Origin of the sequence: Pseudomonas sp. S12(2018), from assembly GCF_024355235.1 — a bacterium.
Lineage (GTDB): Bacteria > Pseudomonadota > Gammaproteobacteria > Pseudomonadales > Pseudomonadaceae > Aquipseudomonas > Aquipseudomonas palmensis.
The window spans coordinates 172,551-256,200 of sequence record NZ_QLAD01000007.1 but is presented as its reverse complement, the minus strand read 5'-3'; the positions used below and the strand labels follow the sequence as shown (position 1 = coordinate 256,200).

Sequence of the window (83,650 nt, the reverse complement as noted above, 5' to 3'; positions counted from 1 at the left end):
GCTCCCACAAAAAGCCCGAGCGACCGGGACAATCGGTTCACAGAGCGATCAGAAATCCTTGCACAGGCGCAAGGCGTCGTAGATCGCCGCATGGGTGTTGCGCTGCGCCACGCAATCGCCGATCCGGTACAGCAGGTACCCCTCCCCCGGCTGGCTCAATATCGGCTGCGGCTCAATCGCGAACAGCGCCTCCACATCGATCTGGCCCTTGTTGCGCGAGCCCTCCTTGAGTGCGTAGTACAGGGTCTCGTCGGGGCGCACACCGTTCTCGATCACCACCTGGTCGACCACCCGCTCCTCCAGTGCCCCGGTGTATTCGTTCTCCAGCACTGCCACCAGCTTGTCGCCCTCGCGGTAGACCTTCTCCAGCATCAGGTCGCCGGTCATGATCACTTCCTTGGGGTACATGCTGCGGTAGTAGGTGGGGAACGAGGTGCCGCCAATCGCCACTCCCGGCTTGATATCGTCGGTGACGATCTCCACCTGGCTACCCTTGTCGGCCAGAAAATCCGCCACCGACATGCCGGTGAATTCGCAGATGGTGTCGTACACCAGCGCGGTCTTGCCCGGCGCCACCGTGCCGTCGAGCACGTCCCAGCTGCTGACCACCAGGCCCTCGGCCGCGCCCCAGTGCTCGTTCTGCTCGATGAACGGGTGCCCGCCCACCGCCAGCACCACCACGTCGGGGCGCAGGTCCATGAGGGTGTCGACGTCCGCCGCCGTACCCAGGCGCAGGTCGACCTTCAACCGCGCCAGCTCCAGCTGGTACCAGCGCGTGATGCCGGCGATCTGGTCGCGTTGCGGAGCCTTGGCGGCGATGCTGATCTGCCCGCCGATCGCCTCCTTCTTCTCGAACAGGGTCACGTCATGCCCGCGCTCGGCCGCCACCCGCGCCGCCTCCATGCCGGCCGGGCCGGCACCGACCACCACCACCTTGCGTCTGGGGCCGGTGGATTTCTCGATGATGTGCGGCACGCCCATGTATTCCCGCGAAGTGGCGGCGTTCTGGATGCACAGCACGTCCAGGCCCTGGTACTGGCGGTCGATGCAGTAGTTGGCGCCCACGCACTGCTTGATCTGGTCGATCTGGCCCATCTTGATCTTGGCGATCAGGTGCGGGTCGGCGATGTGCGCGCGAGTCATGCCGACCATGTCCACGTAGCCGCCCTCCAGAATGCGCGTGGCCTGGTTGGGGTCCTTGATGTTCTGCGCGTGCATCACCGGCACGCTCACCACCTCCTTGATGCCCGCCGCCAGGTGCAGGAACGGCTCGGGCGGGAAGCTCATGTTGGGGATCACGTTGGCCAGGGTGTTGTGGGTGTCGCAGCCCGAGCCGATCACGCCGAAGAAGTCCAGCATGCCGGTGGCGTCGTAGTACCTGGCGATTTCCTTCATGTCCTCGTGGCTGAGGCCATCGGGGTGGAACTCGTCGCCGCAGATGCGCATGCCCACGCAGAAGTCGGGGCCGACTTCCTCGCGCACCGCCTTGAGCACTTCCAGGCCGAAGCGCATGCGGTTCTCGAAGCTGCCGCCCCATTCATCGGTGCGCTTGTTGACCCGCGGGCTCCAGAACTGGTCGATCATGTGCTGGTGCACTGCCGACAGTTCCACCCCGTCCAGCCCGCCTTCCTTGGCGCGGCGCGCGGCCTGCGCGTAGTTGCCGATCACGCGCCAGATCTCCTCCGGCTCGATGGTCTTGCAGGTGGCGCGGTGCACCGGTTCGCGGATGCCCGAGGGCGACATCAGGGTCGGCCAGTGATAGCCGTCCCAGCGCGAGCGCCGGCCCATGTGGGTAATCTGGATCATGATCTTGGCGCCGTGCTTGTGCATGGCGTCGGCCAGGTTCTGGAAGTGCGGGATGATGCGGTCGGTGGCCAGGTTGACCGAAGCCCACCACTGCTGCGGGCTGTCGATGGCCACTACCGACGAACCGCCGCAGATGGCCAGACCGATGCCGCCCTTGGCCTTCTCTTCGTAGTACTTCACGTAGCGCTCGGTGGTCATGCCGCCGTCGGTGGCGTACACCTCGGCGTGTGCGGTGCTCAGTACCCGGTTGCGGATGGTCAGCTTGCCGATCTGCAGCGGCTGGAACATTGCTTCGAAAGCCATGGCGGGTTCCTCGACTTACAGGGGCTTGACGATGAACAGGCCGTCGTCGTGGCCGTGTTCCGAACCGCCGTAGACCTGCTCGGCGACCGTGCGAAGGGAGCTGCCGCGGGCCGCCAGGATCTGGTCCATGGCGCCGGCGAACCAGCCGGTGAACATGTAGTCGACCTTGCGCCCGACCTTGCCGTACACATAGACGAAGGCTGAGTGTTCGAGCCTGACGCTGGCGGTACCCCTGTCGAGGTCGATGTCCTGGATCGTGAACAGCCCCCAGCCGCGTTGCGACAGGCGCTTCATGTAGTGCTCGAACACCGCCACGCCCTGCAGGCCGTGGCATTCGGCCTCCTTCTCGCACCAGTGCCAGGCCGACTTGTAGCCGGCCTTGTACAGAATCTCGGCGTAGGCGTCGGCGCCCAACACCTCTTCAATGCCCATGTGGTTGTTGACGAAGAAATGTCGCGGCACGTACAGCATCGGCAGCGCGTCGCTGGTCCACACACCGGTTTCGCTGTCGACTTCGATGGGCAATTGCGGGGCGATCTTGGCCATGGAAACTGAACTCCATAAAAGAAAAAGGATGCGGCTGGGTGAGGCGTGGGGTTACTCGCCCCAGACGTCTTTCAGGACATTGACCCAGTTCTCGCCCATGATCTTGCGCACCACCCGCTCGGGGTGGCCGCGCTTGAGCAGGGTTTCGGTGAGGTTGGGAAATTCGCCCACGGTGCGGATGCCCAGCGGGTTGATGATCTTGCCGAAGCTGGTGAGGCGGCGCGCATAGCCCTTGTCGTGGGTCAGGTACTCGAAGAAGTCCTGGCCGTGGCCCTGGGTGAAGTCGGTGCCGATGCCGATGGCGTCTTCACCCACCAGGTTCATCGTGTATTCGATGGCCTCGGCGTAGTCGTCGATGGTCGCGTCGATACCCTTGGCCAGAAACGGCGCGAACATGGTCACGCCGACAAAGCCGCCATGGTCGGCGATGAACTTCAACTCGGCATCGGACTTGTTGCGCGGGTGCTCCTTGAGCCCGGAGGGCAGGCAGTGGGAATAGCACACCGGTTTTTTCGATTCGAGGATGACTTCCTCGCTGGTTCGGGAGCCGACGTGGGACAGGTCGCACATGACCCCCACGCGGTTCATCTCGGCGACGATTTCGCGACCGAAGCCGGACAACCCGCCGTCGCGCTCATAGCAGCCGGTACCCACCAGGTTCTGGGTGTTGTAGCACATCTGCACGATGCCCACGCCCAGCTGCTTGAAGATCTCCACGTAGCCGAGCTGGTCCTCGAAGGCATGGGCGTTCTGGAAGCCGAAGAGGATGCCGGTCTTGCCCTGCTCCTTGGCCTTGCGGATGTCGGCGGTGGTGCGTACCGGCAGTACCAGGTCGCTGTTTTCGCGAATCAGCTTCTGGCTGGCGACGATGCTGTTGATGGTGGCCTGAAAGCCCTCCCACACCGAGACAGTGCAGTTGGCGGCGGTGAGGCCGCCCTTGCGCATGTCCTCGAACAGCTCGCGGTTCCACTTGGCGATGATCAGCCCGTCGATAACGATGCTGTCTGCGTGCAATTCGGCCGGGCTCATCAGGCTGTCCCCTTGTATGACGTTGCGGCGCCGAATCGTCTGCCGGCGCTTTGGGGCCAGCATATGCCTAGGCGCCAGGTCGCCAGGATGCAAAAACGACAGGGGAATTGCCGAAAACGTCAAGGTGCGACAAAGGGCCCGGGCGGCACCCGCCGGGAAGGTGCCGAACAGTGCCGACCATTGCCCGCTCGCCATGCTGTTCTTTGCTACGGTGCTTTGCGAGAATCGCGGATCCTTTACGCGCACCCTGGTGGGAGACTCTGTAGATGAAATCGCTGGTATGGCTTGTGCTTGCGGCTGTGGCGCTGGGCGCACAGGCCGAGGAAAGTGACGCTCCCACCCCGTGCGACAACGTCGAGACGGCCCAGCAGAACTACGCCTGCGCCGCCTACAGCCGTACGGTCGCCGAACGCGAGCTGAACGCCGCCTTCGGCGACCTGCTCGAACGCATCAAGGAACAGTATGCCGGCCAGGGTGCGAAGATCACCGAACTGAGCAACCGCCTGAACGCCGCCCAGAACCTGTGGAAGCAAGTACGCGACGCCGACTGCAAGGTCGAGACCTTCGACAGCACACCGGGCAAGGAGTACGACACCGCACTGAACACCTGCCTGGCGCAACGCAGCGACGACCGCTCCGAATACCTGCAGTCCCTTGGCCTGCAAAACTCCGATTGAGGCACCCCATGAAAATCTGCGGCATCGAAATCAAGGGCAGCGAAGCCCTGCTGGCCGTGGCCAGCCTGGACGCCGGCCAGCCCGTGCACGTTGGCGTGGCCACCAAGAAGATCGGCCTGGAGGATGACGAGGATGCCGCCCAGGTAAAGGCATTCGCCGCACAGGTCAGAGCCTTTGTCAGCGAGCATGGCATCGGGCAACTGGCGATCAAGAAGCGCAGCAAGAAAGGCGACTTTGCCGGCGGCCCGACCACCTTCAAGATCGAGGGCGTGCTGCAGTTGCTGGACAACTGCACGGTGGAGCTGGTGTCGCCGCAGACCGTCAGCGCCCAGGCCAAGAAGCACAATCTCGAGCTGCCGGGAACGCTGAACAAGTATCAGCATGAGGCCTACAAGAGCGCCTGTGCGGCGCTGCTCAAGCGCGGCTGAGGGCGCCTGCGCACGTCACTGATCTAGCCAAAAACGACCTGTTCATAGGTATGCCGGCCATGCCCCTTGTCGCCACCGCGCAGCGCTCCCAGAATCGGGGCACCCTTCGCCTCGAACAAGGACAACCGCCATGATGCACGCCGATTTGATCGATCAGGACGACCTGCTGGGCCAACTGCGCGCCCTGGGCTTCGAGATGCCTGCCGGCGCTAGCGCCGAGCAGGCCTGCGAATGTGCGGTACGCGGCTTGAGCGCAGAACGCGCCCGGGCCCTGCGCGGCCTGGTGGAGCAGTTGTACACCGGCAGCGCGACGATCCTGCCGGCGGTGCGCCAGGCGATCGACAAGCAGTTGCTGCCGGCGCTGGCGAACCACAAAAGCCTTCACGGTTGACCCCTCGCGGGCCAAGCCCGCTCCCACAGGCGCTTCACTGCCCTTCAGAGCAGCGATGTACCGGTGGGAGCGGGCTTGACCCGCGATGCTGTCGGCCTGGTCTACAGCCTCACACTGGCAAACGTCGACTCATTGCGCGCCTGACTCAGCGCCGACATCGGCCCGGCCAGCGGCGACAGCACCAGCGCCTGCGGCAGCGGCATCATCGCCACCTGCTGGGCCGTGTTCGAGCCTACCCGCTCATCACGCGGCGGTATCCCGAAGTATTCCCGGTAGCACTTGGAAAAGTGCGGCGTGGACACGAACCCGCACACCGATGCCACCTCGATGATCGACATCGGCGTCTGCTTGAGCAGCTGCCGCGCACGAATCAGCCGCAGCTTCAGGTAATAGCGCGAAGGCGAACAATGCAGGTACTTCTGGAACAACCGCTCCAGCTGGCGCCGCGACACCGCCACGTACACCGCCAGTTCGTCCAGGTCGATCGGTTCTTCGAGGTTGGCCTCCATCAGCGCCACGATTTCCTGCAGCTTGGGCTGGTTGGTACCGAGCATGTGCTTGAGCGGCACGCGCTGGTGGTCCTGCTCGTTGCGGATGCGCTCGTACACGAACATCTCCGAGATCGCCGCCGACAGCTCGCGGCCATGATCGCGGCTGATCAGGTGCAGCATCATGTCCAGCGGCGCGGTGCCGCCCGAGCTGGTGAAGCGGTTGCGGTCCAGGGTAAACAGGCGCGTGCTCATGCTCACCCGCGGGAAGGCCTCCTGCATCGCGGCCAGGCACTCCCAGTGCACGCTGCAATCGAAGCCATCGAGCAGCCCCGCACAGGCCAGCGCCCAGCTGCCGGTACACACCGCCCCCAGCCGACGCGACTGGCGGGCCTGGCTCTGCAGCCAGGTCACATGTTCACGGGTCACGGTGCGCTGGATGCCGATGCCGCCACACACGATCACGGTGTCCATCGCCGGCGCCGCATGCATCGCCGAATCAGGAGTGATCTGCAGGCCGTCGCTGGCCCACACCTGACCGCCATCCACGCTCAGTGTGCTCCAGCGATACAGCTCGCGACCCGACAACTGGTTGGCCATGCGCAGCGGCTCGACCGCGGAGGCCAGGGAGATCAGCGTGAAGTTGTCCAGCAGCAGGAAACCGATGGATTGGGGGGTGCGGTTCTGGTTTGGGGTTGCGGAGTTGTACGACGTCATCGCGATCTCTCCTCACACAATGCAGGGTGTGCCTCAGGCTCGGGCTTTTTGTCATGGCCCCGGTTCGATTGCAGGGGCTTTGCCAAACCCAACGCAAATGCCATGCCCAAACTTGAATACGCATTCAACAACACCTGAAAACGACATCGCGATGTGTCTAGTTCGCCCACGCCCGCAGGGTCGCTTTTAAACGCAAAAGGCCGGGCCAAAGCCTGTCTGTAGTCCCGTTGTGAAATTGGGTAGCACTTGTGGGAAGGATGCCCAGAAACGACAACGCGCGGTGTCACCGCGCGTGCTGGAAGGGGTGGCGTGGCCAGTGAATCGCCATCGGCCGGGGCGCGCCAAAACGCAGCGCACGCTCAAAGCGATGGGCCAAAACGGCGCAGCCACGCCTCAGCATTCGATGGCGTTCACCGCCAGCCCGCCGCGAGAGGTTTCCTTGTACTTGTCGTGCATGTCGGCGCCGGTGTCGCGCATGGTGCGGATCACCCGGTCGAGGGAGATGAAGTGCTCGCCGTCACCGCGCAAGGCCATTTGCGCGGCGTTGATCGCCTTGACCGCGGCAATCGCGTTGCGCTCGATGCACGGCACCTGCACCAGCCCGCCAACCGGATCGCAGGTCAGCCCCAGGTTGTGTTCCAGGCCGATCTCGGCGGCGTTCTCCAGTTGCGCCGGGGTGGCCCCGAGCACTTCGGCCAGGCCCGCCGCCGCCATTGCGCAGGCCGAGCCGACCTCGCCCTGGCAGCCGACTTCGGCGCCGGAGATCGACGCGTTCTTCTTGCACAGGATGCCCACCGCCGCCGCGCCCAGAAAGAAGTCCACCACGCTGGCTTCGCTGACCTCGTCGCTGAAGCGCATGTAGTAGTGCAGCACCGCCGGGATGATGCCTGCCGCGCCGTTGGTGGGGGCGGTGACCATGCGCCCGCCTGCGGCGTTTTCCTCGTTGACCGCCAGCGCATACAGGTTGACCCACTCCATGGCACTGAGGGTGGAGCCGATCACGTTGGGCTTGCCCAGTTCCTGCAGGCTGCGGTGCAGGCGTGCCGCGCGGCGGCGCACATTGAGCCCGCCCGGCAGGATGCCCTCGTGGCGCAGGCCGTTTTCGACACAGGCCTGCATGGCCCGCCACAGGGTCATGAGCCCGGCACGGATTTCAGCCTCGCTGCGCCACACCTTTTCGTTCTCCAGCATCAGTTGCGACACGCGCAGGTCGTGCTGCCGGCACAAATCCAGCAGTTCCACGGCACTGTTGAAGTCGTAGGGCAGCACAGTGGTGTCGGCGTCCAGCACACCGCTGGCCGCCTGCGCCGCGTCCACCACGAAGCCGCCGCCCACCGAGTAGTAGGTATCGCGGTGCAGCTCGCCCTGCTCGCCCTCGGCGATCAGGGTCAGGGCATTGGGGTGGTACGGCAGGTTCTCGTCCAGCAGGCGCATGTCGCGGGCCCAGACGAAGCCGACCGGCCAGCGTCCGTCCAGCAGCAGGCTGTCGGTTTCGCGCAGCGTGGCGATGCGCGGGGCGATCTGCGCCGGGTCGATGGCGTCCGGCCATTCGCCCATCAGGCCCATGATCACCGCGTTGTCACTGCCGTGACCGATGCCGGTGGCCGACAGCGAGCCGTACAGGCGCACCTCGATACGCCGCACCCGGGCCAGCAGGTTGCGCTCGCGCAGCCCCTGCACGAACAGCGCTGCGGCGCGCATCGGGCCGACGGTGTGCGAGCTTGAAGGGCCGACACCGATCTTGAACAGGTCGAACACACTGATGGCCATGCCGCGTACCTCTGGCTGCTACGCTGAAAAGGCGGCAATCCGCCGGTTTCGCGCATCATCAGGCTTTTGTCAGCGACCACGACGTCTGCAACCGACGCGCTCTTGTCCAGCAGCGCCGCCCGTTGCCAGGGCAGGACCTGCGCCGTTTTTTTGCGGTGCACATGCGCCAGAACCGCGTTTTTCGAGGCCGACGACACTGTAAGCGACCTCATTGGCACTGGATGCGACCCTGCCTGTACTGGATACGACGCACCCGGTAGGCGTTTGATTTTCGCTGTTAGATGATCGGTACCGACTCGATTGCACGGCCCCTGTCCCGTGGGACATCCGAAAAAAACCAGGAGTCCACCATGAAAGGTTCACCCCCGCTGTTGCTGGCCGCGCTGCTGAGCCTGCCGGCGCTGGCCCAGGCCGTGGAGCCCGAGCAGTGCCACACCGTCAACTTCTCCGACGTCGGCTGGACCGACATCACCGTGACCACTGCAGTCACCAGTGCGGTGCTCCAAGCGCTCGGCTACAAGACCCGCACCACCATGATCTCGGTACCGGTGACCTACAAGTCGCTGGCCGACGGCAAGAACATGGACGTGTTCCTCGGCAACTGGATGCCGACCATGGAAAACGACATCAAGCTGTACCGCGATGCCGGCACCGTCGAGACCGTGCGTGCCAACCTGGAGAATGCCAAGTACACCCTGGCCGTGCCCCAGGCGCTGTATGACAAGGGCCTGAAGAACTTCGCCGACATCGCGAAATTCAAGAAGGAGCTGGACGGCAAGATCTACGGCATCGAGCCGGGCAACGACGGCAATCGCACCATCCAGAGCATGATCGACAAGAATGCCTTCGGCTTGAAGGACGCCGGCTTCAAGGTAGTGGAGTCAAGCGAGGCCGGCATGCTCGCGCAAGTCGACCGTGCCCAGCGCCGTGGCACCGACGTGGTGTTCCTCGGCTGGGAACCGCACCCGATGAACACGCGCTTCAAGATGAAATACCTCGAAGGCGGCGACGACTTCTTCGGCCCCGACTACGGCAAGGCCACCGTGCTCACCAACACACGCAAGGGCTACAGCCAGGAGTGCAGCAACGTCGGCCAGTTGCTCAAGAACCTCTCCTTCACCCTGGACATGGAAAGCACCCTGATGGGCAAGGTGCTCGACGACAAGGTCAAGCCCGACGTCGCCGCCAAGACCTGGCTCAAGCAGAACCCGCAGGTGCTCGACACCTGGCTGGCCGGCGTGACCACCGTGGATGGCAAACCGGGCCTGGAGGCGGCCAAGGCCAAGCTGACGCAGTAAGCACGCCCCGCGCCGGGGGGCGATTGCCCGGCGCGGGTTGTTTCCAATCCCTTGCAGGTGGACGCTCGCTATCATGCTGATCGATCAAAAAATACCCCTGGGCCAGCACATCGCGGCCTTCGTCGAGTGGTTGACGCAACACGGCGCCAACTACTTCGACGCCTTCGCCGAGGCGCTGGAGTTCATGATTCACGGGGTGACCGGGGCGCTGACCTGGTTCAACCCATTCGTCCTGATTGCCCTGGTGGCCCTGATCGCTCACCTGATCCAGCGCAAATGGGCGCTCACCGTATTCTGCGCGCTGTCGTTCCTGCTGATTCTCAACCTCGGCTACTGGCAGGAAACCATGGAAACCCTGGCCCAGGTGCTGTTCGCCACCTTCGTGTGCGTGGCCATCGGCGTGCCGCTGGGCATCCTGGCGGCACACAAGCCGATGTTCTACACCGCCATGCGCCCGGTACTCGACCTGATGCAGACGGTGCCCACGTTCGTGTACCTGATCCCGACCCTGACCCTGTTCGGCCTGGGCGTGGTGCCGGGGCTGATCTCGACGGTGGTGTTCGCGATTGCCGCGCCCATCCGCCTGACCTACCTGGGCATCCGCGACGTGCCGCAGGAACTGCTGGATGCCGGCAAGGCGTTCGGCTGCTCGCGGCGCCAGCTGCTCTCGCGCATCGAGCTGCCGCATGCCATGCCCAGCATCGCGGCGGGGGTCACCCAGTGCATCATGCTGTCGCTGTCGATGGTGGTGATCGCCGCGCTGGTGGGCGCCGACGGTCTGGGCAAACCGGTGGTCAACGCACTCAACACCGCCGATATCGCGCTGGGCTTCGAGGCGGGGCTGGCGATCGTGCTGCTGGCGATCATGCTCGACCGTATCTGCAAGCAACCGGACGCACCGGCAAGGAGTGAAGCATGAGCATCATTCGCTTCGAAGAGGTCGACGTGATCTTCTCGCGCCACCCGCGTGAGGCGCTCAGCCTGCTGGACCAGGGCCTCACGCGTGAACAGATCCTGAAGAAGACCGGCCTGGTGGTCGGCGTCGAGAAAGCCAGCCTGGACATCAACAAGGGCGAGATCTGCGTGCTGATGGGCCTGTCGGGTTCAGGCAAGTCGAGCCTGCTGCGCTGCATCAACGGCCTGAACACGGTGAGCCGCGGCAAGCTGTTCGTCGAGCATGAAGGCGCACAGATCGACATTGCCCACTGCACCCCGGCCGAGCTGAAGATGATGCGCACCCAGCGTATCGCCATGGTGTTCCAGAAGTTCGCCCTGATGCCCTGGCTGACGGTACGCGAGAACATCAGTTTCGGCCTGGAGATGCAGGGCCGGCCCGAGAAGGAGCGGCGCAAGCTGGTGGACGAGAAGCTCGAGCTGGTGGGCCTGACCCAGTGGCGCAACAAGAAGCCCGACGAGCTGTCGGGCGGCATGCAGCAGCGCGTGGGCCTGGCCCGGGCGCTGGCGATGGACGCCGACATCCTGCTGATGGACGAACCGTTCTCGGCGCTCGACCCGCTGATCCGCCAGGGCCTGCAGGACGAGCTGCTTGAGCTGCAACGCAAGCTGGCCAAGACCATCGTGTTCGTCAGCCATGACCTGGACGAGGCCCTAAAGCTCGGCAGCCGCATCGCGATCATGAAGGACGGGCGCATCATCCAGTACAGCAAGCCCGAGGAGATCGTGCTCAACCCGGCGGACGAGTATGTGCGTACCTTCGTCGCGCATACCAACCCGCTCAACGTGCTGTGCGGGCGCAGCCTGATGCGCACACTGGACAAGTGCAAGCGCATCAACGGTTCGGTATGCCTGGACCCGGGTGGTGATTCTTGGCTGGACCTGGCCGAGGGCAACACCATCAGGGGCGCGCGCCAGGGCGTCAACGGCATGGCCTTGCAGAACTGGGCGCCGGGTGAGGCCGTGGAGGGGCTGGAGCGCAAGCCGACGCTGGTGAATGCCAATATCGGTATGCGCGAGGCGTTGCAGATTCGGTATCAGACGGGGAACAAGCTGGTGTTGCAGGAAGGGAATCAGGTGGTGGGGATATTGGGCGACAGCGAGTTGTATCACGCGTTGTTGGGCAAGAATCTGGGGTGACCTCACGGGCCTCTTCGCTGGCAAGCCAGCTTCCACAGGGGTTTTGCGGGCGCTGGCCTTGCCGGCGAACGGGCCCACATAGCCCCTACAAAAAAAGGCCCTGCCGTCACCGGCAGGGCCCTTCTTCATTCAGCTATCTGCCATCAGCTGTACACACGCCCCAGCAACTGGCGATGGCTCTCGAACTGATCCAGCACGTCGCGGGTGATCTGCTCGACGGTAAAGCCCATCAGGTCGTACTCCTGGCTGCCGTTGTGCAGGTACACCTCGGCCCGGTAGTAACGCTGGCGCACGTCGCCTTCACCCTGCGCCGGCGCTTCGCTCGGCGCCGCCAGGTAGCCGTCCAGGCTCACTTCGTAGACGAACGGGTTGCCCTCCTCCATCTCGATCCGCAAGCCCATCGCCTCGCGCGACTGGCCGACGCGGCTCTGCACCTGCAGGCCCATGCCCTGCAACTGCACCGCCGCCTCTTTCAGCGCCGGGCTCACCTGCTTGTCCATGAAGCGCTGCACCATCGCCTGGGTCGGCTGCAGGTCCAGCTGGGTGAGGCGCTCGCTGAAGCCGCGACGGCCACGCGCCGCCAGTTCGGCCTGCTCCTGCTCGACCTGGGTGTCCTGCTTCATGGCCTTGAACAGGCCGAACATGAACACCACCAGCACCACCGAGAACGGCAGCCCGGCCAGTACCACCATGGTCTGCATGGCCTGGAAGTTGCCCACCAGCAACAGCCCGATGGTCACCAGGGTGATGATCGCCGACCACAGGATACGCAGCCAGTGCGGCGCATCCTCGTCCACGTCGCCGCCCTTGCACGACAGGTTGGCCATCATCACCGCGCCCGAGTCAGCCGGGGTGAGGAACAGCACGAAGCCGACGAACACCGCCACACCAACCACGATCTTGGCCGCCGGGAAGTGCTCCAGCAGTTGGTAGATCGACATCGCCGGTTGTTCCACCGCCGTGCGCCCAAGCTCCACCGCACCGTGGTTGATCACCAGGTCCAGCGCGGTGTTGCCGAAGATCGACAGCCACGCCAGGGTAAAGCCCAGCGGAATCAGCAGCACGCCGGCCACCAGCTCGCGCACGGTGCGGCCACGGGAGATACGCGCGATGAACATGCCCACGAACGGGGCCCAGGAAATCCACCAGGCCCAGTAGAACAGGGTCCACAGGCCCAGCCAGCCTTCGGACCTGGCGTTGTTGCCTTCGTACACGTAGAGGTCGAAGGTCTTGAGGATCACGCCGTTGAGGTAGTCGCCGATGTTCTGCACGAAACCGTTGAGCAGGTGCAGGGTGTCACCGAACAGCAGCACGAACAGCAGCAGGCCGCTGAACAGCAGGATGTTCAGGTTGGACAGGCGGCGAATGCCGTTCTCCACGCCCGACACCGCCGCGATCGTGGCCACGGTGCTCATCACCAGGATCACCATCAGCAGGTTGGTGTTGCTGTGCTGCATGCCGAACAGGTACTCCAGGCCCGAGGACACCTGCATCGCACCGATGCCCAGGTTGGTCACCAGGCCCAGCAGGGTCACGAACATGCCGAAGATGTCCACGGTGTGCCCGGCAGCCCCCTTGACCCAGCGCTCACCCACCAGCGGGTACAGCGCCGAACGCAAGGCCAGTGGCTGGTTGTGGCGGTAGGCGAAGTAGGCCACGGCCAGGCCCACCAGCGCATAGATCGCCCAGCCGTGCAGGCCCCAGTGCAGGAAGGTCAGCTGCATGCCCTGGCGTGCGGCCTCCAGGCTGGCCGGCGCACCGGCAGGCGGGTTGAAGTAGTGGTCCAGCGGTTCGGACGCGCCAAAGTACAGCAGCGAGATACCGATACCGGAGGAGAACAGCATGCCGGCCCAGGCACCGTAGCTGAAGTCGGGCTTGTCGTCCTTGCCGCCAAGCTTGAGCTTGCCGTAGGAGGAAAACGCCAGCCCGATGACGAACAGCAGGTAGCCGCCGATCACCAGCATGTAGTACCAGCCGAAGCTGCGCGACAGCCAGGCTTGGGCCTGGCCGAGAATTTGACCGGCCGTGTCCGGGGCGGCGATCAGCAAGGCAGTCAACAACAGGATCAGCAGCGCCGTGGTGTAGAACACCACGCTGTTGACCCGGACCCTCTCGGCAGGGGTCTTTATCAGGGAGGCAGAACTCATTGCACAGATGCTCCAGGCAGTGCGAGAGAAAACACGAAACGACCCGTCACCCGCGCAATTGGTGCAATAGCCCCACTGCGTCAGGTGTTATAAAAGCACCTTGAAAAACCGTGATCCCAAACCGATTGCGTTGAAAAAAACAGAAAAAGGGTCCCGATCCGAGGGCCCGCCGAACGGTGCGACACCGCTGGGCAATTCTGATCAACGTTTCGTTTAAACCCGTGCACGCCTTGCATTACGGGGGTTACACGTCTTTTTAGGGTGCCAATCGGCGTCAGTGACGGGCCACAAAAACCTGTCAATGGCGCGAATTGTCGCAGAGCTTATTCTTTGTTGATTGAACGTTCAATCAAAACAAAATAGACTGGTCTTCGCCGAGTCAGCCGCCTGTCGTCTGCCCGAAGGCCTGAGGAGATTTGCCAGATGCCCAAGGTCGGTATGCAACCCATTCGCCGCCAGCAGTTGATCGAAGCCACGTTGATGGCGGTAGACCAGGTCGGCATGGGGGACGCCAGCATTGCGCTGATCGCCCGTTTGGCCGGTGTGTCGAACGGCATCATCAGTCACTACTTCCAGGACAAGAACGGCCTGATCGCAGCGACCATGCGGTACTTGATGAACGTGCTGATCGACAACGTCGCGGCACGTCGCCAGGCGCTCACGGAGGACACCCCGCGCGCCCACCTGAAGGTGATCGTCGAGGGCAACTTCGACGCCAGTCAGGTCAACGGCCCGGCAATGAAAACCTGGTTGGCCTTCTGGGCCGCCAGCATGCACCAGCCGTCTTTGCACCGGTTGCAGCGGATCAACGATCACCGCTTGTATTCCAACCTGTGCTGCCAGTTCCGCCGTGTGTTGCCGCTGCCCGAAGCCCGCAGCGCGGCCCGCGGGCTGGCTGCCCTGATCGACGGGCTGTGGCTGCGCGGCGCGCTGTCGGGAGATGCCTTCGATACCGACCAGGCGCAGCAGATCGCTTACGAATACATGGATTCACAACTGGCTAAACAGAGCAGCCCGGCTCTACAGGACCCGGCCTCTGAACCACTGCGCGTCGCGAGTGCCAAACAAGCAGGAGCACAGCGCGGATAGCCGACACACACTGCACTTGCGAGGACACTATGGCCCGTTTCGAAACGCAAAAACTCTACATTGACGGTGGTTATGTCGACGCTTCCAGCGGCGCCACCTTCGACGCCATCAACCCGGCCAACGGCGAAGTCCTCGCCCAGGTGCAACGTGCCAACCAGGCCGACGTGGAGCGCGCAGTGGAAAGCGCCGAGCGTGGCCAGAAAGTCTGGGCGGCCATGACCGCCATGCAGCGTTCGCGCATCCTGCGCCGCGCCGTCGACATCCTGCGCGAGCGCAACGACGAGCTGGCTGCACTGGAAACCCTGGACACCGGCAAGTCCTACTCCGAAACCCGCTACGTCGACATCGTCACCGGTGCCGACGTGCTCGAATACTACGCAGGCCTGGTGCCGGCCATCGAAGGCGAGCAGATCCCGCTGCGCGACAGCTCGTTCGTGTACACCCGTCGCGAGCCGCTGGGCGTGACCGTGGGTATCGGCGCCTGGAACTACCCGATCCAGATCGCCCTGTGGAAATCCGCCCCGGCCCTGGCCGCCGGCAACGCGATGATCTTCAAGCCCTCGGAAGTCACTTCGCTGACCACCCTGAAACTGGCCGAGATCTACACCGAGGCCGGCCTGCCGGACGGCGTGTTCAACGTACTGACCGGCAGCGGCCGCGACGTCGGCACCTACCTCACCGAACACCCGCGCATCGAGAAGGTCTCGTTCACCGGCGGCACCGCCACCGGCAAGAAGGTCATGGCCAGCGCCTCGAGCTCCTCGCTCAAGGAAGTCACCATGGAGCTGGGCGGCAAGTCGCCGCTGATCATCTGTGAAGACGCCGACCTGGACCGCGCCGCCGACATCGCGATGATGGCCAACTTCTACAGCTCGGGCCAGGTGTGCACCAACGGCACCCGCGTGTTCATCCCGGCCTCGCTCAAAGCCGCCTTCGAAGCCAAGATCGCCGAGCGCGTGGCGCGCATCCGCATCGGCAACCCGCAGGACGAGAACACCAACTTCGGCCCGCTGGTCAGCTTCGCCCACATGGAAAGCGTGCTGGGCTACATCGCCAAGGGCAAGCAAGAAGGTGCCCGCGTACTGTGTGGCGGCGAGCGCCTGACCGACGGCGAGTTCGCCAAGGGCGCCTTCGTGGCCCCGACCGTCTTCACCGACTGCCGTGACGACATGACCATCGTCAAGGAAGAGATCTTCGGCCCGGTGATGAGCATCCTCTCCTACGAGACCGAAGAAGAAGTCATCCGTCGCGCCAACGACACCGACTACGGCCTGGCCGCCGGTGTCTGCACCAACGACATCAGCCGCGCGCACCGCATCATCCATCAGCTGGAAGCGGGCATCTGCTGGATCAACGCCTGGGGCGAATCGCCGGCCGAGATGCCGGTCGGTGGCTACAAGCAATCCGGTGTCGGCCGTGAAAACGGTGTCAGCTCGCTGGCCCAGTACACGCGGATCAAGTCGGTACAGGTCGAGCTGGGCAACTACGCCTCGGTGTTCTAAGCACCCGTGTAGCCGCGCCCGGGCCGCCAGGTCCGGGCGCCTCCCCCGCTCCCCTGCTCACTGCCTATGAGGGTACGCAACATGTCCCACGTTTTTGACTACATCATCGTCGGGGCCGGCTCGGCCGGTAACACCCTGGCGACCCGCCTGACCGAAGACGAAGGCGTCACCGTATTGCTGCTGGAAGCCGGCGGCCCGGACTACCGCTTCGACTTCCGCACCCAGATGCCGGCCGCACTGGCCTTCCCGTTGCAGGGCCGACGCTACAACTGGGCCTACGAGACCGACCCGGAGCCGCACATGGACGGCCGCCGCATGGAATGTGGCCGCGGCAAGGGCCTGGGCGGCTCCTCGCTGATCAACGGCATGTGCTACATCCGCGGCAACGCCATGGACTACGACGGCTGGGCCAAGCTGCCAGGCCTGGAAGACTGGTCTTACCTGGACTGCCTGCCGTATTTCCGCAAGGCCGAAACCCGTGACATCGGCCCCAACGACTACCATGGCGGCGAAGGCCCGGTGAGCGTCACCACGCCAAAAGCCGGCAACAACCCACTGTTCCACGCCATGGTCGAAGCCGGCGTGCAGGCCGGTTACCCGCGCACCGAAGACCTGAACGGCTACCAGCAGGAAGGTTTCGGCCCGATGGACCGTACCGTGACGCCCAAGGGCCGTCGCGCCAGCACCGCCCGCGGCTACCTGGACACCGCCAAGAAACGCTCGACCCTGACCATCGTCACCCATGCCCTGAGCGACCGCGTGCTGTTCGAAGGCAAGCGCGCCGTGGGCGTGACCTACCTGGTGGGCGCCAGCGAAGAGCGCGTCGAAGCCCGTGCCCGCAAGGAAGTCATCGTGTGCAGCGGCGCCATCGCCTCGCCACAGTTGCTGCAGCGCTCCGGCGTGGGCCCGGCGGCCCTGCTCGAAAGCCTGAACATCCCTGTGGTGCACGACCTGCCGGGCGTGGGCGAGAACCTGCAGGATCACCTCGAACTGTACCTGCAGTACGCCTGCACCCAGCCGGTGTCGCTGTATCCGTCGCTGCTCTGGTACAACCAGCCGGCCATCGGTGCACAGTGGCTGTTCGCGGGCACCGGCATCGGCGCCAGCAACCAGTTCGAGGCCGGCGGCTTCATCCGCTCGCGCCCGGAATTCGAATGGCCGAACATCCAGTACCACTTCCTGCCGGTGGCGATCAATTACAACGGCAGCAACGGCGTGCAGGAACACGGCTTCCAGGCGCACATGGGCTCGATGCGTTCGCCTAGCCGCGGGCGTATCCAGCTCAAGTCCAAGGACCCGCGCCAGCACCCGAGCATCCTGTTCAACTACATGGCCACCGAGCAGGACTGGCAGGAGTTCCGTGACGGTATCCGCCTGACCCGCGAGATCATGGCGCAGCCGGCGCTGGACGCCTACCGTGGCCGCGAGATCAGCCCCGGTGCCGACGTGCAGACCGACGAGCAGCTGGACACATTCATCCGCGAGCACGCCGAGACCGCGTTCCACCCATCGTGCTCGTGCAAGATGGGCATCGACGAGATGGCGGTGGTCGACGGCCAGGGCCGCGTGCATGGCATGCAGGGCCTGCGCGTGGTGGATGCCTCGATCATGCCGATCATCACCACCGGCAACCTGAACGCGCCGACGATCATGATGGCCGAGAAGATCGCCGACAAGATCCGTGGCCGCCAGCCATTGCCGCGCAGCACGGCCAAGTACTATGTGGCCAATGGTGCACCGGTGAAGGGCAAGCCGATGCGTGAGGTGCCGCAGGCTTAAGACCCTGCTACCCCCATCGCGGGTCAAGCCCGCTCCCACAGAGACCAATGTGATCCTTGTGGGAGCGGGCTTGACCCGCGATGGGGGCGGTACATTCACAGCAGATCAAGCACCCCTGCGGTGCTTTTTTTGTGCCCGCGATAATCGCTTTACAGCCCGCCAACCTCACAGGTTAGAATCCTTGGCACGCGACCTGCTAGCTGAAGTCAGGCAAAAAGCAAGTCGCGCCTCTTTCTGCAATCCCCCCTGGAGTACTGCCTTTGGATGCGTCCACCATCAATAGCCTGTTCTTGATCGGCGCATTGCTGGTAGGTGCAAGTATCCTGGTCAGTTCACTCTCCTCGCGCCTGGGCATCCCGATCCTGGTGATCATCCTGGCAGTGGGCATGGTTGCCGGCGTCGACGGCGGCGGCATCATCTTCAACAACTACCCGACCGCCTACCTGGTGGGCAACCTGGCACTGGCCGTGATCCTGCTCGACGGCGGCCTGCGCACCCGCGTCTCGAGTTTCCGCGTGGCCCTGTGGCCGGCGCTGTCGCTGGCCACGGTGGGGGTGATGATCACCACCGGCCTCACCGGCCTGGCCGCCGCCTGGCTGTTCGACCTGAGCTTGATGCAGGGCCTGCTGATCGGCGCCATCGTCGGCTCCACCGACGCCGCCGCTGTGTTCTCGCTGCTGGGCGGCAAGGGCCTCAACGAGCGGGTGACGGCCACCCTGGAAATCGAGTCGGGCAGCAACGACCCGATGGCGGTGTTCCTCACCGTGACCCTGATCGAGATGATCGCCAGCGGCCAGAACGGCCTGCACTGGGGCCTGCTCGGCCACCTGGTGCGCGAATTCGGCATCGGCAGCCTGCTGGGCCTGGGCGGCGGCTGGCTGATGCTGCAGCTGGTCAACCGCATGAACCTGGCCGGCGGCCTGTACCCGATCCTGGTGATCAGCGGCGGCCTGGTGGTGTTCGCGCTCACCAACGCCCTGCACGGCAGCGGCTTCCTGGCCGTTTACCTGTGCGGCCTGGTGCTGGGCAACCGGCCGATCCGCAGCCGCCACGGCATCCTGCACATGCTCGACGGCATGGCCTGGCTGGCCCAGATCGGCATGTTCCTGGTGCTGGGCCTGCTGGTCACGCCCCACGACCTGCTACCCATCGCGCTGCCGGCCCTAGGCTTGGCGCTGTGGATGATCCTGTTCGCGCGGCCGCTGTCGGTGATGATCGGCCTGCTGCCATTCAAGGCCTTCCATGGCCGCGAAAAGGTGTTCATCTCGTGGGTCGGCCTGCGCGGCGCGGTGCCGATCATCCTTGCGGTGTTCCCGCTGATGGCCGGGCTGCCGCATGCCCAGCTGTACTTCAACCTGGCCTTCTTCATCGTACTGGTGTCGCTGCTGGTGCAGGGCACCAGCCTGCCGTGGGTGGCGCGCCTGCTCAAGGTGACCGTGCCGCCCGACCCGGCGCCGATCTCGCGCTCGGCCCTGGAAGTGCACATCACCAGCGAGTGGGAGCTGTTCGTGTATCGCCTGGGTGCGGAGAAGTGGTGCATCGGTGCCGCCCTGCGCGAGCTGAAAATGCCCGAAGGCACGCGTATCGCTGCCCTGTTTCGCGGCCAGCAACTGCTCCATCCGTCGGGAAGTACCACCCTCGAAGTCGGCGACCTGCTGTGCGTGATCGGCCACGAACACAACCTGCCGGCGCTGGGCAAGCTGTTCAGCCAGGCGCCGCAACGCGGCCTGGACCTGCGTTTCTTCGGCGACTTCGTGCTCGAAGGTGACGCAGAACTGGGGGCTGTAGCGGCGTTGTACGGTTTGCAGCTCGACGGCCAGGACCCGCACCAGCCGCTGGCGCACTTCATCGAGCAGAAGGTCGGCGGTGCACCGGTGGTGGGCGACCAGATCGAATGGAACAACACCCTGTGGACCGTTGCGCTGATGGAAGGGAACAAGATCCTCAAAGTGGGTATCAAATTCCCCGAAGGTTCTCGACCCGGCCCCGGGTTGTTCCTTTAAACTTCGATTCTCTGCCCGGTTCTACGACGTCTGCCTATGTCCCTGCGCACTGTTGTTAGCGCAGCCCTGCTCGGGCTGTGCCTGTCCCTCTCCTTCGCCCAGGCGGCGGAACCCCCCACCACGGCAAGCGTCCAGCACAGCCTGGACAAGATCGCCGAGCGCAAGCTGCCGGAGGCCGACCAGAAGGCCCTGCAGCAAGTGCTGGAGCAGACCCTTGGCCTGCTGGCCTCGCGCGACGACTACGACAAGCGCCTGGCCGCGCTCAAGCAGCAACTGGCCGACGCCCCGCGCCAGACCAGCGAAAACCAGCGCGAGCTGACCCGGCTCAAGGACACCAAGACCCTGCCCGTGGCGCAGCGCTACGCCAGCATGGGCGTGCCGCAGCTGGAGCAGTTGCTGTCCGAGCGCACCACCCAGCAGGGCGAGCTGCAGAAAGCGCTGTCCGAAGCCAACAGCCTGATCATCAACTCCCAGACCCGCCCCGAGCGCGCCCAGGCCGAGATCAGCAGCAACCAGACCCGCACCCAGCAGATCAACAGCATCCTCAAGCTGGGCAAGGACAACGGCAAGAGCCTCTCGGCCGACCAGCGCAACCAGCTCAATGCCGAACTCGCCTCGCTCAACGCGCTGACCCTGCTGCGCCGCCAGGAACTGGCCGGCAACAGCCTGCTGCAAGACCTGGGCAACAGCCAGCACGACCTGCTGATCGAGCGCGCCACACGCCTTGAGCAGGAGATCCAGGACCTGCAGACGCTGATCAACCAGAAGCGCCTGGCGCAGTCGCAGCAGACCGTCACCGAACAGTCCATCGAGGCACAGAAGGCCGGCGGCAGCAGCGTGCTGGCCACCGAAAGCGCCACCAACCTGAAGCTGTCCGACTACCTGCTGCGCAGCACCGACCGCCTCAACGAGCTGACCCAGCAGAACCTGCAGACCAAGCAGCAGCTCGACAGCCTGACCCAGGCCGACCAGGCACTGGACGAACAGATCAGCGTGCTCAAGGGCAGCCTGTTGCTGTCCAAGATCCTCTACAAGCAGAAGCAGGCCCTGCCGCACCTGAAGGTCGATCGCGACCTGGCCGACCAGATCGCCGACATTCGCCTGTACCAGTTCGAGGTCAACCAGCAGCGCGAGCAGATCAGCAGCCCCAGCAGCTACGTCGACAAGCTGCTGGCCACCCAGCCGCCCGACAGCGTCACCCCACAGTTGCGCAAGGCCCTGCTGGAGGTGGCGATCACCCGCAGCGATTTGCTGGAGCGGCTCAACCGCGAGCTGAGCGCCCTGCTCAACGAATCCATCACCCTGCAACTGAACCAGAAGCAGCTGCTGAGCACCGCACAGAACCTGCGCGGCACCCTCGACGAACAGATGTTCTGGATCCCCAGCAACAAGCCGCTGGACTTCGAATGGCTGCGCAGCGTGCCCGAACGCCTGCAAAAGCAGGTGGTGAGCCTGCCGTGGGGGTCGGGCATCAACGAACTGGCCGACGGCCTGACGCAGCGCCCGCTGCTGTTCCTGCCGCTGCTGTTGCTGATCGGCGCCCTGCTGTGGCGGCGCAAGTACCTGTATGCGCGGCTGAACAAGGTTCACCAGGATGTGGGCCACTTCAAGCGTGACAGCCAGTGGCACACGCCCCAGGCCATTCTGATCAATATCCTGCTGGCGATGCCGCTGAGCCTGGGCCTGGCGCTGTGCGGCTATGCGCTGCAGATCGACGCCCGCGGCCAGAACGCCAACCTGGGCGCCGCGCTGTGGCAGATCGCCCAGGCCTGGCTGGTGTTCTACACCGCCTACCGGATTCTGGCGCCCGGCGGCGTGGCCGAGCTGCACTTTCGCTGGGAGAAGGCCCAGGTCGAGTTCCTGCGCGGCTGGATCCGCCGCCTGGGCAGCGTGGTACTGGCGCTGGTCGGCGTGGTGGCGGTGGCCGAGCACCAGCCCTCGGCGCTGGCCGACGACGTGCTCGGCATCGGTGTGGTACTGACCTGTTACGCACTGATGGCCTGGCTGCTCAGCCGCCTGCTGCTGAGCAGCCCCGCGCACCGCAATACCTCGCTGTTTCGCAAGGCCGTGGGCGTGGCGTTCACGGCGCTTCCGGTGGCGCTGTTCATTGCCGTGTGCTTTGGCTACTACTACACCGCACTCAAGCTCACCGACCGCCTGATCGACACCCTGTACCTGCTGATGTTCTGGCTGGTGATCGAGGCCGCCTTCGTGCGCGGCCTGGCCGTGGCCGCCCGGCGCCTGGCCTACCAGCGCGCACTGAGCAAGCGCCAGGCCACCAAGGAAGGGCTCGATGGCGAGGTGATCGTCGAGGAGCCGACCCTGGACATCGAGCAGGTCAACCAGCAGTCGCTGCGCCTGATCCGCCTGGCCCTGCTGGGCGGCTTCATTGCCGCGCTGTACTGGGTGTGGGCCGACCTGATCAGCGTGTTCGCCTACCTCGACAACATCACCCTGTACGAGTACACCAGCGGCACCGGCGCGGCCATGAGCATGGTGCCGATCAGCCTGGGCGACCTGCTCGGGGCACTGGTGATCATCGGCATCACCTTCGCCCTGGCCGGCAACCTGCCGGGGCTGCTCGAGGTGCTGGTGCTGTCACGCCTGAACCTGGCCCAGGGCAGCGCGTATGCGACCACCACGTTGCTGTCGTACGTGATTGCCGGGGTGGGCTTCGTCACCACGCTGTCGACCCTCGGCGTCAGCTGGGACAAGCTGCAATGGCTGGTGGCGGCGCTGTCGGTGGGCCTGGGCTTCGGCATGCAGGAGATCTTCGCCAACTTCATCTCCGGCATCATGATCCTGTTCGAGCGCCCGGTGCGCATCGGCGACACCATCACCATCGGCAACCTGTCGGGCACGGTGAGCAAGATCCGCATCCGCGCCACCACCATCACCGACTTCGACCGCAAGGACATCATCGTCCCCAACAAGACTTTCATCACCGGCCAGTTGATCAACTGGTCGCTGACCGACACCATCACCCGCGTCACCCTCAAGCTGGGCGTGGACTACGGCTCGGACCTGGACCTGGTACGCACCCTGCTGCTGCAGGCAGCCAACGAGAACCCGCGGGTGCTCAAGGAGCCGGCACCGATCGTGTACTTCCTGAACTTCGGCGAGAGTACCCTGGACCACGAACTGCGCATGCACGTGCGTGACCTGGGCGACCGCAACCCGGTACTGGACGAGATCAACCGCTACATCAACAAGGAATTCAAGCGCCAGCACATCAACATCTCGTTCCGCCAGATGGAGGTGTACCTGAAGAACATGCAGGGCCAGGAGTACAAGATGGTACCGGTCGAAGCGCCGAACAAGACCGTGCTGCCCGAGCCCCCCACCGATGCGCCAGGAGATGGCCGTTGAAATCCCTCGACGAACTGACCTTCGACAACCGCTTCGCCCGCCTGGGCGATGCGTTCTCCACCCACGTGCTGCCCGAGCCGATTGCCGAGCCGCGCCTGGTCGTGGCCAGCGACGCGGCCATGGCACTGCTCGACCTGGACCCTACCGAGGCGCATTCCCCGGTGTTCGCCGAGCTGTTCAGCGGACACAAGCTGTGGGCCGAGGCCGAGCCGCGGGCGATGGTGTATTCGGGGCATCAGTTCGGTTCGTACAACCCGCGCCTGGGTGACGGTCGCGGGCTGTTGCTGGGCGAGGTGTACAACGATGCCGGCGAGCACTGGGACCTGCACCTCAAGGGTGCCGGGCAGACGCCGTATTCACGCATGGGCGATGGCCGTGCGGTGCTGCGCTCGTCTATCCGCGAGTTCCTCGCCTCCGAGGCCCTGCACGCGCTGGGCATCCCCAGCAGCCGCGCGCTGTGCGTGATCGGCTCGAGCACGCCGGTGTGGCGCGAAACCCAGGAGCGCGCGGCGATGGTACTGCGTCTGGCGCCCAGCCATGTGCGCTTTGGCCACTTCGAATACTTCTACTACACCCGCCAACCCGAGCAGCAGCGCGAGCTGGCCGAGCACGTGCTCAACCTGCACTTTGCCGAGTGCCGCGAGCAGCCCGAGCCGTACCTGGCGATGTTCCGTACCATCGTCGAACGCAATGCCGAGCTGATTGCGCGCTGGCAGGCCTATGGTTTCTGCCACGGGGTGATGAACACCGACAACATGTCGATCCTGGGCATCACCTTCGACTTCGGGCCGTTTGCCTTCCTCGACGACTTCGATGCCGGCTTCATCTGCAACCATTCCGACGACCAGGGGCGCTACAGCTTCAGCAACCAGGTGCCGATCGCACACTGGAACCTGAGCGCGCTGGCCCAGGCGCTGACGCCGTTCATCAGCGTCGAGGCGCTGAAGGAAACGCTGGGGCTGTTCCTGCCGTTGTACCAGGCCCATTACCTGGACCTGATGCGTCGACGCCTGGGGCTGACCGAGGCGCGCGATGACGATTCGGCGCTGGTCGAGCGCTTGCTGGGGCTGATGAACAAGGGCGCTGTGGACTACACGCTGTTCTTTCGCAAGCTGGGTGATCAGCCGGCGGCGCAGGCCGTGCGGGTGGTGCGCGACGATTTCGTCGACCTGGCCGGGTTCGATGCCTGGGCGGTGGAGTACCTGGCGCGCCTGGACCAGGAGCCGGGCAATGCCGAAGGCCGGCGCGCGCGGATGCACGCGGTGAATCCGCTGTACATTCTGCGCAACTACCTGGCGCAGCGTGCCATCGAGGCGGCTGAAGGCGGGGATTACGAGGAAGTGCGACGCCTGCACCAGGTGCTGACACGGCCGTTCGAGGAACAGCCGGGGATGCAGGCCTATGCCGAACGCCCACCCGAGTGGGGCAAGCATCTGGAGATCAGTTGTTCATCCTGAGATCGCAGCGCCTGCTTCGCGGGTCAAGCCCGCTCCCACAGGTACTGCGGTGTTCTTGTGGGAGCGGGCTTGACCCGCGATAGAGCGCGCAGCGGTCGCAGCTTCAGTTGTCGACCCACCAGTTCAGCAACGTCTCATCCTCGTCGTCATCGAGGTTCTGGTAGATGTTGGCGTAATACCACTGCACCCCCGTCGCCTCCCGAAACCGGTCGAACACCGGGCGAATCGCCTCGAACCCATTGCTCGCCGGCACTGCCAGCGTCAGGTTGCCTTTGTAGCGACCGTCCAGCGTGCCGCCCAGCAACGTCTGCACCTCGCTTTCCAGCGTGTCGACGGCATCCTGGGGCAGCTCGTTGGCGTAGACATGGATGCAAAAATTGCCACCCCGGCGCACCACCTCGACATGCTGATCGGGGATGGCCGTGCAGATGATGTCGCCGCGCGCCATGTTCAGCGCCAGCCCCGGCGACGACAGCAGTTCATAGGTATGTTCGCCCACTTCGCGCACCGGCACGCTTTCGAACACCGGCTCTCCGTTCTTCTTTCTGTCGACGAATACACGAATGTGCGGTGAATGCTGGCAATCCATCGGTCTGTCCCTGGCCTGTTCAGAAAGGCCGCATGCTAAACCATTACAGCCTCTTCGCCAGCATCGCTGGCTTATCTGGCAGGCTATGGCATCTTGCAATCCACCCTCATCACCTCCAGATACCCAACATCACCTGACGCATCCGGACTCCCACCATGACCGACCCCCTCCACATCCCCTGCCCCCACTGCAACGGCCTCAACCGCATCCCCGCCGCACGCCTGAGGGACGCACCCAAGTGCGGGCGCTGCAAGGGTGAGGTGCTGTTGCACAAGCCATTCGAATTGAAACAGGGCGACTACGCCAGCCAGATCAAGGGCGACCTGCCATTGCTGATCGATGTGTGGGCCGACTGGTGCGGGCCCTGCAAGGCGTTCGGCCCGGTCTTCGAACAGGCCGCCGGCCAACTGGCCGGACGCTGCCGCCTGGCCAAGCTCGACAGCGAAGCCAACCAGCAACTGGCCGGGCAACTGGGCATACGTTCCATTCCCAGCCTGATCCTGTTCAAGAACGGCCGCGAAGTGGCGCGCCAGAGCGGCGCCTTCCCACTCCAGCAACTGCTGGAATGGCTGCGCAGCCAAGGGGTCTAGGCGTTTTCCAGCAGCGTATGCAGTTCGACGAACTGCTGGGTCAGCTTGTGCCGCGGTTCCAGGTGAATCAGCGGCAGGCTGGCCTGGTGGGACTCGCGCATCTTCACCGAGCTGTTGAGGTACACCGGCAGCACCGGCAAGCCTTCGGCAATCAGTTCGTCGAGCATCTGCTGCGGCAGGCTGGCGCGCGCCTGGAACTGGTTGACCACGATGCCCTCGACTTCCAGGCCCTCGTTGTGGTCTTCCTTGAGCTCTTCGATCTCGGCCAGCAGGCCGTACAGCGCCTGACGCGAGAAGCTGTCGCAGTCGAAGGGGATCAATACGCGATCAGCGGCGATCAACGCTGAAACCGCATAGAAGTTCAGCGCAGGCGGGGTGTCCAGGTAGATGCGGTCGTAATCGTCGGACAGCTCGTCCAGCAGCTTTCGCAGTTTGTTGATCTTGTGCTTGGCCTCGAGCTTGGGCTGCAGGTCGGCCAGCTCTGCCGTGGCGGTCACCACATGCAGGTTGTCGAACGGGGTTTCATAGATGTCGACCTTGTTCTTCTTGGCGAAGGGCCCCGAGGACAGGGTCTGCTTGAAGAAGTCGGCAATGCCCATGGGAATGTCCTCGCCGGTCAGGCCGGTGAGGTACTGGGTCGAGTTGGCCTGGGCGTCCAGGTCGATCAACAGGGTTCGATAGCCTTCATTGGCACTGACGGCCGCCAGGTTGCAGGCAATGCTCGACTTGCCCACGCCACCTTTCTGATTGAACACCACGCGCCGCATGAACAGACCTCCATGTGAAAGGAACTACCGAGTATGTGAGGGTTGCGCCGGTTTAGCCAGTGCCTTTCAGCCCTGCGTCTGGGCCTGGCGGATCAACAGTTCGGTGAACGCCCGGGCCATCGCCGACACGTCCTCGCGCCGCTGCGCCAGCCATACCGCTGTCACCGCGTCGGCGTCGAGCAAGGTGCGGTACACCACCCCGTCGATGCGCATGCGCTTGAACGACGCCGGCAGCACCGACACCCCAAGCCCCGCCGATACCAGGCCGATGATGGTCATGGCCTCGCCTGCCTCCTGGGCAAAGTGCGGGCTGAAGCCGGCCGAGCGCGCCAGGCTGAGCAACTGCGCGTGCAGGCCGCTGCCGTAGCTGCGCGGGAAGAACACGAACGGCTCCTGGGCCAGGGCCGCCAGCGGCAGGCCCTGCTCGTTGCCCTGGGCCAGCGGGTGCGCGGCATTGAGCACCGCCACCAACGGCTCGCGGAACAGTTCGGTGATCACCACGCCATCGGGCACGCTCATCGGGCGCATCAGGCCGACCTCGATGGACTCGTCGAGCAAGGCATCCACCACGTCGCGGCTGCTCATTTCCTTGAGGTTCAGGTGCACCGCCGGGAAGCGCTGGCGAAACGCATTGATGGCCTTGGGAATGCTGGAGTTGAACGGCGCCGAGGAGGTGAAGCCGATCTTCATCTCGCCCAGCTCGCCGAGCTGGGCACGCCGCGCCACGTCGGCGGCCTTGTCGACCTGCGCCAGCACCTGGCGCGCCTCGTCGAGAAACAGCCGGCCGGCTTCGCTGAGCGCCACCCGTCGGTTGGTACGCTCGAACAGGCGTGCACCCAGCTCCTGCTCCAGGGCCTGGATCTGCTGGCTCAGCGGCGGTTGAGAGATGCCCAGTTGTTGTGCGGCACGGCCAAAATGCAGCTCTTCGGCCACGGCGATGAAGTAGCGAAGGTGGCGCAGTTCCATGGCAACTCCAATAGGTCGTAAAACCTCTTAAACAGGTCGAACAATATATTGGAAAAGATCAATAGCCAGCTATATGCTTTTTTCACTGCCTGCGAGGCCGTGCCCCTTTCGAGGTCCCCGTGAAAACTGCTGTTGCCCATGAGCTGCCCCCTGCCCCGGCGAGCACCGCCGCCCCCCTGAACGAAAGCTGGATCGAGAAAGGCACCCCTGCGTTCATGCGCACGGTGCTGGCATTGTTCTGTGGCGGCTTTGCCACCTTCGCCCTGCTGTACTGCGTGCAGCCGATGATGCCGCTGCTGTCCCACGAGTTCTCCATCAATGCCGCCCAGAGCAGCCTGGTGCTGTCGGTGTCGACCGGCCTGCTGGCGTTCGGGCTATTGGTGACCGGGCCGATTTCCGACCGCGTCGGGCGCAAGCCGGTGATGGTGTTCGCCCTGTTCTGCGCCGCGCTGTGCACCATCGCCAGCGCATTGATGCCCAGCTGGCACGGCGTGCTGGCCATGCGTGCCCTGGTGGGCCTGTCGCTGAGCGGGCTGGCGGCGGTGGCCATGACCTACCTGAGCGAAGAGATTCATCCGCAGCACATCGGCCTGGCCATGGGGCTGTACATCGGCGGCAACGCCATCGGCGGCATGAGCGGGCGCCTGATCACCGGGGTACTGATCGACTTCGTCAGCTGGCACACCGCGATGCTGGTGATCGGCGGCCTGGCACTGGTCGCGGCGGCAGTGTTCTGGAGGATCCTGCCCGAGTCGCGCAACTTCAGTGCACGCTCGATGAACCCGCGCAGCCTGCTGAACGGCTTCACCCAGCACTTTCGCGACGCCGGGCTACCGTGGCTGTTTCTGGAAGCGTTTCTGCTGATGGGCGCCTTCGTCACGCTGTTCAACTACATCGGCTACCGGCTGCTCGCCGAGCCGTACCACATGAGCCAGGCGCTGGTGGGGCTGCTGTCGGTGGTGTACCTGGCAGGCATCTACAGCTCGGCGCAGATCGGCGCACTGTCGGACAAGCTGGGGCGGCGCAAGGTGTTCTGGATGAGCATCCTGCTGATGTTCGGTGGGTTGCTGCTGACGCTGTTCTCGCCCCTGGTGCTGGTAATCGTCGGCATGCTGGTATTCACCTTTGGCTTCTTTGGCGCGCATTCGGTGGCCAGCAGCTGGATCGGCCGGCGTGCGCTCACGGCCAAGGGGCAGGCCTCTTCGCTGTACCTGTTCAGCTATTACGCGGGGTCGAGCGTGGCGGGCACGGCAGGCGGGGTGTTCTGGCATTACGGTGGGTGGAACGGCATCGGGCTGTTCATCGGCAGCCTGCTGGTGATCGCCCTGCTGGTGGCGTTGCACCTGAGCAAGCTGCCGGCGCTGCCGGGGAATGTGAAGGGCTGATACCCCTTGCCGGCGAAGCTGTTCAGTTGATGATTTCGACCAGGTCGACATCGATCTCGCGGGACATCAGGTTCTTCTCGACCTCACCGGTCAGCTTGACCTTGGTCTTGTCGTTGAAGGCCACCGCCGGCAAGTCTTCGTTGTCGATCTCGACGGTGATGGTGCCGCTGGCATCCTTGAATTCGTACTTGTCGTCGTTGTTGAGCTTCTTGACCACAAAGCCCTGCAGTACCACCGGAGTGTCGTCGGCGGCGTCGTTGGCTGCCGCGACCGTGGTGACCGGCTGGGCGCCAGGGCCGGTGTAGCCGGCGGCCATCGCGCCAGTGGTGAACAGCGGGGCAAGCAGCAGAGCCAGGTAACGAGTTTTCATGGTGGGCATTCCGTTTCAAGTGGGGATGCGCTCAGGTTAATCCCCACGCCTGAACTGAAGCTTAATGCGCGATGGTGGGAAACCCGATCAGGCCAGCAACGCGGTGAGGCTCAGAATCGGCATAAGGATGGCCAGCCAGATGAACAGCATCACACCGCCCGTCATCGCCAGCATCAATGGCTCAAACAGGCCCAGGGCTCGTTCAACCCTTACGTCCGACAGCAAACCGTGCCACCTCAGTCGACGCCGCAGTGCGTGCAACGCGAGCCGTGCGAACACGCCGGCGGCGACCAGCACACCGGCAAACGGCAGCGCAAAGCGCTGCCCGCTCTCGTTCAGCGCCATCGAAATGCGGATCGTGGCCGGCAACGCCTGCTGGTGATGGGCGAATATCTGCACGACATCAGGGATCACGACACCCAGCAGGAACGCGAAGATGGCCAGCACGGCGCACATCAGTATCGCCGGATACAGCAACGCCAGGCGGATGCCCTGACGTGTCAGTTGCTGGTTGTCACCGTACTCGGCAAGCCGTTGGCAGGTTGCCGCCAGCAGGGGATGCTGTACTGCGCGGGTATCCTTGGGCACGGGTTCCTTCCTTGAATGGCACGGCTGTGCAGCGAGGTCGGAATGGTAAGGGAGGGGGCTTGGACGGGCAGTAGGACGGATCGGCGGGGGAGCGTGAAAAGTCAGTGGCGGGGCCGCGATACGCGGCACCCGCCAGGCAGTTGCCCGTTACTGGTGGTACTGCGCCGACAGTTCGTGCACGGCGTGGATGAAGGCACCGGCATGTTCCGGATCGACTTCCGGGGTGATGCCATGGCCCAGGTTGAACACGTGGCCGGTACCGTGGCCATAGCTGGCCAGGATACGCCCGACTTCGGCGCGGATGGCCTCGGGCTTGGCGTAGAGCACGGTCGGGTCCATGTTGCCCTGCAGGGCCACCTTGCTGCCCACGCGCTGGCGCGCCTCACCGATGTCGCAGGTCCAGTCCAGGCCCAGGGCGTCGGCGCCGGCATCAGCAATGCTTTCCAGCCACAGGCCGCCGTTCTTGGTGAACAGGATCACCGGCACCTTGCGCCCTTCGTGCTCGCGGATCAGGCCGCTGACGATCTTGCGCATGTAGGCCAGGGAGAACTCCTGGTACGCCGCCGCCGACAGGTTGCCACCCCAGGTGTCGAAGATCTGCACGGCCTGTGCGCCGGCCAGGATCTGCCCGTTGAGGTAGCTGACCACCGACTGCGCGAGCTTGTCGAGCAGCAGGTGCATGGCCTGCGGGTTGTCGTAGAGCATGGCCTTTGTCTTGCGAAAGTCCTTGGACGAGCCGCCTTCGACCATGTAGGTGGCCAGGGTCCACGGGCTGCCGGAGAAGCCGATCAGCGGCACACGGCCGTTGAGCTCGCGGCGGATGGTGCTGACCGCATCCATCACGTAGCCCAGGTCCTTTTGCGGGTCGGGGATCGGCAGCGCCTCGATGTCGGCCAGGGTGCTGATGACTTTCTTGAAGCGCGGGCCTTCGCCGGTTTCGAAATACAGGCCCTGGCCCATGGCATCAGGGATGGTCAGGATGTCCGAGAACAGGATCGCGGCGTCCAGCGGGTAGCGGTCCAGCGGCTGCATCGTGACCTCGCAGGCGAACTGCGGGTTCATGCACAGGCTCATGAAGTCACCGGCCTTGGCGCGGCTGGCGCGGTACTCCGGCAGGTAGCGGCCGGCCTGGCGCATCATCCACACCGGGGTGACGTCTACGGGTTGCTTGAGCAGGGCGCGCAGAAAACGATCGTTCTTCAAGGCAGTCATGTCGGCATCCGGAAAAAAAGTGGGGGCATTTTCTCAGACACCAACGTAAAAGGCACGGTATGAACCGTGCCTTTTGTCTATCGACCTGTGGTAGGTCAATAGATTTAGTTAAAAGCTTCGCCGGCAAGGCCGGCTCCTGCAGGTTTGGCAGGAGCCAGCCTTGCCGGCGAAGAGGCCCGATCAGACCTCCAGATAGTCCAGGATCCCCTCGGCGGCATTGCGCCCCTCGAAGATAGCCGTCACCACCAGGTCCGAACCGCGCACCATGTCGCCACCGGCAAACACCTTGGGGTTGCTGGTCTGGTGCTTGAAGCGGTTCTGCTCCGGCGCCACCACACGGCCCTGGCTGTCGGTCTGGATGCTGAACTGCTCGAACCACGGCGCAGGGCTGGGGCGGAAACCGAAGGCGATGACCACAGCGTCCGCCGGGATGATCTCTTCGGAACCCGGGATCGGCTCGGGGCTGCGACGGCCACGGGCATCCGGCTCGCCGAGACGGGTCTCGACCACCTTCACGCCCTCGACCTTGTCTTCACCCACGATCGCGATCGGCTGGCGGTTGTAGAGGAACTTCACGCCCTCCTCCTTGGCGTTCTTCACCTCCTTGCGCGAGCCGGGCATGTTCGCCTCGTCACGCCGGTAGGCACAGGTCACGGCCTTGGCGCCCTGGCGGATGGAGGTACGGTTGCAGTCCATCGCGGTGTCGCCACCGCCCAGCACCACGACCTTCTTGTCCTTCATGTCGACGAAGTCTTGCGGGGACTTTTCAAAGCCCAGGTTGCGGTTGACGTTGGCGATCAGAAAATCCAGCGCGTCGTGCACACCCGGCAGGTCTTCGCCAGGGAAGCCACCCTTCATGTAGGTGTAGGTGCCCATGCCCATGAACACCGCATCGAATTCCTCGAGCAACTGGTCCATGGTGACGTCCTTGCCCACCTCGGTGTTCAGGCGGAACTCGATGCCCATGCCGGTGAAGACTTCGCGGCGGTTGCTGAGCACGGTCTTTTCCAGCTTGAACTCGGGGATGCCGAAAGTCAGCAGGCCGCCGATCTCGGGGTTCTTGTCGAACACCACCGGGGTTACCCCGCCGCGCACCAGCACGTCGGCACAACCCAGGCCCGCCGGGCCGGCACCGATCACCGCGACGCGCTTGCCGGTGGGCACCACCTTGGACATGTCCGGGCGCCAGCCCATGGCGAAGGCGGTGTCGGTGATGTACTTCTCCACCGAGCCGATGGTCACCGCGCCGAAGCCGTCGTTGAGAGTACAGGCACCCTCGCACAAGCGGTCCTGCGGGCACACCCGGCCGCACACTTCGGGCAGGGTGTTGGTCTGGTGCGACAGCTCCGCAGCAGCGAGGATGTTGCCCTCCGACACCAGCTTGAGCCAGTTGGGAATGAAGTTGTGCACCGGGCACTTCCATTCGCAGTACGGGTTGCCACAGCCCAGGCAGCGGTGGGCCTGTTCGGCCGACTGCTGGGGTTTGAAGGGCTCGTAGATTTCCACGAACTCTTTCTTGCGTTGACGCAACAGTTTCTTCTTCGGATCCTTGCGCCCGACCTCGATGAACTGGAAGTCATTACTCAGACGTTCAGCCATGTTCAAAACCTCATCAAACTCTTCAGGCGCATATCACTGCGGGTTGGCACGGGTGCTGGACAGCAGGTTCTTCAGGTTGGCCGCCTTCGGCTTGACCAGCCAGAAGCGACGCACGTAGTCATCCAGGTTTTCCCAGAGCTCACGACCCCATTCGCTGTTGGTTTCTTCGACGTATTCACCCAGCACGCGCTGCAGGTGGCTGCGATAAGCCTCCATCGCCTCGCCGCTGATACGCTGGATCTCCACCAGTTCGTGGTTGACCTTGTCGACGAAGCTGTTGTCCTGGTCGAGCACGTAGGCAAAACCACCGGTCATCCCGGAACCGAAGTTGTAACCGGTCTTGCCCAATACGCAGACAAAGCCCCCGGTCATGTATTCACAGCAGTGATCGCCCGTGCCCTCGACGATGGCGTGGGCACCGGAGTTGCGCACCGCGAAGCGCTCACCCGCGGTACCGGCGGCGAACAGCTTGCCGCCCGTGGCGCCGTACAGACAGGTGTTGCCGACGATGGCGCTGTGCTGGGTTTCGAACGGGCTGCCCGCTGGCGGCACGATCACCAGTTTGCCGCCGGTCATGCCCTTGCCGACATAGTCGTTGGCATCACCTTCGAGGTACATGTTCAGGCCACCGGCGTTCCACACCCCGAAGCTCTGCCCGGCAGTGCCCTTGAAGCGGAAGGTCAGCGGCGCCTTGGCCATGCCCTGGTTGCCGTGCAGGCGGGCAATTTCACCGGAGATCCGCGCGCCAATGGAGCGGTCGCAGTTGCAGATATCCAGCTCGAACTCGCCGCCGGCCAGGTCACGGATCGCCGGCAGGGCCATCTGCACCATCTTCTCGGCCAGCACGCCCTTGTCGAACGGCGGGTTGCGGTCCACTTCGCAGAACTGCGGCTTGTCGGCCGGAACGTGCGGGCTGCCCAGCAACGGGCTGAGGTCCAGGTGCTTCTGCTTCTCGGTTTCACCGGGGAGCATTTCCAGCAGGTCGGTACGCCCGATCAGCTCGCCCAGGCTGCACACGCCCAGCCTGGCCAGCCATTCACGGGTTTCCTCGGCCACGTAGGTGAAGAAGTTGACCACCATGTCGACGGTGCCGATGTAGTGGTCCTTGCGCAGTTTTTCGTTCTGCGTGGCCACGCCGGTGGCGCAGTTGTTCAGGTGGCAGATGCGCAGGTACTTGCAGCCCAGGGCGATCATCGGTGCGGTGCCGAAGCCGAAGCTCTCGGCGCCGAGGATCGCGGCCTTGACCACGTCCAGGCCGGTTTTCAGGCCGCCATCGGTCTGTACCCGCACCTTGCCGCGCAGGTCGTTGCCACGCAGGGTCTGGTGGGTTTCGGCCAGGCCCAGTTCCCACGGTGCACCGGCGTACTTGATGGAGGTCAGCGGCGAGGCGCCGGTACCACCGTCGTAGCCGGAGATGGTGATCAGGTCGGCATAGGCTTTGGCCACGCCGGCGGCGATGGTGCCTACCCCGGCTTCGGCCACCAGCTTGACCGAGACCAGCGCCTGCGGGTTGACCTGCTTCAGGTCGAAGATCAGCTGCGAGAGGTCTTCGATCGAGTAGATGTCATGGTGCGGCGGTGGCGAGATCAGGGTCACGCCCGGCACCGCATAGCGCAGCCTGGCGATCAGGCCGTTGACCTTGCCGCCCGGCAGTTGGCCGCCCTCGCCCGGCTTGGCGCCCTGGGCCACCTTGATCTGCAGCACTTCGGCATTGACCAGGTATTCGGGGGTGACGCCGAAGCGGCCGGTGGCCACCTGCTTGATCTTGGAACTGCGGATGGTGCCGTAGCGGGCCGGGTCTTCGCCGCCCTCGCCGGAGTTGGAGCGCGCGCCCAGGCGGTTCATCGCCTCGGCCAGGGCTTCGTGGGCCTCAGGCGACAGCGCGCCCAGGGAAATACCCGCCGAGTCGAAGCGCTTGAGGATGGCCTCCAGCGGCTCGACTTCGCTCAGGTCCAGCGGCTGCTCCAGGGTTTTCACCTTGAGCAGGTCGCGGATCATCGACACCGGACGCTTGTCGACCAGTGCGGTGTATTCCTTGAACTTGGCGTAGTCGCCCTGCTGCACGGCAGCTTGCAGGGTATTGACCACGTCCGGGTTGTAGGCGTGGTATTCGCCACCGTGCACGAACTTGAGCAGGCCGCCCTGCTGGATCGGCTTGCGCGGGCTCCAGGCTTCGGCGGCCAGCAGCTTCTGCTCGTTCTCGATGTCGACGAAGCGCGCGCCCTTGAGGCGGCTGGCCACGCCACGGAAGCTGAGGTTGACCACTTCCTCGGACAGGCCCACGGCTTCGAACAGCTGCGCGCCCCGGTAGGAACCGATGGTCGAGATGCCCATCTTGGAGAGGATCTTGAGCAGCCCCTTGGAGATGCCCTTGCGGTAGTACTTGAACACTTCGTCCAGGTCACCGAGCACTTCGCCGGTGCGGATCAGGTCGGCCAGCACTTCGTAGGCAAGATACGGGTACACCGCCGAGGCGCCGAACCCGATCAGCACCGCGTAGTGGTGTGGATCGCGGGCGGTGGCGGTCTCGACCAGGATGTTGCTGTCGCAGCGCAGGCCCAGTTCGGTCAGGCGATGGTGCACGGCGCCCACGGCCAGCGACGCATGCACCGGCAGCTTGCCGGGTGCGATATGACGGTCGCTCAGCACCAGCTGGGTCTTGCCGCTGCGCACGGCTTCTTCGGCCTGTTCGGTGATGTTGCGCACGGCCGCTTCCAGGCCGATGCTTTCCTCGTAGTTGAGGTCGATCACCTGGCGTTCGAAGCCCGGGCGGTCGAGGTTCATCAGCGAGCGCCACTTGGCCGGCGAAATCACCGGCGAGCTGAGAATCACCCGCGAGGCGTGCTCGGGGGACTCCTGGAAGATGTTGCGCTCGGCACCCAGGCAGATCTCCAGCGACATCACGATGGCTTCGCGCAGCGGGTCGATCGGCGGGTTGGTGACCTGCGCGAACTGCTGGCGGAAGTAGTCGTAGGTGGAACGCACGCGTTGCGACAGGATCGCCATCGGCGTGTCGTCGCCCATCGAGCCCACGGCTTCCTGGCCCTGCTCACCCAAGGGGCGCAGCACCTGGTCACGCTCCTCGAAGGTGACCTGGAACATCTTCATGTACTGCTTGAGCTGGTCGCCGTCGTAGCTGGCCACGCCCTGGTCGTCGCTCAGGTCGGCCTGGATGCGCAGGGCATTCTGGCGCAACCAGCGCTTGTACGGGTGGCGCGACTTGAGGCGGTTGTCGATCGCATCGGTGTCGAGGATCTGGCCGGTCTCGGTGTCGACCGCGAAGATCTGCCCCGGGCCCACGCGGCCCTTGGCGATGACGTCTTCGGGCTTGTAGTCCCACACGCCGATTTCCGACGCCAGGGTGATATAGCCGTTCTTGGTGGTGACCCAGCGCGCCGGGCGCAGGCCGTTGCGGTCGAGCAGGCACACGGCATGGCGGCCTTCGGTGAGCACGATGCCCGCCGGGCCGTCCCAGGCTTCCATGTGCATGGAGTTGTATTCATAGAACGCGCGCAGGTCGGGGTCCATGGTCTCGACGTTCTGCCAGGCCGGCGGTACCAGCATGCGCACGCCACGGAACAGGTCGATGCCACCGGTGACCATCAGCTCGAGCATGTTGTCCATCGACGAGGAGTCGGAGCCCACGCGGTTGACCAGCGGGCCGAGCTCTTCCAGATCCGGGATCAGGTCGTTGGCGAACTTGGTACGCCGCGCCTGGGCCCAGTTGCGGTTGCCGGTGATGGTATTGATCTCGCCGTTGTGGGCGAGGAAGCGAAATGGCTGGGCCAGCGGCCATTTGGGCAGGGTATTGGTGGAGAAGCGCTGGTGGAACACGCAGATCGCCGTCTGCAGGCGCTCGTCGCTCAGGTCCGGATAGAAGGCGGTGAGGTCCGCCGGCATCATCAGGCCTTTGTAGATGATGGTCTTGTGCGAAAAGCTGCAGATGTAGTGTTCGGCATCGGCGGCGTTGGCCACCGACGAGCGACGCCGGGCGCTGAACAGCTTGATCGCGAACTCCTGATCGCTCAGGCCTTCGCCACCGACGAACACCTGCTCGATCTGCGGCAGGCGCTCCAGCGCCAGGCGACCGAGCACGCTGGTGTCGATCGGCACCTTGCGCCAGCCCACCAGGCTCAGGCCGGCAGCGAGGATCTCGCGGTTCATGTTGTCGCGTGCGGCTTCGGCCTTGGCGGTGTCCTGGTTGAAGAACACCATGCCGACCGCGTACTGGCGGGGCAGCTCGCTGCCGAACTGTTCCAGGGCCACGGCCCGCAGGAACCGATCGGGCTTCTGCATCAGCAGCCCGCAGCCGTCGCCGGTCTTGCCGTCGGCGTTGATCCCACCACGGTGGGTCATGCAGGTCAGGGCCTGGATAGCCGTTTGCAAAAGGTGGTGGCTGGGTTCGCCCGTCATATGGGCGATCAGGCCGAAACCACAGTTATCCTTGAATTCTTCGGGATGGTACAGACCTGTTTTCATAGACACTTTCTCACCAGGTTCGCCTCTCACCAAGGCAAATCTCTTTTTAATACAACCACTTACCATCCACGCCGAACGAACGTCAGCTTTGCGGGGGCAATACGGATGCCATTGTTGCACAGCGACAGTGAAGCCCACAAATTTACTGACGCATCAGTGAAAATCCATGTCGCATTTTTGAATGTTTTTATACAAGAATCCGTGGTAACGGAATTGCTTGAGTCTGAAGCGTTTCAGCCTGGACTGCAACACGGGCTTGTGGCCGGCAGTCTGGGACAGAAAAGCCTGCCGCGTGTTACGCAGCAGGCTAGACCGGGGTTCAGGAGTCGCTCAGCAGGTGGCGGGGGTAGTGCCACCCGACCATGTATCAGCGGGTCGCAGCCAGTTCTTGTTGGACGCTGGCAACGGTACGAGGCCAAGGTTTACCAGCCTGGACCTTGGCTGGCAAGGTTTTGATTGCAGCGACGGCTGCATCGCGGCTGGAGAAGTTGCCGTAGGTGATCACGTACAGGGGTTTGCCCTGCAGGGTTTTCTTGAAGTAGCGATAGTCGCCACCCTCGGCCTTGACGAACGCCTGGGCCGATGCCTCGGAACTGGTGCCCAGGATCTGCACCACGTAGTTGCCTGGCGCCTGGCCGCTGTACCAGCTACCGCCCGCAGCGGGCTTGGCAGCTGGTTTTTCCGCAGGCTTGGGTGCCGGCTTGGCCGTGGCCACCTGCACGGGCGCAGGGGCGGGCTTGGCGGCAGGTGCAACCGGCTTGCTGGCCACTGGCGCGGCAGGCTGCTGCGCCGGTACAACCGGCTGGGCCATCGTAGGCGCCGGGCCTGCAGTGACACCGGCGGGCGGTGCAGTGGTGGTAACGGTAGGCGGCTGCAGTGCAGTGTCGCCAGCCGGGCCGGATTCCTCGCCATCACCCATGCCGGCCGCCTCGGCCAGCGGGCCGCGCATCACCGGCTGGGACTGGCCCACCAGTGGCAGCGGCATCGGCTGCGAAGAACCGGCGAACTCGATGGCCGGGCCACCGTTGTTCGACTGGGCATTGCCCGGCTTGCCCTGGCCCAGGGGCAGTTGCGCCTGCTCGGCAGGCGCAGTGGCCGGCGCCTGGTCGCCCTTCTTGGGCATCAGCACGGCTGCCGCCACGGCAACCACTACCACGGCAGACAACGCCAGCACGTGTTTCTTCGGCATATTGAACCCCATTGATGGTCGCTTCACCGGCGAGCGGGTGGCGAGCATGGCTTCGATCATGGTATCGCGGGCCACCTGGTTGATTGCTCCAGGCCAGCCGTCCGAGTTTTCGTGAATCTCGGCGATCTGCTCGCTGGTGAACACCTCGATACCGCGCCCGGCACCTTCCAGACGCTGCTCCAGGTATTCCCGGGTTTCGTCCTCGGTGTAGGGCTGCAACTCGATGACGTGGAAACGCTCCTGCTCGGCATTGAGTTCATCCAGGGCTGCGATCAGTGACGGCTCGCCGAACAGGAACACGTGCGGGCGACCTTCCGGTGTGCCCGCCGCCAGTTCCAGCAAGGCTTGGAGTGCCGACTCGCCAAGTTGTTCCGCATCGTCCACCAGCAAGTAGACTTCCTGACCGGTCAGCGCCAGCTGCACGATCTGGGCGAGGATCTCGGTGACTTGCGCCTTGGCCACGTTCAGCGACTGCGCTACCTGGGCCAGCAGGCCGGCTGCATCGCCGGCGCCACGCGCCGAAACCACCACGCTGAGCACCGACTGCTTGTTGGTGCTGGCCACCAGGGCCTGGCGCAGCAGGGTCTTGCCGCTGCCCAGAGGGCCTGTGACCACCAGCAGCAACTGGCTGTAGCGGGCCAGGTGATGCAACTGGCCCAGCACCGGCTTGCGCTGGGCAGGGAAGAACTTGAAGCCAGGCACCCGCGCAGCGAAGGGGTCATGGTTCAACTGGTAATGGCCGAGAAAGGCCTCGTCGGCATGCAAACTAGTCATCGAACTCTCGTCAACCTCAAAGCTGGGCCACGATTGCGCGGTAATCCGCCGCCAGCGTGGCCTGAAGAATCTCTTGCGGATAGTCGTCGGTCACCACGGCTTCGCCCATATGGCGCAGCAGGACCAGGCGCAGACGACCGTCGAGCACCTTTTTATCGACCGCCATGTGTTCCATGAAGTGGGCCGGGGTCATTTCGGCCGGAGGCACCACCGGCAGGCCGGCGCGCTGGAACAGGCGAATGCCGCGGTCGCGCTGCGCCTGGCTGATCCAGCCCAGGCGCATGGACATTTCCAGGGCCATTACCGTGCCAGCCGCCACGGCTTCACCGTGCAGCCACACACCATAGCCCATGTGGGTTTCGATGGCGTGGCCAAAGGTGTGACCGAGATTGAGCGTGGCACGCACGCCCGACTCGCGCTCGTCAGCCCCCACCACGGCCGCCTTGGCCTCGCAGGAGCGCTGGATGGCGCGGGTCAGTGCAGCCTGGTCGAGCGCACGCAGCGCATCGACATTGTCTTCGAGCCAGCCCAGAAACGGCTCGTCGCAGATCAGGCCGTACTTGATCACCTCGGCCAGACCCGCCGACAGCTCGCGCGGCGGCAGGCTCTTGAGGCTGGCGGTATCGATCAGCACCGCGTTGGGCTGATAGAAGGCACCGACCATGTTCTTGCCCAGCGGGTGGTTGATGCCGGTCTTGCCGCCCACCGACGAGTCCACCTGGGACAGCAGCGTGGTGGGCACCTGGATGAAGTCCACGCCGCGCTGGTAGCAGGCGGCGGCAAAGCCGGCCATGTCGCCGATCACCCCGCCGCCCAGGGCGATCACGGTGGTGCGACGGTCGTGGCGCGCCGTCAGCAGGGCGTCGAAGATCAGTTGCAGGGTTTTCCAGTTCTTGAAGGCCTCGCCGTCGGGCAGCACCACCGGCAGTACCGAATAAGCCCCCAGGCTGTGGGTGAGGCGTTGCAGGTAAAGGGGCGCGACAGTCTCGTTGGATACGATGGCGACCTGCTTGCCGGCAATGTGCGGCGCCAGCAGTTCAGGCTGATCCAGCAGGCCTTCGCCGATGTAGATCGGGTAGCTGCGTTCGCCCAGTTCGACCTTAAGTGTCTGCATGTGTCCCCACAAAGAACAAAGGCGCGGCATCGAAGAACCGACCCGCGCAATAACGAAGTGCCCTGCCAGGGCATGACTGGCCGCCGAGGATAGTCAAGCCTTAACGGGGCGGCAACTTCTGCAAGCGCTCCAGAATATCCAGAACCACCATGCGCGGCGGCCGCTCGTCGGTTTCCACCACCAGGTCGGCGATTTCCCGATAAAGCGGGTCGCGCAACTCGAGCAAGGCGCGCAGCGTGGCCTCCGGGTTGGCTGTGCGCAGCAGCGGCCGGTTGCGGTCACGGGCGGTACGCCCCACCTGCTGCTCCACCGAGGCGTGCAGGTAGATCACGCGCCCCCCGGCATGCAGCGCCGCACGGTTGGCATCGCGCATCACCGCGCCGCCGCCGGTGGCCAGCACCACGCCGTCGGCCTCGCACAGCTCGGCGATCATCGCCTGCTCGCGATCACGAAAGCCGGGCTCGCCTTCCTTGTCGAAGATCCACGGGATGTTGGCGCCCGTGCGCAGCTCAATTTCCTTGTCGGAATCCTTGAACGGCAGGCGCAGCTCTTTGGCCAGCAAGCGACCGATGGTGCTCTTACCGGCACCCATCGGCCCTACAAGTATCAAATTTCGCACAGAATCAACGACTCACAGCAATCGCCCGGTCACTCATGATACGCGGAGTCAGGAAGACCAGCAGCTCGGATTTTTTCTCTTGGATGACAGCGCGACGAAACAGCCGCCCAACATACGGCACATCGCCGAAAAATGGCACCTTGTCGACAACATTACTTTGCACGGTGGCATACACCCCGCCGATCACGATGGTCTCGCCATCCCCCACCTGAACCTTGGCATTCACCTCGTTCTTGCGGATCGGCGGCACGCTGTTGAGGGCATTGAGGTAGTCCGGCTCGTCCTTGGTGACCTTGACCGTCATGATCACCCGGTTGTCGGCCGTGATCTGCGGGGTCACCTCCAGCGACAGCGAGGCCTCGCGAAAGGTGGTGGACGTGGTGCCGTTGGCACCCGATTCCTGATACGGCACCTCGGTACCCTTTAGGATGCGCGCGGTTTCCTTGTCGGCGGTGACCACCTTGGGCTGGGAGATGATTTCGCCATTGCCGGTCTTTTCCATCGCGCTGAGCTCCAGGTCGAGCAGCACACTGTCGCGCACCAACCCCAGGCCGATACCCGAGGTGGCCCGTTCCACCCCCAGGTCGACGAACGGCAGCCCGTCGGCGGCCAACCCGCCTGCGCGCAGGCCGCCGCCCAGTTGCACCGCCCCGCCCCAGCGCACCCCCAGGCTTTTTTCGTAATCGACATTGGCCTCGACGATGCGCGCCTCGATCATCACCTGGCGAACCGGTACATCGAGCTGCGCGAGCAGCCGCCGCAGGTCGGCCAGGCGTGCCGACGGCTGGCTGGCAATGATGGTATTGGTGCGTTCGTCGACCGTGATCGCGCCGGGGTCGTCGTCCTCGACCATGGCCTGGAACAGCTGCACGATATCCCCGGCCCGCGCATGGCTGACCGTGAGCAGTTCGCGCACCAGCGTGGGCGGGGCCTGCGCCGCACGGGCCTGGGTATCGTGCCCGGCCAGTTCGGCCAAAGGCGCCACCAGCAGCACGTTGCCCTCCTGACGCCGACCCAGGCCCTTGCTGCGCAGCACCAGGTCCAGTGCCTGTTCCCAGGGCACCTCGTGCAGGCGCAGGGTCACCTTGCCCTGTACTGCATCACTGGCCACCAGGTTGACCCCGGTGAAGTCGGCCAGCACCTTGAGCACCGAACGCACCTCGACATCCTGGAAACTCAACGACAGCGGCTCGCCGCCATACCCTGCCCCCTCGGCCCCAAGGCCTGCACCTGCTACCGGCAGCGCCACCATCAGTACCGCACACAGGCTGAACATCCTGTTCATCCACGACCTCCCTGGTCAGTTGACGACGTGTCGAGCCACCCCATTGGCTTCGATCACCTGCGAGCGCTCCACCCAGCCGGCGCCCTCGACCCATACCTGCTCCTCGAGCTCGACCTGCTGCGCATCGATGCGCACCACCCGCCCCTTGTCCGGCCCCAGCCGGTCACCTTCGCGCAACGGGTACAGCGCCCCCGCAACACGGATCAACGCCACCCCGCCGCGGCGGTCGGCCAGGTGCCCGACCAGTTCCATCTGTTCCAGCGGCACGTGTTCCAGCGCAAATTCGAGCGCTGCGGGCGGCGGCGCGGCAAAGGGATCGCGCGCCTCCGCCAGCACCGGCTGCGCCACGGGGTCGACCGGCAGGCCGGACGCATAGGCCTTGAGGTGCATCTGCAGACGCAGCTGCCCACGCCCCGCCAGCGGCGCCAGGTGAAGGTCATGCAGGGTCACGCGTTCAGGCAGTGTGGCCAGGGCGTCGACAAAACCGGCCAGCGCGGCGAAGTCGCCCACCACCTGCAGGTGCACCGGCATTTCGGCATGCAGGGCCTGCGGGTGCGCCGGCAACACTTTCACCTGCTCGAACACCAGGCCCCGCCCGGCCCGGGCGACAGCCTGCAGCAGGCCGGGCATGCCGCCCGCTGGCAGCAGCCGGGCCTGGGCCTCCCGCAGGCGTTGCTCCAGGCCGAGCAAGCGGGCCTGCTGCTCGTCCAGCCGGGCGACCTGGTCTGCCTGCGCCTGCCAGGCCTGCTGCAACTCGGCTCCACGCGCCAGCGCCCGCTCAAGCGAAGCGTTCGCCCCGCGCAGGTGCAGCCCATAACCGCTACCGAGCGCCAGCAGCAGGCAAGCCGCCAGCAACAGCGCCTTGTACCGCCGAGGCCACGCTGCCATCAGGTACCAGTCGAGAGCCGGGCTCATGGCTGCACCTGCGCACGGAGGTGGAACACCTCGCCGGCGGCGGTGGCCTTGATCTCCTGCAACTGCACCTCGCCCAGGCCAGGGGCCTGATCCAGATTGCGCAGCAGTTGAGTGACCGACGCCCGCCCCTGTGCCACCCCCTCCAGGCGCAGCGCGCTGCCCTCGAGCGCCAGTGCAGTCAGTTGCAACCCTTGTGGCACCCGCGTGGCCAGCGGTGCAAGCACCTGACCACCTGGGGACGCGGCGCGCAGCACGGCATCCAGCCCCTGGATGCGCTCCTGCAGCGCATCGCCCCGGGCGGTCAGGTCGGCCAGTTCTGCCAGCGGGCCCTCAAGCCGGGCGATGGCATCGCGCAGGGCCGCATTGGCCTGCCCCTGCTGCGCCAGGCGATAGACGCCATGCCGGTCCAGCAGCACCACGATGGCGACCCCCAGCAGCAGAGCCACCAGCATCAACCCCTGCAACTGCCGCACACTGCGCTGGCGTTGCCAGGCCCGCCACGGCAGCAGGTTGATATCGCGCCTCACGGGGCACGCCTCAACGCCAGCCCATAGGCCAGCGCCAGCGCGGGTTCGGCGGCATCGAACACCGTGGTTTCGATACCCAGCCGACGCTGCACTTCCAGCGCCTGGGCCGAATCGGCAGCCGCCCCGGTCACCACCAGCCGCGCCGGTGCAGGGCCCTCCAGGGCCTGCAACCAGCGTTCGATGCAGGCAGCCAACGCCTGCGGCACATCGGCCGCTGCACCCGCGTCGGCACGCCATGCCTGGTGCTGTGCATGCAGCGCCCAGTGCCCTGGCTCGACCCGCACCACGGCGACCGCGTCATCGTCCGCCCCGACCGCGCGCAACAACGCCAGGCTGTCGGTCTCGACCACCCGCGCACGCAGGCCTGCCAGCTCCAGTGCCGCCTCCAGCCCATCGAGCCAGCCCTGATGACAGGCATACACCCCCACCGCCTCGTAGCACGGGTCGTGCGCCACCGAGCCGCGGCACTCGAAATCGAAGGCCGCCTCGTCCAGGGCAAAGGGTATGAAAGGCTCGGCCTCATGGCACAGGCGGGCAAACAGGGCATCCTCTGCCAGCCCCGCCGGCACCTGCACGGTCTTGCTCAGCACGGCCGTGGCCGGAATCGCCAGCGCCGCCTCGCGCAAGGTGGCACCGCTGCGGGCCAGGGCATCGCCCAGCACCTGCGCCAGCTGTGCCGGGTCGGCCACCCGGCCGTCCTGCAGCACGCCCGCCGCCAGCGTCTGCACGGCCTGCGCACGCACCTCGAAGGCCCCTGCCACCTGCCGCAGCTGCAGCAATCGCACCGCGCAACATGAAATATCGATACCCAGCAGTGAACCGGCATCCTTGCCGAAACGTCCAAACATTGGCTTTCCCTGGCATCCGCCTGCTTCGACCGGCCCCCAGACAGGGCACCGGTCAGCCCGTGCACCGCGCAACCCACGCGGCACAGTGAAAATTGCTTATAATGCCCAGCGTTTTTTCTCGTCGATCAGCCCTGCGCTCAATCCATATTTCAAACTGGACACCCCAAAGCCTTGATACGCCTGCTGAAGTTCTTCTGGTGGTCTTTCGTCGCAGTCATCTGTGCCGTCGTGCTCGGTCTGAGCGGCGCGTTTCTGTATCTTAGCCCCAGCCTGCCCTCGGTAGAGGCCCTGAGAAGCATCCAGTTGCAGATCCCTTTGCGGGTATACAGCAGCGATGGAAAGCTGATTGCCGAGTTCGGCGAGATGCGGCGTTCTCCCATCCGTTTCGCCGACATTCCCCCGCATTTCATCCAGGCTTTGCTGTCCGCCGAAGACGACAACTTCGCCAATCACTATGGGGTCGACCCCAGCAGCCTGATGCGCGCTGCAACACAATTGCTCAAGTCCGGGCACATCCAGACCGGCGGCAGCACCATCACCATGCAGGTGGCGAAGAACTTCTTCCTCAGCAGCGAACGCAGCTTCTCGCGCAAGACCAACGAGATCCTGCTGGCCCTGCAGATCGAGCGCGAGCTGACCAAGGACGAGATCCTCGAGCTGTACGTGAACAAGATCTACCTGGGCAACCGTGCCTACGGCATCGAAGCCGCAGCGCAGGTGTACTACGGCAAGTCGATCCGTGACGTGAGCCTGGCGCAGATGGCGATGATCGCCGGCCTGCCCAAGGCACCGTCGCGCTTCAACCCGCTGGCCAACCCGACGCGCGCCAAGGAACGCCGCGACTGGATCCTGGGGCGCATGTACAAGCTGGGCAAGATCGACGAAGCCAGCTACCAGGCTGCCCTGGCCGAACCGATCAACGCCAGCTACCACGTGCCGACGCCCGAGGTGAATGCCCCGTACATCGCCGAGATGGCCCGCGCCGAGATGGTCGGCCGCTACGGCAGCGACGCCTACACCGAAGGTTTCCGCGTGACCACCACGGTGCCGAGCGACCTGCAGGAAATGGCCAACAGCGCCGTGCTCGATGGCCTCAGCGCCTACGACCACCGCCACGGCTACCGCGGCCCCGAGTCGCGCCTGCCGGGCAAGACCCAGGCCGCCTGGCTGCAGGAACTGACCAAGCTGCGCCCACTGGGCGGGCTGGAACCGGCCATCGTCACCCAGGTCGACAAGACCGGCCTGCAGGTGCTGACCAAGTCGGGCCAGACCGAGACCGTGGCCTGGGACACCATGAAATGGGCCCGCCCATTCCTCAACACCAACAGCCAGGGCCGCGCCCCGCAGCAGCCGGGCGATGTGGCCCAGGTCGGCGACGTGATCCGCGTGCAACGCACCGGCGAAGGCGAACTGAAGTTCAGCCAGGTGCCTGGCGCCCAGAGCGCACTGGTGACCCTGGACCCGAACAACGGCGCCATCCGCGCTCTGGTGGGCGGCTTCTCGTTCGAGCAGAGCAACTACAACCGCGCCATGCAGGCCAAGCGCCAGCCGGGCTCGAGCTTCAAGCCGTTCGTCTACAGCGCGGCGCTGGACAACGGCTACACCGCCGCCAGCCTGGTCAACGACGCCCCTATCGTGTTCGTCGACGAGTACCTGGACAAGGTGTGGCGACCCAAGAACGACACCAACACCTTCCTTGGCCCGATCCGCATGCGCGAGGCGCTGTACAAGTCGCGCAACCTGGTATCGATCCGCCTGCTGCAGGCCATGGGCGTGGACAAGACCATCGACTACATCGCCCGTTTCGGCTTCAACAAGCAGGACCTGCCGCGCAACCTGTCGCTGGCGCTGGGCACCGCGACCCTCACGCCGATGGAGATCGCCACCGGCTGGAGCGCGTTTGCCAACGGCGGCTACAAGATCACCCCGTACCTGATCGACCGCATCGAAAGCCGCAATGGCGAGACGCTGTTCACCGCCAACCCGCCCAGCGTGCCTCGGGGGCATCAGGACGAGGCCGGGATTGGCGCCGCCGAAACGCCGATCGTCACCGATGCGGCACTGGGCGCCGACGTGAGTGCGGTGGCGCCGCAGGTGCCGGCGGTGGCCGAGCAGATCATCGACGGACGTACCAGCTACATCCTCACCAGCATGCTGCAGGACGTGATCAAGCGTGGCACCGGGCGACGTGCCCTGGCGCTGGGGCGCACCGACCTGGCGGGCAAGACCGGTACCACCAACGAGTCCAAGGATGCGTGGTTCTCCGGCTACAACGCCGACTACGTGACCACCGTATGGAGCGGCTTCGACCAGCCCGAGACCCTGGGCCGTCGCGAGTATGGCGGTACCGTGGCGCTGCCGATCTGGATGAGCTTCATGGGCGCCGCGCTCAAGGACAAGCCGATGCACACGCTGCCGCAGCCTGAAGGCATCCTCAGCCTGCGGGTGGACCCGGTGAGCGGCCGTGCGGCCACGCCGAGCACGCCTGATGCGTACTTCGAGCTGTTCAAGGCCGAAGACACCCCGCCGTCGGTCAACGAGCTGGGTGGCAGTGCGCCAGGCAGCCCGCTGCCGGCGGACGAGTCGGCGCCGATCGATCTGTTCTGATGGGGTAACCCGGGGGCTGCCCTGCAGCCCATTCGCCAGCACAATTACCAGCCCCAAACAAAAAGCCCCGACTCTCGCGAGCCGGGGCTTTTTGCTACAACGCTACAACGGCTCAGCCGTTGAACACGTCATCCACGCTCTTGAGCGGGTAGTTCTTCGGATACGGCAGGGTCGCCACACCGCTTTCGATCGCAGCCTTGGCCACGGCATCGGAAACCACGGTGATCAGGCGTGCGTCCATCGGCTTCGGAATGATGTACTCACGACCGAATTCCAGCGCGTCGACGCCGTAGGCAGCGCAGACTTCCTTGGGCACCGGCAGCTTGGCCAGGTCCTTCAGGGCGTTGGCGGCAGCGATCTTCATCTCTTCGTTGATGCGCTTGGCGCGAACGTCCAGGGCCCCACGGAAGATGAACGGGAAGCCCAGCACGTTGTTGACCTGGTTCGGGTAGTCGGAACGACCGGTGGCCATGATCACGTCGCTGCGGGTGGCGTGGGCCAGCTCCGGCGAGATTTCCGGGTCCGGGTTCGAGCAGGCGAACACGATCGGGTTCGGTGCCATCGACTTGAGGCCTTCAGGGCTCAGCAGGTTCGGACCGGACAGGCCGACGAACACGTCAGCGCCTTCCAGGGCATCGGCCAGGCTGCGCTTGTCGGTAGCGTGGGCGAACACCGCCTTGTACTGATTCAGGTCGTCACGGCCAGCGTGGATCACGCCGGTACGGTCGACCATGAAGATGTTTTCGATCTTCGCGCCCATGCTCACCAGCAGCTTCATGCAGGAGATGGCCGCAGCACCGGCGCCCAGGCAGACGATCTTGGCATCGGCGAGGGTCTTGCCCGCGATTTCCAGGGCGTTGATCATGCCGGCCGCGGTCACGATCGCGGTGCCGTGCTGGTCATCGTGGAACACCGGGATGTCGCACTGCTCGATCAGCGCGCGCTCGATCTCGAAGCACTCGGGTGCCTTGATGTCTTCCAGGTTGATGCCGCCGAAGGTGATCGAGATGCGCTTGACGGTGTCGATGAAGGCCTGCGGGCTTTCGGCATCGACTTCGATGTCGAACACGTCGATACCGGCGAAACGCTTGAACAGAACACCCTTGCCTTCCATCACCGGCTTGGACGCCAGTGGGCCCAGGTTGCCCAGGCCGAGAATGGCGGTGCCGTCGGAAATGACTGCTACCAGGTTGCCCTTGCCGGTGTACTGGTAGGCCAGCTCCGGGTCACGGGCGATTTCACGTACTGGCTCGGCAACACCCGGGCTGTAGGCCAGCGCCAGGTCGCGAGCAGTCGCGGTCGGTTTGGTGAGCTCTACGCTCAGTTTCCCCGGACGAGGCTGAGCATGGTATTCGAGAGCGGCAGTTTTCAAATCTGACATGATGGGCATTCCGCTTTTACTGTTCTGACGGACCGCCGAGGATACGCAAAGAGCAATGGGCCGACAAGACTGCCCGGTCACTTGTGTCAAGGCCTTTAGCCTACGACTTTAAGCCAAGAGCCGCAGCCCGCAAGGCTTTCAGTGTGTACAATCCATTTTTAAAATGTTCACAATTTATTATCTTTATTGTCTTTCCAGCATCGTCGGGTCGGTGAGTGGCAGCATCCAGCGCGCCTGACCCGGCCTGAGCCCGCCCTTGCGGGAACGATCCAGCACCCAACCGCGGGCTTCGACGCGTCGGCCTTCGAGGCCGTCGGTGAAATCAGGCGCAAAGTTGCGCGACAACCTGGCCGGCACCTGAAGCACCAGCGAATGGCCCAACTCGATCCAGATGGCGCCACCGCTGCGCTCGACCGACTGAACCTGGCCAGCGACCAGCGCAAAGCCGGCCTGGCGCAGGTGCCCCGGCGCGATCACCGGCGGCTGGCCCCACAGCCCCGCGCGGGCGCTGCGGGCGGCCTGTTCAGCCTGTTGATGGCAGTCGCGCAGGGCGGTGTTGGGCGCTACCGCGATGCGATAACCCAGACCCTCGCCCAGCAGTTGTTCTTCCAGATTGTGACCAGAGCGGTCGAACACATGGGCCAGGGTGCGCTTGTATTTGTCGCGCGGCTCTTTACCCGGCAGCAGCTCGACCCGCCCGCCACTGGCCTTGACCAGGGCCTGCAAACGCTGGCGCGCGGCCACCGCATAGGGCTCGCTGGGCCGCCCCTTGCGCCCGATCTCGGGAGCATTGATGCCGATCAGGCGCACATTGCGCCCATCCTTCAGACGCAAGGTATCGCCGTCGATCACCTGGCGTACCGCAACGCTCTGCACCCCGCCCTGGAGGTCGGCCGGCAGCGTACACAGCGCCTGCGCCGGCAACTGCCAGATCGCGGCCACAAAAAAGGCGCCCACCAGGGACGCCTTCTTCAACAGCATTGCCAAGCCCATGGGGCCAGCTTCGCGCCGTCTTACTTCTTGGCACCGAACATGCCGAAACGGTCGGCGAACTTCTGTACGCGGCCGCCGGTGTCCAGCACTTTCTGCTTACCGGTGTAGAACGGGTGGCACTCGTTGCAGACGTCGGTGGCCAGTGGGGCGCACAGGGTCGAACGGGTCTGGAACACATTGCCGCAGCTGCAGGTGACTGCGACTGCTTCATAATTCGGATGAATTTCTGGTTTCATGGTCACTTCCTCGACTGCGTGCCGCCACCCAACACCATTGTTGAATACCGCACGTAATTAGGCGGCGAATAATACCAGAGCATGCCATCAGCGCAAGTTGTCGCTTGTACCGACTGTCGTCTGCTAGGCTCGGCGGCTACCGAATTGCCCTTCAGAGACCCTGCGCGTGTCCGACGTCATCCTTCGCCTTGCCTTGCCCTCGCCCCTGCGGCGGTTGTTCGACTACAGGGCCCCGGCAAGCATGGCGCACACCGCATTCACCCCCGGCATGCGCCTGCGCGTGCCGTTCGGGCGCCGCGAGATGATCGGCATCCTGGTGGAGGTGTGCGAGCACAGCGAGGTGCCCGCCGACAAACTCAAGCCTGCCATCGCCCTGCTTGACCCGGTATCGCCGATACCGCCAGCCCTGTTCAAGCTGTGCGTGTGGACCGCGCAGTACTATCAGCACAGCCTGGGCGACACCCTGAGCTGGGCGCTGCCGGTGCTGCTGCGCCAGGGCGAGCCGGCCGAAGCGCACCAGGAACGCTTCTGGCAGGTGGCCCCGGGGGCGCGCCACGACGACCCGCGCATCGCCCGCGCACCGCGCCAGCGCGATGCCCTGGCCACCCTGGCGCAGCATCCGCACGGCGTGGCCCACGGCCTGCTGAGCAAGCTCAAACTGAGCAAGGACAGCCTCGACCTGCTGCTGGCCAAGGAGCTGGTGCAGGTGGAGGTACGCCGGCATGCCCCGCCGGCGCGCCACGAACACTGGCTGGCACAGCCCGAACTGCCGCTCAACGATGAGCAGAAGGCGGCGTTTCATGCGGTGCAGGCAGGGTTCGGCAGCTTCCATGCCTTTCTGTTGGCCGGGGTCACCGGCAGCGGCAAGACCGAGGTCTACCTGCAACTGATCCGCGAAACCCTGGAGGCCGGCAAGCAGGCGCTGATCCTGATTCCGGAGATCAACCTCGGGCCGCAGACCCTGGCGCGCTTCGAGCAGCGCTTCAATGCGCGCATTGCCCTGCTGCATTCGGCAGTCAACGACCGCGAACGCCTCAAAGCCTGGCTGTCGGCCCGTGATGGCGAGGCCGACATCATCATCGGCACCCGCTCGGCGCTGTTCACGCCCATGAAGAACCCGGGCCTGATCATCATCGACGAGGAGCACGACGGCTCCTACAAGCAGCAGGAAGGCCTGCGCTATCACGCCCGCGACCTGGCCCTGGTGCGCGCGCACCAGGAGCACATCCCGATCCTGCTGGGCTCGGCCACGCCATCGCTGGAAAGCCTGCACAACGCCTACTCCGGCCGTTACGGCCTGCTGCGCATGAACCACCGCGCCGGCGGCGCCAAGGCGCCGCGCTTCCTGCGCCTGGACGTCAAGAGCCGGCCGCTGGACAGCGGCATCAGCGGGCCGATGCAACAGGCCATCGGCCAGACCCTGGCCGCCGGCCAGCAGGTGCTGGTGTTCCTCAACCGTCGCGGCTTTGCCCCCACGCTGCTGTGCCACGACTGCGGCTGGCTGTCGGAATGCCCGCGCTGCGATGCGCGCATGACCGTGCATCAGCGCTCCGGCGAACTGCGCTGCCACCACTGCGGCTATGACGAGCGCGTACCGCGCCAGTGCCCGCAGTGCAACCATGTGGACCTGCGCCCGGTAGGTGCAGGCACCGAGCGCGCCGAAGAGCGCCTGAGCATCCTGTTTCCGGATGTACCGGTACTGCGCGTGGACCGCGACAGCACCTCGCGCAAGGACGCGATGAACCAGCTGTTCGCCACAGTGCAGCGCGGCGAGCCGTGCATCCTGGTCGGCACCCAGATGCTGGCCAAGGGGCACCACTTTCCGCGGGTCACCCTGGTGGCGATCCTGGATGCCGATGGCGGGCTGTTCTCCGGGGATTTTCGCGCCAGCGAGCGCATGGCCCAACTGATCGTGCAGGTGGCAGGGCGTGCCGGGCGTGCAGAGGAGCCAGGCAAAGTGATCATCCAGACGCACCTGGCCGACCATCCTCTATTGGTACAGCTTACCGAGCAGGGCTATTTCGCGTTTGCCGAACAGGCCCTGAGCGAGCGCCGCGCCGCCGGCCTGCCGCCCTTCGCGCACCTGGCGCTGCTGCGCGCCGAGGCGCACAAGCCGGGGCAGGCCGAGAGCTTTCTCGACGAGGCCTGCAGCGCCGCCGAGCAGTTGCTGGCAGAGCACGACCTGCACGGCATCGAGCTGCTGGGCCCGGTGCCGGCGCCGATGGAGCGACGGGCGGGACGTTTTCGTGCGCAATTGTTGTTGCAGGCCAATGCAAGGGCATCCTTGCATCGTCTGATGAGCGCCTGGCTGTTAGTGTTGGAGCAGATGCCGAGCGGGCGACAGGTGCGCTGGTCGCTGGATGTGGACCCGGTCGACCTGTACTGACCGCTTCGCCGGCAACGCCGGCTCCTACAGGTTTGATGAGCCCTGGCCCTCTGCAGAGCCTGCATTGTCGGCCAAAGGGCCCTAAAGGTTGGCAACCTCGCCCCGGCAACGGATAATACCCAGTTTTTCCACCTGCGCATCCAGGCGCCGCCGCGCTTGCGGTCGAAAGAGAAGCCCATGAAAGACACCATTCGCCAGCTGATCCAGCAAGCCCTCACCCAACTCGTCAACGACGGTGTGCTGCCTGACGGGCTGACGCCGGCGATCCAGGTGGAAAACGCCCGGGACAAGACCCACGGCGATTTCGCCAGCAACATCGCGATGATGCTGGCCAAGCCCGCCGGCCTCAAGCCGCGCGACCTGGCCGAGAAACTCATCGCCGCCCTGCCCGCCGACCCGCAGGTCAGCAAGGTGGAGATCGCAGGCCCGGGCTTCCTCAACTTCTTCCAGAACACCCAGGCCCTGGCCTCGCGCCTGGATGCCGCACTGGCCGACGCCAGGCTCGGCGTGCACAAGGCCGGCGCCACGCAGAAGGTCGTGATCGACATGTCGGCGCCCAACCTGGCCAAGGAAATGCACGTCGGCCACCTGCGCTCGACCATCATCGGCGACGCCGTGGCCCGTGTGCTGGAGTTTCTCGGTGACGATGTGGTACGCCAGAACCACGTGGGCGACTGGGGCACCCAGTTCGGCATGCTGATGGCGTACCTGGAAGAGAACCCGATCACCAGCGAAGAGCTGTCGGACCTGGAGAACTTCTACCGCGCCGCCAAGAAGCGGTTCGACGAGTCCAGCGAGTTCGCCGACCGCGCCCGTGGCCTGGTGGTCAAGCTGCAGGCCGGCGACCCCGAGTGCCTGAAGCTGTGGACCCGCTTCAAGGACATCTCGCTGTCGCACTGCCAGAAGACCTACGAGCTGCTCAACGTCAAGCTGACCATGGCCGACGTGATGGGCGAAAGCGCCTACAACGACGACCTGGCCAATGTGGTCGAGGACCTCAAGGCCAAGGGCATGCTGGTGGAAAGCAACGGCGCCCAGTGCGTGTTCCTCGACGAGTTCAAGAACGCCGAGGGCGAGCCGCTGCCGGTGATCATCGTCAAGGCCGACGGCGGCTACCTGTACGCCACCACCGACCTGGCCGCCGTGCGCTACCGCAGCGGCGTGCTCAAGGCCGACCGCGCCCTGTACTTCGTCGACCAGCGCCAGGCCCTGCACTTCCAGCAGGTGTTCGCGGTGGCCCGCAAGGCCGGCTTCGTGACCCACCCGATGGACATGGAGCACATGGGCTTCGGCACCATGAACGGCGCCGACGGCCGCCCGTTCAAGACCCGCGACGGCGGCACCGTGAAGCTGATCGACCTGCTCAACGAAGCCAAGGAGCGTGCCTACGCCCTGGTCAAGGAGAAGAACCCGCAGCTGCCTGAAGAAGAACTGCGCGCCATCGCCAAGGTGGTGGGCATCGGCGCGGTCAAGTACGCCGACCTGTCCAAGCACCGTACCAGCGACTACAGCTTCAACTTCGAGCTGATGCTCAACTTCGAAGGCAACACCGCGCCGTACCTGCTGTACGCCTACACCCGCGTGGCCGGCGTGTTCCGCAAGCTGGGCAAGGGCTTCGACCAGGTCGAAGGCGAGATCCGCTTGCAGGCCCCGCAGGAACAGGACCTGGCCGCGCGCCTGGCGCAGTTCGGCGAAATCCTGAACAACGTCGCCGAAAAAGGCACCCCGCACGTACTGTGCAGCTACCTCTACGACGTGGCCGGCCTGTTCTCCAGCTTCTACGAGAGCTGCCCGATCCTCGCCGCAGAAACACCCGAACAGCAGCAGAGCCGCCTGCGCCTGGCCGCCCTGACCGGTCGCACCCTCAAGCAGGGCCTGGAACTGCTTGGCCTGGAAACCCTGGAGCGCATGTAAGTTGGCTGCCAAGAAAAAACCTGCTCCCAAGCGCGGCGCCAGCCGCTATCAGGCCCCGGCCAAGCAACCGATACCGGGCTGGATGTGGCTGGCCATCGGCCTCACGGTCGGTGCGTTCATCGTGTTCCTGATGAAACTCGAGCCCAGCCGCGACGAGGTCAAGCGCACCAAGCCTGAAGCCCAGCAGAAGGCCGAGAAGATCGCCGAGGCGAACAAGACCGCGCCGAGCCCGCAGCAGCCGGTCAAGCCCAAGTACGACTTCTACACACTGCTGCCCGAGTCGGAAGTGATCGTGCCGCCCGAAGCCGTGCCGGAGAAAACCCCGCCGGTACCGGCGCAGCCACCGGTGACCCCGGCCGAGGCGGCCAAGATCGACACCGCCCGCGCCCAGGCCGCGCTGCTGGGGCAGACCCCGCCACCGGCACCGCCGGTGATCAAGCCGGCCGCTACCACGCAGTTCTACCTGCAGGCGGGCTCGTTCCGCAAAGAGGCCGATGCCGACAAGGTGCGTGCGCAGATCATCCTGCTCGGCCAGGCGGTGAAGGTGGAGTCCGGTACGGTGAAGGAAGAGACCTGGTACCGCGTGCTGGTCGGCCCGTTCAGCAATCGCGAACAGCTGACCGTGGCGCAGAAGCAACTGGCCGGCAGCGGCTTCAACAACCTGCTGCTGCAACAGCGCCAGATACGCCAGTAACCCCGATGTTCGGCGGCCCGCAGCAGCGGGCCGCCTGCTTTCAGGCCCGCGCCTGCACGTTCTTGAGCGATACCTGGGTGTTCAGCGTCCAGAAGTCGTACAGCACCCCCAGCAGAAACAGCCCGCCGGTAAAGGCATAGATCACGCCGCTGATCCACTTGCCCTGGTACATGCGGTGCACGCCGAATATCCCCAGGAAGGTCAGCAGGATCCAGGCCAGGCTGTAGTCCAGCGGGCCGGCGTGGAAGCGAAGGTCGGCCTCGCTGTCCATCTTCGGGATCAGGAACAGGTCGATCAGCCAGCCGATACCGAGCAGGCCCAGGGTGCAGAACCAGATGGTGCCGGTCACCGGCCTGCCGTAGTAGAAACGGTGCGACCCGGTAAAACCGAAGATCCACAGCAAGTAGCCGAGGACCTTGCTGTGGGTGTCCTGGGGCTGCGCCTGTTGCTGATAACTGTTCATTCATAGCCTCCACGGTTTAGAGAGAAATTTTCTAAGAAAAAATGTGACTTTTACGTGCTCAGCCGACGTATGGCGCCTCTGCAATCGACCAACGGACCAGAATTCGATCAAAAAGCTGTTATAAAGTTGCGCGCTTAACCAACAAGAGCCCTGCCCATGCGACCTTTTTTCAAGACATGGCTGACTGTTTGCCTTTTATTGCCACTGGCCGCCCACGCCACCAACCGTGAGCAACGTCTTCCCAACGGCTTCAACGTGCACACCACCAGCACTGCAGCCGTACGCTCGACCAAGGGCGCCCACGCCAAGGTCACCTCGTCCGCCGCCTCTTCCAAGGTCGCCAAGACCACCCGCCAGGTCGCCTCGATGCCGGCCAAGCAGAGCAGCGATGTGCTCAGCCGCGCGGTGAACGTGCTGGGCACTCCGTACCGCTGGGGCGGCAGCAGCCCGAGCAAGGGCTTCGACTGCAGCGGGCTGGTCAAGTACGCCTTCAACGACATCGACGAGGTCGACCTGCCGCGTACCTCCAACGCCATGGCCAGCGGCCACGGCGTGAAAGTCGACCGCAAGGATCTCAAGCCCGGCGACCTGCTGTTCTTCAACATCAAGAGTCGCCGCGTCAACCACGTGGCCATCTACCTGGGCAACGACCGCTTCATCCACGCGCCACGGCGCGGCAAGCGGGTCAGCATCGATACCCTGAACAAGCCCTACTGGCAGAGCCACTACGTGGTCGCCAAGCGCGTACTGCCCAAGGAGCAGCCGCAAACCCAGCTGCGCCTGGCCAAACGCTAGACCTGATCGGGCGAACGCACGTTCGCCCTGGCCGTTTCCAGGCTGACGACTCCCCGCCTCACCAGGCCCTGCAGGCTGCTGTCCAGGGTCTGCATACCCAACGCCGCGCCGGTCTGCATGGCCGAATACAGCTGCGCCACCTTCCCCTCGCGAATCAGGTTGCGCACCGCCGGCGTGGCCAGCAGGACCTCGTGCGCGGCCACTCGCCCGCCTTGCACCCTGGGCACCAGCACCTGGGCCACCACCGCCTGCAAGGCGTCGGCGAGCATGGTGCGTACCAGGGCCTTCTCCTGCGCGGCAAACACGTCCACCAGCCGGTCGATGGCTTTGGCCGCCGAGGCGGTGTGCAGGGTCGCCAGCACCAGGTGGCCAGTTTCGGCGGCGGTCAGAGCCAGGCGGATCGTCTCCAGGTCGCGCAGCTCGCCAAGCATGATCACGTCCGGGTCCTGGCGCAGCGCAGCCCGCAGCGCCTGGGCGAACCCCTGGCTGTGACGCCCCATCTCACGCTGGCTGAGCTGGCTGCGCAGCGGGCTGTGGATAAATTCGAGCGGGTCTTCCAGGGTCAGGATATGCACGGCGCGCTCGCGGTTTAGGTGATCGACCAGCGCCGCCAGGGTGGACGACTTGCCTGAGCCGGTGGGGCCGGTCACCAGCACCAGCCCGGCCGGCGACTCGGCAATGCGACGAAACACCTCCGGCAGCTGCAGGCTCGCCAGCGTCGGCACCTGGTCGGGTATCAGGCGCAGTACCGCCGCCGGCCCGCGCACCTGCACGAAGGCGTTGACCCGAAAGCGCCCCAGCCCGGGCACGGCCACGGCAAAGTCCAGGTCCTGCAGCCTGGCGAAGTCCTCCTGCTGCTGTGGGCTCATGAGCTGCGCCAGCAGGGCATGCAGGTTGTCGCTGCTCAACGCCGCCGGCCCCAGCGGCTGCATCTGCCCGTCACGGCGGATCATCGGCGCACTGCCGGCCGCCAGGTGCAGATCGGAGGCGCCTTCCCTGAGCGCCAGGGCCATCAGCCCGGTCATGTCCATAACACTCCCCAAACATCGCCAAGCAGGTAGAATGCCGCAGACCCGAACAGCCGCTGGCGTTGATCCATGTCCACCATAGCAGACAACCTTTCCACGCTTGCCGACCGCATCCGCAGCGCTGCACAGGCCGCCGGGCGTGACCCCGGGCAGGTCCGCCTGCTGGCCGTGAGCAAGACCAAGCCGGCTGCCGCGATACGCGAAGTGTATGCGGCCGGCGTGCGCGACGTGGGCGAAAACTACTTGCAGGAAGCCCTGGCCAAGCAGCTCGAATTGACCGACCTGCCCTTGACCTGGCACTTCATCGGCCCCATTCAATCGAACAAGACGCGAGCAATCGCCGAGCACTTCGACTGGGTACATTCGGTGGACCGACTGAAAATCGCACAACGCCTCAGCGAACAACGCCCTGCCGGGCTGCCCGCACTGAATGTGTGCGTGCAGGTCAACGTCAGCGGCGAGGCCAGCAAATCGGGCTGCAACCCCGACGAGCTGCCGGCGCTGGCCCAGGCCATCGCGGCGCTGCCGCACCTGAAGCTGCGCGGCCTGATGGCGATTCCCGAACCCACCGACGATCCGGCCGCCCAGGCGGCCGCATTCGCCCGTGTACGCCAATTGCAGGACAGCCTGAACCTGGGCCTGGACACCCTGTCGATGGGCATGAGCCACGACCTGGAAGCAGCGATTGCCCAGGGCGCAACCTGGGTGCGCATCGGCACCGCCCTGTTCGGTGCCCGCGACTACGGCCAGGCCTGACCCATGCATCGTTCACCTTCTTCAACCAAGGACCTGACATGAGCAAGACTCGAATTGCCTTCATCGGCGCCGGCAACATGGCCGCCAGCCTGATCGGCGGCTTGCGCGCCCAGGGTGTGGACGCCGCGCAGATCCGCGCCAGCGACCCGGGTGCCGAGACGCGCGCCAGGGTGCACGCCGAACACGGCATCCAGCTGTTCGAAGACAACGCCCAGGCCGTCGATGGCGCCGACGTGGTGCTGATCGCGGTCAAGCCGCAAGCCATGAAGGCGGTGTGCCAGGCGCTCAAGCCAAGCCTCAAGCCCAACCAGCTGGTGGTGTCGATTGCCGCCGGCATCACCTGCGCCAGCCTGCGCAACTGGCTGGGCGAGCAACCGCTGGTACGCTGCATGCCCAACACCCCGGCGCTGCTGCGCCAGGGCGTCAGCGGTCTGTACGCCACCGAGCAGGTATCGGCCGAACAACGCGCCGAAGCCGAGCAACTGCTCTCGGCAGTGGGCGTGGCCCTGTGGGTCGACAGCGAACAGCAACTGGATGCAGTGACCGCGGTCTCCGGTAGCGGCCCGGCGTATTTCTTCCTGCTGATCGAGGCGATGACCGCAGCCGGCGAAAAACTCGGCCTGCCCCGCGACGTCGCCTCCCGGCTGACCCTGCAAACCGCCCTGGGCGCGGCGCACATGGCCGTGGCCAGCGATGTCGAGGCCAGCGAACTGCGCCGGCGCGTCACCTCCCCCAATGGCACCACCGAGGCGGCGATCAAGTCGTTCCAAGCCAACGGGTTCGAGGCGCTGGTAGAAAAAGCACTGGGCGCCGCGGCGCACCGCTCGGCCGAAATGGCCGAACAACTGGGCAACTAAGGAGCTCTGCATGAATGCACTTTCGGGCGCCGCGATCTTCGTGGTGCAAACACTGGTCAGCCTGTACCTGGTCATCGTGCTGCTGCGCTTCGTGCTGCAGCTGGTCAAGGCCAACTTCTACAACCCGCTCAGCCAGTTCGCGGTGCGCGCCACCCAGCCGCTGCTCAAGCCGATCCGGCGCGTCATCCCCAGCGTGTTCGGGCTGGACACCTCATCGCTGATCCTGTCGATCGTGATCCAGGCGCTGTTGATGGCGTTCGTGCTGATGGTCACCTACGGCACCTTCGGCGACATCCCGCACCTGCTGATGTGGGCCGTCATCGGCGTCACCTCGCTGTTCCTGAAGATCTTCTGGGTCGCGATGATCGTGATGGTGATCGTGTCGTGGATCGCCCCCGGCAGCCACAACCCCGCCGCCGAGCTGGCCTACCAGATCAGCGAGCCGGTGCTGGCACCGTTTCGCAAGCTGGTGCCCAACCTCGGAGGCCTGGATATTTCGCCGATCTTCGCCTTCCTGGCGATCCAGGTGATCCAGTCGTTCGTGATGCCGCCGCTGGCCGCCTACGCCGGAATGCCGCAGGAACTGTTCCGCATGATCTGACCCGCACCACCCCCGGCCGCAAGCCGCGCCATGTTGCTTGCCGCTGGGGGTGGCGGTCTTTAGACTTACGCCTCATTCAAGCGTGAGCAGGGTCGATGTCCACTGTCTTTCCCGAAGATTCGGTCGGTCTGGTAGTACCGCAACTGGCGCGATTCGATGAGCCCCTGGCCCTGGCCTGCGGTCGCTCGCTGGCCAGCTACGAGCTGGTCTTTGAAACCTACGGTACCCTCAACAGCGCGGCCAGCAATGCCGTGCTGATCTGCCATGCCCTGTCCGGGCATCACCATGCCGCCGGCTACCACAGCCCCGACGACCGCAAGCCGGGCTGGTGGGACAGCTGCATCGGGCCGGGCAAGCCGATCGATACCAACCGCTTCTTCGTGGTCAGCCTGAACAATCTCGGCGGCTGCAACGGCAGCACCGGCCCCAGCAGCGTCAACCCGGCCACCGGCCAGCCCTACGGCGCCGACTTCCCGGTACTCACCGTGGAAGACTGGGTGCACAGCCAGGCGCGCCTGGCCGATCGCCTGGGCATCGGGCAGTGGGCCGCCGTGGTGGGCGGCAGCCTGGGCGGCATGCAGGCGCTGCAATGGACCATCACCTACCCCGACCGCGTGCGCCACTGCCTGGACATCGCCTCGGCACCCAAGCTGTCGGCGCAGAACATCGCCTTCAACGAAGTGGCGCGCCAGGCCATCCTCACCGACCCCGAGTTCCACGGCGGCTCGTTCCAGGCCGAAGGCGTGATCCCCAAGCGCGGGCTGATGCTGGCGCGCATGGTCGGGCACATCACCTACCTGTCGGATGACTCGATGGGCGAGAAATTCGGCCGCGAGCTCAAGAGCGACAAGCTCAACTACGACTTTCACAGCGTCGAGTTCCAGGTCGAAAGCTACCTGCGCTACCAGGGCGAGGAGTTCTCCGGGCGTTTCGATGCCAACACCTACCTGCTGATGACCAAGGCGCTGGACTACTTCGACCCCGCCGCCAGCCACGGCGGCGACCTGGCCGCGACCCTGGCCCACGTCACCGCCGACTACTGCGTGATGTCGTTCACCACCGACTGGCGTTTCTCGCCGGCGCGCTCGCGGGAGATCGTCGATGCGCTGATCGCCGCGCGCAAGAACGTGTGCTACCTGGATATCGACTCGCCGTATGGCCACGATGCCTTCCTGATCCCGACCCCGCGCTACATCACGGGATTCACGAACTACATGAACCGCATCGTCTGCTGAGGACCCCATGAGAGCCGACCTGGAAATCATCCAAGACTGGATCCCCGCCGGCAGCCGGGTACTCGACCTCGGTTGCGGTACTGGCGAGCTGCTCGCCTCGCTGCGTGACACCAAGCAGGTGGCTGGCTACGGCCTGGAAATCGACCCCGACAACATCGCCCAGTGCGTGGCCAAGGGCGTCAACGTCATCGAGCAGGACCTGGACAAGGGCCTGGGCAACTTCGCCAGCAACAGCTTCGACGTGGTGGTCATGACCCAGGCCCTGCAGGCCGTGGAGTACCCCGACCGGATCCTCGACGAAATGCTGCGCGTGGGCCGCCAGTGCATCATCACCTTCCCCAACTTCGGCCACTGGCGCTGCCGCTGGTACCTGGCGACCAAGGGTCGCATGCCAGTGTCGGACTTCATGCCGTATACCTGGTACAACACGCCGAACATCCACTTCTGCACCTTCGAGGATTTCGAGGCGCTGTGCAGCGAACGTCGCGCCCAGGTGCTCGACCGCCTGGCGGTCGACCATATGCACCGGCATGGGTGGGCGAGCAAGCTATGGCCTAATCTTCTAGGGGAGATCGGCATTTACCGTGTCAGCAGCCCGGGCCTGCAGGAACACAAGGTCGCGGTTTGAACAACCCACACTGGAGGAGACAGATCATGGGTCGCTTGTTGAGCTTTTTACTGGTTGCCTGCCTGAGCACGACGGCGCTTGCTGCCGATGCGATCAAGGGCGAGCGCAAGGAAGTCTTCGGTGACACCACGGTGCACTACAGCACCTTCATCTCCACCTTCCTGCAGCCGGACATCGCCAAGGCGGCGCAACTGGTGCGCAGCAAGAACCAGGGCGTGATCAACGTGTCGGTGATCAAGGCCGGCAAGCCGCAGGTGACCCAGGTCAGCGGCAGCGTCAAGGACCTGAGCAGCCGCACGGTGCCGCTCAGCTTCAAGCAGATCACCGAACAGGGCGCGATCTACTACATCGCCCAGTTCCCGGTGGAGCAGCAGGAAACCCGCACCTTCACGATCAATGTTGCAATTGGTGGCAAGACCGAGACCATCAGTTTCAACCAAGAGCTCTTCCCAGGCGAATGATGAACATCCAGCAACTCGTATTGGCCAGCCACAACGCCGGCAAACTCAAGGAACTGCAGGCCATGCTCGGTGACACCGTGCAACTGCGTTCGATTGGCGAATTCAGCAGCGTCGAGCCGGAGGAAACCGGCCTGTCGTTCGTCGAGAACGCCATCCTCAAGGCGCGCAATGCCGCACGTATCTCCGGGCTGCCGGCCCTGGCCGACGACTCGGGCCTGGCGGTGGACTTTCTCGGTGGTGCGCCGGGCATCTACTCGGCGCGCTACGCCGATGGCCAGGGCGACGCGGCAAACAACGCCAAGTTGCTCGAGGTACTCAAGGACGTGCCGGACGCCGAGCGCGGCGCGCAGTTCGTATGCGTGCTGGCGCTGGTACGCCATGCCGACGACCCGCTGCCGATCCTGTGCGAGGGCCTGTGGCATGGGCGCATCCTGCACCAGGCCAGCGGTGCCCACGGCTTTGGCTACGACCCGCTGTTCTGGGTACCGGAGCGCGACTGCTCCAGCGCCGAGCTGAGCCCCGCCGACAAGAACCAGATCAGCCACCGCGCCCGCGCCATGAGCCTGCTGCGTCAGCGCCTGGGCCTGCAATGACCGACCGCACGCCGGCACAGCCACTGCATCTGGGCGAGGCTGGCTTCAGCTCCAACGCACCACGGGCGGCACTCGCGCAGCGGCCGCCGCTGTCGCTGTACATCCATATCCCGTGGTGCGTGCGCAAATGCCCGTACTGCGACTTCAACTCCCATGCCGCCACCCCGCAGCTGCCGGAAGAGGCCTACGTCGACGCCCTGCTCGCCGACCTCGACCAGGAGCTGGGCGCGGTGTACGGGCGACCGATCAGCTCGATCTTCTTTGGCGGCGGTACCCCGAGCCTGTTCAGTGCCCGTGCGCTGGGCCGCCTGCTGGCGGGCGTGGAGCAACGCATCCCGTTCGCCGCCGACATCGAGATCACCCTGGAGGCCAACCCCGGGACCTTCGAGCAGGAGAAGTTCAAGGCCTACCGGCAACTGGGCATCAATCGCCTGTCGATCGGCGTGCAGAGCTTCCAGCAGGCCAAGCTCCAGGCGCTGGGGCGCATCCACAACGGTGACGAGGCGGTTCGTGCGGCCGGCATGGCGCGTGCGGCGGGGTTCGACAACTTCAACCTGGACCTGATGCACGGCCTGCCCGACCAGTCGCTGGACGATGCGCTGGGCGACCTGCGCCAGGCCATCGCGCTCAACCCTACCCACCTGTCGTGGTACCAGTTGACCCTGGAGCCGAACACGGTGTTCTGGAACCAGCCGCCGCTGCTGCCCGAGGACGACATCCTGTGGGATATCCAGGAGGCCGGGCAGGCGCTGATGGCCGAGCACGGCTACCGCCAGTACGAAGTGTCGGCCTACGCCCAGCCCGGGCGCCCGGCGCGGCACAACCTCAACTACTGGAGCTTTGGCGACTTCATCGGCATCGGCGCCGGTGCCCACGGCAAGCTCAGCCACCCGGACGGGCGCATCGTGCGCACCTGGAAAACCCGGCTGCCCAAGGACTACCTGAACCCGGCCAAGGCGTTCAAGGCGGGCGACAAGCTGCTGGCGGTGGACGAACTGCCGTTCGAGTTCCTGATGAACGCCCTGCGCCTGACCGAGGGCGTGGAGGCCGCGCTGTTCGCGCAGCGTACCGGCCTGCCGTTGGAACAACTGGCGGCGGCGCGCCGTGAGGCCGAACAAAAGGGCCTTTTGCAGGTCGAACCGACGCGGCTGGTGGCGACACCGCGGGGCCAGCTGTTTCTCAACGACCTGCTGCAGTATTTCTTGACCTAAGGATAGCGAATGGACCTGGTACTCGACCTGCTCTCGACCGTCTCCCGCTGGAGCCGCAGTAACCTGTCGGAGATCTCTCTGGCGCTTGTAGGCTGTTTGCTGGTGTTGTTCGGCACCGACATCAAGGGCTGGGTCGAACAGCGCCTGGGCGGGCTGGCAGGTGCGCTGCGCGTGCCGTTCATGGCCCTGCTGGTGCTGATCGGCAGTGGTGCGGCGTTGATCTATGCCACGCCGTGGGTGGTACGCGGGCTGAGCCAGTTCAACAACTATGCACTGGCGCCGGTGCTGCTGGTGGTGCTGGTGTTGCTTGGCGTGGTCGCAGACCGCCGCTAGAAGCTTCGCCAGCAAGGCTGGCTCCTACAAGATCTCGCTGAATCTGTAGGAGCCGGCCTTGCCGGCGAATGGCCGTGATGCGGTCTTAAGCCAGCTTCTCGAACTTCAGATCCCACACCCCATGCCCCAGGCGCTCGCCACGGCGTTCGAACTTGGTGATCGGACGCTCGGCAGGGCGAGGTACGCACTTGCCGTCTTCGGCCAGGTTCCTGTACCCCGGCGCGACATTCATCACTTCCAGCATGTACTCGGCGTACGGTTCCCAGTCGGTCGCCATGTGGAACACGCCGCCCACCTTCAGCTTGCTGCGCACCAGCTCGGCAAATTCCGGCTGCACGATGCGACGCTTGTGGTGACGGCTCTTGTGCCACGGGTCCGGGAAGAACAGCATCAGGCGGTCCAGGCTGTTGTCGGCCACGCACTTGTTCAGCACTTCGATGGCATCGCAGTCATACACCCGCAGGTTCTGCAGGCCCTGGGTCAGCACGCCATTGAGCAGCGCGCCCACGCCCGGGCGGTGCACTTCGACACCGATGAAGTCCTGTTCGGGCGCGGCGGCGGCCATCTCCAGCAGGGAATGGCCCATGCCGAAGCCGATCTCCAGGGTGCGCGGCGCCGAACGGCCGAACACCTGGTCGTAATCCACCGGGCTGTCGGCCAGTGGCAGCACGAACAGCGGCGCACCCTGGTCCAGGCCGCGCTGCTGGCCTTCGGTCATGCGCCCGGCACGCATCACGAAACTCTTGATGCGGCGGTGTTGGCGTTCTTCGCCTTCGGCGGTGATCGGCGATTCTTGCGATTCAGTCATCAGGGGCTCTTACTTGATCAGACCATCCAGCGGCGACGAGGCGCTGGCATAGAGTTTTTTCGGCATGCGGCCGGCCAGGTAGGCCAGGCGGCCTGCCACGATGGCGTGCTTCATGGCTTCGGCCATCATCACCGGTTGTTCGGCATGGGCGATGGCGGAATTCATCAGCACTGCCTCGCAGCCCATTTCCATGGCAATGGTGGCGTCCGACGCGGTACCCACACCGGCATCGACCAGCACCGGCACTTTCGATTCCTCGAGAATGATGCGCAGGTTGTACGGGTTGCAGATGCCCAGGCCCGTACCGATCAGGCCTGCCAGCGGCATGACCGCGATGCAGCCGATTTCGGCCAGCTGACGCGCGATGATCGGGTCGTCGCTGGTGTAGACCATCACGTCGAAACCGTCCTTGACCAGCACTTCGGCGGCCTTGATGGTTTCGATCACGTTGGGGAACAGCGTCTTCTGGTCGGCCAGCACTTCGAGCTTGACCAGGTTGTGCCCGTCGAGCAGTTCGCGGGCCAGGCGGCAGGTGCGCACGGCCTCGACCGCGTCGTAGCAGCCGGCGGTGTTCGGCAAGATGGTGTAGCGGTCCGGTGGCAGCACGTCGAGCAGGTTCGGCTCGCCCGGGTTCTGGCCCAGGTTGGTACGGCGCACGGCGACGGTGACGATCTCGGCACCCGAGGCCTCGATGGCCAGGCGGGTTTCTTCCATGTCGCGGTACTTGCCGGTACCGACCAGCAGGCGCGACTGGAAGGTACGACCGGCCAGCGTGAAGGGCTTGTCGCTACGAACATTGCTCATCGGTAATCCTCTTGAAGGTTGAGGGACTTGCAGGTGAAGCGCGTGGGCCTAGCCGCCGCCGATGGCGTGAACCACCTCGACCTGGTCGCCTTCGCGCAGGGCGGTGGCGTCGTGCTGGCTGCGCGGCACGATGTCCAGGTTCAGCTCCACCGCCACCCGGCGACCTGCGAGGTCGAGCCGGGTCAGCAGGGCCGCGACGCTTTCGCCGTCGGGCAATTCGAAAGGTTCACCGTTCAGTTGAATGCGCATGCGCACGGCCGCCATTGTTTTTAGGGGCCCGCATTCTAGCCCCTATCCGGGGCTGAACCCAAGGCCAAGCGGCGCCATTCGTCTCGATCCGGACCCGCGGGTCAACCCAGGCGCCAGGCCGCCAGGCCCAGGCACAGCCAGCCGCCGAGGAAGGCCAGGCCGCCAAAAGGGGTGATGATGCCGAGCTTGCCGATGCCACTCAGGGTCAACAGGTACAGGCTACCGGAAAACAGCACGATGCCCAGGCAGAACAGACCACCGGCCCAGGCCGTGAGTCGCCCAGGCAGGTGCGCCCAGAGCACTGCCACGCCCAGCAGGGCCAGGGCGTGCACCAGCTGGTAGGTGACGCCGGTATGGAAGATCGCCAGGTACTCCTGGCTCAGGCGGCCCTTGAGGCCATGGGCGGCGAAGGCACCGAGGGCCACGCCGGTAAAGCCGAAAAAGGCGGCGAGCAACAGAAAGCTGCGAAGCATGCGCAAGACTCCTTGGGGGCACAGGGTCTGTATAATGGCCCGCTCATTCGGTTCGGCCAAGCCATCTCTATGCTTTCATCCCTGATCCGCCGCCTCACCCGCGCCCTGCTCTGGTTCGCCGTTGCCAGCGTGTTGCTGGTGCTGCTGTTTCGCTGGGTACCGCCGCCGGGCACCATGCTGATGGTCGAGCGCAAGGTGGAATCGTGGGTCGACGGCCAGCCCATCGACCTGCAACGCGACTGGCGCCCATGGGGCGAGATTTCCGATGAACTGAAGGTGGCGGTGATTGCCGGCGAGGACCAGAAGTTCGCCGGGCACTGGGGTTTCGACTTCAATGCCATCCAGGCCGCACTGGCACACAACGAGCGTGGCGGCACGCTTCGCGGCGCCAGCACGCTGAGTCAGCAGGTGGCCAAGAACCAGTTCCTGTGGGCCGGCCGCAGTTGGCTGCGCAAAGGGCTGGAGGCATGGTTTACCGCACTGATCGAGCTGCTGTGGTCCAAGGAGCGCATTCTGGAGGTGTACCTCAACAGCGCCGAGTGGGATGACGGCGTGTTCGGCGCCCAGGCCGCGGCGCGCCATCACTTCGGTACCGATGCGAGCAAGCTGACGCGCCAGCAGGCCAGCCTGCTGGCGGCGGTGCTGCCCAGCCCGCGCAACTGGAGCGCAAGCCGGCCCAGCAGCTATGTGGCGCGACGGGCGGCGTGGATTCGTCAGCAGATGAGCCAGCTGGGCGGCAGCGGCTACCTGGTGCAACTGGATGAGCCGCGCAAGGCGCCCTGGGCCAACTGAAACAAAGAGGGCCCCTTCGCCGGCAAGGCCGGCTCCTACAGGAATTGTTGTAGGAGCCGGCCTTGCCGGTGAAGGGGCCCTCAGGGTCCCGCAGATCAGGCAGCGATCAGGGCTTTCACCTTGTTCATCGCATTCTTCTCCAACTGCCGGATACGCTCGGCCGACACGCTGTACTTGGCCGCCAGGTCATGCAGCGTGGCCTTCTCTTCGGCCAGCCAGCGCTGGTACAGGATGTCGCGGCTACGGTCGTCCAGGCCTTGCAGCGCCTCGTGCAGGTTGTTCGAGGAGCTGTCGCTCCAGTCCGCATCCTCCAGCTGACGCGCCGGGTCGTAACGGTGGTCTTCGAGGTAGTTGGCCGGCGACTGGAACGCGCTGTCGTCGTCCGCCTCGCTGGCCGGGTCGAAGGCCATGTCCTGACCGGTCAGGCGGCTTTCCATCTCGCGCACTTCACGCGGCTCCACACCCAGGCTTTCGGCCACACGATGCACTTCATCGTTGTTCAGCCAGGCCAGGCGCTTCTTCTGGCTGCGCAGGTTGAAGAACAGCTTGCGCTGCGCCTTGGTGGTCGCGACCTTGACAATGCGCCAGTTGCGCAGGATGAATTCGTGAATTTCGGCCTTGATCCAGTGCACGGCAAAGGACACCAGGCGCACACCCATCTCGGGGTTGAAACGCTTGACCGCTTTCATCAGGCCAACGTTGCCTTCCTGAATCAGGTCGGCCTGGGCCAGCCCGTAGCCCGAATAGCTACGCGCGATATGTACGACAAAACGCAGGTGGGCGAGCACCATCTGCCGAGCCGCCCCCAGATCCTGCTCATAGTAGAGACTCTCGGCCAGTTCACGCTCCTGCTCGGGCGTCAGCAATGGAATGCTGTTGACCGTGTGCACATAGGCCTCCAGGTTCGCACCCGGGACCAAGGCATAGGCAGGTTGCAACGAAGTGGTCATACGAAAAAACCTCCGACTCACTGAATTGTGCCATCAGGCACTGCCACCATTGACCGGGAACCGCGAAACAAGTTCCCGAAATACACGATAGTCAATGACGGCTGGAAGACACTATCGCGGTGCAAGCTCACGCAGATGCCGAGCGACCGCAATCCAAGCACCGATATACCCTAACAGCACCGCCCCAAGCAAGAGCGACAGACCATCGGCAGGCGGCACCCCGGCCAGCGAGAAATCGCTGCCGTACAGACCCGACAGCCCGACGACCGCGTCATCCAGCCAGTTGAGGCCGAACGCCAGTACCCCCCAGGACAGTACGCCTGCCCCCAGGCCATACAGCGCGCCCATGTACAGGAACGGCCGGCGCACGTAGGCATCGGTACCGCCCACCAGCTTGATGACCTCGATTTCGGTACGGCGGTTCTCGATATGCAGGCGAATGGTGTTGCCGATGACCAGCAGCAGCGCCGACACCAGCAGCACGGTCAGGCCGAAGACAAAGCGATCACCCAGCTTGAGGATCGCCGCCAGCCGCTCCACCCATACCAGGTCGAGCTGGGCCAGCTCCACCTTGGGCAGTTCGGCCAGGCGTTGGCGCAGGGCCTCCAGCGCTGGCTTGTCGACTTCGGCCGGGGTCACCACGACCACGCCAGGCAAGGGGTTCTCCGGCAGCTCGCGCAAGGCCTCGCCCAGCCCGGACTGCTGCTGGAACTCGTCGAGGGCCTGTTCACGGCTGACATACTCGGCATCGGCCACCCCCGGCATGCCCTTGATCTGGGTACGCAGGGCTTCGCCTTCGCTCACGCTGGCGTCAAGTTTGAGGTACAGCGAAATCTGCGCTGCACGCTGCCACGAGCCGCCCAGGCGCTCGACATTGCTCAGCAGCAGCGACAACCCCATCGGCAGGCTCAGGGCCACGGCCATCACCAGGCAGGTGAAGAAGCTGCCGATCGGCTGCTTGCCCAGGCGACGCAGGCTGTCGAGCAGGCTGGAGCGATGGCTTTCCAGCCAGGCGTGCAGCAGCGTGCTGAAATCCGGGCCGTCATCGTCATCATCACGGCGCTTTTTCTGTTTCTGAGGGCTTGGCTCGGCTGCCGCAGGGGCCACCCGCTCGGACACCTTGGGACTACGTGTTGCACTCATTGCCCGGCCTCCCCATCGCCGATCAAGCGGCCGCGCTGCAGGGTCAGCATGCGATGGCGCATGCGCGCGATCAGCGCCAGGTCGTGGCTGGCGATCAGCACGCTGGTGCCCAGGCGGTTGATATCTTCGAAAACACCCATGATCTCGGCCGCCAGGCGCGGGTCGAGGTTGCCGGTGGGTTCATCCGCCAGCAACAAGGCCGGACGGTGCACGATGGCACGCGCAATGCCCACCCGTTGCTGCTGGCCGGTGGACAGGTCGCCGGGGAACAGCTGGGCCTTGTCCGACAGGGCCACACGCTCCAACGCCGCGTCCACACGCTTGGCCACCTCGACCTTGGACAGGCCCAGGATCTGCAGCGGCAGGGCGACGTTGTTGAACACGGTACGGTCGAACAGCAACTGGTGGTTCTGGAACACCACGCCGATCTGGCGACGCAGGAACGGGATCTGCGCGTTGCTGATCTGACCAAGGTCCTGGCCGGCCAGCAGCAGCTTGCCGCTGGTCGGACGCTCCATGGCCAGCAGCAGGCGCAGCAAGGTGCTCTTGCCCGCGCCGGAATGGCCGGTGACGAACAGGAACTCGCCCCGACGCACCCGAAAACTCAATTCATGCAGGCCAACGTGACCGTTAGGGTAACGCTTGGCGACCTGTTCGAATCGGATCATGAAGGCTCCCGCTCGGCAAACAAGGCTTGTACGAAGGGCTCGGCTTCGAAGGTGCGCAGGTCATCGATGCCTTCGCCCACACCAATGTAGCGGATCGGCAGGCCGAACTGCTTGGCCAGGGCGAAGATCACCCCGCCCTTGGCGGTGCCGTCGAGCTTGGTCAGCGCCAGGCCGGTGAGCTCCACGCTCTGGTTGAAGTGCTTGGCCTGGTTGATGGCGTTCTGCCCGGTGCCGGCGTCCAGCACCAGCAGCACCTCGTGCGGCGCGTCGGCGTCCAGCTTGCCGATCACGCGGCGAACCTTCTTCAGCTCTTCCATCAGGTTGTCTTTGGTGTGCAGGCGACCGGCGGTGTCGGCGATCAGCACGTCGATGTTGCGCGCCTTGGCCGCCTGCACCGCGTCGAAGATCACCGAAGCGGAGTCGGCGCCGGTGTGCTGGGCGATCACCGGGATCTGGTTGCGCTCGCCCCATACCTGCAGCTGCTCCACCGCGGCAGCACGGAAGGTGTCGCCGGCGGCCAGCATGACCTTCTTGCCTTCGAGCTGGAGCTTTTTCGCCAGCTTGCCGATGGTGGTGGTCTTGCCGGCGCCGTTGACGCCGACCACCAGGATCACGAACGGCTTGTTCGCGGCATGCACCTTCAGCGGCTGTTCGACCGGCTTGAGCAGGTCGGTCAGCTCGCCCTGCAGCGACTTGTACAGGGCATCGGCATCGGCCAGCTGCTTGCGTGCGACCTTCTGGGTCAGGCTCTGCACGATCACCGAGGTAGCCTCGACGCCGACGTCGGCGGTCAGCAGGCGGGTCTCGATCTCTTCGAGCAGGTCGTCGTCGATGACCTTCTTGCCCAGGAACAGGCTGGCCATGCCCTCGCCGATACTGGCGCTGGTCTTGGACAGGCCCTGCTTGAGGCGGGCGAAGAAGCCGGCCTTGGTGGTGGTTTCAGGCGCCGACGGGGCGGCCTCGGGAACAGGCAGGGCGACCTCGGTGGCCGCAACAGGTGCGGGCGGCACCACTGCAGGCGGCTCGACCACCGGCTCGGGTGCGTTGTACTGCGGGGCAGGCTCGACCACCGGCTCGGGTGCGCTGTACTGCGGGGCAGGCTCGATCACCGGCTCGGGCGCGGCGTACTGCGGCGCAGGCGCTTCAACAGGCTCGGGCGCAGCGTACTGCGGGGCAGGCTCGGGGGCTGGGCGCTCGGGAATCGGCGGGGGGACGTGGGGCTCGAGGTCGGCCACCAGCGCCACCGGCTCTTCGGGCACCGGCAGCACCAGGCTGCTGGGGTGATCCTCGACGGCGACGGGCGCGCTCGCGACCGGGGCGGGCTCGACGGCTACCGGCTCAGGCAAAGTCGGGGCGATAGGCTCCAGCGCCTCTGGCACTGGGGTTTCGGGCTGTTCGACAACAAGTTGCTGGGGCTTTTTGCGCAGCCAGCCGAACAGGCCTTTCTTTTCACCGGCCGCGGCCGGGGTCTTTTTGTCGTCGTTGGAACCAAACATGGAAGACGGCTATCTCAGGGTAGCGATGCGCCAGTGTGGCGCCTCAAAATTCTTCTAACGCAGAACAGACTATGGTCAAGCCGACTGGTTCATGCGCAACATTTTGTCGGGACGCCTGCAACGCTTGATCTCGACAGGCATGGTCGTCAGGCAACCGGATCAGTATCCTAGCACCTCCTAGCCCGCCGACGCTAAGGCCATGCGGGCAGCCCTACAGGTTGAATCATCAATGAATGCTCTAGCCCGCCGCGCCGCCGGCCTGCTGCTCAGCACAATTGTCATGCCCCTGGTGGCGGTTGCCGCCGACGTCCAGCCCACCCATGAATTCACCCTCGACAACGGCCTCAAGGTCATCGTGCGTGAAGACCATCGCGCCCCGGTGGTGGTATCGCAGGTCTGGTACAAGGTCGGCTCCAGCTACGAGACCCCGGGTCAGACCGGCTTGTCCCATGCCCTGGAACACATGATGTTCAAGGGCAGCAACAAGCTGGGGCCTGGCGAAGCCTCACGCATCCTGCGTGACCTGGGCGCCGAAGAGAACGCCTTCACCAGCGACGACTACACCGCCTACTACCAGGTGCTGGCCCGCGACCGCCTGGGCGTGGCCCTGGAACTGGAAGCCGATCGCATGGGCAGCCTGCGCCTGCCGCCCGAAGAGTTCAGCCGCGAAATCGAGGTCATCAAGGAAGAGCGTCGCCTGCGCGTCGACGATCAGCCCAACTCCAAGGCCATGGAGCTGTTCAGCGCCATGGCCCACCCGGCCAGCGGCTACCACACCCCGACCATCGGCTGGATGGCCGACCTCGAACGCATGAAGGTCGAAGAGCTGCGCCACTGGTACGAAGCCTGGTACGTGCCCAACAACGCCACCCTGGTGGTGGTCGGCGACGTCACCGCCGACGAGGTCAAGGGCCTGGCCCAGCGTTACTTCGGTGCCATCCCCAAGCGCGCCACACCCCCTGCCAAACTGCCGCTGGAACTGGCCGAGCCGGGCCTGCGCCAGCTCACCGTGCATGTGCGCACCCAACTGCCGAGCCTGATCTACGGCTTCAACGTGCCGGGCCTGGCCACCGCCAAGGACCCGCGCAGCGTGCACGCCCTGCGCCTGATCGCGGCCCTGCTCGACGGCGGCTACAGCGCGCGCATGGCCACCCGCCTGGAACGCGGTCAGGAACTGGTGGCCGGCGCGTCGGCCAGCTACAACCCGTTCACCCGTGGCGACAGCCTGTTCGTGCTCTCCGCGGTGCCCAATACGCAGAAGAAAAAGACCCTGGCCGAGGTCGAAAGCGGCGTCTGGAAGCTGCTCGACGAGCTGAAAACCACCCCGCCAACCGCTGAAGAGCTGGAGCGCGTGCGCGCCCAGGTGATTGCCGGGCTGGTCTACGACCGCGACTCGATCAGCAGCCAGGCCACCACCATCGGCCAACTGGAGACCGTCGGGCTGTCGTGGAAGCTCATCGACAAGGAGCTCGACGAGCTCAAGAGCGTGACCCCGGCCGACATCCAGAGTGCCGCCCGCACCTATTTCACCCGCGAACGCCTGAGCGTTGCGCATGTATTGCCCGAGGAGCAGGCGCATGACTGAGCACACCACCCCACGCCACACCCCGAAGGGCCGCGGCGTATTCGGCGCGTTGCTGCTGAGCGCCGTGTGCCTGGCCGGCCCCGCCCATGCCGACACCGCGGCCGCCAAGCCCGGCGCCAACCTGCAATCGCTGGCCGAGCTGGACGGCAAGGCACCGAGCCGACGCAACCTCGACATCAAGACCTGGAACACAGCCGAAGGCGCCAAGGTGCTGTTCGTCGAAGCCCACGAACTGCCGATGTTCGACCTGCGCCTGACCTTCGCCGCCGGCAGCAGCCAGGACGGTAACCTGCCGGGCCTGGCCACCCTGACCAACGCCATGCTCAACGAAGGCGTGGCGGGCAAGGACGTCGGCGCCATCGCCGCCGGCTTCGAAGGCCTGGGCGCGGATTTCGGCAACGGTGCCTACCGCGACATGGCGGTGGCCTCGCTGCGCAGCCTGAGCGCCAAGGACAAGCGCGAGCCGGCCCTGAAGCTGTTCGCCGAAGTGGTGGGCAAGCCGACTTTCCCTGAAGACGCGCTCAAGCGCATCAAGAACCAGATGCTCGCAGGCTTCGAGTACCAGAAGCAGAACCCCGGCAAGCTGGCAAGCATCGAGCTGTTCGAGAAGCTCTACGGCAAGCATCCCTACGGGCACCCCAGCGATGGCGACGCCAGGAGCATCCCGCCGATCACCCTGGACCAGCTGCGCGCTTTCCATGCCAAGGCCTATGCCGCCGGCAACGTGGTGATCGCACTGGTCGGCGACCTCAGCCGCACGGAAGCCGAGGCGATTGCCGCGCAGGTCTCCGCCGCGCTGCCCAAGGGCCCGGCGCTGCCCAAGCTGGCACAACCGAGCGAACCCAAGCCGGGCGTCAACCACATCGACTTCCCGTCCAAGCAGACCCACCTGATGCTGGCCCAGTTGGGCATCGACCGCGCCGACCCGGACTACGCGGCCCTGTCGTTGGGCAACTCGATCCTCGGCGGCGGCGCCTTCGGCACCCGCCTGATGAGCGAAGTGCGCGAAAAGCGCGGCCTGACCTACGGCGTGTACTCGGTATTCAGCCCGATGCAGGTGCGTGGCCCGTTCATGATCAACCTGCAGACCCGTGCCGAACTCAGCGAAGGCACGCTCAAGCTGGTACAGGACATCCTGCGCGACTACCTCAAGACCGGCCCCACCCAGCAGGAGCTGGACGATGCCAAGCGCGAACTGGCCGGCAGCTTCCCGCTGTCCACCGCCAGCAATGCGAGCATCGTCGGCCAACTGGGGGCCATCGGCTTCTATGACCTGCCGCTGAATTTCCTCGAGGACTTCATGCAGAAGTCCCAGAGTCTCACCGTCGAGCAGGTGCGTGCTGCCCTCAACAAGCACCTGGCCGCCGACAAGATGGTCATCGTGACCGCCGGGCCGAAGGTGGCGCAACAGCCGCTGCCACCGCCCACTGACAAACCCGCCGAGCAGCCGCTTGGCGTACCGGAGCATTAATGGCCAGTCCATCCGCCAAATCCAAGGCCGCCGCCCACGGCGGCCAGGGCCAGTTGCGCATCATCGCCGGCGAGTGGCGCAGCCGCCGCCTGAGCTTTCCTGACGCACCGGGCCTGCGCCCTACCCCCGACCGGGTGCGCGAAACCCTGTTCAACTGGCTGACCGCGCACATCGAGGGCGCCCGCGTGCTGGATGCCTTTGCCGGCAGCGGCGCGCTGTTTCTCGAAGCGCTGTCGCGCGGCGCGGCCTCGGCCGTGGCGCTGGACAGCAACCGCGCCGCCATCGAGAACCTCAAGGACAACCTGGAGCTGCTGCGCTGCCCCACCGGGCAGGTGATCCAGACCGACGTGGTGCGCTACCTGCAAGGCGAGCCCAAGGCCCCGTTCGACGTGGTGTTCCTCGACCCGCCCTTCCACCAGGACCTGCTGCCGGCCACCTGTGCACTGCTCGAAGAGCGCCACTGGCTGGCCGAGCACGCGTGGATCTACACCGAAAGCGAAACCGCGCCGTCGACCCTGCAACTGCCGGGCAACTGGCGCCTGCACCGGGAAAAGAAGGCCGGTCAGGTGCACTATGCCTTGTGGGAGCGCGGCTGAACGTCGCCCCGCCTCCAGCAAACTGCGGCCGCCTGAGGTGCTTTGCCTGATCGTGCTCCGGCGCTCCCCAGGCACGACACCGATCACCAACCGGCTTGTGCGTGCCGCCTGCACCACCGCCGGGCTGCTGACCCTCAGCAGCCCGGCACTCGCCCAGCACACCCTTCCACGACCTCAGCCTCGCCAACCGACAGCCCTTGCCCGAAGTGACACCTGCTGAATATGCTTTGGCGGCAGCAGACCTGCGCTTGCGCACATACACTGATCACAGGGTCTGCCGCCCGCTCAAGAGACCTCGACGATGTCCAGCGCCACCCCACCCCCGTTCAAGCCAGCCACCGGCCTGCGCAACCCCCATGTGCAGACGCTCTGGGGCCCGCTCTGGCGCAAGTCGCCACCGCTGGCGCATCGGCGCGAGCGCCTGTGGCTGGCCGACGGCGATTTCCTCGACCTGGACTGGCACGGCCCGCTTGCCACCACCACGCCACTGGTGGTGGTACTGCACGGCCTGACCGGCTCGTCGACCTCCCATTACGTCATCGGCCTGCAGCGCGCCCTGGCGGCGCAGGGCTGGGCCAGCGTGGCGGTCAACTGGCGCGGATGCTCGGGCGAGCCGAACCTGTTGCCGCGCAGCTACCACTCCGGCGCCAGCGAAGACCTGGCCGAAGTCATCGCCCACCTGCGCACCCAGCGCCCGCAGGCACCGCTGTACGCGGTGGGTTATTCGCTGGGTGGCAACGTGCTGCTCAAGCACCTGGGGGAAGCGGGTACGGCCAGCCAGCTGCAGGCGGCCGTGGCGGTGTCGGTGCCGTTTCGCCTGGACCAGTGCGCCGACCGCATCGGCCTGGGGTTTTCACGGGTGTACCAGGCGCACTTCATGCGCGCCATGCTGGGCTACGTGAAGGACAAGCAGCGCCACTTCCAGCACCACGGCCACCATGAGGGCCTGGCAACCCTGGACCGCCTCGGCCCGCTGGAAAACCTGCGCACCTTCTGGGATTTCGACGGCCGCGTGACCGCGCCGCTGAACGGCTTCAGCGACGCCCACGACTACTACCAGCGCTCGTCGAGCCGCTACTATCTGGGTGAAAACCGCACGCCCACGCTGATCATCCATGCCCAGGACGATCCGTTCGTGTTCAGCCACAGCCTGCCAGGGGCCGCCGAACTGGCCAGCCAGACCACCCTGGAGCTGCACCGTCATGGCGGTCACGTGGGCTTTGTCGACGGCAGCCTGCGCCAGCCCGGCTACTACCTGGAGCGGCGCATTCCACAGTGGCTGGCCAGCGGGGCCTGATCAGTCGCCCTTGGCCACCGGACGCTGCGGGTCGGTGATCCACTCGCTCCACGAACCGGCGTACAGCCGCGCCAGCGGATAACCGGCCAAGGCCAGGGCGAACAGGTTATGGCAGGCCGTCACCCCCGAGCCGCAATAGGCCACCAGCGCCTGCGGCTGGCGCGTACCGAGCAAGGCGGCAAAGCGCTGCTTGAGCTGCTGGGGCGACAGAAAACGACCATCGGGCCCCAGGTTGTCGGTGAAGGCCGCGCAATGCGCACCGGGGATATGCCCGGCCACCGGGTCGATGGGCTCCACCTCGCCGCGAAAACGCGGCAGCGCACGGGCGTCGAGCAGGGTCAGGTCGGGCGTGCCCAGGCCATTGGCCAACTCGGCGGCGTCCAGCACCAGGCTCGCATCGGGCTGCCCGCTGAAGTTGCCTTCACGCTTGTCACAGGCATCCAGGCTCAGCGGCAACCCGGCCGCGTGCCAGGCCTTGAGCCCGCCATCGAGGATCGCCACCCCGTCGCGCTTGCCCAGCCATGCCAGCAACCACCAGGCCCGCGCGGCAAAGGCTCCGGGGCCATCGTCGTAGAGCACCACGTCGCTATCGTTGTCGATGCCCCAGCTGCGCAGCCGTTGGATCAGTTGCTGCGGGTCGGGCAAGGGGTGGCGACCGGTCACACCCTTGACCACCGGCCCGCTCAGGTCACGCTCCAGGTCGGCGAAGTGCGCGCCGGCGATATGCCCTTCGGCATAGCTGCGCTGGCCATAGTCGACGTCTTCCAGGGCAAAGCGACAATCGAGAATCACCAGCTTCGGAGCGCCCAGGCGCTCTGCCAGTTGCTGGGGTGCGATCAGTTGCGCGAGTGGCATGTCGGTCTCCATATCGATTCAAAGGGGGTGGGCGGCCTACTGTTCCAGTGCCTGGTCCAGCGGCACGTAGAATTCCTTGCACAGCGCATCCACTGCAGGGCGCGCGCTGGCGGTGACGAAACCGAGCTCCAGCACCAGCACCTGGTACACGCCGCGCTTGATCGCCTCTTCGCTCAGGTGCGCGGAGTGCTCGCGGGTGGTGCACAGAAAGCGCACCCAGGAGGTCAGCACGATCCAGGCATTGAGGGTCAGCGATTCGATCTGCACGGTGTCCATGGCCACGATGTCGGCCTCGACGAAACCTCGGTAGATGGCCTGGCCCTGCAGCAGGCAGCGCTGCGAAAAACGTCGGTAGCGCGCAGCCAGGGTCGGGTCGTGGCCGAGCAGGTGTTCGAGGTCGCGGTGCAGGAAGCGGTAGTTCCACATCGCCGACAGCAGCGCCTCGAGGTAGAAGCGCTTGTCCTCGACGGTGGCGGCGCGCCCCTGGGGCGGGCGCAGAAAGCCTTCCACCAGCGCCTCGTACTGGGTGAACAGCACGGCGATGATCGCCTGCTTGTTGGCGAAGTGGTAATAGAGGTTGCCCGGCGAGATTTCCATGTGCGCAGCAATGTGGTTGGTGCTGACACTGCGTTCACCCTGCTGGTTGAACAGCTCGAGGCTGTTCTGCACGATGAGCTCGCGGGTCTTGATGCGCGGTGCCATGGTCAGCTCCAAAGGCATGAGCTTGAAGGAATAGGCTTATCTTACGGCGTATCCGCCACGGGATGTACCACCTGCACAACCGGCGTATATGCTCCAGGCACACTTGCCCTGCCATGGAGCCCGCATGCCCCTCCAGACCCTGTTCGAACAGCAGCGCCGGGCCTTTGCCGGGCTGCCCATGGCGCCGGCGGCGCAGCGCCTGCAGTGGCTTGCCAGCCTGCGCCGGCTGCTGCTGGCGAACCAGTCGGCCCTGGTCGCGGCGATCGACCGCGACTTTGCCGGGCGCAGCGCCGACGAGACCCTGCTGGCCGAACTGATGCCCAGCGTGCAGGGCATTCGCCACGCCGAGCGCCACCTCAAGGGCTGGATGAAGCCGGTGCGGCGCACGGTGGGCCTGGCGTTCCAGCCGGCCAGCGCGCGGGTGCTGTACCAGCCGCTGGGCGTGGTGGGCATCATCGTGCCATGGAACTACCCGCTGTTTCTGGCCATCGGCCCGCTCACCGCGGCGCTGGCAGCGGGCAACCGGGTGATGCTCAAGCTCAGCGAAGCCACCCCGGCCACCGCGGCACTGCTTCAGCGCCTGCTGGGCGAAGTGTTTCCCGACGACCTGGTCAGCGTGGTGCTGGGCGATGCTGGCGTGGGCGAGGCCTTCTCGCGCCTGCCGTTCGATCACCTGCTGTTCACCGGCGCCACCAGCATCGGCCGCCAGGTGATGGCGGCGGCAGCCACCAACCTGACCCCGGTGACCCTGGAGCTGGGCGGCAAGTCGCCAGTCATCGTGTCGGCCAGTGTACCGCTGGCCCAGGCGGCCGAGCGCATCGCCTTCGGCAAGACCCTCAACGCCGGGCAGACCTGCGTTGCCCCGGACTACGCGCTGGTCCCGCGCGAGCGCCTGGAGGGCTTCGTGCAGGCCTATCGCGAGGCAGTGCTGCGGTTTTATCCACAGGTGCGAAACAACCCGGACTACAGCGCGATCATCAATGTGCGCCACCTGGCGCGCCTGGAAGGCTATTTGCGCGATGCCCGCGACAAGGGCGCCAGCGTGCTCGACCTGTACCCCGGCGAAGCCCGCGAAGGTCGGCGCCTGCCGCCGCAGGTGCTGCTGCAGGTCGATGACAGCATGCAGGTGATGCAGGACGAGATCTTCGGCCCGCTGCTGCCGGTGGTGCCCTATGACAGCCTGGCCGAGGCGCTGGCCTATGTGAACCAGCGCCCGCGCCCGCTGGCGCTGTACTACTTCGGCCACGACCGTGCCGAGCAGCGGCGGGTGCTGGAGCAGACCCATTCCGGCGGCGTGTGCCTGAACGACACCCTGCTGCACGTGGCCCAGGACGACCTGCCGTTTGGCGGGGTCGGGCCGTCGGGGATGGGCAACTACCACGGGCACGAGGGCTTCAAGACCTTCAGTCATGCCCGGGCGGTGTTCGCCAAGTCGCGGGTGAATGCGGCGCGGCTGATCTATCCGCCGTATGGGAAGGCGCTGCAGCGGTGGGTCTATCGTCTGTTCATTCGCTGACGTTGCAGCGACCCCATCGCGGGTCAGGCCCGCTCCCACAAAGAGATGCATAGCCTGTGGGAGCGGGCCTGACCCGCGATGGGGTCGATACTTTCAAGGCACCAGACACTCGGCCTGCAGCGGGTGACAAGCATTATCACGCCTGTCTATAGTGCCTTGAGCCGGCGATGGCGACTTGGCCGACCGCAGCTGCTGCGATACCATCCGACTCCCAAACGCACTCCTGCCAGGACGACGCGATGAACCGAGTGTTGTACCCAGGTACATTCGACCCTATTACCAAAGGCCATGGCGATCTGGTCGAGCGGGCCTCCCGGCTGTTCGACGAGGTGATCATCGCGGTCGCCGCCAGCCCCAAGAAGAACCCGCTGTTCCCCCTGGAACAACGGGTAGAGCTGGCGCGTGAGGTCACCAAGCACCTGCCCAACGTGCAGGTCATCGGCTTCTCCACGCTGCTGGCGCATTTCGCCAAGGAGCAGCAGGCCAATGTATTCCTGCGCGGCCTGCGCGCGGTTTCGGACTTCGAGTACGAGTTCCAGCTGGCGAACATGAACCGGCAACTGGCGCCCGACGTCGAAAGCCTGTTCCTGACGCCGTCCGAGCGCTATTCGTTCATATCCTCGACCCTGGTGCGCGAAATCGCGGCGCTGGGCGGCGATATCACCAAGTTCGTGCACCCGGTAGTGGCTGACGCACTCACCGAGCGCTTCAAGAAGTAACCGCGCCCGCATCGAAAACCGCGCCCGCGTGCACTGCGGGCGTTAATGCGGCACAATTGTGCCCATTGGTTTTCATATGCCCGGGCCTGACGCCCCGGCCGGAGTCCCCATGTCCCTGATCATCACCGACGATTGCATCAATTGCGACGTCTGCGAACCCGAGTGCCCGAACGCCGCCATCTCCCAGGGCGAAGAGATCTACGTGATCGACCCCAACCTGTGCACCCAGTGCGTTGGCCATTACGACGAACCGCAGTGCCAGCAGGTCTGCCCGGTCGACTGCATCCCGCTGGATGAAGCGCACCCGGAAACCGAAGACGAGCTGATGGCCAAGTACCGCAGGATCACCGGCAAGGCCTGATACAGGCCGCTAGGTCTGGCAGCGCGGGCAGAACACGCTGGCGCGCTGGCCCAGGGTCACGTTGCGCAGCACCGTGCCACACACCTTGCACGGTTCTTCCCCGCGCCCGTACACGAACAGTTCCTGCTGGAAGTAGCCCGGCTGGCCGTCGCCGCCGATGAAGTCGCGCAGGGTGGTGCCGCCACGCTCGATGGCGGCGGCCAGGATGCGCTTGATCTCGATGGCCAGGCGCAGGTAGCGCGCCCGCGAAATGCCCCCGGCCGGGCGCCGCGGGTCGATGCCCGCCGCGAACAGCGCCTCGGTCGCATAGATGTTGCCCACCCCCACCACCACCGCGTTGTCCATGATGAACGGCTTGACCGCCATCGAGCGCCCGCGCGACAGCTGGAACAGCCGCTCGCCATCGAACAGGTCGGTCAGCGGCTCCGGGCCCAGGCGCAGCAGCAGCTCGTGCTGCAACGGGTCGGGGGCCCAGAGCATCGCGCCAAACCGGCGCGGGTCGGTGTAGCGCAGCGCCAGCCCCGACTCCAGCTCGATGTCCACATGCTCGTGCTTGGCCGCCGGCAGGCCGATCTCCACCACCCGCAGGTTGCCCGACATGCCCAGGTGGCTGATCAGCGTGCCCATCTCGGCGTTGAGCAGCAGGTACTTGGCACGCCGTTCCACCGACACGAAGCGCTGCCCCGACAGGCGTACGTCGAGGTCTTCGGGTATCGGCCAGCGCAGGCGCCGTTCACGCACCACCACACGGCTGACACGCTGCCCTTCAAGGTACGGCGCAATGCCGCGGCGGGTGGTCTCGACTTCAGGTAGCTCGGGCATGGGTCAGTGCGCACCCATTTCGCGGATGGTCTGCTTGAGGTTCTCGAAGTCGTACTCCGACAGGCCCACGTAGTCGAGCACCAGGTGCCCGACGGTGTTCCATTCGTGGTCCACGCTCTGGTTGCCCAGCACCCGGTACGAGCTGCAGATGTGCTCGGCCATCTTCAGAATGGCCAGCAGGTTCTTGAGCTGGGTGTTGCGCGCCGAGTCGTCGCTGAACACCGCCAGGGCATTGTGGTGGTTGGCGATGGCGGCACTCACGTGCTCGGGCAGGCGCCACGACTTGGCCGTGTAGTAGCCGACCACGGCGTGGTTGGTGTTGAACGTGCGGTTCTCGGTGTCGACCACGCGCTTGTCGGGGCCGGCCTCGGCGTAGGCCTGCTCCAGAGTATGCATGTAGTCGGGGAAGCGCTTGTGCATCAGCGGCACGCCGCAATCGTGGAACAGCCCCAGGGCATAGGCTTCGTCCACCGCCTGCGAGCCGATGCGCTTGGCCAGGGTCAGGCAGGTCATGGCCACGTCCTGGGCGGTGTCCCAGAAGCGGTTGAGGGTGACGATGGTGTCGTCGCTCATCTCGCCCTTGATCGACTGCGCGTTGATCAGGTTGATGATCGAGCGGCTGCCCAGCAGGTTCACCGCGCGCTGGATCGAGGCGATCTTGTTGGTCAGCCCGTAGTACGGCGAATTGACCAGCTTGAGCAGTGCGCCGGAAAGGCCCGGGTCCTGGGAGATCAGCTTGGCGATGGTCTCCAGGTCCGGGTCGGGCATGTACTGCTCGAACTGCAGGTCGACCATGATCTGCGGCTGGGGCGGTACGCTGATGCCCTGCAGGGCTTGCTGGATCTGTTCGGCGGTAAGTTCCTGGGACATAGATACACACTCGGGGCTGAAGGGCGATTCTAACCCTGCAGGCGGGCCGGGAAACACCCGTTGATGGATTCAGAAGGAACTTTGCCTGCCCCAGGGCTGCCTGCTTACTACAGGTTCAACTCAACAGGAGCACGCAGATGACGACCCAACTGAACGGCAAGCGCGTGGCCATGCTGGTCACCGACGGCTTCGAGCAGGTAGAACTCACCGGGCCCAAGCAGGCCCTCGAGCAAAGCGGCGTGCGCGTCGACATCCTCTCGGCCAAACCGGGCACGGTCAAGGGCTGGAACCATGACAAGCCCGCCGACGACTTCACTGTGGACAACACCTTCGACAAGGCCGACGTCGCGGTCTACGACGCCATCGTGCTGCCCGGCGGCGTGCAGAACTCCGACACCATACGCATCGACCCCGGCGCCCAGAAGCTGGTCAAGGCCCACGACGCCAGCGGCAAGCCCCTGGCGGTGATCTGCCATGGCGCCTGGCTGCTGGTGTCGAGCCAGTTGGTCAAGGGCCGCAAGATGACCAGCTACAAGACCGTGCGCGACGACATCACCAATGCCGGCGGGCAGTGGCAGGATCAGGCCGTGGTCATCGACCGCAACCTGATCAGCAGCCGCCAGCCCGACGATATTCCCGCCTTCAACACCCAGCTGCTGCGCGCTTTGGGCGCCTGATCGGCTATTTGTCGCCGGCCGAGCCGCGTGCCCGGCCGACGCGCTATACTCCCGCTCTTTTTTCCGGAGCGACGTCATGTCCCTGCCCAGCCTTCGCCTCAAAGCCAACGCCGACCGCCGCCTGCGCGCCGGCCATCTGTGGGTGTACAGCAACGAAATCGACGTCGCCGCGACCCCGCTGCATGGCTTCAAGGCCGGCGACCAGGCGGTGCTCGAAGGTGCCGGCGGCAAGCCGCTGGGCATCGTCGCCATGAGCCCCAACAACCTGATCTGCGCGCGCCTGCTGTCGCGCGACGCCAAGCTGGCCCTGGACAAGTCGCTGCTGGTGCACCGCATCAACGTGGCCCTGTCGCTGCGCGAGCGCCTGTTCGACAAGCCGTTCTACCGCCTGGTGTACGGCGACTCGGACCTGCTGCCGGGCCTGGTGGTCGACCGTTTCGGCGACATCCTGGTGGTACAGCTGGCCTCGGCCACCATGGAACAGCACAAGGACGACGTGATCGCCGCCCTGGTGCAGGTGCTCAAACCCACCGGCATCCTGTTCAAGAACGACTCGGCGGCGCGTGATGCCGAAGGCCTGAACCGCTACGTCGAAACCGTGTTCGGCCTGGTGCCGGAGTGGGTGGCGCTGGAAGAGAACGGCGTGAAATTCGAAGCGCCGGTGATGGAAGGCCAGAAGACCGGCTGGTTCTACGACCACCGCATGAACCGCGCACGCCTGGCACCCTACGTCAAAGGCAAGCGCGTGCTCGACCTGTTCAGCTACATCGGTGGCTGGGGCGTGCAGGCCGGTGCGTTCGGCGCCAGCGAAGTGTTCTGTGTGGATGCCTCGGGCTTTGCCCTGGATGGCGTGGAGCGCAATGCGGCGCTCAACGGCATTGCCGAGAAGGTCACCTGCGTGGAAGGCGATGTGTT

At 65.2% G+C, this 83,650-nt stretch carries 75 protein-coding genes and 1 pseudogene (1 of these 76 running past the window's edge); 38 read left to right on the top strand and 38 right to left on the bottom strand.

Going from position 1 to position 83,650, the window contains the following annotated elements:
• Positions 1–48: 48 nt before the first annotated feature.
• Genes dgcA through DN388_RS18275 form a run of 3 tightly spaced genes read right to left on the bottom strand, consistent with a single transcriptional unit; the run spans position 49 to position 3,684 of the window.
• Positions 49–2,109 (bottom strand): dimethylglycine demethylation protein DgcA, encoded by a 2,061-nt coding sequence (dgcA, locus tag DN388_RS18285; RefSeq protein ID WP_255001489.1) that lies wholly within the window; start codon positions 2,107–2,109, stop codon positions 49–51.
• Between the two features lie 15 nt (positions 2,110–2,124).
• Positions 2,125–2,655, bottom strand: coding sequence for a 4-vinyl reductase (locus tag DN388_RS18280; protein ID WP_043860358.1), 531 nt, complete (start codon positions 2,653–2,655; stop codon positions 2,125–2,127).
• Between the two features lie 51 nt (positions 2,656–2,706).
• Complete coding sequence (locus DN388_RS18275; RefSeq protein WP_043860376.1) at positions 2,707–3,684, bottom strand: dipeptidase; 978 nt, start codon at positions 3,682–3,684, stop codon at positions 2,707–2,709.
• 266 nt (positions 3,685–3,950) lie between these two features.
• On the opposite strand from DN388_RS18275, the gene DN388_RS18270 reads away from it, so the two are divergent.
• The 3 genes from DN388_RS18270 (at position 3,951) to DN388_RS18260 (ending at position 5,180) form a co-directional block, all read left to right on the top strand.
• On the top strand, positions 3,951–4,361 hold the full coding sequence (locus DN388_RS18270) for a lysozyme inhibitor LprI family protein (protein ID WP_255001487.1): 411 nt from the start codon (positions 3,951–3,953) through the stop codon (positions 4,359–4,361).
• A gap of 8 nt (positions 4,362–4,369) precedes the next feature.
• A complete protein-coding gene (locus tag DN388_RS18265; RefSeq protein ID WP_043860360.1) occupies positions 4,370–4,789 on the top strand; it encodes a DUF3010 family protein in 420 nt (139 codons plus the stop codon).
• Between the two features lie 130 nt (positions 4,790–4,919).
• Complete coding sequence (locus DN388_RS18260; RefSeq protein ID WP_043860361.1) at positions 4,920–5,180, top strand: hypothetical protein; 261 nt, start codon at positions 4,920–4,922, stop codon at positions 5,178–5,180.
• Positions 5,181–5,281: 101 nt separating this feature from the next.
• Here DN388_RS18260 and DN388_RS18255 read toward each other — a convergent pair whose 3' ends face one another.
• Both DN388_RS18255 and DN388_RS18250 read right to left on the bottom strand, forming a co-directional pair.
• Positions 5,282–6,385: a GlxA family transcriptional regulator gene (locus DN388_RS18255; RefSeq protein WP_043860362.1), complete on the bottom strand. Its 1,104-nt coding sequence runs from the start codon at positions 6,383–6,385 to the stop codon at positions 5,282–5,284.
• A gap of 393 nt (positions 6,386–6,778) precedes the next feature.
• The gene (locus tag DN388_RS18250) at positions 6,779–8,155 is read right to left on the bottom strand and encodes an L-serine ammonia-lyase (protein ID WP_054916697.1); all 1,377 of its coding nucleotides are present in this window, start codon (positions 8,153–8,155) and stop codon (positions 6,779–6,781) included.
• A 350-nt stretch (positions 8,156–8,505) separates the two neighbouring features.
• Between DN388_RS18250 and DN388_RS18245 the strand changes: the two genes are divergently transcribed.
• The 3 genes from DN388_RS18245 to choV all read left to right on the top strand — a co-directional run bounded on the left by DN388_RS18245 (position 8,506) and on the right by choV (position 11,547).
• Positions 8,506–9,453: a choline ABC transporter substrate-binding protein gene (locus tag DN388_RS18245; protein ID WP_255001484.1), complete on the top strand. Its 948-nt coding sequence runs from the start codon at positions 8,506–8,508 to the stop codon at positions 9,451–9,453.
• 70 nt (positions 9,454–9,523) lie between these two features.
• Positions 9,524–10,372, top strand: a complete 849-nt coding sequence (gene choW / locus DN388_RS18240) for a choline ABC transporter permease subunit (RefSeq protein WP_173925098.1) — start codon at positions 9,524–9,526, stop codon at positions 10,370–10,372.
• Positions 10,369–11,547 (top strand): choline ABC transporter ATP-binding protein, encoded by a 1,179-nt coding sequence (choV, locus tag DN388_RS18235; RefSeq protein ID WP_043860366.1) that lies wholly within the window; start codon positions 10,369–10,371, stop codon positions 11,545–11,547. The genes choW and choV overlap by 4 nt, the downstream gene beginning before the upstream one ends.
• A gap of 143 nt (positions 11,548–11,690) precedes the next feature.
• Here choV and betT read toward each other — a convergent pair whose 3' ends face one another.
• A complete protein-coding gene (gene betT / locus DN388_RS18230; protein ID WP_054915558.1) occupies positions 11,691–13,694 on the bottom strand; it encodes a choline BCCT transporter BetT in 2,004 nt (667 codons plus the stop codon).
• A 423-nt stretch (positions 13,695–14,117) separates the two neighbouring features.
• Between betT and betI the strand changes: the two genes are divergently transcribed.
• The 6 genes from betI (at position 14,118) to selO (ending at position 24,893) form a co-directional block, all read left to right on the top strand.
• Entirely contained in the window at positions 14,118–14,783 is a 666-nt protein-coding gene (gene betI, locus DN388_RS18225; RefSeq protein WP_043860369.1) for a transcriptional regulator BetI, read from the top strand.
• 29 nt (positions 14,784–14,812) lie between these two features.
• On the top strand, positions 14,813–16,285 hold the full coding sequence (gene betB / locus DN388_RS18220) for a betaine-aldehyde dehydrogenase (protein ID WP_043860370.1): 1,473 nt from the start codon (positions 14,813–14,815) through the stop codon (positions 16,283–16,285).
• Between the two features lie 81 nt (positions 16,286–16,366).
• Positions 16,367–18,064 (top strand): choline dehydrogenase, encoded by a 1,698-nt coding sequence (gene betA, locus DN388_RS18215; protein ID WP_043860371.1) that lies wholly within the window; start codon positions 16,367–16,369, stop codon positions 18,062–18,064.
• A 260-nt stretch (positions 18,065–18,324) separates the two neighbouring features.
• Entirely contained in the window at positions 18,325–20,067 is a 1,743-nt protein-coding gene (locus tag DN388_RS18210; protein WP_043860372.1) for a potassium/proton antiporter, read from the top strand.
• Positions 20,068–20,103: 36 nt separating this feature from the next.
• Positions 20,104–23,436 carry a mechanosensitive channel MscK gene (gene mscK / locus DN388_RS18205; RefSeq protein ID WP_043860373.1) on the top strand — a complete coding sequence of 1,111 codons (3,333 nt, stop codon included), beginning with the start codon at positions 20,104–20,106 and terminating at the stop codon, positions 23,434–23,436.
• Positions 23,433–24,893, top strand: a complete 1,461-nt coding sequence (gene selO, locus DN388_RS18200; RefSeq protein ID WP_078481683.1) for a protein adenylyltransferase SelO — start codon at positions 23,433–23,435, stop codon at positions 24,891–24,893. Before mscK ends, selO begins: the two co-directional genes overlap by 4 nt.
• Before the next feature lie 103 nt (positions 24,894–24,996).
• Here selO and DN388_RS18195 read toward each other — a convergent pair whose 3' ends face one another.
• Positions 24,997–25,482, bottom strand: a complete 486-nt coding sequence (locus DN388_RS18195) for a DUF4265 domain-containing protein (protein WP_213606455.1) — start codon at positions 25,480–25,482, stop codon at positions 24,997–24,999.
• Positions 25,483–25,637: 155 nt separating this feature from the next.
• Between DN388_RS18195 and trxC the strand changes: the two genes are divergently transcribed.
• Positions 25,638–26,072 (top strand): thioredoxin TrxC, encoded by a 435-nt coding sequence (gene trxC / locus DN388_RS18190; RefSeq protein WP_054915555.1) that lies wholly within the window; start codon positions 25,638–25,640, stop codon positions 26,070–26,072.
• Here trxC and DN388_RS18185 read toward each other — a convergent pair.
• Positions 26,069–26,839 carry a ParA family protein gene (locus DN388_RS18185; protein WP_043859929.1) on the bottom strand — a complete coding sequence of 257 codons (771 nt, stop codon included), beginning with the start codon at positions 26,837–26,839 and terminating at the stop codon, positions 26,069–26,071. The two genes, trxC and DN388_RS18185, sit on opposite strands and share 4 nt — an antisense overlap.
• 66 nt (positions 26,840–26,905) lie before the next feature.
• The gene (locus DN388_RS18180) at positions 26,906–27,805 is read right to left on the bottom strand and encodes a LysR family transcriptional regulator (RefSeq protein WP_054915554.1); all 900 of its coding nucleotides are present in this window, start codon (positions 27,803–27,805) and stop codon (positions 26,906–26,908) included.
• 215 nt (positions 27,806–28,020) lie between these two features.
• Between DN388_RS18180 and DN388_RS18175 the strand changes: the two genes are divergently transcribed.
• Positions 28,021–29,190, top strand: coding sequence for an MFS transporter (locus DN388_RS18175; RefSeq protein WP_168186837.1), 1,170 nt, complete (start codon positions 28,021–28,023; stop codon positions 29,188–29,190).
• A 22-nt stretch (positions 29,191–29,212) separates the two neighbouring features.
• Here DN388_RS18175 and DN388_RS18170 read toward each other — a convergent pair whose 3' ends face one another.
• The 12 genes from DN388_RS18170 to pilM all read right to left on the bottom strand — a co-directional run bounded on the left by DN388_RS18170 (position 29,213) and on the right by pilM (position 44,709).
• Positions 29,213–29,560: a YgiW/YdeI family stress tolerance OB fold protein gene (locus tag DN388_RS18170; protein ID WP_043859932.1), complete on the bottom strand. Its 348-nt coding sequence runs from the start codon at positions 29,558–29,560 to the stop codon at positions 29,213–29,215.
• Between the two features lie 87 nt (positions 29,561–29,647).
• Positions 29,648–30,148 (bottom strand): type II secretion system F family protein, encoded by a 501-nt coding sequence (locus DN388_RS18165; RefSeq protein ID WP_255001477.1) that lies wholly within the window; start codon positions 30,146–30,148, stop codon positions 29,648–29,650.
• Positions 30,149–30,295: 147 nt separating this feature from the next.
• Positions 30,296–31,360 (bottom strand): uroporphyrinogen decarboxylase, encoded by a 1,065-nt coding sequence (hemE, locus tag DN388_RS18160; protein WP_043859934.1) that lies wholly within the window; start codon positions 31,358–31,360, stop codon positions 30,296–30,298.
• A gap of 180 nt (positions 31,361–31,540) precedes the next feature.
• The gene (locus DN388_RS18155) at positions 31,541–32,959 is read right to left on the bottom strand and encodes an FAD-dependent oxidoreductase (RefSeq protein ID WP_043859935.1); all 1,419 of its coding nucleotides are present in this window, start codon (positions 32,957–32,959) and stop codon (positions 31,541–31,543) included.
• Between the two features lie 33 nt (positions 32,960–32,992).
• The gene (gene gltB, locus DN388_RS18150; protein WP_255001476.1) at positions 32,993–37,438 is read right to left on the bottom strand and encodes a glutamate synthase large subunit; all 4,446 of its coding nucleotides are present in this window, start codon (positions 37,436–37,438) and stop codon (positions 32,993–32,995) included.
• A gap of 367 nt (positions 37,439–37,805) precedes the next feature.
• Positions 37,806–39,401, bottom strand: coding sequence for an AAA family ATPase (locus DN388_RS18145; RefSeq protein WP_043859937.1), 1,596 nt, complete (start codon positions 39,399–39,401; stop codon positions 37,806–37,808).
• A 16-nt stretch (positions 39,402–39,417) separates the two neighbouring features.
• On the bottom strand, positions 39,418–40,515 hold the full coding sequence (gene aroB, locus DN388_RS18140; RefSeq protein WP_255001475.1) for a 3-dehydroquinate synthase: 1,098 nt from the start codon (positions 40,513–40,515) through the stop codon (positions 39,418–39,420).
• 100 nt (positions 40,516–40,615) lie between these two features.
• Positions 40,616–41,134: a shikimate kinase AroK gene (aroK, locus tag DN388_RS18135; RefSeq protein WP_043859939.1), complete on the bottom strand. Its 519-nt coding sequence runs from the start codon at positions 41,132–41,134 to the stop codon at positions 40,616–40,618.
• A 4-nt stretch (positions 41,135–41,138) separates the two neighbouring features.
• Complete coding sequence (locus DN388_RS18130) at positions 41,139–42,386, bottom strand: type IV pilus secretin PilQ (protein WP_235593729.1); 1,248 nt, start codon at positions 42,384–42,386, stop codon at positions 41,139–41,141.
• A 48-nt stretch (positions 42,387–42,434) separates the two neighbouring features.
• Positions 42,435–43,334, bottom strand: coding sequence for a pilus assembly protein PilP (locus DN388_RS25370; RefSeq protein ID WP_303627150.1), 900 nt, complete (start codon positions 43,332–43,334; stop codon positions 42,435–42,437).
• Positions 43,331–43,861 carry a PilN domain-containing protein gene (locus tag DN388_RS18115; protein ID WP_255001474.1) on the bottom strand — a complete coding sequence of 177 codons (531 nt, stop codon included), beginning with the start codon at positions 43,859–43,861 and terminating at the stop codon, positions 43,331–43,333. The genes DN388_RS25370 and DN388_RS18115 overlap by 4 nt, the downstream gene beginning before the upstream one ends.
• Positions 43,858–44,709 (bottom strand): type IV pilus biogenesis protein PilM, encoded by an 852-nt coding sequence (gene pilM, locus DN388_RS18110; protein WP_088514652.1) that lies wholly within the window; start codon positions 44,707–44,709, stop codon positions 43,858–43,860. The genes DN388_RS18115 and pilM overlap by 4 nt, the downstream gene beginning before the upstream one ends.
• Positions 44,710–44,883: 174 nt before the next feature.
• Between pilM and DN388_RS18105 the strand changes: the two genes are divergently transcribed.
• Entirely contained in the window at positions 44,884–47,316 is a 2,433-nt protein-coding gene (locus DN388_RS18105) for a penicillin-binding protein 1A (RefSeq protein WP_173925097.1), read from the top strand.
• Between the two features lie 112 nt (positions 47,317–47,428).
• Here DN388_RS18105 and DN388_RS18100 read toward each other — a convergent pair whose 3' ends face one another.
• The 3 genes from DN388_RS18100 to rpmE all read right to left on the bottom strand — a co-directional run bounded on the left by DN388_RS18100 (position 47,429) and on the right by rpmE (position 49,926).
• On the bottom strand, positions 47,429–48,697 hold the full coding sequence (locus DN388_RS18100; protein WP_043860148.1) for a malic enzyme-like NAD(P)-binding protein: 1,269 nt from the start codon (positions 48,695–48,697) through the stop codon (positions 47,429–47,431).
• A gap of 183 nt (positions 48,698–48,880) precedes the next feature.
• Positions 48,881–49,678 (bottom strand): thermonuclease family protein, encoded by a 798-nt coding sequence (locus tag DN388_RS18095; RefSeq protein ID WP_255001472.1) that lies wholly within the window; start codon positions 49,676–49,678, stop codon positions 48,881–48,883.
• Between the two features lie 32 nt (positions 49,679–49,710).
• Positions 49,711–49,926: a 50S ribosomal protein L31 gene (gene rpmE / locus DN388_RS18090; RefSeq protein WP_043860144.1), complete on the bottom strand. Its 216-nt coding sequence runs from the start codon at positions 49,924–49,926 to the stop codon at positions 49,711–49,713.
• A gap of 166 nt (positions 49,927–50,092) precedes the next feature.
• Between rpmE and DN388_RS18085 the strand changes: the two genes are divergently transcribed.
• From DN388_RS18085 to DN388_RS18075, 3 genes are all read left to right on the top strand, one after another.
• The gene (locus tag DN388_RS18085) at positions 50,093–52,312 is read left to right on the top strand and encodes a primosomal protein N' (RefSeq protein WP_058541787.1); all 2,220 of its coding nucleotides are present in this window, start codon (positions 50,093–50,095) and stop codon (positions 52,310–52,312) included.
• Positions 52,313–52,489: 177 nt separating this feature from the next.
• The gene (gene argS, locus DN388_RS18080) at positions 52,490–54,226 is read left to right on the top strand and encodes an arginine--tRNA ligase (RefSeq protein WP_255001469.1); all 1,737 of its coding nucleotides are present in this window, start codon (positions 52,490–52,492) and stop codon (positions 54,224–54,226) included.
• A 1-nt stretch (position 54,227) separates the two neighbouring features.
• Complete coding sequence (locus DN388_RS18075) at positions 54,228–54,920, top strand: SPOR domain-containing protein (RefSeq protein WP_043860141.1); 693 nt, start codon at positions 54,228–54,230, stop codon at positions 54,918–54,920.
• A gap of 40 nt (positions 54,921–54,960) precedes the next feature.
• Here DN388_RS18075 and DN388_RS18070 read toward each other — a convergent pair whose 3' ends face one another.
• Positions 54,961–55,383, bottom strand: coding sequence for a TM2 domain-containing protein (locus DN388_RS18070; RefSeq protein ID WP_043860140.1), 423 nt, complete (start codon positions 55,381–55,383; stop codon positions 54,961–54,963).
• Positions 55,384–55,539: 156 nt separating this feature from the next.
• Here DN388_RS18070 and DN388_RS18065 point away from each other — a divergent pair, with 156 nt between their 5' ends.
• Positions 55,540–56,178 carry a C40 family peptidase gene (locus DN388_RS18065; RefSeq protein ID WP_043860139.1) on the top strand — a complete coding sequence of 213 codons (639 nt, stop codon included), beginning with the start codon at positions 55,540–55,542 and terminating at the stop codon, positions 56,176–56,178.
• Here DN388_RS18065 and DN388_RS18060 read toward each other — a convergent pair.
• A complete protein-coding gene (locus tag DN388_RS18060) occupies positions 56,175–57,209 on the bottom strand; it encodes a type IV pilus twitching motility protein PilT (protein WP_255001467.1) in 1,035 nt (344 codons plus the stop codon). The two genes, DN388_RS18065 and DN388_RS18060, sit on opposite strands and share 4 nt — an antisense overlap.
• 66 nt (positions 57,210–57,275) lie before the next feature.
• Between DN388_RS18060 and DN388_RS18055 the strand changes: the two genes are divergently transcribed.
• From DN388_RS18055 to DN388_RS18015, 9 genes are all read left to right on the top strand, one after another.
• Positions 57,276–57,962 (top strand): YggS family pyridoxal phosphate-dependent enzyme, encoded by a 687-nt coding sequence (locus DN388_RS18055; protein ID WP_054915543.1) that lies wholly within the window; start codon positions 57,276–57,278, stop codon positions 57,960–57,962.
• Positions 57,963–58,000: 38 nt separating this feature from the next.
• Positions 58,001–58,819 (top strand): pyrroline-5-carboxylate reductase, encoded by an 819-nt coding sequence (gene proC, locus DN388_RS18050; protein ID WP_043860136.1) that lies wholly within the window; start codon positions 58,001–58,003, stop codon positions 58,817–58,819.
• A gap of 10 nt (positions 58,820–58,829) precedes the next feature.
• Positions 58,830–59,420, top strand: coding sequence for a YggT family protein (locus tag DN388_RS18045; RefSeq protein ID WP_054915542.1), 591 nt, complete (start codon positions 58,830–58,832; stop codon positions 59,418–59,420).
• A gap of 95 nt (positions 59,421–59,515) precedes the next feature.
• Positions 59,516–60,655, top strand: coding sequence for a homoserine O-acetyltransferase (locus DN388_RS18040; protein WP_043860134.1), 1,140 nt, complete (start codon positions 59,516–59,518; stop codon positions 60,653–60,655).
• Positions 60,656–60,662: 7 nt separating this feature from the next.
• Positions 60,663–61,283, top strand: coding sequence for a methionine biosynthesis protein MetW (gene metW, locus DN388_RS18035; protein ID WP_043860133.1), 621 nt, complete (start codon positions 60,663–60,665; stop codon positions 61,281–61,283).
• 26 nt (positions 61,284–61,309) lie between these two features.
• Positions 61,310–61,744, top strand: coding sequence for a DUF4426 domain-containing protein (locus DN388_RS18030; RefSeq protein ID WP_043860132.1), 435 nt, complete (start codon positions 61,310–61,312; stop codon positions 61,742–61,744).
• A complete protein-coding gene (gene rdgB, locus DN388_RS18025) occupies positions 61,741–62,337 on the top strand; it encodes an RdgB/HAM1 family non-canonical purine NTP pyrophosphatase (protein ID WP_043860131.1) in 597 nt (198 codons plus the stop codon). Before DN388_RS18030 ends, rdgB begins: the two co-directional genes overlap by 4 nt.
• Positions 62,334–63,548 carry a radical SAM family heme chaperone HemW gene (gene hemW / locus DN388_RS18020; RefSeq protein WP_255001465.1) on the top strand — a complete coding sequence of 405 codons (1,215 nt, stop codon included), beginning with the start codon at positions 62,334–62,336 and terminating at the stop codon, positions 63,546–63,548. Before rdgB ends, hemW begins: the two co-directional genes overlap by 4 nt.
• Positions 63,549–63,557: 9 nt before the next feature.
• Positions 63,558–63,881 carry a DUF3392 family protein gene (locus DN388_RS18015; protein WP_043860129.1) on the top strand — a complete coding sequence of 108 codons (324 nt, stop codon included), beginning with the start codon at positions 63,558–63,560 and terminating at the stop codon, positions 63,879–63,881.
• A gap of 85 nt (positions 63,882–63,966) precedes the next feature.
• Here DN388_RS18015 and trmB read toward each other — a convergent pair whose 3' ends face one another.
• The 4 genes from trmB to DN388_RS17995 form a co-directional block, all read right to left on the bottom strand.
• Complete coding sequence (trmB, locus tag DN388_RS18010; RefSeq protein WP_043860128.1) at positions 63,967–64,689, bottom strand: tRNA (guanosine(46)-N7)-methyltransferase TrmB; 723 nt, start codon at positions 64,687–64,689, stop codon at positions 63,967–63,969.
• Positions 64,690–64,698: 9 nt separating this feature from the next.
• Positions 64,699–65,493: a thiazole synthase gene (locus tag DN388_RS18005; RefSeq protein WP_043860127.1), complete on the bottom strand. Its 795-nt coding sequence runs from the start codon at positions 65,491–65,493 to the stop codon at positions 64,699–64,701.
• A gap of 48 nt (positions 65,494–65,541) precedes the next feature.
• Entirely contained in the window at positions 65,542–65,742 is a 201-nt protein-coding gene (gene thiS, locus DN388_RS18000) for a sulfur carrier protein ThiS (RefSeq protein ID WP_043860147.1), read from the bottom strand.
• A 101-nt stretch (positions 65,743–65,843) separates the two neighbouring features.
• Positions 65,844–66,215, bottom strand: coding sequence for a DUF423 domain-containing protein (locus tag DN388_RS17995; RefSeq protein WP_043860126.1), 372 nt, complete (start codon positions 66,213–66,215; stop codon positions 65,844–65,846).
• A gap of 34 nt (positions 66,216–66,249) precedes the next feature.
• On the opposite strand from DN388_RS17995, the pseudogene mtgA reads away from it, so the two are divergent.
• Positions 66,250–67,007: pseudogene (mtgA, locus tag DN388_RS17990) on the top strand (monofunctional biosynthetic peptidoglycan transglycosylase).
• Between the two features lie 95 nt (positions 67,008–67,102).
• Here mtgA and rpoH read toward each other — a convergent pair.
• From rpoH to ftsY, 4 genes are all read right to left on the bottom strand, one after another.
• Positions 67,103–67,957 (bottom strand): RNA polymerase sigma factor RpoH, encoded by an 855-nt coding sequence (gene rpoH / locus DN388_RS17985; RefSeq protein ID WP_043860124.1) that lies wholly within the window; start codon positions 67,955–67,957, stop codon positions 67,103–67,105.
• 111 nt (positions 67,958–68,068) lie between these two features.
• A complete protein-coding gene (gene ftsX / locus DN388_RS17980) occupies positions 68,069–69,100 on the bottom strand; it encodes a permease-like cell division protein FtsX (RefSeq protein ID WP_043860123.1) in 1,032 nt (343 codons plus the stop codon).
• Positions 69,097–69,768, bottom strand: a complete 672-nt coding sequence (gene ftsE / locus DN388_RS17975) for a cell division ATP-binding protein FtsE (protein ID WP_043860122.1) — start codon at positions 69,766–69,768, stop codon at positions 69,097–69,099. Before ftsE ends, ftsX begins: the two co-directional genes overlap by 4 nt.
• The gene (gene ftsY, locus DN388_RS17970; RefSeq protein WP_255001463.1) at positions 69,765–71,264 is read right to left on the bottom strand and encodes a signal recognition particle-docking protein FtsY; all 1,500 of its coding nucleotides are present in this window, start codon (positions 71,262–71,264) and stop codon (positions 69,765–69,767) included. The genes ftsE and ftsY overlap by 4 nt, the downstream gene beginning before the upstream one ends.
• A 229-nt stretch (positions 71,265–71,493) precedes the next feature.
• Here ftsY and DN388_RS17965 point away from each other — a divergent pair, with 229 nt between their 5' ends.
• From DN388_RS17965 to DN388_RS17950, 4 genes are all read left to right on the top strand, one after another.
• Positions 71,494–72,849, top strand: coding sequence for a pitrilysin family protein (locus DN388_RS17965; protein ID WP_043859990.1), 1,356 nt, complete (start codon positions 71,494–71,496; stop codon positions 72,847–72,849).
• A 64-nt stretch (positions 72,850–72,913) separates the two neighbouring features.
• Positions 72,914–74,320: a pitrilysin family protein gene (locus DN388_RS17960; RefSeq protein WP_309475769.1), complete on the top strand. Its 1,407-nt coding sequence runs from the start codon at positions 72,914–72,916 to the stop codon at positions 74,318–74,320.
• Positions 74,320–74,916: a 16S rRNA (guanine(966)-N(2))-methyltransferase RsmD gene (rsmD, locus tag DN388_RS17955; protein ID WP_043859992.1), complete on the top strand. Its 597-nt coding sequence runs from the start codon at positions 74,320–74,322 to the stop codon at positions 74,914–74,916. The genes DN388_RS17960 and rsmD overlap by 1 nt, the downstream gene beginning before the upstream one ends.
• A 301-nt stretch (positions 74,917–75,217) precedes the next feature.
• On the top strand, positions 75,218–76,213 hold the full coding sequence (locus DN388_RS17950; protein WP_043859993.1) for a hydrolase: 996 nt from the start codon (positions 75,218–75,220) through the stop codon (positions 76,211–76,213).
• Here DN388_RS17950 and DN388_RS17945 read toward each other — a convergent pair whose 3' ends face one another.
• Together DN388_RS17945 and DN388_RS17940 are read right to left on the bottom strand one after the other, a co-directional pair.
• Positions 76,214–77,068, bottom strand: coding sequence for a sulfurtransferase (locus DN388_RS17945; protein ID WP_054915562.1), 855 nt, complete (start codon positions 77,066–77,068; stop codon positions 76,214–76,216).
• Positions 77,069–77,104: 36 nt separating this feature from the next.
• Complete coding sequence (locus DN388_RS17940; protein WP_043859994.1) at positions 77,105–77,770, bottom strand: TetR/AcrR family transcriptional regulator; 666 nt, start codon at positions 77,768–77,770, stop codon at positions 77,105–77,107.
• Between the two features lie 124 nt (positions 77,771–77,894).
• Here DN388_RS17940 and DN388_RS17935 point away from each other — a divergent pair, with 124 nt between their 5' ends.
• The 3 genes from DN388_RS17935 to DN388_RS17925 all read left to right on the top strand — a co-directional run bounded on the left by DN388_RS17935 (position 77,895) and on the right by DN388_RS17925 (position 80,366).
• Complete coding sequence (locus tag DN388_RS17935) at positions 77,895–79,286, top strand: coniferyl aldehyde dehydrogenase (RefSeq protein ID WP_255001458.1); 1,392 nt, start codon at positions 77,895–77,897, stop codon at positions 79,284–79,286.
• A 239-nt stretch (positions 79,287–79,525) separates the two neighbouring features.
• Positions 79,526–80,005: a pantetheine-phosphate adenylyltransferase gene (gene coaD, locus DN388_RS17930; RefSeq protein ID WP_043859996.1), complete on the top strand. Its 480-nt coding sequence runs from the start codon at positions 79,526–79,528 to the stop codon at positions 80,003–80,005.
• A gap of 109 nt (positions 80,006–80,114) precedes the next feature.
• Positions 80,115–80,366 carry a YfhL family 4Fe-4S dicluster ferredoxin gene (locus DN388_RS17925; protein WP_011531711.1) on the top strand — a complete coding sequence of 84 codons (252 nt, stop codon included), beginning with the start codon at positions 80,115–80,117 and terminating at the stop codon, positions 80,364–80,366.
• Positions 80,367–80,375: 9 nt separating this feature from the next.
• Here DN388_RS17925 and mutM read toward each other — a convergent pair whose 3' ends face one another.
• The gene (gene mutM / locus DN388_RS17920) at positions 80,376–81,188 is read right to left on the bottom strand and encodes a bifunctional DNA-formamidopyrimidine glycosylase/DNA-(apurinic or apyrimidinic site) lyase (protein ID WP_255001450.1); all 813 of its coding nucleotides are present in this window, start codon (positions 81,186–81,188) and stop codon (positions 80,376–80,378) included.
• Between the two features lie 3 nt (positions 81,189–81,191).
• Positions 81,192–82,058 (bottom strand): HDOD domain-containing protein, encoded by an 867-nt coding sequence (locus DN388_RS17915; protein ID WP_043859998.1) that lies wholly within the window; start codon positions 82,056–82,058, stop codon positions 81,192–81,194.
• A gap of 137 nt (positions 82,059–82,195) precedes the next feature.
• Between DN388_RS17915 and DN388_RS17910 the strand changes: the two genes are divergently transcribed.
• Both DN388_RS17910 and DN388_RS17905 read left to right on the top strand, forming a co-directional pair.
• Positions 82,196–82,735, top strand: a complete 540-nt coding sequence (locus tag DN388_RS17910; RefSeq protein ID WP_043859999.1) for a type 1 glutamine amidotransferase domain-containing protein — start codon at positions 82,196–82,198, stop codon at positions 82,733–82,735.
• Positions 82,736–82,811: 76 nt separating this feature from the next.
• Positions 82,812–83,650, top strand: partial view of a class I SAM-dependent rRNA methyltransferase gene (locus DN388_RS17905; RefSeq protein WP_043860000.1) — the 5' portion only. It continues 358 nt past the right edge of the window; only the first 839 of its 1,197 coding nucleotides appear in the window; its start codon is at positions 82,812–82,814; its stop codon lies off the right edge, out of view.

Bases quoted from the DNA above. Each gene is read 5' to 3' on its own strand.
- hemW (WP_255001465.1), top strand. From the start codon at position 62,334: ATGACCGACCGCACGCCGGCACAGCCACTGCATCTGGGCGAGGCTGGC.
- DN388_RS17935 (WP_255001458.1), top strand. From the start codon at position 77,895: ATGCCCCTCCAGACCCTGTTCGAACAGCAGCGCCGGGCCTTTGCCGGG.
- DN388_RS18005 (WP_043860127.1), bottom strand. From the start codon at position 65,493: ATGAGCAATGTTCGTAGCGACAAGCCCTTCACGCTGGCCGGTCGTACC.
- DN388_RS18055 (WP_054915543.1), top strand. From the start codon at position 57,276: ATGTCCACCATAGCAGACAACCTTTCCACGCTTGCCGACCGCATCCGC.
- betB (WP_043860370.1), top strand. From the start codon at position 14,813: ATGGCCCGTTTCGAAACGCAAAAACTCTACATTGACGGTGGTTATGTC.
- DN388_RS17915 (WP_043859998.1), bottom strand. From the start codon at position 82,058: ATGTCCCAGGAACTTACCGCCGAACAGATCCAGCAAGCCCTGCAGGGC.
- DN388_RS18195 (WP_213606455.1), bottom strand. From the start codon at position 25,482: ATGGATTGCCAGCATTCACCGCACATTCGTGTATTCGTCGACAGAAAG.
- DN388_RS17940 (WP_043859994.1), bottom strand. From the start codon at position 77,770: ATGGCACCGCGCATCAAGACCCGCGAGCTCATCGTGCAGAACAGCCTC.
- rdgB (WP_043860131.1), top strand. From the start codon at position 61,741: ATGATGAACATCCAGCAACTCGTATTGGCCAGCCACAACGCCGGCAAA.
- DN388_RS18100 (WP_043860148.1), bottom strand. From the start codon at position 48,697: ATGTCAGATTTGAAAACTGCCGCTCTCGAATACCATGCTCAGCCTCGT.
- DN388_RS18015 (WP_043860129.1), top strand. From the start codon at position 63,558: ATGGACCTGGTACTCGACCTGCTCTCGACCGTCTCCCGCTGGAGCCGC.
- DN388_RS18180 (WP_054915554.1), bottom strand. From the start codon at position 27,805: ATGGAACTGCGCCACCTTCGCTACTTCATCGCCGTGGCCGAAGAGCTG.
- DN388_RS18265 (WP_043860360.1), top strand. From the start codon at position 4,370: ATGAAAATCTGCGGCATCGAAATCAAGGGCAGCGAAGCCCTGCTGGCC.
- metW (WP_043860133.1), top strand. From the start codon at position 60,663: ATGAGAGCCGACCTGGAAATCATCCAAGACTGGATCCCCGCCGGCAGC.
- DN388_RS18060 (WP_255001467.1), bottom strand. From the start codon at position 57,209: ATGGACATGACCGGGCTGATGGCCCTGGCGCTCAGGGAAGGCGCCTCC.
- DN388_RS18040 (WP_043860134.1), top strand. From the start codon at position 59,516: ATGTCCACTGTCTTTCCCGAAGATTCGGTCGGTCTGGTAGTACCGCAA.
- DN388_RS18095 (WP_255001472.1), bottom strand. From the start codon at position 49,678: ATGCTGTTGAAGAAGGCGTCCCTGGTGGGCGCCTTTTTTGTGGCCGCG.
- betA (WP_043860371.1), top strand. From the start codon at position 16,367: ATGTCCCACGTTTTTGACTACATCATCGTCGGGGCCGGCTCGGCCGGT.
- DN388_RS18030 (WP_043860132.1), top strand. From the start codon at position 61,310: ATGGGTCGCTTGTTGAGCTTTTTACTGGTTGCCTGCCTGAGCACGACG.
- DN388_RS18270 (WP_255001487.1), top strand. From the start codon at position 3,951: ATGAAATCGCTGGTATGGCTTGTGCTTGCGGCTGTGGCGCTGGGCGCA.
- DN388_RS17965 (WP_043859990.1), top strand. From the start codon at position 71,494: ATGAATGCTCTAGCCCGCCGCGCCGCCGGCCTGCTGCTCAGCACAATT.
- dgcA (WP_255001489.1), bottom strand. From the start codon at position 2,109: ATGGCTTTCGAAGCAATGTTCCAGCCGCTGCAGATCGGCAAGCTGACC.
- ftsX (WP_043860123.1), bottom strand. From the start codon at position 69,100: ATGAGTGCAACACGTAGTCCCAAGGTGTCCGAGCGGGTGGCCCCTGCG.
- gltB (WP_255001476.1), bottom strand. From the start codon at position 37,438: ATGAAAACAGGTCTGTACCATCCCGAAGAATTCAAGGATAACTGTGGT.
- DN388_RS17995 (WP_043860126.1), bottom strand. From the start codon at position 66,215: ATGCTTCGCAGCTTTCTGTTGCTCGCCGCCTTTTTCGGCTTTACCGGC.
- DN388_RS18280 (WP_043860358.1), bottom strand. From the start codon at position 2,655: ATGGCCAAGATCGCCCCGCAATTGCCCATCGAAGTCGACAGCGAAACC.
- pilM (WP_088514652.1), bottom strand. From the start codon at position 44,709: ATGTTTGGACGTTTCGGCAAGGATGCCGGTTCACTGCTGGGTATCGAT.
- DN388_RS18065 (WP_043860139.1), top strand. From the start codon at position 55,540: ATGCGACCTTTTTTCAAGACATGGCTGACTGTTTGCCTTTTATTGCCA.
- DN388_RS17910 (WP_043859999.1), top strand. From the start codon at position 82,196: ATGACGACCCAACTGAACGGCAAGCGCGTGGCCATGCTGGTCACCGAC.
- coaD (WP_043859996.1), top strand. From the start codon at position 79,526: ATGAACCGAGTGTTGTACCCAGGTACATTCGACCCTATTACCAAAGGC.
- ftsY (WP_255001463.1), bottom strand. From the start codon at position 71,264: ATGTTTGGTTCCAACGACGACAAAAAGACCCCGGCCGCGGCCGGTGAA.
- DN388_RS18070 (WP_043860140.1), bottom strand. From the start codon at position 55,383: ATGAACAGTTATCAGCAACAGGCGCAGCCCCAGGACACCCACAGCAAG.
- betT (WP_054915558.1), bottom strand. From the start codon at position 13,694: ATGAGTTCTGCCTCCCTGATAAAGACCCCTGCCGAGAGGGTCCGGGTC.
- proC (WP_043860136.1), top strand. From the start codon at position 58,001: ATGAGCAAGACTCGAATTGCCTTCATCGGCGCCGGCAACATGGCCGCC.
- DN388_RS18170 (WP_043859932.1), bottom strand. From the start codon at position 29,560: ATGAAAACTCGTTACCTGGCTCTGCTGCTTGCCCCGCTGTTCACCACT.
- rsmD (WP_043859992.1), top strand. From the start codon at position 74,320: ATGGCCAGTCCATCCGCCAAATCCAAGGCCGCCGCCCACGGCGGCCAG.
- DN388_RS25370 (WP_303627150.1), bottom strand. From the start codon at position 43,334: ATGAGCCCGGCTCTCGACTGGTACCTGATGGCAGCGTGGCCTCGGCGG.
- DN388_RS18275 (WP_043860376.1), bottom strand. From the start codon at position 3,684: ATGAGCCCGGCCGAATTGCACGCAGACAGCATCGTTATCGACGGGCTG.
- DN388_RS18260 (WP_043860361.1), top strand. From the start codon at position 4,920: ATGATGCACGCCGATTTGATCGATCAGGACGACCTGCTGGGCCAACTG.
- DN388_RS17945 (WP_054915562.1), bottom strand. From the start codon at position 77,068: ATGCCACTCGCGCAACTGATCGCACCCCAGCAACTGGCAGAGCGCCTG.
- argS (WP_255001469.1), top strand. From the start codon at position 52,490: ATGAAAGACACCATTCGCCAGCTGATCCAGCAAGCCCTCACCCAACTC.
- DN388_RS18185 (WP_043859929.1), bottom strand. From the start codon at position 26,839: ATGCGGCGCGTGGTGTTCAATCAGAAAGGTGGCGTGGGCAAGTCGAGC.
- mscK (WP_043860373.1), top strand. From the start codon at position 20,104: ATGTCCCTGCGCACTGTTGTTAGCGCAGCCCTGCTCGGGCTGTGCCTG.
- betI (WP_043860369.1), top strand. From the start codon at position 14,118: ATGCCCAAGGTCGGTATGCAACCCATTCGCCGCCAGCAGTTGATCGAA.
- DN388_RS18250 (WP_054916697.1), bottom strand. From the start codon at position 8,155: ATGGCCATCAGTGTGTTCGACCTGTTCAAGATCGGTGTCGGCCCTTCA.
- DN388_RS18145 (WP_043859937.1), bottom strand. From the start codon at position 39,401: ATGACTAGTTTGCATGCCGACGAGGCCTTTCTCGGCCATTACCAGTTG.
- DN388_RS18255 (WP_043860362.1), bottom strand. From the start codon at position 6,385: ATGACGTCGTACAACTCCGCAACCCCAAACCAGAACCGCACCCCCCAA.
- hemE (WP_043859934.1), bottom strand. From the start codon at position 31,360: ATGACTGCCTTGAAGAACGATCGTTTTCTGCGCGCCCTGCTCAAGCAA.
- DN388_RS18130 (WP_235593729.1), bottom strand. From the start codon at position 42,386: ATGGTGGCGCTGCCGGTAGCAGGTGCAGGCCTTGGGGCCGAGGGGGCA.
- trmB (WP_043860128.1), bottom strand. From the start codon at position 64,689: ATGACTGAATCGCAAGAATCGCCGATCACCGCCGAAGGCGAAGAACGC.
- ftsE (WP_043860122.1), bottom strand. From the start codon at position 69,768: ATGATCCGATTCGAACAGGTCGCCAAGCGTTACCCTAACGGTCACGTT.
- mutM (WP_255001450.1), bottom strand. From the start codon at position 81,188: ATGCCCGAGCTACCTGAAGTCGAGACCACCCGCCGCGGCATTGCGCCG.
- DN388_RS18045 (WP_054915542.1), top strand. From the start codon at position 58,830: ATGAATGCACTTTCGGGCGCCGCGATCTTCGTGGTGCAAACACTGGTC.
- rpmE (WP_043860144.1), bottom strand. From the start codon at position 49,926: ATGAAACCAGAAATTCATCCGAATTATGAAGCAGTCGCAGTCACCTGC.
- choV (WP_043860366.1), top strand. From the start codon at position 10,369: ATGAGCATCATTCGCTTCGAAGAGGTCGACGTGATCTTCTCGCGCCAC.
- DN388_RS18175 (WP_168186837.1), top strand. From the start codon at position 28,021: ATGCGCACGGTGCTGGCATTGTTCTGTGGCGGCTTTGCCACCTTCGCC.
- DN388_RS18245 (WP_255001484.1), top strand. From the start codon at position 8,506: ATGAAAGGTTCACCCCCGCTGTTGCTGGCCGCGCTGCTGAGCCTGCCG.
- aroB (WP_255001475.1), bottom strand. From the start codon at position 40,515: ATGCAGACACTTAAGGTCGAACTGGGCGAACGCAGCTACCCGATCTAC.
- thiS (WP_043860147.1), bottom strand. From the start codon at position 65,742: ATGCGCATTCAACTGAACGGTGAACCTTTCGAATTGCCCGACGGCGAA.
- DN388_RS17925 (WP_011531711.1), top strand. From the start codon at position 80,115: ATGTCCCTGATCATCACCGACGATTGCATCAATTGCGACGTCTGCGAA.
- rpoH (WP_043860124.1), bottom strand. From the start codon at position 67,957: ATGACCACTTCGTTGCAACCTGCCTATGCCTTGGTCCCGGGTGCGAAC.
- DN388_RS18155 (WP_043859935.1), bottom strand. From the start codon at position 32,959: ATGGCTGAACGTCTGAGTAATGACTTCCAGTTCATCGAGGTCGGGCGC.
- trxC (WP_054915555.1), top strand. From the start codon at position 25,638: ATGACCGACCCCCTCCACATCCCCTGCCCCCACTGCAACGGCCTCAAC.
- DN388_RS17950 (WP_043859993.1), top strand. From the start codon at position 75,218: ATGTCCAGCGCCACCCCACCCCCGTTCAAGCCAGCCACCGGCCTGCGC.